Annotated in this window: 98 protein-coding genes and 1 riboswitch (1 of these 99 only partly in view); of the genes, 57 read left to right on the forward strand and 41 right to left on the reverse strand. The window is 66.7% G+C overall.

The annotated features are described in order from the left end of the window. The first annotated feature begins 210 nt into the window (after nt 1–210). The 3 genes from ACK4HJ_RS13165 to ACK4HJ_RS13175 all read left to right on the forward strand — a co-directional run bounded on the left by ACK4HJ_RS13165 (nt 211) and on the right by ACK4HJ_RS13175 (nt 4,103). Nucleotides 211–1,692 (forward strand): AMP nucleosidase, encoded by a 1,482-nt coding sequence (locus ACK4HJ_RS13165; protein WP_409832193.1) that lies wholly within the window; start codon nt 211–213, stop codon nt 1,690–1,692. Between the two features lie 209 nt (nt 1,693–1,901). Beyond that, a complete protein-coding gene (locus ACK4HJ_RS13170) occupies nt 1,902–3,041 on the forward strand; it encodes a diguanylate cyclase domain-containing protein (RefSeq protein ID WP_409832196.1) in 1,140 nt (379 codons plus the stop codon). Between the two features lie 120 nt (nt 3,042–3,161). Beyond that, nucleotides 3,162–4,103, forward strand: a complete 942-nt coding sequence (locus ACK4HJ_RS13175; protein WP_409832198.1) for an ATP-binding cassette domain-containing protein — start codon at nt 3,162–3,164, stop codon at nt 4,101–4,103. A 261-nt stretch (nt 4,104–4,364) separates the two neighbouring features. Here ACK4HJ_RS13175 and purT read toward each other — a convergent pair whose 3' ends face one another. After that, nucleotides 4,365–5,567 carry a formate-dependent phosphoribosylglycinamide formyltransferase gene (purT, locus tag ACK4HJ_RS13180; protein ID WP_409832201.1) on the reverse strand — a complete coding sequence of 401 codons (1,203 nt, stop codon included), beginning with the start codon at nt 5,565–5,567 and terminating at the stop codon, nt 4,365–4,367. 90 nt (nt 5,568–5,657) lie between these two features. On the opposite strand from purT, the gene ACK4HJ_RS13185 reads away from it, so the two are divergent. The 9 genes from ACK4HJ_RS13185 to ACK4HJ_RS13225 all read left to right on the forward strand — a co-directional run bounded on the left by ACK4HJ_RS13185 (nt 5,658) and on the right by ACK4HJ_RS13225 (nt 14,789). After that, nucleotides 5,658–7,283, forward strand: a complete 1,626-nt coding sequence (locus tag ACK4HJ_RS13185; RefSeq protein WP_409832204.1) for a sigma-54 interaction domain-containing protein — start codon at nt 5,658–5,660, stop codon at nt 7,281–7,283. Between the two features lie 234 nt (nt 7,284–7,517). After that, nucleotides 7,518–8,429, forward strand: a complete 912-nt coding sequence (locus ACK4HJ_RS13190) for a sulfurtransferase (protein WP_409832207.1) — start codon at nt 7,518–7,520, stop codon at nt 8,427–8,429. Between the two features lie 92 nt (nt 8,430–8,521). Further along, a complete protein-coding gene (locus ACK4HJ_RS13195; protein WP_409832209.1) occupies nt 8,522–9,091 on the forward strand; it encodes an OsmC family protein in 570 nt (189 codons plus the stop codon). A gap of 151 nt (nt 9,092–9,242) precedes the next feature. Then, on the forward strand, nt 9,243–10,400 hold the full coding sequence (locus ACK4HJ_RS13200) for an acyl-CoA dehydrogenase family protein (RefSeq protein WP_409832212.1): 1,158 nt from the start codon (nt 9,243–9,245) through the stop codon (nt 10,398–10,400). Then, nucleotides 10,397–11,722: an FAD-dependent oxidoreductase gene (locus tag ACK4HJ_RS13205; RefSeq protein ID WP_409832213.1), complete on the forward strand. Its 1,326-nt coding sequence runs from the start codon at nt 10,397–10,399 to the stop codon at nt 11,720–11,722. Before ACK4HJ_RS13200 ends, ACK4HJ_RS13205 begins: the two co-directional genes overlap by 4 nt. A 102-nt stretch (nt 11,723–11,824) precedes the next feature. Next, on the forward strand, nt 11,825–12,604 hold the full coding sequence (locus ACK4HJ_RS13210; RefSeq protein WP_409832216.1) for a diguanylate cyclase domain-containing protein: 780 nt from the start codon (nt 11,825–11,827) through the stop codon (nt 12,602–12,604). Nucleotides 12,605–12,773: 169 nt separating this feature from the next. Then, nucleotides 12,774–13,352, forward strand: coding sequence for a DUF3455 domain-containing protein (locus ACK4HJ_RS13215; RefSeq protein WP_409832218.1), 579 nt, complete (start codon nt 12,774–12,776; stop codon nt 13,350–13,352). Between the two features lie 67 nt (nt 13,353–13,419). Then, nucleotides 13,420–14,022, forward strand: a complete 603-nt coding sequence (locus ACK4HJ_RS13220) for a sigma-70 family RNA polymerase sigma factor (protein ID WP_409832221.1) — start codon at nt 13,420–13,422, stop codon at nt 14,020–14,022. Continuing rightward, nucleotides 14,019–14,789: an anti-sigma factor domain-containing protein gene (locus tag ACK4HJ_RS13225; protein WP_409832223.1), complete on the forward strand. Its 771-nt coding sequence runs from the start codon at nt 14,019–14,021 to the stop codon at nt 14,787–14,789. Before ACK4HJ_RS13220 ends, ACK4HJ_RS13225 begins: the two co-directional genes overlap by 4 nt. Nucleotides 14,790–14,963: 174 nt before the next feature. Here the strand turns inward: ACK4HJ_RS13225 and cynS are convergent, their stop codons facing one another. The 6 genes from cynS to ACK4HJ_RS13255 all read right to left on the reverse strand — a co-directional run bounded on the left by cynS (nt 14,964) and on the right by ACK4HJ_RS13255 (nt 20,707). Then, nucleotides 14,964–15,407, reverse strand: a complete 444-nt coding sequence (gene cynS / locus ACK4HJ_RS13230) for a cyanase (RefSeq protein WP_008905293.1) — start codon at nt 15,405–15,407, stop codon at nt 14,964–14,966. 113 nt (nt 15,408–15,520) lie between these two features. Then, nucleotides 15,521–16,396 carry an ABC transporter ATP-binding protein gene (locus tag ACK4HJ_RS13235; protein WP_409832226.1) on the reverse strand — a complete coding sequence of 292 codons (876 nt, stop codon included), beginning with the start codon at nt 16,394–16,396 and terminating at the stop codon, nt 15,521–15,523. Then, entirely contained in the window at nt 16,386–17,252 is an 867-nt protein-coding gene (gene ntrB / locus ACK4HJ_RS13240; RefSeq protein ID WP_409832228.1) for a nitrate ABC transporter permease, read from the reverse strand. The genes ACK4HJ_RS13235 and ntrB overlap by 11 nt, the downstream gene beginning before the upstream one ends. Nucleotide 17,253: 1 nt before the next feature. Beyond that, nucleotides 17,254–18,660 carry a CmpA/NrtA family ABC transporter substrate-binding protein gene (locus ACK4HJ_RS13245; protein ID WP_409832231.1) on the reverse strand — a complete coding sequence of 469 codons (1,407 nt, stop codon included), beginning with the start codon at nt 18,658–18,660 and terminating at the stop codon, nt 17,254–17,256. Nucleotides 18,661–18,806: 146 nt separating this feature from the next. Further along, the gene (locus ACK4HJ_RS13250) at nt 18,807–19,502 is read right to left on the reverse strand and encodes a response regulator transcription factor (protein WP_066783585.1); all 696 of its coding nucleotides are present in this window, start codon (nt 19,500–19,502) and stop codon (nt 18,807–18,809) included. Continuing rightward, complete coding sequence (locus tag ACK4HJ_RS13255) at nt 19,499–20,707, reverse strand: PAS domain S-box protein (RefSeq protein WP_409832234.1); 1,209 nt, start codon at nt 20,705–20,707, stop codon at nt 19,499–19,501. The genes ACK4HJ_RS13250 and ACK4HJ_RS13255 overlap by 4 nt, the downstream gene beginning before the upstream one ends. Before the next feature lie 90 nt (nt 20,708–20,797). On the opposite strand from ACK4HJ_RS13255, the gene ACK4HJ_RS13260 reads away from it, so the two are divergent. The 3 genes from ACK4HJ_RS13260 to ACK4HJ_RS13270 are packed head-to-tail and all read left to right on the forward strand — an operon-like array spanning nt 20,798 to nt 23,510. Beyond that, nucleotides 20,798–21,649, forward strand: coding sequence for an ABC transporter permease (locus tag ACK4HJ_RS13260; protein ID WP_409832236.1), 852 nt, complete (start codon nt 20,798–20,800; stop codon nt 21,647–21,649). Continuing rightward, nucleotides 21,646–22,161 (forward strand): hypothetical protein, encoded by a 516-nt coding sequence (locus ACK4HJ_RS13265; protein WP_409832239.1) that lies wholly within the window; start codon nt 21,646–21,648, stop codon nt 22,159–22,161. The genes ACK4HJ_RS13260 and ACK4HJ_RS13265 overlap by 4 nt, the downstream gene beginning before the upstream one ends. Then, nucleotides 22,158–23,510: a GAF domain-containing protein gene (locus ACK4HJ_RS13270; protein WP_409832458.1), complete on the forward strand. Its 1,353-nt coding sequence runs from the start codon at nt 22,158–22,160 to the stop codon at nt 23,508–23,510. Before ACK4HJ_RS13265 ends, ACK4HJ_RS13270 begins: the two co-directional genes overlap by 4 nt. Nucleotides 23,511–23,537: 27 nt before the next feature. Here the strand turns inward: ACK4HJ_RS13270 and ACK4HJ_RS13275 are convergent, their stop codons facing one another. Together ACK4HJ_RS13275 and ACK4HJ_RS13280 are read right to left on the reverse strand one after the other, a co-directional pair. Next, entirely contained in the window at nt 23,538–24,275 is a 738-nt protein-coding gene (locus ACK4HJ_RS13275) for a hypothetical protein (protein WP_409832241.1), read from the reverse strand. 190 nt (nt 24,276–24,465) lie between these two features. Further along, nucleotides 24,466–26,055, reverse strand: coding sequence for a GMC family oxidoreductase (locus ACK4HJ_RS13280; protein ID WP_409832244.1), 1,590 nt, complete (start codon nt 26,053–26,055; stop codon nt 24,466–24,468). A gap of 115 nt (nt 26,056–26,170) precedes the next feature. Here ACK4HJ_RS13280 and ACK4HJ_RS13285 point away from each other — a divergent pair, with 115 nt between their 5' ends. The 8 genes from ACK4HJ_RS13285 to ACK4HJ_RS13320 all read left to right on the forward strand — a co-directional run bounded on the left by ACK4HJ_RS13285 (nt 26,171) and on the right by ACK4HJ_RS13320 (nt 32,677). Continuing rightward, on the forward strand, nt 26,171–27,019 hold the full coding sequence (locus ACK4HJ_RS13285; protein ID WP_409832247.1) for a 3-hydroxybutyryl-CoA dehydrogenase: 849 nt from the start codon (nt 26,171–26,173) through the stop codon (nt 27,017–27,019). 81 nt (nt 27,020–27,100) lie between these two features. Further along, the gene (locus ACK4HJ_RS13290; RefSeq protein ID WP_409832250.1) at nt 27,101–27,919 is read left to right on the forward strand and encodes a crotonase/enoyl-CoA hydratase family protein; all 819 of its coding nucleotides are present in this window, start codon (nt 27,101–27,103) and stop codon (nt 27,917–27,919) included. A gap of 271 nt (nt 27,920–28,190) precedes the next feature. After that, nucleotides 28,191–28,655 carry a MarR family winged helix-turn-helix transcriptional regulator gene (locus ACK4HJ_RS13295; RefSeq protein WP_409832252.1) on the forward strand — a complete coding sequence of 155 codons (465 nt, stop codon included), beginning with the start codon at nt 28,191–28,193 and terminating at the stop codon, nt 28,653–28,655. A 72-nt stretch (nt 28,656–28,727) separates the two neighbouring features. Beyond that, nucleotides 28,728–29,144, forward strand: a complete 417-nt coding sequence (locus ACK4HJ_RS13300; RefSeq protein ID WP_142148831.1) for an organic hydroperoxide resistance protein — start codon at nt 28,728–28,730, stop codon at nt 29,142–29,144. Between the two features lie 3 nt (nt 29,145–29,147). Continuing rightward, the gene (locus tag ACK4HJ_RS13305) at nt 29,148–29,525 is read left to right on the forward strand and encodes a DUF1304 domain-containing protein (protein ID WP_409832255.1); all 378 of its coding nucleotides are present in this window, start codon (nt 29,148–29,150) and stop codon (nt 29,523–29,525) included. Nucleotides 29,526–29,597: 72 nt separating this feature from the next. Beyond that, nucleotides 29,598–30,692, forward strand: coding sequence for a DUF2855 family protein (locus ACK4HJ_RS13310; protein WP_409832256.1), 1,095 nt, complete (start codon nt 29,598–29,600; stop codon nt 30,690–30,692). A gap of 44 nt (nt 30,693–30,736) precedes the next feature. Then, complete coding sequence (locus tag ACK4HJ_RS13315) at nt 30,737–31,795, forward strand: serine/threonine protein kinase (RefSeq protein WP_409832259.1); 1,059 nt, start codon at nt 30,737–30,739, stop codon at nt 31,793–31,795. A gap of 171 nt (nt 31,796–31,966) precedes the next feature. Then, a complete protein-coding gene (locus tag ACK4HJ_RS13320) occupies nt 31,967–32,677 on the forward strand; it encodes a response regulator transcription factor (RefSeq protein ID WP_409832461.1) in 711 nt (236 codons plus the stop codon). 44 nt (nt 32,678–32,721) lie between these two features. On the opposite strand, the gene ACK4HJ_RS13325 is transcribed toward ACK4HJ_RS13320, so the two are convergent. From ACK4HJ_RS13325 to ACK4HJ_RS13335, 3 genes are all read right to left on the reverse strand, one after another. Continuing rightward, nucleotides 32,722–33,327, reverse strand: coding sequence for an exosortase H-associated membrane protein (locus tag ACK4HJ_RS13325; protein WP_409832261.1), 606 nt, complete (start codon nt 33,325–33,327; stop codon nt 32,722–32,724). Nucleotides 33,328–33,356: 29 nt separating this feature from the next. Further along, the gene (gene xrtH / locus ACK4HJ_RS13330; protein ID WP_044397649.1) at nt 33,357–33,983 is read right to left on the reverse strand and encodes an exosortase H; all 627 of its coding nucleotides are present in this window, start codon (nt 33,981–33,983) and stop codon (nt 33,357–33,359) included. Nucleotides 33,984–34,140: 157 nt separating this feature from the next. Then, the gene (locus tag ACK4HJ_RS13335) at nt 34,141–37,752 is read right to left on the reverse strand and encodes an IPTL-CTERM sorting domain-containing protein (RefSeq protein WP_409832264.1); all 3,612 of its coding nucleotides are present in this window, start codon (nt 37,750–37,752) and stop codon (nt 34,141–34,143) included. A 658-nt stretch (nt 37,753–38,410) separates the two neighbouring features. Between ACK4HJ_RS13335 and ACK4HJ_RS13340 the strand changes: the two genes are divergently transcribed. Both ACK4HJ_RS13340 and ACK4HJ_RS13345 read left to right on the forward strand, forming a co-directional pair. Beyond that, nucleotides 38,411–41,434: a response regulator gene (locus tag ACK4HJ_RS13340; RefSeq protein ID WP_409832266.1), complete on the forward strand. Its 3,024-nt coding sequence runs from the start codon at nt 38,411–38,413 to the stop codon at nt 41,432–41,434. 74 nt (nt 41,435–41,508) lie between these two features. Further along, nucleotides 41,509–41,817: a hypothetical protein gene (locus ACK4HJ_RS13345; RefSeq protein WP_409832268.1), complete on the forward strand. Its 309-nt coding sequence runs from the start codon at nt 41,509–41,511 to the stop codon at nt 41,815–41,817. Nucleotides 41,818–41,987: 170 nt separating this feature from the next. Here the strand turns inward: ACK4HJ_RS13345 and htpG are convergent, their stop codons facing one another. From htpG to ACK4HJ_RS13380, 7 genes are all read right to left on the reverse strand, one after another. Next, complete coding sequence (gene htpG, locus ACK4HJ_RS13350; RefSeq protein WP_409832270.1) at nt 41,988–43,967, reverse strand: molecular chaperone HtpG; 1,980 nt, start codon at nt 43,965–43,967, stop codon at nt 41,988–41,990. Between the two features lie 150 nt (nt 43,968–44,117). Continuing rightward, complete coding sequence (locus tag ACK4HJ_RS13355; protein WP_409832273.1) at nt 44,118–45,053, reverse strand: exopolyphosphatase; 936 nt, start codon at nt 45,051–45,053, stop codon at nt 44,118–44,120. A 110-nt stretch (nt 45,054–45,163) separates the two neighbouring features. Beyond that, nucleotides 45,164–46,414, reverse strand: a complete 1,251-nt coding sequence (locus ACK4HJ_RS13360) for an esterase/lipase family protein (protein WP_409832275.1) — start codon at nt 46,412–46,414, stop codon at nt 45,164–45,166. Nucleotides 46,415–46,421: 7 nt separating this feature from the next. Beyond that, nucleotides 46,422–47,438: a pseudouridine synthase gene (locus ACK4HJ_RS13365; RefSeq protein ID WP_409832278.1), complete on the reverse strand. Its 1,017-nt coding sequence runs from the start codon at nt 47,436–47,438 to the stop codon at nt 46,422–46,424. A gap of 59 nt (nt 47,439–47,497) precedes the next feature. Further along, complete coding sequence (locus ACK4HJ_RS13370; protein WP_409832281.1) at nt 47,498–49,855, reverse strand: putative bifunctional diguanylate cyclase/phosphodiesterase; 2,358 nt, start codon at nt 49,853–49,855, stop codon at nt 47,498–47,500. Beyond that, on the reverse strand, nt 49,852–50,445 hold the full coding sequence (locus tag ACK4HJ_RS13375) for a methylamine utilization protein (RefSeq protein ID WP_409832284.1): 594 nt from the start codon (nt 50,443–50,445) through the stop codon (nt 49,852–49,854). Before ACK4HJ_RS13375 ends, ACK4HJ_RS13370 begins: the two co-directional genes overlap by 4 nt. A gap of 52 nt (nt 50,446–50,497) precedes the next feature. Beyond that, nucleotides 50,498–51,403: a DUF4394 domain-containing protein gene (locus ACK4HJ_RS13380; protein WP_409832287.1), complete on the reverse strand. Its 906-nt coding sequence runs from the start codon at nt 51,401–51,403 to the stop codon at nt 50,498–50,500. A 417-nt stretch (nt 51,404–51,820) separates the two neighbouring features. Here ACK4HJ_RS13380 and ACK4HJ_RS13385 point away from each other — a divergent pair, with 417 nt between their 5' ends. Then, nucleotides 51,821–53,548 (forward strand): methyl-accepting chemotaxis protein, encoded by a 1,728-nt coding sequence (locus ACK4HJ_RS13385; protein ID WP_409832290.1) that lies wholly within the window; start codon nt 51,821–51,823, stop codon nt 53,546–53,548. A 30-nt stretch (nt 53,549–53,578) separates the two neighbouring features. On the opposite strand, the gene ACK4HJ_RS13390 is transcribed toward ACK4HJ_RS13385, so the two are convergent. Then, nucleotides 53,579–54,316: a Crp/Fnr family transcriptional regulator gene (locus ACK4HJ_RS13390; RefSeq protein WP_409832293.1), complete on the reverse strand. Its 738-nt coding sequence runs from the start codon at nt 54,314–54,316 to the stop codon at nt 53,579–53,581. A 199-nt stretch (nt 54,317–54,515) separates the two neighbouring features. Between ACK4HJ_RS13390 and ACK4HJ_RS13395 the strand changes: the two genes are divergently transcribed. Beyond that, entirely contained in the window at nt 54,516–55,718 is a 1,203-nt protein-coding gene (locus ACK4HJ_RS13395; protein WP_409832296.1) for an ABC transporter substrate-binding protein, read from the forward strand. Between the two features lie 187 nt (nt 55,719–55,905). On the opposite strand, the gene ACK4HJ_RS13400 is transcribed toward ACK4HJ_RS13395, so the two are convergent. Together ACK4HJ_RS13400 and ACK4HJ_RS13405 are read right to left on the reverse strand one after the other, a co-directional pair. Next, nucleotides 55,906–56,763 (reverse strand): general secretion pathway protein GspB, encoded by an 858-nt coding sequence (locus ACK4HJ_RS13400; protein WP_409832298.1) that lies wholly within the window; start codon nt 56,761–56,763, stop codon nt 55,906–55,908. Nucleotides 56,764–56,919: 156 nt separating this feature from the next. Beyond that, entirely contained in the window at nt 56,920–58,671 is a 1,752-nt protein-coding gene (locus ACK4HJ_RS13405; protein ID WP_409832301.1) for an ExeA family protein, read from the reverse strand. A gap of 202 nt (nt 58,672–58,873) precedes the next feature. Between ACK4HJ_RS13405 and ACK4HJ_RS13410 the strand changes: the two genes are divergently transcribed. From ACK4HJ_RS13410 to ACK4HJ_RS13445, 8 genes are all read left to right on the forward strand, one after another. Continuing rightward, nucleotides 58,874–60,820, forward strand: coding sequence for an AMP-dependent synthetase/ligase (locus ACK4HJ_RS13410; RefSeq protein WP_409832303.1), 1,947 nt, complete (start codon nt 58,874–58,876; stop codon nt 60,818–60,820). 35 nt (nt 60,821–60,855) lie between these two features. Next, nucleotides 60,856–61,641, forward strand: a complete 786-nt coding sequence (locus ACK4HJ_RS13415) for an ABC transporter ATP-binding protein (protein WP_409832464.1) — start codon at nt 60,856–60,858, stop codon at nt 61,639–61,641. 15 nt (nt 61,642–61,656) lie between these two features. Then, nucleotides 61,657–62,586 carry a branched-chain amino acid ABC transporter permease gene (locus tag ACK4HJ_RS13420; protein WP_409832306.1) on the forward strand — a complete coding sequence of 310 codons (930 nt, stop codon included), beginning with the start codon at nt 61,657–61,659 and terminating at the stop codon, nt 62,584–62,586. A 153-nt stretch (nt 62,587–62,739) separates the two neighbouring features. Beyond that, nucleotides 62,740–63,816, forward strand: coding sequence for a branched-chain amino acid ABC transporter permease (locus ACK4HJ_RS13425; protein WP_409832309.1), 1,077 nt, complete (start codon nt 62,740–62,742; stop codon nt 63,814–63,816). Nucleotides 63,817–63,876: 60 nt separating this feature from the next. Then, nucleotides 63,877–65,205, forward strand: coding sequence for an ABC transporter substrate-binding protein (locus ACK4HJ_RS13430; protein ID WP_409832312.1), 1,329 nt, complete (start codon nt 63,877–63,879; stop codon nt 65,203–65,205). Between the two features lie 236 nt (nt 65,206–65,441). Continuing rightward, nucleotides 65,442–66,257 carry an ABC transporter ATP-binding protein gene (locus ACK4HJ_RS13435; protein WP_409832315.1) on the forward strand — a complete coding sequence of 272 codons (816 nt, stop codon included), beginning with the start codon at nt 65,442–65,444 and terminating at the stop codon, nt 66,255–66,257. A 225-nt stretch (nt 66,258–66,482) separates the two neighbouring features. Further along, on the forward strand, nt 66,483–67,730 hold the full coding sequence (locus tag ACK4HJ_RS13440) for a phenylacetate--CoA ligase family protein (protein WP_409832317.1): 1,248 nt from the start codon (nt 66,483–66,485) through the stop codon (nt 67,728–67,730). A gap of 249 nt (nt 67,731–67,979) precedes the next feature. Next, the gene (locus tag ACK4HJ_RS13445; protein ID WP_409832320.1) at nt 67,980–68,966 is read left to right on the forward strand and encodes a tripartite tricarboxylate transporter substrate-binding protein; all 987 of its coding nucleotides are present in this window, start codon (nt 67,980–67,982) and stop codon (nt 68,964–68,966) included. 178 nt (nt 68,967–69,144) lie between these two features. Here ACK4HJ_RS13445 and ACK4HJ_RS13450 read toward each other — a convergent pair whose 3' ends face one another. Both ACK4HJ_RS13450 and ACK4HJ_RS13455 read right to left on the reverse strand, forming a co-directional pair. Continuing rightward, nucleotides 69,145–69,657: a hypothetical protein gene (locus tag ACK4HJ_RS13450; RefSeq protein ID WP_409832322.1), complete on the reverse strand. Its 513-nt coding sequence runs from the start codon at nt 69,655–69,657 to the stop codon at nt 69,145–69,147. A gap of 83 nt (nt 69,658–69,740) precedes the next feature. Then, on the reverse strand, nt 69,741–70,316 hold the full coding sequence (locus tag ACK4HJ_RS13455; RefSeq protein ID WP_409832323.1) for a M23 family metallopeptidase: 576 nt from the start codon (nt 70,314–70,316) through the stop codon (nt 69,741–69,743). Between the two features lie 211 nt (nt 70,317–70,527). Between ACK4HJ_RS13455 and ACK4HJ_RS13460 the strand changes: the two genes are divergently transcribed. Then, a complete protein-coding gene (locus ACK4HJ_RS13460; RefSeq protein WP_409832326.1) occupies nt 70,528–71,559 on the forward strand; it encodes a Bug family tripartite tricarboxylate transporter substrate binding protein in 1,032 nt (343 codons plus the stop codon). 45 nt (nt 71,560–71,604) lie between these two features. Here ACK4HJ_RS13460 and ACK4HJ_RS13465 read toward each other — a convergent pair whose 3' ends face one another. Together ACK4HJ_RS13465 and ACK4HJ_RS13470 are read right to left on the reverse strand one after the other, a co-directional pair. Continuing rightward, nucleotides 71,605–71,925 carry a DUF1840 domain-containing protein gene (locus ACK4HJ_RS13465; RefSeq protein WP_409832328.1) on the reverse strand — a complete coding sequence of 107 codons (321 nt, stop codon included), beginning with the start codon at nt 71,923–71,925 and terminating at the stop codon, nt 71,605–71,607. 39 nt (nt 71,926–71,964) lie between these two features. After that, nucleotides 71,965–73,257, reverse strand: a complete 1,293-nt coding sequence (locus ACK4HJ_RS13470; protein WP_409832331.1) for a class I SAM-dependent methyltransferase — start codon at nt 73,255–73,257, stop codon at nt 71,965–71,967. Between the two features lie 135 nt (nt 73,258–73,392). Between ACK4HJ_RS13470 and ACK4HJ_RS13475 the strand changes: the two genes are divergently transcribed. From ACK4HJ_RS13475 to ACK4HJ_RS13500, 6 genes are read left to right on the forward strand one after another with little or no spacing between them, the layout of a single operon-like run. After that, nucleotides 73,393–75,744, forward strand: a complete 2,352-nt coding sequence (locus tag ACK4HJ_RS13475; protein WP_409832333.1) for a bifunctional salicylyl-CoA 5-hydroxylase/oxidoreductase — start codon at nt 73,393–73,395, stop codon at nt 75,742–75,744. 9 nt (nt 75,745–75,753) lie between these two features. Further along, nucleotides 75,754–76,245, forward strand: a complete 492-nt coding sequence (locus ACK4HJ_RS13480) for a MarR family winged helix-turn-helix transcriptional regulator (protein ID WP_291507263.1) — start codon at nt 75,754–75,756, stop codon at nt 76,243–76,245. Then, on the forward strand, nt 76,242–77,096 hold the full coding sequence (locus ACK4HJ_RS13485; RefSeq protein WP_409832336.1) for an enoyl-CoA hydratase family protein: 855 nt from the start codon (nt 76,242–76,244) through the stop codon (nt 77,094–77,096). The genes ACK4HJ_RS13480 and ACK4HJ_RS13485 overlap by 4 nt, the downstream gene beginning before the upstream one ends. A gap of 4 nt (nt 77,097–77,100) precedes the next feature. Next, complete coding sequence (locus ACK4HJ_RS13490; RefSeq protein ID WP_409832339.1) at nt 77,101–78,297, forward strand: acyl-CoA dehydrogenase family protein; 1,197 nt, start codon at nt 77,101–77,103, stop codon at nt 78,295–78,297. 4 nt (nt 78,298–78,301) lie between these two features. Further along, complete coding sequence (locus ACK4HJ_RS13495; protein WP_409832342.1) at nt 78,302–79,957, forward strand: AMP-binding protein; 1,656 nt, start codon at nt 78,302–78,304, stop codon at nt 79,955–79,957. A gap of 2 nt (nt 79,958–79,959) precedes the next feature. Then, nucleotides 79,960–80,358 (forward strand): RidA family protein, encoded by a 399-nt coding sequence (locus ACK4HJ_RS13500; protein WP_015012337.1) that lies wholly within the window; start codon nt 79,960–79,962, stop codon nt 80,356–80,358. Here the strand turns inward: ACK4HJ_RS13500 and ACK4HJ_RS13505 are convergent. Then, entirely contained in the window at nt 80,303–81,271 is a 969-nt protein-coding gene (locus ACK4HJ_RS13505) for an EamA family transporter (protein WP_409832344.1), read from the reverse strand. The two genes, ACK4HJ_RS13500 and ACK4HJ_RS13505, sit on opposite strands and share 56 nt — an antisense overlap. A gap of 97 nt (nt 81,272–81,368) precedes the next feature. On the opposite strand from ACK4HJ_RS13505, the gene ACK4HJ_RS13510 reads away from it, so the two are divergent. From ACK4HJ_RS13510 to arsC, 3 genes are read left to right on the forward strand one after another with little or no spacing between them, the layout of a single operon-like run. Then, nucleotides 81,369–81,830 carry an Lrp/AsnC family transcriptional regulator gene (locus ACK4HJ_RS13510; protein WP_409832346.1) on the forward strand — a complete coding sequence of 154 codons (462 nt, stop codon included), beginning with the start codon at nt 81,369–81,371 and terminating at the stop codon, nt 81,828–81,830. Then, nucleotides 81,830–82,495, forward strand: coding sequence for a DUF1045 domain-containing protein (locus tag ACK4HJ_RS13515; protein WP_409832347.1), 666 nt, complete (start codon nt 81,830–81,832; stop codon nt 82,493–82,495). The genes ACK4HJ_RS13510 and ACK4HJ_RS13515 overlap by 1 nt, the downstream gene beginning before the upstream one ends. Nucleotides 82,496–82,548: 53 nt before the next feature. Next, entirely contained in the window at nt 82,549–82,941 is a 393-nt protein-coding gene (arsC, locus tag ACK4HJ_RS13520) for an arsenate reductase (glutaredoxin) (RefSeq protein WP_409832349.1), read from the forward strand. Nucleotides 82,942–83,009: 68 nt separating this feature from the next. Here the strand turns inward: arsC and ACK4HJ_RS13525 are convergent, their stop codons facing one another. Next, on the reverse strand, nt 83,010–83,669 hold the full coding sequence (locus ACK4HJ_RS13525; RefSeq protein WP_409832352.1) for a DNA-3-methyladenine glycosylase I: 660 nt from the start codon (nt 83,667–83,669) through the stop codon (nt 83,010–83,012). Between the two features lie 86 nt (nt 83,670–83,755). Between ACK4HJ_RS13525 and ACK4HJ_RS13530 the strand changes: the two genes are divergently transcribed. From ACK4HJ_RS13530 to ACK4HJ_RS13545, 4 genes are read left to right on the forward strand one after another with little or no spacing between them, the layout of a single operon-like run. Next, nucleotides 83,756–84,910, forward strand: a complete 1,155-nt coding sequence (locus ACK4HJ_RS13530) for an aminopeptidase (RefSeq protein ID WP_409832354.1) — start codon at nt 83,756–83,758, stop codon at nt 84,908–84,910. A gap of 13 nt (nt 84,911–84,923) precedes the next feature. Continuing rightward, nucleotides 84,924–85,337, forward strand: coding sequence for a polyhydroxyalkanoic acid system family protein (locus tag ACK4HJ_RS13535; protein WP_409832357.1), 414 nt, complete (start codon nt 84,924–84,926; stop codon nt 85,335–85,337). A gap of 16 nt (nt 85,338–85,353) precedes the next feature. Further along, nucleotides 85,354–86,025 carry a nitroreductase gene (locus ACK4HJ_RS13540; protein ID WP_409832359.1) on the forward strand — a complete coding sequence of 224 codons (672 nt, stop codon included), beginning with the start codon at nt 85,354–85,356 and terminating at the stop codon, nt 86,023–86,025. A gap of 2 nt (nt 86,026–86,027) precedes the next feature. Beyond that, complete coding sequence (locus tag ACK4HJ_RS13545; protein ID WP_409832362.1) at nt 86,028–86,951, forward strand: hydroxymethylglutaryl-CoA lyase; 924 nt, start codon at nt 86,028–86,030, stop codon at nt 86,949–86,951. A gap of 76 nt (nt 86,952–87,027) precedes the next feature. Here ACK4HJ_RS13545 and ACK4HJ_RS13550 read toward each other — a convergent pair whose 3' ends face one another. Then, the gene (locus ACK4HJ_RS13550) at nt 87,028–87,282 is read right to left on the reverse strand and encodes an acyl-CoA-binding protein (protein WP_409832365.1); all 255 of its coding nucleotides are present in this window, start codon (nt 87,280–87,282) and stop codon (nt 87,028–87,030) included. A gap of 149 nt (nt 87,283–87,431) precedes the next feature. Between ACK4HJ_RS13550 and ACK4HJ_RS13555 the strand changes: the two genes are divergently transcribed. Beyond that, a complete protein-coding gene (locus ACK4HJ_RS13555) occupies nt 87,432–89,066 on the forward strand; it encodes a wax ester/triacylglycerol synthase family O-acyltransferase (RefSeq protein ID WP_409832368.1) in 1,635 nt (544 codons plus the stop codon). Nucleotides 89,067–89,095: 29 nt separating this feature from the next. Further along, nucleotides 89,096–89,656 carry a DUF922 domain-containing Zn-dependent protease gene (locus ACK4HJ_RS13560; RefSeq protein WP_409832371.1) on the forward strand — a complete coding sequence of 187 codons (561 nt, stop codon included), beginning with the start codon at nt 89,096–89,098 and terminating at the stop codon, nt 89,654–89,656. 27 nt (nt 89,657–89,683) lie between these two features. Here the strand turns inward: ACK4HJ_RS13560 and ACK4HJ_RS13565 are convergent, their stop codons facing one another. Continuing rightward, the gene (locus tag ACK4HJ_RS13565; RefSeq protein ID WP_409832374.1) at nt 89,684–90,292 is read right to left on the reverse strand and encodes a TetR/AcrR family transcriptional regulator; all 609 of its coding nucleotides are present in this window, start codon (nt 90,290–90,292) and stop codon (nt 89,684–89,686) included. An 89-nt stretch (nt 90,293–90,381) separates the two neighbouring features. On the opposite strand from ACK4HJ_RS13565, the gene ACK4HJ_RS13570 reads away from it, so the two are divergent. Further along, on the forward strand, nt 90,382–90,849 hold the full coding sequence (locus ACK4HJ_RS13570) for a DUF1348 family protein (RefSeq protein WP_409832375.1): 468 nt from the start codon (nt 90,382–90,384) through the stop codon (nt 90,847–90,849). A 63-nt stretch (nt 90,850–90,912) separates the two neighbouring features. On the opposite strand, the gene ACK4HJ_RS13575 is transcribed toward ACK4HJ_RS13570, so the two are convergent. From ACK4HJ_RS13575 to ACK4HJ_RS13590, 4 genes are all read right to left on the reverse strand, one after another. Further along, a complete protein-coding gene (locus ACK4HJ_RS13575) occupies nt 90,913–92,592 on the reverse strand; it encodes a tannase/feruloyl esterase family alpha/beta hydrolase (RefSeq protein ID WP_409832377.1) in 1,680 nt (559 codons plus the stop codon). Between the two features lie 240 nt (nt 92,593–92,832). Then, nucleotides 92,833–93,783: a helix-turn-helix transcriptional regulator gene (locus tag ACK4HJ_RS13580; protein WP_409832381.1), complete on the reverse strand. Its 951-nt coding sequence runs from the start codon at nt 93,781–93,783 to the stop codon at nt 92,833–92,835. A gap of 339 nt (nt 93,784–94,122) precedes the next feature. Beyond that, nucleotides 94,123–95,220, reverse strand: a complete 1,098-nt coding sequence (locus ACK4HJ_RS13585) for a M14 family metallopeptidase (protein WP_409832382.1) — start codon at nt 95,218–95,220, stop codon at nt 94,123–94,125. Nucleotides 95,221–95,314: 94 nt separating this feature from the next. After that, nucleotides 95,315–96,526, reverse strand: a complete 1,212-nt coding sequence (locus tag ACK4HJ_RS13590) for a M20 aminoacylase family protein (protein ID WP_409832385.1) — start codon at nt 96,524–96,526, stop codon at nt 95,315–95,317. A 78-nt stretch (nt 96,527–96,604) separates the two neighbouring features. On the opposite strand from ACK4HJ_RS13590, the gene argE reads away from it, so the two are divergent. Continuing rightward, nucleotides 96,605–97,774, forward strand: a complete 1,170-nt coding sequence (gene argE / locus ACK4HJ_RS13595; protein WP_409832387.1) for an acetylornithine deacetylase — start codon at nt 96,605–96,607, stop codon at nt 97,772–97,774. Nucleotides 97,775–97,801: 27 nt separating this feature from the next. Here argE and ACK4HJ_RS13600 read toward each other — a convergent pair whose 3' ends face one another. Continuing rightward, entirely contained in the window at nt 97,802–98,950 is a 1,149-nt protein-coding gene (locus ACK4HJ_RS13600) for an ABC transporter substrate-binding protein (RefSeq protein WP_409832390.1), read from the reverse strand. Between the two features lie 196 nt (nt 98,951–99,146). Between ACK4HJ_RS13600 and ACK4HJ_RS13605 the strand changes: the two genes are divergently transcribed. Next, the gene (locus tag ACK4HJ_RS13605; protein WP_409832392.1) at nt 99,147–101,240 is read left to right on the forward strand and encodes a molybdopterin-dependent oxidoreductase; all 2,094 of its coding nucleotides are present in this window, start codon (nt 99,147–99,149) and stop codon (nt 101,238–101,240) included. A 225-nt stretch (nt 101,241–101,465) separates the two neighbouring features. On the opposite strand, the gene ACK4HJ_RS13610 is transcribed toward ACK4HJ_RS13605, so the two are convergent. From ACK4HJ_RS13610 to ACK4HJ_RS13625, 4 genes are all read right to left on the reverse strand, one after another. After that, complete coding sequence (locus ACK4HJ_RS13610) at nt 101,466–102,149, reverse strand: type 1 glutamine amidotransferase domain-containing protein (RefSeq protein ID WP_409832394.1); 684 nt, start codon at nt 102,147–102,149, stop codon at nt 101,466–101,468. A 306-nt stretch (nt 102,150–102,455) separates the two neighbouring features. Then, on the reverse strand, nt 102,456–104,804 hold the full coding sequence (locus tag ACK4HJ_RS13615) for a penicillin-binding protein 1A (RefSeq protein ID WP_409832395.1): 2,349 nt from the start codon (nt 104,802–104,804) through the stop codon (nt 102,456–102,458). 159 nt (nt 104,805–104,963) lie between these two features. Continuing rightward, nucleotides 104,964–105,053, reverse strand: a riboswitch (glycine riboswitch). A gap of 108 nt (nt 105,054–105,161) precedes the next feature. Continuing rightward, nucleotides 105,162–106,322 carry an iron-containing alcohol dehydrogenase gene (locus tag ACK4HJ_RS13620; RefSeq protein ID WP_409832398.1) on the reverse strand — a complete coding sequence of 387 codons (1,161 nt, stop codon included), beginning with the start codon at nt 106,320–106,322 and terminating at the stop codon, nt 105,162–105,164. A 189-nt stretch (nt 106,323–106,511) separates the two neighbouring features. Then, nucleotides 106,512–107,429: a LysR family transcriptional regulator gene (locus tag ACK4HJ_RS13625; RefSeq protein WP_409832401.1), complete on the reverse strand. Its 918-nt coding sequence runs from the start codon at nt 107,427–107,429 to the stop codon at nt 106,512–106,514. Nucleotides 107,430–107,560: 131 nt separating this feature from the next. Between ACK4HJ_RS13625 and ACK4HJ_RS13630 the strand changes: the two genes are divergently transcribed. Further along, nucleotides 107,561–108,583 (forward strand): zinc-binding alcohol dehydrogenase family protein, encoded by a 1,023-nt coding sequence (locus tag ACK4HJ_RS13630; RefSeq protein WP_409832404.1) that lies wholly within the window; start codon nt 107,561–107,563, stop codon nt 108,581–108,583. 142 nt (nt 108,584–108,725) lie between these two features. Further along, nucleotides 108,726–109,139, forward strand: a complete 414-nt coding sequence (locus ACK4HJ_RS13635) for a VOC family protein (protein ID WP_409832407.1) — start codon at nt 108,726–108,728, stop codon at nt 109,137–109,139. Nucleotides 109,140–109,255: 116 nt separating this feature from the next. On the opposite strand, the gene ACK4HJ_RS13640 is transcribed toward ACK4HJ_RS13635, so the two are convergent. Together ACK4HJ_RS13640 and ACK4HJ_RS13645 are read right to left on the reverse strand one after the other, a co-directional pair. Beyond that, on the reverse strand, nt 109,256–110,233 hold the full coding sequence (locus tag ACK4HJ_RS13640; RefSeq protein ID WP_409832410.1) for a Bug family tripartite tricarboxylate transporter substrate binding protein: 978 nt from the start codon (nt 110,231–110,233) through the stop codon (nt 109,256–109,258). 98 nt (nt 110,234–110,331) lie between these two features. Then, on the reverse strand, nt 110,332–111,345 hold the full coding sequence (locus ACK4HJ_RS13645; RefSeq protein WP_409832413.1) for a fumarylacetoacetate hydrolase family protein: 1,014 nt from the start codon (nt 111,343–111,345) through the stop codon (nt 110,332–110,334). Between the two features lie 102 nt (nt 111,346–111,447). Between ACK4HJ_RS13645 and ACK4HJ_RS13650 the strand changes: the two genes are divergently transcribed. Then, nucleotides 111,448–111,483, forward strand: the start of a protein-coding gene (locus ACK4HJ_RS13650; RefSeq protein ID WP_409832415.1) for an IclR family transcriptional regulator. The gene runs 747 nt beyond the window's last position; the window shows 36 of its 783 coding nt (coding positions 1–36); the start codon lies at nt 111,448–111,450; its stop codon lies off the right edge, out of view.

Consider the following 111,483-nt stretch of genomic DNA (forward strand, 5'->3'; position numbering starts at 1 on the left):
TTGCGGCTCAAAGCACGCGGTTTATGAGCTGACTTTCAGGATACGGAAGCTGCCGCGAGAAATGCGCATGTGCCAGCTGGGCGGTGGTCGAACGCAGGGGAGTATTTCAGCAGCCTGCTAGCGCCCCGCCGGGGGCTACCCCGCTGCCTCCTTCGCCCAGCCCACGACACCGTCCACAGGCTCCCCGGCGAGCCGAGAGAAAATAGCGCCATGCCCCTCATCCCCGACTTCATCGCCCCCACCCGCCACACCGACCCCGCCGAAGCACTGGCGCAGGTGCAGCGCATCTATCAGCAGCAGATCGGACACCTGCGCGACGCCATGCACCGTTTTGTGGCGGGCGAGACGCCGGAAGCTCCGGTGCGGGCCTTCTACCCCTTTGTGCGGGTGCACACAACCACCGTGGCCCGGGCCGACACCAAGCTGGCATACGGCTTTGTAGAAGGACCAGGCCGGTATGAAACCACGCTCACGCGGCCCGACCTGTTTGCCAGCTACTACGCCGAGCAATTCCGCCTGCTGCGCGCCAGCCACAACGTGGAGCTGGAAGTTGGCACCAGCGCCCACCCCATCCCCATCCACTTCTCGTTTGCCGAACATGACCACATCGAAGGCACGCTGACGCCCGAGCGCCGCATGCTGATGCGCGACGTGTTCGACCTGCCCGACCTGGCTGCCATGGACGACGGCATTGCCAACGGCACCTGGCAGGCGCGCGCGGGCGAGGCGCAGCCCCTGTCGCTGTTCACCGCGCCGCGGGTGGACTACTCGCTGCACCGCCTGCGCCACTACACCGGCACGGCACCCGAGTGGTTCCAGAACTTCGTGCTGTTCACCAACTACCAGTTCTACATCGACGAGTTCGTGCGCCTGGGCCATGCCGAGATGGCCAAAGAAGACAGCGAGTACATCGCCTTCATCGAGCCCGGCAACGTGGTCACGCGCCGTGCCGGGCTAGCCGCCCTACCGGGCGACGAACTGGGCGTGGCCCCGCCGCGCCTGCCGCAAATGCCCGCCTACCACCTGGTGCGCAAGGACCACAGCGGCATCAGCATGGTGAACATTGGCGTGGGCCCGTCCAACGCCAAGACCATCACCGACCACATCGCCGTGCTGCGCCCCCACGCCTGGATGATGCTGGGCCACTGCGCCGGCCTGCGCAACAGCCAGCAGCTGGGCGACTATGTGCTGGCCCACGCCTATGTGCGCGAAGACCATGTGCTGGACGAAGAACTTCCGCTGTGGGTGCCCATCCCGGCGCTGGCGGAGATCCAGCAGGCCTTGCAGCAGGCCGTGGCCGACGTGACGCAGGTGCCCGAGGCAGACCTCAAGCGATTCATGCGCACCGGCACCGTGGCCAGCACCGACAACCGCAACTGGGAGCTGCTGCCCGACAACCTACCCCAGCGCCGATTCAGCCAGAGCCGCGCCGTGGCGCTGGACATGGAAAGCGCCACCATCGCCGCCAACGGCTTCCGCTTTCGCGTGCCCTACGGCACCCTGCTGTGCGTGAGCGACAAGCCGCTGCACGGCGAGATCAAGCTGCCGGGCATGGCCAACCATTTCTACCGCGAGCGTGTGGACCAACACCTGCGCATCGGCATGCGGGCGGTGGAGATTCTGCGCAAGGGCGGCATCCACCGGCTGCACAGCCGCAAGCTGCGCAGCTTTGCCGAAGTGGCTTTCCAGTAAGCCGCAAGCAAATAAGCAGGTAAGCAGGCAAGCAAACAACTTCGAATTTGGGCTGGCATGAATCCGCTTGAACCGTTCACGCTGCGCCTGTCGAAGCACCGCGCAGGGCTTCGACAGGCTCCGCCCGAACGGATTTTTCTGGTTCCAAGGTGCCGCCCCGATAGCAGCAGGCCAACGGGACACCCGGCCGCGAGGAGACCACCCCACCCATGAAGCTGGATTTCGTCACGCTGATGACCGTCATGGCGGCGAACCTGTTCATGATCTCGGCCGTTCTGCCGCTGATCATGGGCCGCGACGTGAGCCGCGCGGCCCGCCACGTGCAAGCCAGCCTGCTGCTGCAGGCCGTGGGCTGGGCGGCCATCATTGCCTCGTCAACCTTCTGGGACCAGGCCTTGTCCACCCTGGCCATCGCCTGTCAGGCGGCTGCGCAGTGGGCACTGTACCGGGCGCTGGAAGAGTGGCTGGGCCCGCGCCCGCTGCGCCGCACGCTGCTGGTGCTGGTGGTGGCCACGCCGCTGGGCTACACCCTGGGGTTTGACCACTACGCCTGGCGCGTGGGCTGGGCCAACGGCCTGCTGGCCGCCACGCTGTGTGTGGTGGCACGCGCCACGCAGGGCCCGCTCATCCTGTCGGACAGCCGCTGGCGCCACCTGCTGATGGGCTGCCTGCTGAGCTCGGCCACCTTCACCCTCGCGCGCGGTCTGCTGGGTGCGTTCACCGACCAGTACCCCAGCTTTCGCACGCCCCACCCCGTCAACCTGACGGCCGCCGTGGTCACCAACGTGAGCCTGGTGCTGGGCACGGTGGCCGTGTTGGTGGCCTGGCGCTACGAGGCTGAACAGAAGCTGCGCACCCTGGCCATGACCGACGGGCTGACCGGCCTGCTCAACCGCCGCGGCTTCACCCACCAGGGCGAGAACCTCATGTCCCATGCCTGGAGGCACCGGCTGCCCATGACGGCCCTTATGCTGGACCTGGACCATTTCAAGCAGATCAACGACACCCTGGGCCACGAGGCAGGCGACCGCGCCTTGCAGCTGTTTGCGCGCCTGCTGGAGGAAACCCGCCGCAGCGGCGACCTCATCGCGCGGCTGGGTGGCGAGGAGTTTGGCGTGCTTCTGCTGCACAACCCCTCCCCTGCCGGCGAAGCCTTCGACCGACGCTTGCGCGAGCGCCTGCGTGAAACCAGCGCGGCGGAACTGGGCTTCGAACTCGACTTCAGCGCCGGCATGGCCACCCTGCACCCGGGCGAGATCAAGCTGGCCACTTTGATGGCGCGCGCCGATGCAGCGCTGTACGACGCCAAGGCATCCGGGCGCGGGCGGCTGACGGCGGCTGCGGTATAAGCCCCCTGCGAGGTACAGCATGGACTATTATTTTGATAGCTTTCAGCGCTTTATCTATAAGCGCCACAGCCCATTTTGACCGTGAATACCGCCTTGCAAGGGCACAGCACCCCCATCGCCATGACCGCACTCTTCGAAGCCCTGAACCTGCGCAAGACCTACGGCGGAACCACGGTGGTGGACGACGTCTCGTTTGCCATCGCTCCCGGAGAATGCCTGGGCGTGATCGGCCCCAACGGCGCGGGCAAGACCACCACCATCCGCATGTGCCTGGGCCTGGCCGCGCCCGACGGGGGAGCCGTGCACTTCACGCCCAAGCCCGGCATGGAGCCGCTGCACATGCCGCGCGACGCGCTGGCCATCAAGGCGCAGCTGGGTGTGGTCACCCAGTTCGACACGCTGGACCCGGACTTCAGCTGCGCCGAAAACCTGCGCGTGTTCGGCCGCTATTTCGGCATCAAGGGCGCGGTGATGGACGAGCGCGTGCCTCAACTGCTGGAGTTCGCGGCGCTCACCCACAAGGCGGACGCCAAGCCCGGAGAGCTCTCGGGCGGCATGAAGCGGCGCCTGTCGCTGGCGCGGGCCCTGGTCAACAACCCGCGCCTGCTGCTGCTGGACGAGCCCACCACCGGCCTGGACCCGCAGGCCCGCCACCTGATGTGGGAGCGGCTGCAATTGCTGCTGCAGCAAGGCAAGTCGATCTTGCTGACCACCCACTTCATGGACGAGGCCGAGCGCCTGTGCTCCCGCCTGCTGGTGCTGGACCATGGCCGCAAGATCGCCGAAGGCCGCCCGCGCGAGCTGATCGCCCAGCACCTGGAGCCCGATGTGGTGGAGGTGTTCGGCGCGGGCGCCGTGGCGATGGCCGAAGACGCCGCACTGCGCGCTCTGGCGGCGCGGGTGGAGATCAGCGGCGAGACGGTGTTCTTCTACACGCAAGATGCACAGCCGCTGCTGCAGGCGCTGGGGCAGCACGGTCACCTGCGCACGCTGCACAGGCCGGCGAATCTGGAAGATCTGTTCCTCAAGCTCACCGGGCGGCAGATCCGGGAGGATGGTTGAGTCGTCGTCGGGTTACGCTGCGCTAACCCGACCTACCAAAATTGATAGCTGCCAGCGCTTGCTGGGTCAGCGCTAACCGCCGATTTGACCGTAGGTCGGGTTAGCCCGCAGGGCGTAACCCGACACCCCGACGCTGCAAGCCGCACACCCAACACAACCGTGGCGTCGGGTTACGCTGCGCTAACCCGACCTACAAAAACGATAGCTGCCAGCGCTTGCTGGATAAGCGCTAGCGGCCGATTTGGCTTCAAATTTCGAACTTCACACCTGGCGCGGCTTGACCTTGCTGGCCGCGAGCTTGGCGTGGGTGCGGGCGGTTTCAACGTCCTCAGCGCGCGCCAGCGCCACGCCCATGCGGCGCTTCACAAAACTCTCGGGCTTGCCGAACAGGCGCAGGTCGGTGCCCGGCACGCGCAGGGCTTCTTCCACGCCGTCAAACACGATGCCCTGGGCCTCCACGCCGCCGTAGATGACGGCACTGGCGCCGGGGTTGCGCAGACTGGTGTCTACCGGCAGGCCCAGGATGGCGCGGGCGTGCAGCTCAAACTCGCTCTGGTGCTGGGTGCACAGGGTGACCAGGCCCGTGTCATGCGGGCGGGGGCTCACTTCGCTGAACCACACGTTCTCACCCTTCACGAACAGCTCCACGCCAAACAGACCCTGGCCGCCCAGGTTATCGGTCACGGCCTTGGCGATCTGGCGCGATGTTTCGAGCGCTGCGGGGTGCATGGGGTGGGGCTGCCAGCTTTCCACATAGTCGCCGCTCACCTGCACATGGCCGATGGGGTCGCAGAAGCTGGTGACGATCTGGCCGTCAACGCCCACCGAACGCACGGTGAGCTGGGTGATTTCGTAGTCGAAGTCGATGAAGCCCTCGACGATCACGCGGCCGTGGCTCACGCGGCCGCCGGCCATGGCGTAGTCCCAGGCTTTCTTCACATCCTCCGGGCCGTCGATCTTGCTCTGGCCTTTGCCGGAGCTGCTCATGACGGGTTTGACGATGCAGGGGTAACCAATTCCCGCATCAATCGCTGCCTGCAGCTCTTCCAGCGAATTGCAGAACTTGTAGGGGCTGGTGGGCAGGCCCAGCGTTTCGGCCGCCAGCACGCGGATGCCTTCGCGGTCCATGGTCAGCCGCGCGGCGCGGGCGGTGGGGATCACGCGCACGGTGCCCGCTGCTTCCAGCTCTTCGAGCAAGGGGGTGGCGATGGCTTCGATCTCGGGCACCACCAGGTGCGGGCGCTCGGCTTCGATCAGCGCCTTGAGTTGGGCCGGGTCGCTCATGGTGATGGTGCGCGCGTGGTGTGCCACTTGCTGGCCGGGGGCGTTGTCGTAGCGGTCTACGGCGATGGTCTCGACCCCTAGACGCTGCAGGGCGATCAGCACTTCCTTGCCCAGCTCGCCCGAGCCCAGCAGCATGACCTTGGTGGCGTGGGCAGACAAAGGGGTTCCGAGTGTGGTCATGGTGGGGGCTTCCAAAGAATGGGGGGAGGAGATGGGTCGAACGCAGGCGACTGTAATTCAACCGGGCGCAGAACTTGCAGTGCTGCCGACATGCCCGCCCCACCGCCCAAACGGCCGCCCCACAACCCGCCCGCTGACTGGCATGCCCAAGAGCTGCTGCTGATGCGGGAAGTGATGCGCCTCATCGGCCGCAGCCTGGCGCCCGGCCTGGTGCTGCGCGAGATGCTGCACCTGATGAGCGAGCTGTTGGGCCTGAACCGGGGGCGCATCGTGCTGGTGGCCGAAGCGCCCACCGCCTCGGCCGGAGCGCCGCGCACCGCCTCCATCCAGCACGCCTACGGCCTCACCCAGGCCGAAGTGCAGCGCGGGCGGTACGCCTGGGGCGAGGGCATCACAGGCCGCGTGCTGGCCACGGGGCAGCCCGCCATCGTGCAGGATATCGATGCCGAACCGCTGTTTCTGGGCCGCGTGGTGCCGCGCAGCCAGCTGCCGCCCGAGACGGTGGCTTTCATCGCCCTGCCCATCGAGGTCAACAACGCGCCCATCGGCGTGCTCGCCTGCCACCGCATCCGCAGCCGTCAGCGCCACCTGAACGACGACCTGGCGGTGCTGCGCGTGCTGGCCACGCTGGTGGGGCAGCTGCTGCAGCTGGAAGCCCTGGTGGCCGAGCAGACGCGCCAACTGGAGGCGCGCAACGCCGTGCTGGCCAATGCGCTCAACACCAAGAGCGCGCGTTACGGGCTCATTGGCAGCTCGCCACCGTTATTGCAAGCCTTGAGCGAGCTGGAACGCGTGTCGCAAACCCAGGCCACCGTGCTGCTGCTGGGCCAGTCGGGCACGGGCAAGGAGCTGTTCGCACGCGCCGTGCACCTGGCCAGCGGGCGGCGCGACCGGCCCTTCATCAAGGTCAACTGCTCGGCCATTCCGGATGCGCTGTTCGAATCCGAACTGTTTGGCTACGAAAAAGGCGCATTCACCGGCGCCAGCACAGCCCGCGCGGGCTGGTTTGAGCAGGCGGACAGCGGGACCATCTTTCTGGACGAGATTGGCGAGCTGCCGCTGGCCCTGCAGTCCAAGCTGCTGCGCACGCTGCAGGAGGGCACGCTGGTGCGCCTGGGTGGGCAGCGCGAAGTCAAGGTCAACGTGCGCCTAGTGGCCGCCACCCACCGCGACCTGGCGGCCGATGTGGAGGCCGGCCGCTTTCGGCAGGACCTGTACTACCGCCTGCATGTGATCCCGATCCACCTGCCCTCGCTGGCCGAGCGGCGCGAGGACATCCGCGCGCTGGCCCTGCACTTTGTGAGCCGCGCGAACCAGGCGCACCAGCGCAACGTGAACCTGGCGCCCGACGCGCTGGCGCGGCTGGAAGAACACCCCTGGCCCGGCAACATCCGCGAGCTGGGCAATGTGATCGAACGCCTGGTGCTGCTGACCAATGACACGCTGGTGGCGCGGGCGGAGCTGGACCGGTTTCTGCCGGCTGCGGCTGCGCCGTCGTCGCCCTCGCCGCTGTCTGCACAGCAGATCGTGTCGGGGCCATCCTTGGCCGCCGCAGCGCCGCTGGTGCGCGACTACTCCCCGGCCCAATCCCACAGCGTGCAGGTGCTGCAGGCGGCGCTGGCCGAGTACCACGGCAACCAGTCGCGCGCTGCGCAGAGCCTGGGGCTGACGCTGCGGCAGTTCGCTTACCGGCTGCGCAAAGCGGGATTGAAGTGACGCCTAACACTGTGTCGACAATTTGTAGACACAGTGTTCAACGTATGCCCTGGCCCCTGCTGCCCCGCGGTCAAAGCGCAGACCAGCAACTATCAAATTAATAGCTACTAGCGCTTAATAGATAAGCGCTAGAGGCCAATTTGGCTCGAATTTTTATCAACCCAACCGCTCTGGCACACCTGTTGCGATAAGGGGGACAGGCATCCCGCCCACCACCGCATCGAAAGGTTTCCCATGAGCACCGTGACCGCCTCTGCCTCCGACGCCGTCCTCATCTCGCCCACCCGACTGCAGGCCCTGCAAGCCGCAGAGCCTGTGGTGCTGATCGACACCCGCGACGCCGACACCTACGCCCTGGGGCACATCCCCGGCGCAGTCAACCTGCGCGAGACCTTCACCTACCTCGCCACCTCCACGCCCCAAGGCCTGCAGGAGCTGAAAGACACCTTCGCCGCGCACCTGGGGGCCATCGGCCTGTCGGGTGCGGAGACGGCGGTGTTCTATGAAGATGCGCTCAACAGCGGCTACGGCCAGTCGTGCCGGGGTTACTACCTGCTGACCTGGCTGGGCTACCCCAAGGTCAAGGTATTGAACGGCGGCTACTCGGCCTGGAAGGCGGCAGAGCTGCCCGTCTCCACCGAGGCCGTGGTGCCCACACCCGCCATCTTCCCCACCAACCTGGCCACCACCGACGTGATGCTGACCAAGGAGGATGTGATCGAGGCCCTGGGCACCGACACCGTGCTGCTGGACGTGCGCGATGTGGACGAGTGGATTGGCGACAGCTCCAGCCCTTATGGCAAGGACTTTGCGCCGCGCAAAGGCCGCCTGCCGGGCGCCAAGTGGCTGGAGTGGTACCGCTTCATGAAGCCCTCGCCCCAAGGCCCGGTGTTCAAGTCGCCCGACGAAGTGCGCGCTGAATGCGCCACGGCGGGCATCAGCCCTGCGGACACGGTGTATCTGTACTGTTTTAAAGGCGCGCGTGCGTCCAACACCTTCCTCGCGCTCAAGCAGGCGGGCTTTGCCGATGTGCGCATGTACTTCGGCTCGTGGAACGAATGGTCGCGCGACGACAAGTTGCCGATCGAAAGCGGGCTGCCGCTGGTCAAGTTCCCCAAAAAGCCTGCGCTGGCACTGGCGGCCTGAGCCCCGTGCGTTGTTGCAGCGGGCGTGGCCCGCTGCGAACCCTGTCGTTCATTTTTTTGCATTCCCTTCTTTCTCTTTCTTCAAGGAACACCATGTCCACCGATCTGCTGGAACCCTCTGCCCCCGTCACCACCGTGCACACACACCTGCGCCCCATCGACCGCGACGGGCTGATGGCCTTTGCCGACAAGGGCCGCAATAACCCCGCCAGCCCGGGCACCAACAAGGTCCACACGGTGATGGAGGGCCAGTACCGCTCGCTGAGCTATGTGGGCAACCACGCTCCGGTGGTGGTGGACGAGCCCCTGCACCTGTTCGGCCAGGACACGGCGCCTGCGCCCGGCGAAATCGTGCTGTCGGGCCTGGGGGGCTGCCTGGCCGTGGGCATCACGGCCGTGGCCACCTGGAAGCAGGTCAAGCTCAGCAAGATCGAGGTGTTCATGGAAGGCGACATCGGCAACCCCGCTGCCTGGGGTGCTGGCGGCGCGCTGCAAAAGACGCCCCCCGAGATGGGCTTCCAGGCCATCCGCGTGAAGGTGCTGGTGGAAGGCGATGCGCCGCGCGAGGTGCTGGACGAGATCGTGCAGCACGCCAATTTCTATTCGCCAGTGGCGAACAGCATGCGCAACCCCATTCCGTTCGAAATCAGTCTGGCGGACTGAGGGCGACACACAAAACTCTTCTGGCGTCGTTGCCGCTTCTTGTCGTACTACTCGTACTGCCTGCGACGCAGCGCCTAGCCAGAACCGCTTCGCTGAGTTTTGTGTGCCGCCCCTACCTGACCAACCGTTCCCCGCGCACCCAAGGAGCCCCATGAACCCCGCCGACCTCCCTCCCCAACTCCACCTGGACGGCGCCCTGCGGGGCGATGCGCTGCTGGCCGCGGTGCGCCAGATTGCGCAGGGCCCGCTGGCCGCGCAGGTGGAGGCGATTGACCGCACCGGCTACTACCCCTGCGCGGAGCTGCAGCAGCTGGCCGCCGTGGGCGCGATGAGCGCGCACCTGGACAGCACGGCCGGCCCGGCCGACTACGGCCTGGCCATCCGCGCCATGGCCGAAGCCTCACGCGTGTGCGGCGCCACCGGCTTCATGATGTGGTGCCAGGCGGTGTGCGGGCTGTACCTGCAGCAGTCGGGCAACCCCACGCTGATGGGCGATGTGCTGCAGCGCCACGCCAGCGGCGCAGGCATGGGCGGCACGGCGCTGTCCAACCCCATGAAGAGCTATGCGCAGATCGAAAGCCTGCTGCTCAAGGCCACGCCAGTGGAGGGGGGCTACCTCATCAACGGCACTCTGCCCTGGGTGAGCAACCTGGGGCCCGACCACTACTGCGGCGCGATTGCGGCGGTGGTGGAGGCTGACGGTGCCGCCAGCCAGCGCGAGGTGATGTTCCTGCTGCGCTGCGATGCCCCCGGCGTGGAGATGCGCGAATGCCCCAGCTTCTCGGCCATGGAGGGCACGGGCACCTATGCACTGCGGCTCAAGGACCATTTCATCGGAACGGCCGACACCATGGCCGACCCTACGCGTCCTTTCATCGCACGCATCCGCGCGGCGTTTGTGATGCTGCAATGTGGCATGGCCGTGGGCATCACCCAGGGCTCCATCGACTCGATGTGGGCGGTGGAGGCCCAACTGGGCCATGTCAACCAGTTTCTCGAAGACCGGCCCGACGCCCTGCAGGCCGAGCTGGACGCCCTGACCGCACGCGTCATGCAACTGGCCCAGACGCCGTTCGACACAAGCACCGACTTCTTCATCGATGTGCTGGACGCCCGTGCCCACGGCGCGGAGCTGTGCCTGCGCGCCGCCCAGTCCGCCCTAATGCACCAGGGTGCGCGGGGCTACCTCATGAGTTCGGACGTGCAGCGGCGCGTGCGCGAGTCGCACTTTGTGGCCATCGTCACGCCCGCCATCAAGCACCTGCGCAAAGAGATCGCCCGGCTCAGCACCGAGGAGATGCCAGCATGACGCCCGCCCTCCCCACCACCACCACGCCGTCAGTTGCCTCCGAGTTCGTGTTGAGCACGGCATCGCAGGCGCTGTGCGATGCGTTTGCCGACGCGGCCGCCCAGGCGCCCTGGCAAAGCTACATCTGCAACGCCTGCGGCTACATCTACCACGAGGCCGACGGCGACCCCGATGGTGGCCTGCCTCCGGGCACGCGGCTCGCGGACATTCCCGACGACTGGGCCTGCCCCCTGTGCGGGGTGACCAAGGCCGATTTTTCGCCGTATGAAGCCCCCACGCTGGAAGCGCTGCGGACGCAGGCCAGCGCAGCGCCAGCCGCCTCCCTCCGCGTGCGTGGCGAGCCAGGCGTGGTCATCGTCGGCGCGGGCCGTGCAGGCTGGCAACTGGCCGAAACCCTGCGCCAACACAGCGCCACGCTGCCCATCACCCTGGTGACGGCCTGCGCGGGCGACCGGTACGACAAGCCTTTGCTGTCGGTGGCCATGGCGCGCCAGCTGGATCCGCTGGCCCTGGTGTCCGAAACCGGTCGCGATGCGGCGCACCGCCTGGGCGTCACCCTGCTGGCCCACACCCATGCCGTGCGCATCTGCGCCGACACCCGCCAATTGCGCACCACGCGGGGCGTGCTGCGCTACGGCCACCTGGTGCTGGCCCACGGTGCGCAGACCGCCTTGCCTCCGGGCTTGCCCGCCAGCCTGTGCTGGCGCATCAACCACCTGGACGCCTACCAGCGCCTGCGCCAGCACCTGGGCGAGCAGCCCAAGGACGTTCTCATCATCGGCGCGGGCCTGATCGGCAGCGAGTTGGCCAACGACCTGGCCCTGGGCGGCCACCGCATCACGCTGCTGGACACTGCAGCCGAACCGCTGGCGCGCTGGCACGACCAGCAGGCGGGGCCTCAGCTGCTGGACGCGTGGAAGGACCTGTCCATCCGCTTTGAAGGCGGTCTGCAGGTGGAGCAGGTGGAACGCGTGGGCGCGCGCTACCGCGTCACCACCACCAGCGGGCAACGTTTTGCGGCCGACGAAGTGGTGGTGGCTGCGGGCCTTGTACCGCCCCACCGGCTCGCGCAGGGTGCGGGCCTAGCATGGGATAACGGCATTGCAGTGGACAGTGCCACGCTGCAGACCAGCATGCCCCGCATCCATGCCCTGGGCGATTGCATCAGCATCAACGGGCAGTGCAGCCGCTTCATCGAACCCATTGCTCGGCAGGCATGCACCTTAGCGGCGGCCCTGCTGGGGCATGCGCCACAGCCTTACGCCGCCCGGCCAGCCGTGGTGCGGGTCAAGACGACGACAAGGCCGCTCACGCTGCACTGACCGCATACGCAGCCGCCGCTTGCGCGGGTGCGGCCGATTTCCTACGATACGCGCTTGCCCGGCCTGCCGGAAACCGACTGCCCCGCCCCTCCTGGAGCCCCCTTGACGACGACCTCTGGCGACCCCCACCAAGAACAGCTTTTCCTGCAGCGCCTGAACGAGGTCATGCAGCGCATCGCACACCACGGCGACTTGCATGCCGTGGAGCCCCTGATGGCCATGACCGGCCAGCACCCCGCCGACAGCACACTCGCGCAGTTGGCCGAGTCCTTTGCCCACATGGTGGTCAAGCTGGAGGCGCGCGAGTTTGAGCTGGAATGCCGCATTGAAGATCTGGATCAGACCCGACGCGAACTGGAGCAGGCCAACCTGGACCCGCTCACCAACCTGCCCAATCGCATGATTGCACGCGACCGCCTGCGCCAGGCCATCGCCGACGCGCGCACCCGCAAAGCTGCGTTCACCGTGTTTTTTCTGGACTTGGACCGGTTCAAAAAGGTCAACGACACCCTGGGCCATGCAGCCGGCGACGAGCTGCTGGTGTCAGTGACGCAGCGGCTGTCGGGCTGCCTGCAGGCGGGCGACACCCTGGCGCGCCTGGGGGGCGACGAATTTCTGTGCGTGCTGCCCCAATGCGCCGAGCCGGCTGCCGCACAGGCCATTGCAGATGCGATGGTGGCCACCCTCAACCAGCCCTTCCCGCTGGCGGCCGGGCAGGCCGACATCGGCACCAGCGTGGGCATAGCCCACTTTCCGGACCATGGGCAGACTGTGGACGAGCTGATTGCCTTTGCCGACGCGGGCCTGTATGAGGCCAAGCACCGTGGTCGCAACGTGTGGGCGTATTCGCCAAAAACTGCGCCGCTGCACACTGGAGCGTAGGCTGCAGCCCTGCGTGTAAGGACCGACTGGCCGCCGGGGGCGCACGCAGCGTCGGCCCTTTGGAAAATATTTGCGTGCGGAGTGCATCCAAAAGGCGTTCTCATGGGTAGTACCTGCAGCAGTGCATTGCGCTGCTGTCCTTTCAACCCATCGAAAAGAGAGAAACGCCATGACCTTCCATACGTCCCCAGTCTCCCGCCTGCTTCCCCTGACGGGTGCCATTGCCGCTGCCGTGCTGCTGAGCGCCTGCGGCTCGATGATGTCGTCGCCCTCGAAATCCATGTATTCGCAGGACAGCCTGCCCGACAGCATCAAGGTGCCAGCAGGCAACAAGGTGACGATGGAAACCGTAGGCGTGGGTGAGATCACCTACGAATGCCGCGACAAGGCGAATGCACCCGGCCAGACCGAATGGGTATTCGTGGGCCCCAAGGCCGTTCTGAATGACCGCAGCGGCAAACAAGTGGGCACCTACTACGGCCCACCCGCCACCTGGGAATCGAACGATGGTTCCAAGCTGACAGCCACCCAGCTGGCCGTGGCGCCATCGGGCACGGGCAACCTGCCCTACCAGCTCGTCAAGGCCAACCCCGCCATGGGCTCCGGCGCAATGACGGGTGTGACCTACATCCAGCGCGTTGCCTTGAAGGGCGGCGTGGCACCTGCCGCCGCCTGCACCACCGCCAACAAGGGGGAGCGCCAGATCGTGAAGTACCAGGCCGACTACATCTTCTGGAAAGCCGCGTAAACCGCGCGACCGCAATCCCCTGCCCGGCAGGGGCTACCCCGGGCAGGAAGAGAGGTGGTGGGCTACGATGCGCCCACCCTTTCTGCCCCACCGCCCGCGCACCGTGCAACCCATCTCTGGCGATTTTGACTATGAAGCCGCCTTGGTCGCCTGCGCCGCAGGCGACCGGGATGCCATGCACCGCCTATACGCGCAGGAGGGCGCGCGGCTGTTAGGCGTGGCGCTGCGGATCGTGCGCCAGCGCGCGCTGGCCGAGGACATCGTGCACGATGCCTGTGTGAACATCTGGACCCGCGCCGCCAGCTACGACGCCAGCCGGGGCAGCGCACGCGGCTGGATCTACAGCGTGGTGCGCAACCTGGCCCTGAACGCAGTGCGCGACGGCAGCCGCCACGTTGATGTGGACGACACCACCACCCAAGCCCTGGAGGCCGACATGTCTGTGCAGGCCCACCACGAGGTCGAGGAAACCTTTGAACTCAACGCCAGCCTGGGCCGTCTCCAGCACTGCCTGGAGGCCCTGGACCCGGCCCGGCGCAGCTGCGTGTTGCACGCTTATGTGGAGGGCTGCTCGCACGGCGAAATTGCGGAGCGCCTGGGCGCGCCGCTGGGCACCGTAAAGGCGTGGATCCGGCGCAGCCTAGTGTCGCTGCGGGAGTGCATGGCATGACCGACGTGCGCAACACACCGCCTACCCCGTCGCCGGAAGACCTGCATGTGCTGGCTGGCGAGTACGTGCTGGGCACCCTGCCCGCAGCAGATCGCAAAGCCGTGCAGCAACGCCTGCCCGGTGACCAAGCACTGCAACAGGCGGTGGCCGAGTGGGAAGCCCGCCTGCTGCCGCTGACCCAGCTGGCGGAGCCCATTGCGCCGCCCGCCGCCTTGTGGGCGCGCATCGATCAATCGCTGCAAGCAGCCAGCCTGCAGCACGCTGTCCCACGCGCTGCCGCGCCACTCCGCGCAAAAGCCGAGCGCAAGCCGTCTGTGCGCTGGTGGGACCACCTGGGCCTGTGGCGGGCCCTCGCAGGCTCAGGCTTTGCGATGGCGGCGGTGCTCGCGGCAGTGCTCGTCACCCGCACCGCCCCAGTGGCAGCGCCGCCGCAGTTCATGGTGGTGCTGGTCGCGCCGCAGGACAAGGCCCCCGGCTGGGTGGTGCAGGCCAGCTCCCCCCGGCAGATCAGCCTGATTCCGCTGGGTATGGCCGAAGTACCGGCCGACAAGGCCCTGGAGTTCTGGACCAAGGCCGACGGCTGGAGCGGCCCCGTATCGCTGGGCCTGGTGCAGCCCGGTCAGCCCCTGCAGATCCCGCTGGACAAGCTGCCGCCGCTGCAGCCCAACCAGTTGTTCGAGCTGACGCTGGAACCGCCCACAGGCTCGCCGATTGGCAAGCCCACGGGGCCCATCCAGTTCATCGGCCGGGCGGTCAAGGTGCTCTGACTGTCTTCGTCACCTCACTCGGCGCAATGCGTAGGCCCACGCCGGTGTAACGAGCACGGCCTATACCAGCGACCGCCGCGCAAGGGCCGCCCCGCCGCGCTGGCGGTGTCCCCCTTCCCGAATTGCGCAGCAATTCGAGAGGAAAAGGGGGAAGGCGCGAAGCGACTCAGGGGGTTAGTACTGTTTATACGGCAGGAACTTGCCCGACAGCACCACATTCACGCGGTCGCCGTTGGGGTTGGCTTCGCGCTGAATGTCCATGCTGAAGTCGATGGCGCTCATGATGCCGTCGCCAAACTCTTCGTGGATCAGCTCCTTGATGGTGGTGCCGTACACGCTCACCACCTCGTACCAGCGGTAGATCAGCGGGTCGGTGGGCACGGGCGTGGGCAGCGAGCCCTTGTAGGGCACCACTTGCAGCCACTTCTGCTCCTCGGCAGTCAGGCCAAAAATCTTGCCCACGATTTTGGCCTGCTCGGGCGTGGCGGTCATCTGGCCCAGGCACAACGCCGTGGTCCATTCCTTGGACTGACCGACCTTCTTGGCAATGGCCTCCCATTGCAGGCCCTTGGCGACCTTGGTGCTGATGATCTTTTCGGTAACGTCGTTGCGGTTCATGGTGATGGCTCCTTCGGTTGGATGGGTTTTGGAACGGGGAACAAAAACTTCAGGGTGCAGCCCTCCCTGTCGCCCCCAAGGGGCAACACGACAGGGCTTGGTTGCTCAGGAATTCAGTGGGCTTTGGCGCGCGTCACCAGGAAGTCCACGATGTGGTTGCGCAGCGCGTAGTAGCCGTCCAGGTGGTGCAGGCTGGTGCGCGTGCGTTCGCGCGGCAGCGGGTTGACCACCACCTCGGCAATGCCACCGGGGCGATAGCCCTCGGGCGTCTCGTTGCCGTTGCTCATGAGCAGGATGCGGTCGGCCAGCAAGATGGCCTCGTCCACATCGTGCGTGATCATGAAGACCGTCTGCTGCGTCTGGCGCACGATGGTCATCAATTCGTCCTGGATGGTGCCGCGCGTGAGTGCATCGAGTGCGCCAAAGGGCTCATCCAGCAGCAGCATCTTGGGCTGGATGGAGAACGCGCGCGCAATGCCCACGCGCTGCTTCATGCCGCCCGAGAGCTGCGAAGGCTTCTTGTCGATGGCAGGGCTCAGGCCCACCAGCGCCACGAACTTCTCCACATGCGCATCCACCTGGCTCTTCTTCCAGTCCGGCCAGCGCGACTTCACGGCGAACGCAATGTTCTGGCGCACCGTGAGCCAGGGCATGAGCGCGTGGCTCTGGAACACCACGCCCCGGTCCAGGCTGGGCCCGGCCACTTCGCGTCCGTCCATGATGACGGTGCCCGAGGTGGCAGTGTCCAGCCCCGCCAGCACGTTCAGGATGGTGGTCTTGCCGCAGCCCGAGTGGCCGATGATGCAGACGAACTCGCCCTTGTCGAGCGTGAACGACACATCAGCAAACACCGGTTTGGCGGGTACAAAGGCTTTGCTCAGCCGGTCGATCTGGAGGAAGCCTTGGGTCACGGCAGAGGCCTTTCGTTGCGGTGCGTCAGTGGCAAGAGGGGGTGGAACAGCCGGGCGCTGGGCAACATCACTCCACATAGGTCACCACCTTCTGCAGCTGGCCAAACGCCAGGTCGAGCAACATGCCCACCACGCCGATCACCAGGATGGCAAAGATCACGTTGGTGAGCGACAGGTTGTTCCACTCGTTCCACACGAAGTAGCCAATCCCCGTGCCGCCCACCAGCATCTCGGCGGCCACAATCACCAGCCACGCGATGCCCATGCTGATGCGCATGCCCGTGAGGATGGTGGGCGCCGCAGCGGGCAGGATCACCAGGAAGGCCTTGCGCAGCGGGTTCACTTCCAGCGTGGCCGACACGTTGAGCCACTCGCGCTTGACCGATGCCACGCCAAACGCCGTGTTCACCAGCATGGGCCACACCGAGCAGATGAAGATCACAAAGATGCCCGAGATCGACGAGTCCTTGATGGTGTAGAGCGCGAGGGGCATCCACGCCAGCGGGCTGATGGGCTTGAGCACCTGGATGAACGGGTCGAACGCGCGGCGCAGCAGCGGCGACATGCCGATGACAAAACCCAGCGGTATCGCCACCAGACAGGCCAGGCCAAAGCCCAGTGCTACCCGGCCCAGCGAGTGCGCCAGCTGAATGGCGATGCCCTTGTCATTAGGTCCGTTGTCGTAGAAAGGGTTGGAGATGTGGCCCCACACCGTGCTGCCCATGGCACCCAGGGTGGGAAAGCCGCCGCTTTTGGACGCGCCCGGGTCCTTGCCCATCATCTTGGCGTACTCTATCTGCTCGGCCGTCATACCCGCCGTGCCACCGCTGGCACCCGACGAAGACGTGGCCACGTACCAGATACCCAGCAGCGTGAGGAAGATGAGCACGGACAGCAGGCCCGCGCGCAGGTTGAGGCTCTTGGCGGGTGTCATGTCATGCCACCTTGCGAATCGGGAAGCTCTTCGCGTATTCGGCAGCCTTCGCGGCATCAAATTCGCGCCCCATGATCTTGAACTTGGGGTACGCGCCCTCGGGCACCTTCTGGTCCAGCGCCTTCATCTGCTTTTTCGCGTCGGTGATGAGGAACACTTTTTCGGCGATCTGCTTGTAGTCCACATCGCCCTTGATGTAGCCCCAGCGCTGCATCTGCGTGAGCATCCACACGGCCATGCTCTGCCACGGCATGGGGTCGAAGTCTGCGCGGTCCGGCACGTTCTGGATCTTGCCCAGGCCGTCGGCGAACTTGCCGGTGAGCACCTGGTTGAGCACGGCCTCGGGCTGGTTCAGGTAGGCCTGGGGCGCAATCACCTTGGCGATGAGCTCGCGGTTGGCCGGGTCGCGCGCCATCGCGGCCGAGGTGAGCACCGCGCGGTACAGCGCAGCAAAGGTGTTGGGGTTCTTCTGGATGAACTCGGTGCTGGTGCCGAAGGCGCAGCAGGGGTGGCCGTTCCACAGGTCCTTGGTGAGCAGGTGGATGAAGCCGACTTCCTCAAACACGGCGCGCTGGTTGAAAGGATCGGGGCCGAGGAAGCCGTCGATATTGCCCGCACGCAGATTGGCCACCATCTCTGCGGGTGGCACCACGCGCAGCTGCACGTCGGTGTCGGGGTTCAAACCCGCCTCGGCCAGGTAGTAGCGCAGCAGGAAGTTGTGCATGCTGTACTCGAAGGGGATCGCGAACTTGAAGCCCTTCCAGTTCTTGGGATCGCGGTTGTCCTTGTGCTTGAGGCTGAGCGTGATGGCCTGGCCGTTCACGTTCTGGATGGTGGCCACGTTCATCGGCGTGGCGTTGGAGCCCAGGCCCATGGAGATCGCCAGCGGCATGGGGCTCAGGAAGTGCGTGGCGTCGTACTCCTTGTTGATCATCTTGTCGCGGATCAGTGCCCAGCCGGCCGTCTTGGTGACTTCGACGCTCAGGCCCTGCTTGCTGTAGAAGCCCAGCGGGTGGGCCATGATCAGCGGCGTGGCACAGGTGATCGGAATGAAGCCGATCTTGAGATTGGTCTTCTCCAGCGCGCCTTGTTTTTCTTGCGCCATGGCTTGCAGGCTGGCCACAGGCAACACGCTCGCGATGGCCGCCATGGCCGTGCCCTTGCCCACCGCCTTGATGAAGCGGCGGCGCACCGCGTCTTGCGGAAACAGCGCCTTGACCAGCGTGGCTTCGATGAACTCGTTGCTGTAAAGCTCGAACTCGCGGGTCTCGCTGCGCTGGCGCAGGGTGGCTGCAGCAGCATCGGCCGAGACCTCGGCATGGTGGTCGGCCACCGTGTGGTCGCGGCCACAGCTGCATTTCAGCATCAACGGGCGGTCGGCATCGTAGGGCGAGAAGAATTCGGACATGGCACACCTCGAAGAAGTTGGTGCCAGGCGTTACGCAAAGCGCGGGCCAGTTTTTGCCGGTGCCGGCCCGCTGTCATGAATTCGTGGGTGTGGTGTCTACAGCGTGTAGGGCCAGCACTACAAATCGGGCATGCAGCGCCCGCAAATCACTCGGCAGGCGCGCCGCGCGCCAGCAGCGCCAGCTCCACGTCATTGCGCGCGCCGGTCTTTTCGAGGATGCGGGCGCGGTAGGTGCTCACCGTGTTGGGCGCGAGCTTGAGCTGCGCACCAATTTCGCTCACGCTCTGCCCGGCCGTGAGCAGACGGAACACCTGATGCTCTCGATAGGAGAGCGCGTCTACTCCAGCGGGCGCGCCCTGCTGGGCGGCGCGCACCACCCCGGTGCGCTCCACGGCGCCCGCCAGGGCTTGCGCCGTGGCCTCGGTCAGGTAGCGGCCGCCCGCCGCCACCTTGCGCACGGCGGCCACCATGTCGTCGGGGTCGGCGCTTTTGTGCAAGTAGCCCGCTGCGCCCATCTGGATGCAGCGCACCGCGTACTGCCGCTCGGGGTAGGTGCTGAGCATCAGCACCGGCAGCGCGGGCCAGGCCTTGCGCAGCGCCTGCAGCACTTCGAGGCCATCCATGCCCGGCATGGCGATGTCCAGCAGTACCAGGTCCAGCCCGGGTGCTCCCGTGCGCCCCTGCAGCGCAGTAACCTGCTCCAGCACCTCGCTGCCCTGGGTGGCTTCAGCCACCACGGTGATCTCGGGCGCACCGTTGGCGGGGTCGCCCAGCACCTGCTTGAGCCCCTCCCGCACGATGCGGTGGTCATCCCCGATCAATACGCGAACCACGGAATTCATGACAGCTCCAGAGGAATCAGCAATTGCAGGCACGAGCCCTGCCCCGGCTCGCTGGTGATGCTCAGCTGGCCGCCCAGCTGCCGCGCCCGTTCGCGCATGCCCATCACCCCATAGGCGGTGGGCGCCTCCAGCGCCTGGCGGGTGGCGCCCACGCCGTTGTCGCGCACGCGCAGTTGCAGCATCTCGTCCTGCACGTCGATGGCAATGTCGATGGCGCTGGCCTGCGCGTGACGGCCCACATTGCTCAGCATCTCCTGGAAGATGCGGAACACAGCGATGGCTGCAGGCTCGGGCAAGTGCAAGGTGGCAGGCACCTCCATCTGCCACGCCAGCTCCAGTTCGGCCGACTGCACGAACTCCTGTGCCTGCCACTCCAGCGCCGCCCATAGCCCCTGGTGGTCCAGGATGCTGGGGCGCAGGTCGGTGATGATGCGGCCCACGTTGTCCACCGCGTTTTCGATCAGGCGGCTCATGTTCTGGCACTTGCAGCGCATCTGCGTGCGCATGTCCCCAGCGGCCTCGGGCGTGCGCTCGCCCTGCTCGCCCAGGCGCTTGTGCAGCCAGTTGACATCCATCTTCAGCGCCACCAGCAGGCTGCCCAGCTCGTCGTGCACCTCGCGGGCGATGCGGGTGCGTTCGTCTTCGCGCACCTGCTCCGAGTAGGCGGACAGCTCGCGCAGCTGCGCCAGCGCCTGCGACAGCTCTTGTGTGCGCGCGGCCACTCGGCGCTCCAGCTCGTCATTGGCGCGAGCCAACTCATCGTGCGCGCGCTGCAGCTCGTCGGCGGCGCGTTTGCGGCTGGTGATGTCCACAAACGCAATCACGGCGCCGTGCACCTGATCGCCCTCCTGGATGGGGTGGCTCGAATACTCCACGGCAAACGCCGAGCCATCGCGGCGCCAAAACACCTCGGTGTCCACCCGGCAGGGCAGGCCCTGGCGGAACGCGTTGAAGATGGGGCAGTCGCCATCCGCATACGGGCTGCCGTCGGGGTGGCTGTGGTGGGTGAGCGCGTGCATGTTGCGCCCCATCACCTCATCGGCCGCAAAGCCCAGCATCTGCGCGCCCGCCCGGTTGATGAACACGCAGTTGCCCGCCAGATCAATGCCAAACACCCCCTCGCCCGTGGACTCCAGCAGCAGCCCGAGGCGGTTCTGCCAGAGGGCGCTGGCACCGGCAGGCAGGTTCAGGACATGGGTGGGCATGGCAGCACCCAAGCAATGGACGTGCCCAGCGGGCGGGCAGGAACACATCGGGGACTGTGCGCCCGCCCGCTAACACCGCACAATAAGCGAATGCAAACCGTGACCCCGTCCTCCGTGGCCTCTGTGGCCCCGCCCCCGCCGTCGGTGTGGCGCCCGCCCAGCCTGTCCGTGCGCTGGTGGCCCGTGTTCCTGCGCAACCTGCTGGTCTGGCGCAAGCTGGCCATCCCCAGCCTGGTGGGCAATATTGCCGAGCCGCTGATGTGGCTGGTGGCCTTTGGCTACGGCATGGGGGCCCTGGTGGGGCAGGTGAACGTGGGCGGCGCGGCGGGTGACACCAAGGTGCCCTACATCCTGTTCCTGGCCAGCGGATCGATCTGCATGAGCGCCATGAACGCGGCCAGCTTTGAGGCGCTGTACTCGGCCTTCTCGCGCATGCACGTGCAAAAGACTTGGGACGGCATCATGAACGCGCCGGTGAGCCTGGACGACGTGGTGCTGGCCGAGATGCTGTGGGCGGCGTTCAAGGCGCTGTTCACCGTGACGGCCATCCTGGGTGTGATGCTGGCCCTGGGGATCAGCCACAGCCCTAAGCTGCTGGTGGCCTGGCCGGTGCTGCTGTTCGTGGGCATCATGTTCTCCAGCATTGCGCTCATCTTCAATGCGCTGGCCAAGGGGTATGACTTTTTCACCTACTACTTCACGCTGGTGCTCACGCCCATGATGTTTCTCTCGGGCGTTTTCTTCCCGCGCGAGCAGTTGCCCCCCATCGTGCGTACCATCTCCGACTGGCTGCCGCTGACCAACGCGGTCGAGCTGGTACGCCCGCTGTTCATGGACCAGTGGCCCGCCCACCCCTTGCGCCACGGCCTGGTGCTGGTGGTGACCACCGTGGTGGCCTTCTGGGTGGCTCTGGCCCTGACCCGCAAGCGCTTCAAGGCATGACCGCGCTGCTCGGCCCCAGCCATATCGCCATGGTGGCCAAGGGCGTGTCGGCCATCGTGGCGTCACGCGACGCGGCCCTGCGGCCGAGCATCATGCGGGCCGTGGGCAGCCACATCAGCGACGATGGGCAGGAGGTCACGGTGTACCTGCGGAGCAGCCAGTCTGAACAATTGCTGCAGGACATTGCGCACACTGGAGAGATTGCCGTGGTGTTCAGCGTGCCGTCCACCCACCAGACGCTGCAGCTCAAGGCCCGCCGGACCACGCAGCGCCCGGCCCATGACGGCGACGTGCCCGTGTTGCAGGCCTACCTGCAGTCCATGGTGCAGGAGGTGGGCCAGGTCGGCTACGGGCCGCAGTATGTAGCGGCCATGCTGGCAGCGCCGCTGCAGGATGTGGTGGCCGTGAGCTTCACGCCCACCAGCGCGTTCGACCAGACGCCGGGCCCGCGCGCAGGTGCGGAGTTGTGTTCGCCACCCACATCACCGTCACCACCTACGCCGCAGCCATGAGCACCGCAGCGCCGTCCCTGCACAGCATCCGCCCCTGCCTGGAGGGTGCGATTCCCGCCATCATGGCGACCTGCGACCCCGACGGCACGCCCAACGTGGCCTACATCTCGCAGGTGGTCTATGTGGATGCGGCGCATGTGGCGCTGTCGTTCCAGTTCTTCAACAAGACCCGCCAGAACATCCTGCGCAATCCGCGTGCGTCCGTGCTGGTGCTGGACCCGCTCACTGCCCACTTCTACCGCCTGCACCTGCTGTACGAACGCACCGAGGACAGCGGCCCGGTGTTCGAGAGCATGCGCGCGCAGCTGGCGGGCATTGCGTCGTATTCGGGCATGGCCGAGGTGTTTGAGCTCAAGGGCGCCGACATCTACGCCGTGGAGCGCATCGAATCGGTGGCGGGCGAAGGCCTGCCGGCACCCGCGCCACGCTCCGGGCTGCTGCACACGCTGCGTCTGTGCAGCGAAGGCATCGCGCGCTGCACGGGGCTGGACGAATTGCTGCAAGGCGCGCTGCAGGGTCTGCAGGACAAGCTGGGCATCCAGCACGCCATGGTGCTGATGCTGGACGCCAGCGCCCAGCAGCTCTATACGGTGGCCAGCTGCGGCTACGCCACGTCGGGTGTGGGCTCCGAGATCCGGCTGGGCCAAGGGGTGATCGGCATGGCCGCGCGCGAGCGCACGCCGGTGCGCATCAGCCACATGACGCACGCTGCCCTGTACAGCCACGCCATCCGCGAGAGCATGGACGCGCATGCCGCGCCTGATGCGCCCCCGCTGCGCGGCATGGACATCCCCTACCCCGGCCTGCCAGAGCCGCACAGCCAGGTGGCAGTGCCGCTGCTGTCGGCCGGGCGCCTGCTGGGCGTGCTGTTTGCCGAGAGCCCCGAGGACATGCGCTTTGGCTTTGAGGATGAGGACCTGCTGGTGGCCATTGCGGGCCAGCTGGCCGCGGCCATCGACCTGCTGCAGGCCGCGCCCGATGCGCCCGAGCCGCTGCCTGCTCCGACGGCGGCACCGCCGGTGAGCGGCAGCGCACTGCGGGTGCGCCACTTTGCGGCCAACGACAGCGTTTTCATCAACGACAACTACCTGATCAAGGGCGTGGCGGGCGCCATCGTGTGGAAGCTGCTGCGCGACCACCAGCACACCGGGCGCGTGGACTTCACCAACCGCGAACTGCGGCTGGACCCCGCCCTGCGCCTGCCCGATGTGGCCGACAACCTGGAAGCCCGCCTGCTGTTGCTGCAGCGCCGCCTGCAAGAGAACTGCCCACACATCCACATCGAAAAAACGGGGCGCGGGCGTTTTCGGCTGTGCGTGCTGCGCCCTGTGGTGCTGGAAGACGCCTGACGCCTTCACGCCACTGATTTCTCAAAGTCAGTGCACCAGACCCGGCACCACCGGCAGGCCCAGGCTGCGCATGAGCTTGGTCCACTCGGGCTGCGTGAGGTGCGGCTGCACCTGCGCCAGCACTGCGGCCAGCACGGGGGCGGGCGCATGCTGTTGCATGTCCGACAGCATGGCCGAGCGCTCGACCGGCGACATGTAGGGCACCATCCAGCGGGCGACCAACATCATTTCGTGCGGGGGGATCGAGGCCACCAGCGCATCGTGCACGCCCGCCAGTTCCGCGTCGGTGTAGCACTGCCAGAGCACGCGGTTGTGCGCAGTCTCTTCCTCGTGCATGTGCTCGAAGTTGTGCGCCACAAACAGCGCCAGCTGGCGGTACAGGGCCAGGGTGGCGGCTGGGCGTGCGGGCTTGGCGCAGGCCATCAGGTGGTTCACGCCGTCTGCCAAAGCGACGATGGCCTGTTCGTGCTCCAGATGTTCACCGGCAATGCTCTGGCTGGAGCCGGGCTGGCGCGCCTCCATGGCTGCGTGCACAAACTGGTTCTCGTGGTGCAGGTGCGCGCGGCACAGGTCCAGCAGCTGCATCACGCGGTCGCAGGTCTGGGCAAACTCCAGGTCGTCGTCCACATCCATGCGGCCTAGGCCCAGCAGCGTGTCGGCCATGAAGGCGCGCAGCGCCTTGTGGATGCTGGCGTACATGTCCATGCGGGGCGCAGCGGGTTGGGCTTGGGTCAGTGCGGCAATTTCGCGGGCATCAATCTTCATGTGCTTCTTTCATGGCCTCGTGGGGCCTCTCGACACCCTGCTTTGAGGGGTGCCGGGCCGGGTGCACCATGCACCCGCTTCCATGAAAAGAAGTCTAGGAACGCGCGGCCGTTTTGCCTGTTAAAAACTCCTTAAGCAGACCTTCTGCGAACCTTAAAAATCGCGTTCAGCGCCGCAAACGTGAATTCCTTCACACCCGCGCACGCAGCAGGTCCACCGCCTTCTCCGCAATCATCACCGTGGGCGCGTTGGTGTTGCCGCTCACGATGCGCGGCATGATGGATGCATCCACCACGCGCAGGCCCGCGAGGCCATGCACACGCAGTTCGGCATCCACCACATCCAGCGGCCCAGGCCCCATGCGGCAGGTACCCACGGGGTGGTAGATGGTGTCGGCGTACTGGCGGATGAACTGCTCGATCTCGGCATCGGTGCGCGCATTGGCCGAGGCCGCCAGCTCCTTGGCGCCGAACTTCGCGAGCGCTGGTTGCGACAGGATGGCGCGGGTCTGCTTGAAGCCGCGCACCATGCGCGCCATGTCGTCAGGGTCGGCCAGAAAGTTCGGGTCCACCAAGGGCAAGGCCATGGGGTCGCGGCTGGCCAGCGTGACCGAGCCCCGGCTCTTGGGCTGCAGCAGGCACACATGGGCCGAGTAGCCGTGGCCAAACACGGTCTTGCGCCCGTGGTCCACCAGCTTGCCGATCACAAAGTGCAGCTGCAGGTCGGGTTCTGACTCGGATGGGTCGCTCTTGAGGAAGCCCCCCGCCTCGGCAAAGTTGGTGGTCAACATGCCGGTGCGGTGCTTGCGCCATTCGACAATGCCGCGCAGCGTCTGCACCATGCCAGACAGCGACAGGCCAAACAGGTCCTTCAGATCGGGAGCGTCCAGCACCTGCACTACGTCGGGATGGTCGTGCAGATGCTGGCCCACGCCGGGCAGGTCATGCAGCACCGGGATGCCGTGTTGCTGCAAGTGTGCGGCAGGCCCCACGCCCGACAACATCAGCAGCTGCGGCGACAACAGTGCGCCCGCACTCAGCAGCACTTCGCGCCCCGCACGCACCTGCTTCAAGGCACCGCCCTGACGGTATTCGACACCCACGGCGCGCGTGCCCTCGAACAGGATGCGCGTGGCGTGGGCACCGGTGATGACCTGCAGGTTGGAGCGCGCAAAGTGCGGCGTGAGGTAGCCCTTGGCCGCGCTGTGGCGCTCGCCGTTCTTGTGCGTGACCTGGTACAGGCCCACGCCTTCCTGCGTGGCACCGTTGAAGTCGGTGTTGTGCGGATACCCCGCCTGCACACCCGCTTCGGTGAAGTGGTGGCTGAAGCGGTTGGGCGAGCGCAGGTCCGCCACGTTGAAAGGCCCGCCCTGCCCGTGCCAGGCGTCGGCGCCGCGCTCGTTGTGCTCGGCTTTCAGGAAATACGGCTTCACGTCCTCCCAGCCCCAGCCCGGGTTGCCCTCTGCGGCCCAATGGTCGTAGTCGGCATGCTGGCCCCGGATGTAGACCATGGCGTTGATGGAGCTGGAGCCCCCCAGCACCTTGCCGCGTGGCTGGTAGCCGCGCCGGTTGTTCAGCGCCGCCTGCGGCGTGGTGTTAAAGCCCCAGCCGTTCAGCTCGAACTTGGCCATCACGGCCAGCGCTGCAGGGCAGTGGATGAGCACGCTGCTGTCGGCCGGGCCGGCCTCCAGCAGGCACACGCGCACGGCGGGGTCTGCGCTCAGTCGGCCGGCCAGCACGCAGCCCGCCGAGCCGCCGCCGATGATGATGTAGTCGAACATGCTGTGGTGTCTCCTGCGCCCCTTCGCAAGGCGGCCGGGGCCACGATAACCGAACGACCGTGCGATTCGGCTTACCATCCTGCCCATCCGTTTCACTTTGAAGAGGGCTCTCTATATGACGATTCAGACCGTAGGCATCATCGGCGCGGGCACCATGGGCAATGGCATTGCGCAGGCCTGCGCGGTGTCGGGCATCAACGTGGTGATGGTCGATATTTCGGATGCTGCAGTGCAAAAGGGCCTGGCCACCGTGGCCGGCAGCCTGGACCGCCTGATCAAGAAGGAAAGGATCACCGAGGCCGACAAGGCCGCCGCGCTCGCCCGCATCAAGACCTCGACCAGCTACGACGACCTGAAGGCCGCGCAGCTCGTGATCGAAGCCGCCACCGAGAACTACGAGCTCAAGCTCAAGATCCTGAAGCAGGTGGATGCCATCGTGGCGCCTGAGGTGATCGTTGCCTCGAACACCTCATCCATCTCCATCACCAAGCTCGCAGCAGCCACCAACCGCGCCGACCGCTTCATCGGCATGCACTTCTTCAACCCCGTGCCCATGATGGCGCTGGTGGAGATCATCCGTGGCCTGCAGACCAGCGATGCCACGCACGACGCCGTGAAGGCCCTGGCCGAGGCCCTGGGCAAGAGCCCCATCACCGTGAAGAACGCGCCCGGCTTTGTGGTCAACCGCATCCTGGTGCCCATGATCAATGAAGCGTTCTTTGTGTTGGCGGAAGGCCTGGCCACGCCCGAGGACATCGATGCGGGCATGAAGCTGGGCTGCAACCAGCCCATCGGCCCACTGGCGCTGGCGGACATGATCGGCCTGGATGTGTGCCTGGCCGTGATGGACGTGTACCTGACCGAGTTTGGCGACAGCAAGTACCGCCCCTGTCCGCTGCTCAAGGAAATGGTGGCCGCAGGCCGCCTGGGCCGCAAAACAGGCCAGGGCGTCTACACCTACTGACGGCCGTCAGCGCGCTGTCCCTCGCGGGACGGCGCGCAGTTTCCATTGCGTTTTCAATCATGGGCCAGGAGACCTGCGCCCATGACAAACATCACCCCCATCACGCCCCCGCCCGAGGGCAACATCGACACCCAAGTCATCGGCCATGTGCTGCTGATCGGCATCAACCGGCCTGCCAAACGCAATGGCTGGACGCCGCCGATGTTCCGCCAGCTTGCCGAGGCCTACACCCGCCTCGATGACGACCCCGCCCTGCGCGTCGGTGTGCTGCACGCGTTTGGCGACCACTTCACCGCCGGGCTGGACCTGCCGGCCGTGAGCGCCTACATGCAGCGCGGCGAGAAAGCCATCCCTGAAGGCTTGGTGGAGCCCCACGACTACGGCCTGCCCGGCTACCGGCGCCGCACCAAGCCCATGGTCGTGGCCGTCAAGGGCATCTGTTTCACCGTGGGCATCGAGCTGATGCTGGGCGCCGACATCGTGGTGGCGGCTGACAACTGCCGTTTCTCGCAGATGGAAGTGCAGCGCGGCATCATGGCCACGGGCGGTGCCACGCTGCGCATGGCCGAGCGCGCGGGCACGGGCAACGCGCTGCTGCACTTGCTGACTGCCGACGAGTTCGGCAGCGCCGAGGCGTACCGCCTGAACTTTGTGCAGAAAGTGGTGCCGGCTGGCCAGGAACTGGACGAGGCATTGGCGATTGCCCAGCGCATTGCCACCCAGGCGCCGCGCGCGGTGGTGGCCACGCGCCTGAATGTGCTCAAGGCCATCGAACAAGGCCAGGCGGCTGCGGTGGCGGACTTCATCCCGGTGCAAAAGCAACTGGCCAACAGCGAGGATGCGGCCGAAGGCGTGCGCGCGTTTGTCGAGCGACGTCCCGCGCAGTTCAGCAGGCGGTGATGGACTGATGGTTCGTTGGCGTCTGAACCGCCACTTGCCAAATTAAGCCCAATCGGCCACCAGCGCTCATAAATATTGCGCTGGCAGCTCTGCTATTGATAGCAGATTCCCTCGAACGGGGCGTGGACCCAGCGCTCCCGTATGCACATGCGGAGCGCGCGAATAGCACCGATGGCGCAGCGCCGCTCCCCCACCGACACAATCCCCTGCGTTAACAAAGTTTTTCACAATTCAATTGTGCACAATTGAATTTGCGCCCACAATTCACCCCATGCCCAGCCACAGCACCCCCACCACTCCCAGCCCCGCCATCCTGCGGCTGGACAACCAGGTCTGCTTTGCGCTGTACTCTGCCTCCCTCGCGATGACCAAGCTGTACAAGCCGCTGCTCGACCGCATCGGCCTCACCTACCCCCAGTACCTCGTGATGCTGGTGTTGTGGGAGCAGGACGGCGTCACCGTATCCGAGCTGGGCGAGCGCCTGTTCCTGGACTCCGGCACGCTCACGCCGCTGCTCAAGCGCCTGGAGGCCCAGGGCCAGATCGCCCGTCTGCGGGATGTGCAGGACGAGCGCCGCGTGCGCATCACCCTTACCGCCGAGGGCCGTGCGCTGCGTGACCAGGCCGAGGCCATTCCGCCCTGTGTGCTGCAAAGCAGCCAGTGCTCGATTGCCGAGCTGACGGCCCTGACCTCCGAACTCAAGCAACTGCGGGACCGGCTCAGCGAGCAACGCTGACGGCCTGCAGACAACGCAAGAACCGATTCCCTCCACCGCCCGCCAGTGGGCAACAACCGCAAGGAAGACACCATGACCAAGCTCGAAAAAGTCCTGTACACCGCCAAGTCGCACGTGACCGGTGGCCGCGATGGCGCCGCCAAGACCGATGACGGCCGCCTGGAAGTCAAGCTGTCCTCGCCCGGCACGTCCGGCACCGGCACCAACCCCGAGCAGCTGTTTGCCTCCGGCTACGCAGCCTGCTTCATCGGCGCGATGAAGGCTGTGGGTGGCAAGATCGGCATTCCCGTGCCCCAAGACGTTTCCATCGACGCTGAAGTCGACCTGGGCCCCATCCCGAACGCCTACGGCATCGCCGCGCGCCTGGCCATCAGCCTGCCCGGCCTGGACAAGGAAACCGCCCAGAAGCTGGTGGACGCAGCCCACCAGGTCTGCCCCTACTCCAACGCCACGCGCGGCAACATCGACGTGACCATCACGCTGGTGTAAGCCATGGGCCGCCAGTTGCTTCCCCGCATCGCGGTGGCCCTGGTGGCCATCGAGCATGTGTACATCCTCGTGCTCGAAATGTTCTTCTGGAACAAGCCCCTGGGCATGAAAACCTTCAACCTGACCCAAGAGTTCGCAGACGCCACCACCACGCTGGCGGCCAACCAGGGGCTGTACAACGGCTTTCTGGCGGCCGGTCTGCTCTTTGGGCTGTTCACCGGCAACCGGGTGTTCAAGATCTTCTTCCTGGCCTGCGTGATCGTGGCCGGGGTGTTTGGCGCCGCCACCGCAGCGCCCAAGATCTTCTTCAGCCAGGCGCTGCCCGCGATCATTGCGCTGGGCCTGGTGCTGGCGCTGGACAAACCCGCGCGCTCTGCGTAATAGACCCAGACCGTGTCGCACAGGCGGCCCGCAGGTGTTGAGCCTGCGGGCCGTTTCGTTTAGCGTCGCAGCATGAGCACCACCACCCTACTCGTGCGCCAGGACCAGCTGGCCACCACCCGCCTGTTGACCACCGATGACACCCCGCTGGAAAGCGGCCAGGTGCGCGTGCGGGTCGAGTCGTTCGCCCTCACGGCCAACAACATCACCTACGCCGCGCTGGGCGACATGCTGAACTACTGGCAGTTCTTCCCCACTGGGGAGGTCGGCTGGGGCATCGTGCCCGTGTGGGGCTTTGGCAAGGTGATCGAGTCCTTGCACCCCGAGGTGGCCGTGGGCGAACGCCTCTACGGCTACTGGCCCATGGCCGACCAGGCGGTGCTTTCGCCCCAGCGCGTCAACCCCACGGGCTTCAGCGACGGCGCCCCCCACCGCGCGGGCCTGCATGCGGTCTACAACCACTACCTGCGCACCAGCACCGACGGGCTGTACCGCGCCGACAACGAGGACGTACAGGCACTGCTGCGGCCGCTGTTCATCACCTCGTGGCTCATCGACGACTTTCTGGCCGACCAGCAGTTCTTTGGCGCTCGGCGCATGCTGCTGTCCAGCGCGTCGAGCAAAACCGCCTACGGCACCGCGTTCCAGCTCGCGCAGCGCGAAGGCATCGAGGTCATCGGCCTCACCTCGCCCGGCAATGTGGCCTTTTGCGAAAGCCTGGGCTGCTACAGCCGCGTGGTTACCTACGACGCACTGGACAGCATCGACGGTGCCACGCCCAGCGTGTACATCGACTTTGCGGGCAGCGTGGGCCTGCGCCAGCGCATCCACGCCCACTTCACGGGCCTGGCCTACAGCTGCTCGGTGGGCGCCAGCCACGTGCAGGACCTGGGCGGCGCAGGCCAGTTGCCCGGCCCACGCCCGGTGATGTTCTTCGCCCCCGCCCAGGTCAAGAAGCGCAACACCGACTGGGGCGCTCAGGGCCTGAACGAGCGCCTGGTGGCGGCGTGGAAGCAGTTCAGCACCGCCGTGTCGGCCGGGCCGCAGCCCTGGCTGGTGGTGCAGCACCATACAGGGCCCCAGGCCACGCAGGCGCTGTTTGCGAGCGTGCTGGCGGGCAGCGGCGACCCGCGCGCCGGTCATGTCGCGACGATGCTGCCGGGCTGAAACGCCATGCCCGGCCGCCAAGGGCGCCGCGGCGACAATGGGGCATGACCCCATTGCCCTCCGACACCTCTGCCAACACCTCGAACGACGAACACCCCTACGCCCGCCTCACCCCCGATCACGTGCTGGACGCGCTGGCCAGCGTGGGCCTGTACGGCGACGGCCGCCTCATGGCCCTGTCGTCCTACGAAAACCGGGTGTACCAGGTCACGCTGGAAGACGGCGAGCGGGTGGTGACCAAGTTCTACCGCCCGGGCCGCTGGAGCGAGGCGCAGATCCTCGAAGAACACGCCTTTGCCGCCGAGCTGATGGCCGCCGAAGTGCCCGCCGTGGGCCCGCTGGGGCTGAACGGCGCCACCCTGCACCAGCACGACGGTTTTGCGTTTTCCGTCAGCCCCTGGCGCGGCGGGCGCCAGCCTGAGCTCGACGACTTCGAGGTGCTCGAATGGATCGGCCGCTTTCTGGCCCGCATCCACACCGTGGGCGCGGCCCAGCCGTTTGTGCACCGGCCCACGCTGGACCTGGAGACCTTTGGCACCGCATCGCGCGACTGGCTGCTGATGAACGAGATCATTCCGCTCGACATGCAGGCCACCTGGAAGGCGCAATGCGATATAGCTCTTGATTTGATAGCTGCCAGCGCTTACCCATCAAGCGCTGGAGGCCAATTTGGCTTGAAAAATTCCACCACCATCCGCCTGCACGGCGACTGCCACCCCGGCAACATCCTGTGGACACCGCTCGACGAATGGGGCCGCGGTGGCCCGCACTTTGTGGACCTGGACGACGCGCGCATGGGCCCGGCCGTGCAGGACCTGTGGATGCTGCTGTCGGGCGACCGCCGCCAACGCACCCACCAGCTCGGCGCGCTGATCGACGGCTACGAGCAGTTCCGCAGCTTTGACCGCCGCGAGCTCGCGCTGATTGAGCCGCTTCGCACGCTGCGCCTCATCCACTACAGCGCCTGGCTCGCACGCCGCTGGCAAGATCCAATCTTCCCAGCCAACTTCCCGTGGTTTGGCAGCAGCGACTACTGGCGCGGGCAGGTGGACATGCTTATCGAGCAGATCGAGGCGATGCAGGAAGCCCCACTTTCGGCATGATGGAGAACAGTGATGCGCAAGCGTAGCCCTCCCCCGGAACCAATGCAAACGATTGTCAACACCAAGGCGCGGGCCACCGATGTCGGGCAAGATCAGGGACCTCGCACCCCGAGGAAAACCCGTTTGAAGCACGCCGTCCGGCGTACCGCCGCCCCGGCATTGACCACCACCATGCGCATTGCAGTTCTTGACGACGACCCGATCCTGCTGGACCTGATCAAAGGCGCGCTGGAGCACCACCAGCACGTCTGCCACACCTACGCGGACGGTGCGAGTTTGCTCAAGGACGTGCAGCAGGAGACCTTTGACCTCTTGATCGTGGACTGGCACCTGCCGGACATGGAGGGGACGGAGGTGGTTCAGTCGGTGCGGCAGCTGCACGGCCTGCAGTTGCCCATTCTGTTCATCACCCGCCGCCAGGACGAACGCGACGTGATTGAGGCCCTGACCCGCGGCGCGGACGACTTCATGACCAAACCGCTGCGCATGGGCGAGCTGGTGGCCCGCGTAACGGCGCTGCTGCGCCGCGCCTATCCAGAGGCTCTGGGCACGCGCCTGGTGTTCGGGGCCTACTGCTTCGATGGCGAACAGCGAGCGCTGTACCTGCACGGCCAAGCGGTGGAGCTGAAGAACCGCGAATACGAGCTCGCCCTTTTCATGTTCCGCAACCCGGGCCGCCTGCTGTCCCGCGGGCATCTGCGCGAAGTGGTGTGGGGCGACAACGCCGAAGCGCCGTCGCGGTCACTGGACACCCACATCTCGCGCCTGCGCAGCAAGCTCGAACTCACTCCCGCCAACGGCTACATCATCACCGCCATCTACGGGCTGGGCTACCGGTTGGACCCGGTGAGCGTGGATGCGAACGCGGAGATGGGTGCCTGAGAGTCCGGCGCCCCGCGCACCGGAGCGCGGCGTGCCTAGATTCCCTACGGCGTGGCCAAGGACTCGCGCCAGCCGCGCACCAGCACATCGTTCACGAACCGCCGGTCCAGCCACAGCCACAGCAGGATGGGCACCAGCGTGGGCAGCACCAGGGCACCCACCTGGTAGCCGTAGACGATGGCCTCCATCTGCCATTGCGAGATGCGCAGCGCACGCAGGTTGAGCTGGGCGGCCAGCAGCATCTGCATGAGCGAATACATGGTCAGGCTAAGCGCCTGGAACGGCAGCAGAAGCACATAGCCCGCCACCGCACGCACCATACGCCCCGGGCCGCGCGCGGCCAGCAGCAGCGCCAGAAAAATCGGCAAGCCGTATGCATAGCGTCCCGGGCTGGCCTCGATGGTGATCTCGCCGCGCTGGCCACCAGCCTGGGCCACTGGCACCTCGATGGCGGTGTCCACCTCCATGGCGCCGGGCTTGAGGTGGACCTGGCGCACCCACATGGGTGCACCCTGCTCCAGTGCGATGTGCGACAGCACCCCCACCGGGTACGAAGTCCAGGCCGACACCTGGGACCAGGCCAGCGTGAGAACCACGATCCACCCAAAGGCGGACAGCACAAAAATCGTCAATGCGGAAGGGCGTCGCATGGGCACTCCGTTCAGTCCAGGAGCGCCGCTCAGGCCGAAGGCCGCACGGGCGGCGACAGGTCCAGCGACGAACTCACCAGCGGGCCAGCAGGCGCGGCGCGCGGGGCCACCGGCTGCACCGGTTGTGGTGGCGGAGCGGGCGGCTCGTCAGGCGGCTGCGGCGGCTCGGACCGCGCCTGCGCCTTGCTGCCCGCACGCACCCATAGCAGCCACACGATCAGCACATCCAGCATGATGAGTGCCTGCCACAGGTACTCGTGCGCAAAGTTGAACACGGCGGTGTTCCACTGGCCCAGGTAGAACAGGCTGATCACCCGGACCACGTTGAGCCCCTGCACTGCCACGAACCCCAGGGCCAGCCCCAGCAGCTTGTGCCGCCAGGTCGATGGGAAGGCGATCACCGCCGCAAACAGCACGATGCAGGCTTCGATACCGTTGCAGCCGGGCTCGATCGACACGCCGAAGCCGGTCACCGTGTTCCACAGCACTTTTCCGGCGGCGGCCGCGGTGGAGTCAAACAAGGTCACGAGCCCCACACAGATGCGCGCCAGCAACGCGGTCCAGGGCAGCACCACGTGCTGCTGCACCACGCCCAGCATGTTGATGCCGAACAGCGAAAGCTGCAGAAACACGAACAACAGGAAGAACCGCAGCATGGGAAAGCTATCTCAGTGGGTTTGACGGGAATGGCGGGAGCACGAAAATCACGGGCGAAGCGCGCATTATCGGCAACCCGTCTCCCTTCACAAAAACAAAAGGGCCAGCACACCCATACGGCATGCTGGCCCGGGAGCCATGAGCGGCCCCGCGGCCTCAGCGGCGCCGCGCCAGCACCGACTGCCTCCAGGCCATCAGGCCCAGCAGCACTGACATCAGGATCAGACCCCATTCCGACAGCGTCGGAATGCTGGCCACGCCGCCCGGCGGTGGTGGCAGTGTGGTGGTCTTGCGCGCGGTGTTGTTGTCGGGGTTGCCATCACCGGCCACCGTCACCGTGGCCTCGTTCACCAGCGGGCGGGCGCCGGTGTACGGCGTCGCCAGCTGCGTGGTCAAGGTGAAAACGGCATCAGCACTCTGCGCCAGTTGGGGCACGCTGCAAGTCACGGTGCGCGTTCCGGCGTTGTAGCTGCAGCCGGCCGATGCGCTCACAAAATCCAGTCCTGCGGGCAGCACATCGGTCACCGTCGCACCAGCAGGGGACTGGGCCGCCCGGCCGTAGTTGGTCACGGTGAGCGTGTACACCACCGTGTCGCCCGCATTCACCGGGCCGTCCGGGCCCTGCTTGGTAATGCCCAGGTCCACGTTGTTGGCCGTGAGGCTCATGGACGTCCGATCGGTGGTCGTGTTGTTCACGATCACGTCGTTGCCGTTACTCAGCCACTCCGTCTCGAACGGCGTGACCGTGGCGCGGTGGTAGATGGTGCCCGTGCTGGCACCGGCGGGCAGCGACTGCGCGTTCATGTCGAAGCTGATCGTCACGCTTGCGCCCGGTGGCAGTACCGGGATCGTGCACTGCAGCGGGCCGCTGGTGGCTCCCACGGCGGGCTGGGTGCAGGCCACGGTCCCGGTCACGGAGCTGGCAGCACCGCCAATCGACAGGCCACCCTGGTAACTGAAGGTGGCCGTGGACGGCACCGAGGGGCTCAGGTTGGTGGGGAAGGTGTCGACCATGACCACGTTGGTGGCGTAGGAAGGGCCCGCGTTGGTCACTGTGATCGTGTAGCGCGTGCCTTCACCGGCCAGCAGGCCGTCGTTGGTGTGGCTCATGCCCAGCGTCACGTCGAGCTCGGCACGCGTGAGCGTGGCGTCTGCCGATGCGCTGTTGTTGTCAGTGCGCAGCTCGGGCGTGGTGGTGGCCACGGTGATCTCGTTGTGCACAACGGTGTTGGCCGGCAGGTCGCCCAGCGACCGCATCTGGAACGTGACGGTGCGCTGCGCGCGGCTGGGCACGGCGGCCGGCCAAGAGCAGTTCAGCGTGCCGCCCGCCGTGCGGGGCGTGGCGGCCGCGCCGCCGCCCAGGGTGCAGGAACCGCCGTCAGACACGGTAGGGGTGCCGATCACCACGGCGTTGGCAGGCAGCGTATCGACCATGGTGACGGCCTGCGCCGACGAAGGCCCGTCATTGCGCACCGTGGCCAGGAAGGTCAGCGGCGCGCCTGCGGCTGCCGTGAGGGGCGACACCTGCTTCAAGGCCACCAGGTCCACCAGCGCGGTGGCGGCGATACCCACGGTGCTGGAGTCGTTGCTGCCATCGTTGTCGTTGATATCGCTGGAGCGCGCGGTGGCGGTGTTGTTGTAGGTGCCGCTGGCGGCCACCTTAGGGCGGATCACCACGGCGATATCCACGGAGGCGCTGGGCGCCAGCGTGGCGATGGTGCAGGTCAGCGTGCGGGACTCGCTGTTGGCACCACCCGTGGGTGCAGGGCATACCGCGCCCGCGCCGGGCGTGGCAGACACAAAGCCGCCGCCCGGATAGCGGGGCGAGCCCACGGTGGGCGTGTCCACGGTGCCACCTTCATCCTGACGCACCAGGCCGTTGAGCACGTCGGTGACGGTAATTCCCGTCACCGTTGTGGCAGCACTGTTGTTTGTCACGCGCAGGTTGTAGCTCACCGTATCGCCACTGGCGATGGGCCCCACCGGCGAGGTGACAGTCTTGACGATGCCCACGTCGGCAGTCTCATTGGAGACCACCACCGTCGCGCCGTTGCTCACCGGCGTGCTGTCACGGCCCGTGACGCCTGCGCCTGCGGTGTTGCTGAAGGTGGCATGCGTGCCGGCCGCGGCGGTGACGTTGGCCGTCACTGTGACGTTGAGCGTGGCGCCGTTGGCCAGGCCGCCTGTGTAGTCGCACACGGTGGCGGACGAGCAGTTCCAGTTGACCATGTCGGCCACGGTCATGTTGACGATGGTCAGCCCCGCGCCCGGGTTTTCGGTCACGGTGATAGCCTGGCCCGCGTTGATGTTCATGGGGCCGTTGTTGCGCACGGCCAGGTTGAACGTGAAGTTCTGGCCGGCCTGTACCGGGCGTGTGGGCGCGGTCTTGGTGATCTGCAGTTGCGCGGTGTCGCTGCGCGTGACGCTCACGTCGTCCGCATTGTTGCTGGTGTTGACTTCGCCCAGCGCCGGGGGCAGGTCGATCGTGCCCACATTAATCACGGTGCCGGTAGCCCCGGCTGCGACCGTGGCAGTGAAGCTCACGGCCGGCATGGCCGCGAAGTTGGCGCCGGTGTAGGGCGCGCCAGCCGTGCTGCTGTGCGTGCAGGTGATGGTGCCCGCATTGTGGCCGCATGCCCAGGCTGGTGAGTTGCCCGCCGAGAACGCGACAAAGGTCACTCCTGCGGGCAGCACGTCGGTCAGCACCATGCCGTAGGGCTGAATACTACCGCCCTCCCGCCGCGGGGTCAGGGTGTAGGTGACGTTGGTGTTCGCGTCCGCGTCCACGATGGACGGGGTCACAGTCTTTTGCAGCGACACGTCCACAAAGTCGCCGCCGGTCACGGAGATCACGGCGTTGTCTTCGTTGTTGGCGCTCTGACCGTCGGGCATGCGGTCGGCGGTGCCGGTGCCGCTGGTCTGGAAGCCCGCAATGGCGACCGAGCCGGCAATGCTGCCGCTCTGGTTGGCGGCGGCTGGCACGGTGATGGCGGGCAGCGCGCCCGTGCCCACCGCGCCGGGGCGTGTGCACGCCAGCGTGCCGCTGGTGCGCGGGTAGCCCGTGCCTGGGGTACAGGTCCAGCCCGCGCCCGTGGGCACGCCGGTGATCACGGCGCCGTTGGGAATCTGGAAGGTCACCTCCACGCGGCCGCCACCAGGGATGCTGCTGGGGCCAAGATTCTCCGTGTTGATGGTGTAGTTGAATGCGCCGCCGTTGGCCACCGTGGCCGGGGCTACAAGCTCGACGCCCAGGTCAGCCGCTGCGTTGGTGGTGAAGTTGCGCGGCAGGTTGGTGTTGTTGCCCGCATCGGGGTCGGTGCCAGAGTGGGTGGCGCTGGCCGTGGCCTCCCAGTTGGTGCCCACATCCGGCAGAACCACATCAAAGTTCACCCACTTGAATCCGTCTGCCGAGGCCAGCGTGCCCACACTGCAGGTCAGGGTGTTGTTGGCCATGGTCAGCACCGTGTCGGGCGCAGGCACAGGCGCGCACGTGATGCCCGCCGGGCTGCTGGAGTAGCCCTTGAACACGCCCCCCACAGGCAGCCGCTGGGTGAGCAGCACCCCGGTGGCCGTCGGCCCGCTGTTGTGGCGCACCCGCGCCTGGTAGGTGAAGGTGCCGCCCGCAGGGCCGAAGGCTGCGTCCACACCGCCGTACAAACCGTTGTGGTTAACCAACACATCGGTCTGTGCCGAGGCCGTACCGGCCAGGAGGAAATTGCCTGCGATCAGCCCGCCCGCCAGCGCCAGCCAGCGGAACCGGCGTGCCATGCCAGAACGGCCCCCCGCAGTGCCTGCAGGAGCCGACGACAAGCAGGACAAGGACGGGTGTGCACCACGTTCATGGAGGTGTATGGGATTCCGCGCGGCAAGCCCGCGCGAAAGCCATCGCGCTACAAGGTTGAACATAGATTCTCCTGATGTGAACTGCTGAAAATTTCAGCCACGCCGCGACCTCACCAGGCCCTTTTGGGGCGGCAAAAAAAGGTGGACAAGGGGAGTGCGAAGACGCGCCCTGACCGTGGCGGCTGAAGGCAGGGCTCGAATCTATCGGCGGATGGGACGCTGGGAAGCTCAGCCCACAATCGTTAACTTTTGGAACTAAGTGAACGTATGGTTTGCGCCACGCGCCCCCTAAACTGCCGCGCATGCCTTCGAGGAACCTGCGCGTTCTGCGCCCCCGCTTCTGCTTGCGTCCCCGCTCTTCGTGCTCCCACGCGGCGCGCCGGGGCAGCAGCCACCGGCGGCCTGGGGTAACGGTCGTAACGGGGTTGCCATTGGCGACACCCATGCAGACGCCGCGGCAGGTGGCGTCTCATTGCGTGACGCCCGCCGGCCTTTGTGGCATGGTGCGGGGCCAGGGTCTCTTCTTCCTCCCCGGCCTTCGTCCGGCACCATGATTTACGAGCGCCTTTTCCTCCACCGCCCGTTGGCCACCAAGATTGCATTGCTGGTGGCCCTGATGGGCGTGATCTCGGTGGCTGTGGTGTCCTATGCGCTGCTCAGCATGCGGGCGGTGGACCACAGCTACCGAGAGCTCATCGATGCCGAGATGCGGCTGGCCCCGCATCTGGGCGACGCGGCACAGGTACTGACCGAGGCGGAGCGCATCGTGCACACCGCCCTGTTCGACCCCGACGCCGGCCGGCGCCAGACGGCAGCCCAACAGCTGCGCGCCACCCGCACCGCTTTTTTGGCCGAGCTGGAGGGCATCGCGCAGCTGGTGGCTGTGCAGCCGCACGTGCTGCCACCAGCTACCACCGCCGGCCAAGCCACGGCCGCGCTGTCCGCCAAGGCCGACGCCCTGTTTGAAGACGCCCTGCTGGCCACCGAGGCTGCCGCGCTGCAGCGGGATAGCCTGGCCCAGCGCATTGCCCGCGACCGGTTCGACCCGGCCGCGCAGGCCCTGCGCAAGGAACTGGCCGCCTTGCGCCAGCAGTCCATGGGCCACTTCGAGACAGCGGTGCAGAACCTCAACCGGGCCACGGACCGCACCCTCTGGGCCACCACCGTGGCCGTGACGCTGGGCCTGGCCCTGATGCTGATGCTGTCGGCCCACGTGGCGTTCACGCAGATTTCGCAACCGGTGGCACAGCTGACCCGCGCTATGGACCGTCTGACCGCGCGCGACTACGGCGATGCCATCCCCGGCACCGCCCGCCGCGACGAGGTGGGCACCATGGCGCGCGCCCTGAAAGTCTTCAGGGACAGCATGCAGCAGGCCGACCGCCTGGCCCAGGAAGTGGCCGCCGGGGCCGAGGCGCGCAGCCGCTCCGAACAGCTGGCGGACCTGACCAGCGCGATCCCGGGGGCGGTGTTCCAGCTCGCTTTGCGGGCGGACGGGGACTGCCGCTTTCTGTTTGTGAGCGAGAAGGCCGCCGACCTGCCCGGCGTGCCGGTGCTGGCATTGCGCCGAGCCGGCAGTGGAGCCCACGGCCCCATCGACCAGGCGTACGGACGCTGCACCGTGGAGACCGAGGCGCAGCCGGACGCGCCGACGGCGGTGCGTGCGCTGTTTGCCAGCAGCTTTCACTCGCTGCGGCCGGTGGACTTTGATGTGCAGATCGCCACCCCACAAGGCCCGCGGTGGTTGCGCACGCTAGCCACGGCCCGGCCGCTGGCCGGGGGCGAGGTGCTGTTCAGCGGCGTGTGGCTGGACGTGACCGAGCGCCGCCGGGAGGCCCAGGCGCTGCGCGATGCCAAGGACACGGCCGAACAGGCAGCGCTCGACCGCGCCCACTTCCTGGCCGTCATGAGCCACGAGATCCGCACGCCGCTCAACGCCATCCTGGGCCTGGCCCAGCTGGCGCTGAAGGAGCCGCTGAGCCTGCCGCAGCATGACCGCGTGCAGCAGATGCTGCGCGCCAGCAAGCACCTGCTGGGCATCGTGAACGACATCCTGGACTTCTCCAAGGCGGATGGCGGGCACCTGCGGCTGGAGAACCGCCCCTTCGCACTGCACCCCTTGCTGGCCGACGTGACGGACCTGCTCGCCCCCAAGGCCCTGCGCAAAGGTCTGGACCTGCGCGTGGAGATCGACGACCGTTTGCCAGACCACCTGCTGGGCGACCCGCAGCGGCTGGCGCAGATCCTCATCAACTACCTGCAGAACGCCATCACGTTCACCGAGCAAGGCGAGGTGGTCATCGTTCTGCGCCTGCAAGCAGACGGCGATGCGGACACCGGTCAACGCCACCCCGCCACCACCGGCCAAGGCGCCAGCAACGACAGCGACAAGAACAACAGCAGTGATGCCAGCGATGGCAGCAACGGCAGTAACGGCAGCACGTTGATGCTGTACGGCGAAGTCAGCGACACGGGCCTGGGCCTGAGCGATTCGCAGATGGGCCGGCTTTTCCAGCCATTCCGCCAGTCGGACACCTCCATCACGCGGCGCTTTGGGGGCACGGGGCTGGGACTGGTGATATCGCGACAGCTGGCCGAGCTGATGGGCGGCACGGCGGGCGTGCGCAGCACGCCGGGCGAAGGCAGCACGTTCTGGTTCACGGCGCAGGTGCAGCGCGCGCCCGAGCCTGCGCTGTCCCCACCGGATGCAGACGCTCCGCGCGCTGCGGCCCCCGCGGCGCTGCCCGCCGCCACAACGGCCACCACCGCCACCGCCGGTGCCGCCCCCACCGGCCCGCACCGCGTGCTGGTGGTGGACGACAACGAAATCAATCTGCAGGTGGCCTGCGGACTGCTGGAACACGGCGGTGTGGCCGCAGACTCGGCGCGCCACGGCCAAGAGGCGATGGACCGTTTGGCCGCAGCCCCGCCCGGCACCTACACCGCCGTGCTCATGGATATCCAGATGCCCGTGATGGACGGGCTGAGCGCCACGCGTGCCCTGCGCGCCGAGGACGCCTGGCGCCACCTCCCCATCGTTGCCATGACGGCCAATGCCACGCACGCCGACATCGAGGCCGCCTTTGCCGCCGGCATGAACGCCTACCTCGCCAAGCCGCTGCTGGAAGACCACCTATGGCGCGCCTTGGCGCCCTGGCTGCAGCCCCGCCGCCCCAGTTCGCGCGGCACAGAGCCCGACAAAGCCCCCGCAGGCGGCCCGGCCAGGCGCGCGCCCTTCGATGCCCGCGTGCTGGAAGAGCTGCTCACCCTGTTCGACCCCCCCAGCCTGCGCACGCTGGTGGAACATTTCATCCGCAACTGCGACCGCCGCATCGCCCTCATCCGCGCAGCGGTGGACGACCAGGACTGGGCGACCACGGGCCGAGAAGCCCACGCCCTGGGCGGCTCGGTAGGCAGCTTCGGCCTGCTGCAACTCAACGACGTGGCCCAGGCGCTGGAAGACGCGGCGCGCGCGCAGGATGCCGACGCCGTGGTGGCCGAACTGCAGGCGCTGGAGGCCGCCGCGCGCGACGGGCTGATGCAGCTGCGCGCGATGAAGACCCTGCTGGGCGGTCCGCCCGGCGCGGCCCCGCCGCTGCGGTCCTGACACGCGCTTGAGCTGGGCGTGCCACGTGGGCTATGCTGCCGGTACTTTTGTTCCCCCAGCGAGTCGGCCCACCCATGAAGGATCTGCTTCGTAACCTCTTCTCCATCCGCCAGCAGCGCAAGCCCGCACCCGTGGGACCGCTGCCGCAGGTGGGGTCCACCATCCAGCGCGGCGACATCAAGATGGCTGTCAGCGAGCCGGTGTCCCGTGAACTGTGGGACTGGCTGGTGCTCTCCGGCTGGCGCAACCTCCCCGTCAAGAACGACCGCCGCAAAGGGCGCCTCGCTCCCGAAGGCGCGCTCAAGACGCTGATCGACGCCGACCCGCAGGAGCGCAACCGCGCACACTCGCGCATCCTGGAACAAGCCCAGCCGGAGGACTAAAAGCCGCACCGGGCCCGAGCGGCTCTCGCGCACCCCGTCCACAAACAAAAACCCCGGCCTGCCATTGCGGCAGCCGGGGTTTTTGTTTTGTTAAAAATGATAGCATCTAGCGCTTTCTGGACAAGCGCCAGAGGCCAATTTGACCCTTAATTTCCCTGCTTCGGTACGGATCAAACCAGCAAGGCGTTCACGCGCTTCACATAGGCGGCGGGGTCTTCCGGCAGGCCGCCTTCGGCCAGCAGGGCCTGGTCGAACAGGATGTGCGCCAGATCGTGGAAGTGCATGCTGCCGTCCAGCTTCTTCACCAGCGCGTGCTCGGCATTCACCTCCAGCACAGGCTTGGTCTGCGGCGCCTCTTGGCCGGCCTGCTTGAGCAAACGCGCCAGCTGCGTGCTCATGCCGTCGTCCTGCACCACCAGGCAAGCGGGGGAATCAACCAGGCGCGTGGTAACGCGCACGTCTTCTGCCTTGTCCTTGAGAGCTTCTTTCAGCTTGGCCAGCACGGGCTTGAAGGCTTCTGCGGCTTCCTCGGCAGCCTTCTTCTCTGCCTCGTCCTGCAGCTTGCCCAGGTCCACGGCACCCTTGGCCACGCTCTGCAGCGGCGTGCCGTCGAACTCGTGCAGGTAATTCAGCGCCCATTCGTCCACGCGGTCAGTCATCAGCAGCACCTCGATGCCTTTCTTCTTGAAGACTTCGAGTTGCGGGCTGTTCTTGGCGGCGGCCAGGGTGTCGGCCGTGATGTAGTAGATGGCCTCCTGGCCCTCCTTCATGCGGGCCTTGTAGTCGGCAAAGCCCACGGTCACCGTGTCGCTGGTCGTACTGGCAAAGCGCAGCAGCTTGGCCAGGCGCTCGCGGTTGGCAAAGTCTTCGCCCAGGCCTTCCTTCAGCACCGCGCCAAACTCGGCGTAGAACTGGGTGTACTTGCCCTCCTTGGCCTTGTCTTCCTCGCTCACCACGTCGGTCACGCCGTCCGCGCCTTCGGTCGCAGCGGCTTCGTGCCTGTCGTGCTTGGCCAGGTCTTCCAGCATGCTCAGAACCCGCTTGGTGCTGCCTTCGCGGATGGCGCGCACGTCGCGGCTTTCCTGCAGCAGCTCACGGCTTACGTTCAGCGGCAGGTCGGCCGAGTCGATCACGCCCTTGACGAAACGCAGGTAGGTGGGCATCAGCGCTTCGGCGTCGTCCATGATGAAGACGCGCTTCACGTACAGCTTCACACCCGCCTTCTTGTCGCGGTTCCACAAATCGAACGGCGCCTTGGCGGGGATGTACAGCAGCTGCGTGTACTCGGTGTTGCCTTCGACGCGGTTGTGCGCCCAGGTCAGGGGCGCTTCATGGTCGTGGCTGATGGTCTTGTAGAACTCGGCGTATTGCTCTTCGGTGATGTCTTTCTTGGGCCGCGTCCACAGGGCGCTGGCCTTGTTGACCGTTTCCCACTCACCCGTCTTGACCATGCCGCCGGGCTGGCGGCCGCCGTTTTCGTCATTGGGGTTGATCAGCTCGCCGTCTTTCCACTCTTCCTTTTCCATCAGGATGGGCAGGCTGATGTGGTCGGAGTATTTGGCGATGACGGACTTGAGCTTCCAGGCGTTCAGGAACTCTTCGGCGTCGTCGCGCAGGTGCAGGATGATGCTGGTGCCACGGGCGGGGCGGGTGATGGTTTCGACTTCGAAGTCGCCCGTGCCACCGCTGATCCAGCGCACGCCTTCTTCGGGCTTGAGGCCGGCGCGGCGCGACTCCACGGTGATCTTGTCGGCAACGATGAAACCGGAGTAGAAGCCCACGCCAAACTGGCCGATGAGCTGGGCGTCAGCCTTCTGGTCGCCGCTGAGCTTGCCCATGAAGTCCTTGGTGCCGCTCTTGGCGATGGTGCCCAGGTGGTCGATGGCCTCCTGCTGGCTCATGCCGATGCCGTTGTCGGTGATGGTGAGCGTCTTGGCGGCCTTGTCAAAGCTCACGCGCACCTCCAGGTTGGGCGCGTTTTCGTACAGGGCATTGTTGTTCAGGGCTTCGAAGCGCAGCTTGTCGCACGCGTCCGATGCGTTGGAGATCAGCTCGCGCAGGAAGATCTCCTGGTTGGAGTACAGCGAATGGGTGACAAGGTGCAGCAGCTGGGCCACTTCTGCCTGGAAGGACAACGTTTGCTTGCTCATGGCGATGTTCTCTCTCAATGAAATCGTTCAATCAGTCAGTGCGAAGACGGATACAAAAAGGTCCGGCACAAAAAAACACGCCTGCCGAACCAGCAGGCGTGATGTCGGGGCGCCCCTCCCGTTTTCAAGAGGAGGGACGGCAGGCTGGCGTCAGCCGTCGGTGGTGATGCGCGAGATCAGCGTCTTGAGCATGGCGTCGGCCTTGTCGTTGGCCACCTGGCAGGTGCCAGCTGCCGCATGGCCGCCGCCGCCAAACTCCAGCATGAGGTTGCCCACGTGCGTCTTGCTGCTGCGGTCCAGGATGGACTTGCCCGTGGCGAACACGGTGTTCTGCTTTTGCAGGCCCCACATCACGTGGATGGAGATGTTGCACTGGGGAAACAGCGCATAGATCATGAAACGGTTGGTGGCCCAGATGATCTCCTCGTCGCGCAGGTCCAGCACCACCAGGTTGTCGATGCGGATGGCGCAGCTTTGCAGCTGGGCCTTGGCCTTGGGGGCATGCTCGCGGTAGAGCTGAACGCGCTCCTGCACATCAGGTAGCGCCAGAATTTCTTCAATGGTGTGGTCGCGGCAGTATTTGATGAGGTCCATCATCAGCGCGTAGTTGCTGATGCGGAACTCGCGGAAGCGCCCGAGACCCGTGCGCGAATCCATGAGGTAATTCAGCAGCACCCAGCCTTGCGGGTCCAGGATGTCCTCGCGCGAGTACTGCGCCGAATCGGCCTGGTCCACCGCGGCCATCATCTCCTCGGTGATGCGGGGGAAGGTGGCCTTGCCGCCGTAGTGGTTGTAGACCACGCGCGCAGCCGAGGGGGCATGGGCCTCGATGATGTGGTTCTCGTCGCGGCGGCCGGAGTTGCGGATGGTTTCGGACTCATGGTGGTCGAACACCAGATGGGCGCCCGGCACGTAAGGCAGGTTGGTGGTGATGTCGCGGCTGGTGATGGGCACCTTGCCGTCCTGCATGTCCTTGGGGTGCACAAAGGTGATTTCATCAATGAGGTCAAGCTCATTGAGCAGCACGGCGCAGACCAGCCCATCGAAGTCACTGCGGGTCACCAGGCGGTATTTCACGTCGCTCACTCATTTCTCCTTGTTTGCATATCGCATGGGGCCACATGGTAGCGGCCGGCTAGCCGCGCCCAACGCCGCCCGCCAGTTAAAAAAGCCCGTCCGGGCGGTTGCGCCCGCACTCATTCAGACCCCAGCCATTGTTCGAGCTGTCGCGCCACGCCCAAGTCGCCCAGCAGGCCCAGGTGGCCCAAGCGGTAAAACACCGCCTGCCGGTGGCGCGGAAAGCCCAGCGTGCGCCGGCCATCATCGTGCACACCCAGCGCGCTGTGCAATGGCACCAACCCGTCCCCTACCAGGCGCTCGGCGGCAGGGCTGCGCCGCGCCGCCAGTGCGGCCGCCACCGCGTAGCTGGCCACGCCCTGGGGCAAGGGCACAGGGATGCGCTGGTCGGGGCTTTTGCGGAAGCGGTGGCGGCCCAGCCAGTCGGCGTCCAGCACATGGCCATAGCGCAGGTCGGTAATGCCCGCGCTGCGCAACTGCGCCAGTCGCGCAAACGGCCGGGAAAACGGCGTGCTGCCCAGCAGCGCGTCCACCCAGTGGCCCGCGCGCTCCAGCGGGGCGCCGTGGTGCGGCGTGCCCAGAAACACCAGGTGGCGCAACAGGGGCAGCCAGCGGCTGGGCGGTGCGCTTTGTGTGGCCGCGTGCTGGCAGGCACTGCGCGCCACCAGCCCGCCCATGCTGTGCGCCAGCACCGACAGCTCGGTCACCGGCACAGGCCAAGCGGCCACCAGTGCCTCCAGCTGGGCCGACAGCGTCGCACCGTTGGTGGACGTGTGCAGGCCGGTGTTGTAGCGCAGGTAGACCGGCGTGTAGCCCAGCGTGCGGGCCAGGTAGTCGCCGTGGTCATGGCCGTGGTGGCGCCACTGCAGGTCGTTCATGCACAGGCCGTGCACCATGACCAGGACCTTGCCCGTGGCGGTGCCAGATGCCGCGAGCGCCGAGGGGTCGAGCGGCAGGCCCTGCCGGTACCAGCCCATGGCCGTGCACAGCGGGTTGTGGTCGCGCGCCAGCCGGTCGCCCAGCACACCGTTGAGGGCGGCCAGCACGGCCTCCCGCTCCCATTGCACGGGCGCCGTTGCGCCCGTGTCTGTTGGCGTCCAGAAGGGCTCCAGCCGTGAGAGGCCCGCCTGCAGGCCCGCGTCCACCAGCCGGGTTACGCCGCGAATGCTCTGGTAGACCAGGCCTGTCAGGCCCCGCGCCTGCCCGGGCTCGGCGCCTTCGGGCAGGCCCAGCGTGCCCAGCACCGACTGGTGCACGCCCTCTGCCACCCGGCTGGCGCCCGCCGTGGCCTGGGTGGCCAGTCGGGCCACGCCGCGCAGGTCGGACGCGCGCAGCTGGCGCAGGGGATTGGAGCGGCGCGCAGAGGTCATGGCACTCTCAGAACCGCTCGGTCGGCAGCAGATAGCGCCACTGCCCCACGGGCAGGCTGCCCAGCGTCACACGGCCCATGCGAATGCGCTTGAGCCCCACCACCTTCAGGCCCACCAGCTCGCACATGCGGCGGATCTGGCGCTTTTTGCCTTCGGTCAGCACAAACCGAAGCTGCTCAGGGTTCTGCCACTCCACCCGGGCCGGCTTGAGGGGCTGGCCGTCCAGCGACAGACCGTGGCACAGGCGCGCCAGCTGGTCTGCAGGGAACACCTGTTGCACATTCAGCGCCACGTCGCCGTACTGCACGCGAACCAGGTACTCCTTGTCCACGGTGGAATCCTCGCCGATCAGCTGCCGCGCCACGCGGCCGTCCTGCGTCAGCACCAGCAGGCCCACGGAGTCGATGTCCAGGCGCCCTGCGGGCGCCAGGCCCCGCAGCTGCGGGGGCGAAAACCGCTGGCGGCTGGGGTCGTCGCGCCAGTGCGTGCGGGGGTTGATGAGCGCCACGGCGGGGGTGTGGCCGTCCTCGGCCTGCCCGCTCACGTAGCCCATGGGTTTGTGCAGCAGGATGGTGACGCGCTGCTCCTGGAAGCCCTGCGCCACCGGGTCCACCTCGATGCGGTCGGTGGGCAGCACCTGCACGCCCATCTCGGCCACCTGGCCGTTGACCTTGACCCAGCCCTGGGCGATCCAGTCGTCCGCCTCGCGGCGCGAGCACAGGCCCAGCTCGGCCATGCGCTTGTTCAGGCGCGAGGTGGGCAGTGTGCCGGGTGGCGTCGCGGACTTGGCAGGCACCTGGCGCACGGGTGCCACAAACGGGCCGCCCGACGCAGTGCGGTAGGTGGAGGGCGCGGGCGCGCGGGACGGCCGGGGCGGCCGGGCTGCGGGGGCTGTTGCAGGGCGCGCGGGTGCGCCCTTGGGCGCCACCGAGAGCGTGGGCCGGCGCAGTACGGGGCGGGCGGGGCCGCCTGCGGCGTCCGGTGGCGGCGGAGCCGACGGGGGGCGTGAGCTGGAAGAGGACATTGGCGCGTATTTTCGCCGCTGTGGCAGCACAGGCCCAGCAAAAAGTGTCCCGCCGCAGGTCAGGCGGCTGGCGGCGGCCCCTGCCTGGCCGTCTGCCAGGCCAGAAATTCGTCCACCGGCAGCGGGCGGGCCATGTGGTAGCCCTGGGCCTCGTCGCAGGCCAGCAGGCGCAGCCGCTCCAGAATGGCGGCGGTCTCCACCCCTTCGGCCACCACCGTGAGACCCAGGTTGTGGGCCAGGTCGATGGTGGAGCGCACGATCATCGCGTCGTCCTCGCCGGTGTCCATGCCCATCACAAAGGACTTGTCGATCTTTAGCTCATCCACCGGCAGGCGCTTGAGGTAGGCCAGCGATGAATAGCCCGTGCCGAAGTCGTCGATGGACAGCTTGAAGCCCTGCTCCGACAGCCGGTTGAGCATGGCCTCGGCGCGCTGCGGGTCGTCCATGATGGCGCTTTCGGTGATCTCCAGGCAGAAGGCCGAGGCCGGTACGCCGTGGCGCGCCAGAATGGCGGCGAGCCGCTGACTGAGGTCCGGGTCGAGCAGGTCGCGGGTGGAGAGGTTCACCGACACCCTGAGTGCCGTCCCCTCCGCGCGCAACCGGGCCAGCAGGCGGGCCACCTCTTCAAAGATCCACAAGGTCAACTGCCGCACAAAGCCTGTCTGTTCGGCAAACGGGATGAACTGCATGGGCGGCACCAGCCCGCGCTGGGGGTGCTGCCAGCGCACCAGGGCCTCCGCCGCGGGCCCGGCATCGCCATGCAGCGACACCTTGGGCTGCAGGTACAGGCGCAGCTCATCGTGCTCCACCGCGTGGCGCAGCTCGGTGAGCAGCGACAAGGTCTGGGTGCTGGCCGAGTCAAACGCCGCGTCGTATTGCAGCGCCCCGCTGAGCCGGCGCTTGGCGGCGTACATGGCAATTTCCGAGCGGCTGAGCAGGGTGTCCGCGTCGTCCGCGTCGCCGGGCCAACAGGCAAAGCCGATGCCCGCGCTCAGGTCCACTGTCTGGTCTTCGAATGCGAGCGGTTCCTCGAACGACCGGATGATGTCCTGTGCAATGGCGTGGGCGGCTGCGACATCGGCCTGCAGCAGCAACAGCGCGAACTCATTGCCGCCCAGGCGCGCCACCATGTCGCCGCTCAAACGCACCTGCCGGCCCAGACGGCCGGCGACCGCCTGCAGCAGGCGGTCGCCGTAGGCATAGCCCAGCACATCGTTCACGTGCTTGAAGCGGTCCAGGTCCAGCGTGAGCACAGCCAGCGGCTTCGCAATGTCGGCACTGTCCGCCATAGCCTGCAGCACGGCCTCGCGAAAGCGCTCGCGGTTGGGCAGGCCGGTAAGCCGGTCCCAGTAGGCCAGGCGCCGGATCTCGGTCTGTTGAGCGGCAATGTCCACGCGCATGTGGTCGAACGAGCGGGCCAGGTTGCCGATCTCGTCCTGGCGGCCGGTGTGTTCCAGCGGCGTGTCGTATTCGCCGCGCGACAGGCGCTGCGTGGCGGCGAGCAAAGAACGCAGGGGCGTGGTCAGCCGCTGCGCCACAAAGCCTGTACCCACTGCGAACAGCAGCACACCGCCCACGGTGATGATGGCCAACAGCACCTGCAGCTGGCGGTAGGGCGCCACCACCTCGTCCACCGATCGCAGCAGCACCGCCTGCACCTCGCCCCCCGCGCTGTCCAGGCGGGCGCTGCGCGCCAGCAGCGTGGCGTCGGGCGTGCGCACCTCTCTGGGGATCGTCTGATGCGCCTGCAACAGCGGCTTCAGCGCATCAGCCGGCAGGGTGCTGACGGGAATGCGCACCTCGCCGCCCGGCGTGGTCACCCGCAGCGCCACGTGCACGGACAGCAGCTGACGCATTTCCTCGGCCAGTGGCTGGCTGATGGGAAAGCCCATCAGCACCCAGCCGATGACCACCGGCGCCCGCATCGGCACCATTACAAACTGGTAAGGAACTCCGTCCATCACCACCACGCGGCTGCCCTGGGGCTGCGCGGCCAGTGCGGGCACCAGCTGGCGAAGGGTCGCCGGCACGTCCTGCATGCCGTCGTCCGTGAGGCTCACCACGCGCAGCGCCAGGTCGGTGCCCAGCAGTGCGGTCACGGCCGCGCCGATGCGGCGGCCGTGGTTCTCGAGCACCGACTGGATGGTCTGCGCATCGTCCGAGTTCACGGCCGAGCGAAACCCGTAGTCGGCCGCCAGCAGGGCAGAGCCCTGGCGCAGTTTGTCGGCGTTCTGCTCCAGCAGGCGGCGCCACACGTTTTCGTCCAGGTCCAGCGTGCGGGCGATCTGGGCGCGGGCGTTGCGGTCAATGGTGGCGCGCACCACCGCAAACCCCGCCGCCTGCACGATGAGTAGCAGCAGCAGCGACACCCCCACCAGCCGCAGGAGCAGGCTGTGGCGGGCCGACTGCAGGCTCAAGGCTGCAACCCCGCAAGGCGCACCTGCACGCTGCCTGTGCCGCTGGCGGGCACGACAAGCGGCTGCTCCAGCGCGGGCGCACCAACGGGCAGCCGCGCGTGCCAGGTACGCAGGGTGTAAGCGCCCGGGGGCACGTTGTCCAGCTGCACCCGGCCGGTGCCGGGCGCGCTGCGCGCGAAATACGGCGTGTCCACCACCAGGATCCAGCCCACCATGTTGTCGTGGATGTTGCAGCCCAGCACGACCACGCCGGGCCGGTCGAACACCACCGGGTTGGCGGGCGTGCCGATGTAGAGCTTGAGCTCGAACTTCTTGGCGGGAGAGAACGAGTACACGTGGTGGCGCACGGTGTCGCGGTTGGGGAAGCTCACCGCAGTGCCCACGGGCACCACCAGCACGCCGGGCACAAACTGCCGCGCCTCCTGCGCCATGTTCACCCCGGGCAGGGGGCGGGCCTGCCGACGGGCGTCGGCCGAGTCCAGAAACACGATGGCGTCGGCCACGGGCTTGCCAGCACCGTCTTGCACGTCCACCACCACGGTGCCCGCGCGGGCACCGGCTGCTGCAGCGGCCAGGGCCAGGGCCGTCATCACTGTCGCCGCCCGTGCCCTCGTGTGCGCGATGTGTGCCACCCTCGCCCGCCTATGGCTCTATGGCCATGCCCAGCAGCGGCGTGCCTTCGCCGACCCGCCCCAGCGGGCGGGTCGCGCCGGTGGCCAGGTTGACGAGGTGCAGGCGCGCCTGCGCTTCGGACGGCGTGCGCACAGCGATCAGCGCGGTGTTGCTGACATCAGAGATGTCGAAAGCTACGTCAGTGAGCGGCCCCAGGCCCAGCGGGCCCACGGTGCGCAGCTGGCCGGTGTTGGGCGACACCACGGGCGTGGTGCCTTCGCGCGAGCCCTGCATGACCAGCGCGCCCAGGGCGCGGTCGATGGCGTAGTTGGTGGTGATCTTGCTGTCCTGCGGGTTGTAGGTGTAGGCGGCGCCCGCGATGTCGGGCATGCGGCGGGCGTTGGCGTCATCCGGGGCGTAGCGCAGTGCCGGGTCAGGCTGCACGCCGTCGGTGGCCGGGTCGCCATCCACCGCTGCGCCTGTGTCCGGGTGCAGGCGCAGGTTCTGGCCGGTGTTGGACACCACGCGGATGCGGTCCGCGGCCGGGTTGAAATCGAAGCCGAACACGCTGCCCTGCAACGGCAGCACGGCCGGCGCGGCACCCACGGGCCGCAGCGCGCCGGTGGGAATGTCCAGCGTGTACAGGCGCCCCGTGTACGACAGCGCATACAGCACGCCACGCGCCACGCGGAAGTCGATGCCGACCAACCGGTCGCCCGGGGCCAGGCCGGTGACGGGGCGGCGCTCCAGGATGCGGCCGGGCTCTCCGGCGCTGAAGGTGATGAGTTCGTGGGCGGAGGTGACGGCCACCACCAGTTCGCGCCGGTCCGGGTCGGGCGGCGGCTGCGTTGCGCAGCCGGCCAGCACGGCAGCAGCGGCCACGGCCAACGCGGTCCAGGCCGGACGGCGGTTGCAGGGGCGGATCAATGGGTTCATGCAGCACCTCGTATGTGTAACGGGCGTTATACCCGAGGGGCCTGTCCCGCACAGCCCCGCGGTTTCCCGGGGGGTGCAAGGAATTTCAGATTTGATAGCTTTCAGCGCTTACTGGATAAGCGCTAGAGCCACTTTTCATCCGTATTTTCGTTACACATGCCCGCAACGGAGGTGGATTGCGGGGCTTGCCGTGGCCCCGTCCATTTGTAACAAACACCCCATGCGGTTTGGGCATGCGCCTATCCGCAAGCGTCATGACACATTTTGTTAATTTCTGCCTACACTGCGCTGGACCTGGGCTGCTCCACCTTTGCACAGGAGCCCACATGGGCACCGATATTGCTTTGTCTCGCTGACCCTGTTGTTCCGTTTTTCTCTGCTCTAGTCCGTTCGTTTGCCGTGCGCTCAAGGAAACCCATGCTGGCCCCCTCTTCCCTCAAGTCCTTGTCGATCTCCAGCCGCCTTGGGCTGGGCTTCGGTTGTGTGCTGGTACTGCTGGTGGCCGTGGCCGCCGTGGGCCAGTTGTCCGTGGGCAAGGTGCATGAGCAGATGCGCCAGATCACCGGCGTGGGCGCCAACAAAGCCAAGCTCGTCAACGGCATGCTGGAGAGCGTGAGCGCCATGGGCATCCAGAGCCGGTCGGCCGCGATGCTCAACGACATCGACCCCAAGCAGGCGCGCGAACAGATCAACGCCGTAGCCACCACGCTCAAGCAATACAGCACCGACGAAGCGGCGCTGGCCGAGCTGCTGACCCCGGCCAGCGCGACGGCGGCCGAGATCCAGCTGCTGACCGACATCCGGGCGCTGGCCACCAAGACCCGCCCCGAGCTGGACGCCGCAATCAAAGCCGCCGACGACGGCGACACCGTGAGCGCCACGTTGGCGCTGATGACGCGCGTGGCGCCCAGCGAGTCAGCCTGGCGCGCCAAGCTCGGCGAGCTGATCGCGCTGCAGAACACCTTGAACGCCGAAGCCACCGCCGCCGCCGAGACCACCCAGAGCCGCGCCCGCGTGGTGGCCGGCGTGTTGGTGCTGTTGGCCATGGGTCTGGGCGGCTTGATTGCCTGGCGTATCACCACCAGCATCACCGCCCCCATCGGGCGCGCCGTGGTGGTGGCCGAGCGCATTGCGCGCGGCGACCTGACCTCACAGGTCGAGGTGCGCATTCACGACGAAACCGGCCGCCTGCTCGAAGCCATTGCTGCCATGCAGGAGCGCCTGCGCACGCTGGTAGGCGAAATCGGCCAGACGGCCGAGTCCATCCTGGTGGCCAGCTCCGAGGTCGCCTCGGGCAACCTCGACCTGAGCCAGCGCACCGAGCAGACTTCGCACAACCTGCAAAGCGCGGCCTCGTCGCTGGTGGACCTGACGGGCACCGTGTCGCAGAGCGCGGACTCGGCCCGCCAGGCCAACCAGCTGGCATCCACCGCGTCGGACGCCGCCACACGCGGCGGCGAGGTGGTGGGCCAGGTGGTGCGCACCATGGACACCATCAGTGCCAGCTCGCGCAAGATCGCCGACATCATCAGCGTGATCGACGGCATTGCCTTTCAGACCAACATCCTGGCACTGAACGCTGCGGTGGAGGCTGCGCGTGCTGGCGAGCAGGGCCGTGGCTTTGCGGTGGTGGCGGGCGAGGTGCGCAGCCTGGCCGGCCGGTCGGCCAACGCGGCGCGCGAGATCAAGGCCCTCATCGGCACCAGCGTGGACCAGGTGCAGGAAGGCAGCACGCTCGTCAACCACGCGGGCAAGACCATCGAAGAGCTGGTGATGTCGGTCCGCCGTGTGTCGGACATCATGGGCGAGATCACCGCGGCCACACAGGAGCAGAGCCAGCGCATCGGCCACGTGAACCAGTCGGTGGGCGCGCTGGACGAGATGACGCAGCAGAACGCCGCGCTGGTGGAAGAAGGCGCCGCCGCCGCCGACAGCCTGAAGGAGCAGGCTGGCCGACTCACGCAGATGGTGGGCGCGTTCCGCCTGTCGCGCAGCGACGGGGGCGATGACGACAGCTGGGGCGCCGCGGGGCCCGCATCCACCCCGACACCCATGCCCACGCCGGCCCCCGCAGCCCTGCGCAGCGCGGCCCCCGCGCGGCCCACGCTCAAGCCCCGCAGCACGCTGCCGTCGCTGCCACGCTGACCCGCCTGCGCAGGCACAGGGGCAGGCCTTTCAGCTCCCGCCCTTGAACTGGAACACGCTGGAGCGCAGCGCGGCCAAATCCAGCACGCGCAGGCCGCCGTATTCCACGCGGATGGCGCCCTGCGCCTCCAGCGCGGCCAGGGCCTCGTTCACCCGCTGGCGCGACAGCCCCACCAGGTAGGCCAGCTCCTGCTGCGTGATGCGCAGCACCTCGCCCACCCCTGGGTACAGCACGGGGTTGAACAGCGACGCCAGACTGCGCGCCACGCGCACGTCCGGGTTATTCAGCCGGTCGATCTCGCGCGCCGCGATGAACTGGCCCAGGCGTTCGTTGAGCTGGTTCATCACGAAGCGGTTGAAGCCGATGGAATGGTCCAGCAGCCAATGGAAAGTGTCGATGGGCAGGCCCGCGACGATGCTCTTCCTCAGCGCCTGGATGTTGTAGCGGTACGGCTCGCGCTTGATGGTGGTGCCCTCGCCAAACCAGCCGCCTGGCGGCAGGCCGGCATAGGTCATGGTCTGGCCCTGCGCGTCGTCGCTGCTCATCTTGAGCAGGCCCTCCACCACGCCAAACCAGTACGTCACCGGTCGTCCCACACGGCACACGTAGTCGCCCGGCTTGGCGTCTCCCACCAGCAGCGCGGCCACGGCGCGCTCGCGCTCGGCAGGCTGCAGCAGCGGCAGCCAGGGGATGCCGGCCAGCTCGTCCGCAGTGGGTGGGCGGCGGCGCTGGTGCAGGGACAGGTCCTGGTGGGTGCGGGGGTCCATGGCGGAAGTGGCACAAGAAACAAGGAGCGGCTAAGCGGTGGATGATGCGGGAAATCCACGATCTGAATTGTCGTCAGAAAGACAAAAAAATGCCAATCTCGCCGGGATGATGTCGCCTTCTCCCAGAAGTCCAAGGCTGGCCCGCAACGCAGACCTGCGCGCCTTGAGAGCTCTTTGGGGACCACCGAGGAGACAAGACATGCACAACAAACACCCCGTCGATGCCGCCACCGCCGCTGCGTCCGTGGCACCCGCCACGCGCCCCACCTTCGCCCGGCGTCAGTTGCTGGCCGCCGCCGTCACCCTGCCTTGGCTTGGCACCCTGGGCACGGCCGCCCGCGCGCAGGAGGGCGCGCTGCGCATCGCCCAGTCCACTGCGCTCACCGGACCGCTGGGCGACCTGGGCTCGGCCATGCACCAGGGCGCCAAGGCGGCGTTTGCAGGCATCAACGCCAAAGGCGGCGTGCACGGCCGCCCTATCGAACTGGTGACGCTGGACGACGCGTACGAGGTGCCCAAGGCGCTGGCCAACGTGGAGAAGTTCCTGGCCGAGCGCGACACATTTGCGCTATTCAACTGCATGGGCACGCCCATGATTGACGCCATGCTGCCCAAGGTGAACGAAAGCGGCATTCCATTCTTTGCACCCTTCACCGGCGCACAGCTCAGCCGCGTGCAGGGTGCGCGCAATGTGTTCAACATCCGCGCCAGCTACGCGGATGAGGCCGAGAAGCTGGTACAGCACCTGTCCACCATCGGCATCACGCGCATCGGCATCGTGTACCAGAACAACGCCTTCGGCAAAGAGGTCTTCACTGCGGCCCGGCAGTCCATGGAACGCCTCAAGCTGCCCGGCGCCATTGCCGTGACGGTGGAAAGCAATGCCTCGGACGCAGGCAGCGCCGCCGCCAAGCTGGCGGGCGGCAATCTGGAGGCCATCGTGATCGGCCTGGCGGGCAAGCCCACGCTGGAGTTCGTGAAAGCCTTCCGCGGATTGCAGCGCGGCGTGACGCTATATGCCCTGTCGGTGATGGGCACACAAGCCACCGTGAAGGCGCTGGGGCCGGACGCCACAGGCATGGCGATCTCGCAGGTGGTGCCGCTGCCATCGAACGTGGTGATGCCGGTGGTGCGCGACTTTCAGGCCGCCTGGAAGGCCTCCGGCGCCACGGCCGAGCCCTCGCACCTGGCGCTGGAGGGCTACATCAACGCCCGTGTCTTTGCCGAGGCCCTGCACCGCGCGGGCCGCAACCCCACGCGCGCGGGGTTCATCGACGCGACCTGGAACCTCAAGAAGTGGGACTTGGGCGGTTTTGAAATCAACGCCAGCACCCCCGAGCGCAACGCCTCGCGGTTTGTGGAGCTGACGCTGGTGGGGCGGGACGGGCGGTTTATCAGGTAACCCCCTGAGCGGCTTTGCCGCTTCCCCCAGGGGGACGCCATCGGTGGACTGGCGGAGCCAGCTCCACGGTGGCACTGGCATGGGGCCGCGCCGGCAGCAAACGCCTTGCCCTGTCTTTTCACTATGAAAATGGTAGCTACTAGCGCTTTTAGGACAAGCGCTAGAGGCCATATTGATTCAAACTTTTCTACTGCGACGCCAGGCCGTAGCGGTAGCCCTTGAACGACCAGATCGTGCGGCCGGGTTCGATTTTCTCGAGCATCAGGCCGGGGGCGGCCAGGTCGCCTTCGTGCAGCACCTGGCCGTTGACGATGGCCATGCGGTACGTGGGATTGGTGGAGTAGGTCGCGCCCGAGATCTTGAGCACGGGCAGCTGCGCGCGCACGGCGTCGGGCAGGTCGCTTTGCGCGAACACGGTGCCAGTGGGCGCGGCGGTCGCGGTCGCGGTCGCGGTCGCGGGAGCGGGTAGGGACTCGCGCTGCCGCGCGGTGACGGCAGATGTGGGCGCACGTTCTGCGGCCGGCTCGGCTGCGCGGGAGCGGGGAGCTTCGGGCGCGGGCGGCCGGGCCGCAGCGGCGGGAGCTTTTTCGCGCGCGGCGGGCGGCGCGGGGCGGGGCTCGGGTGCTGAGCGTGGAGCGGGGGCCGGCGCGGGCGAGGGTGTCACCCCGGCCGTCGGCACCGCGGGGGCGGCGGTTGGAGCGACTGTGGGGTCCGAAGGCGTTGCAGCCGGCGTGGGGGCTGACGGCACGGACGGCGCGGGTGCGGACGGCACGGCTGCAACGCCCGGAGGAGGCGTGGTTTGCGCACCTGCCAGCACCACGCCGCCCGTTGGCGCACTGCGCTGCATCGCCCACCAGGTGCCGCCTGCGGCCAGGCCCGCCACCACCAGCACGCCGACGGTCACTGCCAGCAACCGCGACGGCGCGGTGCTTTCTTCCGTCGGCAAGGCCCCCGGCACGGGCGTGGCCTGGGTGTGCAGGCCGGGCACTCCGCCACGGCCCCGCTCGGCTTCTGCGCGCCGCAGCGCGTCAAGGATGTAGGACATGGTTACAGCGTGGGTGGGGTGCGCGACGCACCACCGGTCCGTGGCGTCGCAAAGAACAGAAAGAAAGATGGGTGCGCAGGCAGTGGCTGCGTGCGCGCGACGGCCACGGTACACCCGGCGTGAATGCAGGCCACAGTGGCAGGGGGCGGCACTGCGTCATTGCAGGCGGGGCTCGCTCACGCCGGTGGCGCGGTTGAGCAGCATCAGGGTAAGGGGACCGGCACGGCCGTCGGGCGTGACGCCCTGGGCCAGCTGGAAGCGGTGGATGCGCGACTGGCGCAGCGCCGGTGTCATGGGGCGGCTGCCAGGGCCGTTGCCACCCGCCGCCTTGGAGGCCAGCTGCTTGTCCAGCCACGCTGCGCCGGCAGGGCTGTCGGCCAACTCGCCCCGCTCGGGCATGCCCGGGGGGGTGCGCCACAGGGTGGCCATGTCGCCCCGCCACACCTGCGCCAGCTCCTGCAGCGGCACCGGCAGCGTCTGGCCGTTGTGGCCCAGCAGTGTGGCCGTGTCCGCGGACAGCCCGCGCAGCACGGCCGACACGGGCTCTTCGGCGTCTTCGGACGGGAACAGGTTCAGCAGCACAGGCCGGTCGATCTGCCGCACCAGGTTCAGCCCGGCGCGCCGGTTGCGGTAGCAGCGCAGGCCGTCGCGCGGTAGGGTGGCGCAGGCGTCGGCCCCATCCGGTACTGAGGCGCCCCAGGCGCTGGCCAGGGCTTTCCATGCTGGCGCGTCGCCTGCGGGCTGCGCAGCCAGGAACTGCTGAAAGGCCGGGGCCAGGGGCGGCACGGCAGCGGTTTCTGCCGGCGACGGTGTGGATACGGCGGACGCAGCCGGTGCGGAGGCAGAGGCTGCCGCAGCCGCTTCGCTCGCAGCCGTGGCCTTGGATGCTGAAAGGGCCTGTGCGGGCGTGTTGGTGGTGGCGGTGGCAGCCGTGGACGAGGATGCGGATGAAGATGCCGGTGTCCAGCCCCCCAGCGCCCAGCCCGCCGCTGCCACGATGGCCGCGCCCGCCACGCCGCCCAGGCCCGCCAACGCCCAGCCGGGCAGCGGGCGGCGCTCGCCCGCGCGAGCGGCCGCTGCCGTGGCGGGGGCGTCGAACACCTCGCGGGCGGCGCGGTTGACCATGGGCACGCTCACTTCGCGCGCACCGGCGGCGTAGGCACCCAGCAGCGCGCGGTCGCACAGCAGGTTGATGCGGCGGGGCACGCCGTGGGACAGGGCGTGCACGCGGCGGATGGCGCGGGCGCTGAACGGCAGCGGCCCCTGCAGACCGGCGACGGCTAGGCGGTGGCTGATGTACTGCTGCGTCTCCTGCAGCGAGAGCGCGTCCAGGTGAAAGCGTGCAATCACGCGCTGCGCCAGCTGCTCCATGGACGGCCGCGCCACCAGCGTGCGCAGCTCGGGTTGGCCGATCAAGATGATCTGCAGCAGCTTGCGTTCGCTGGTCTCCAGGTTGGTGAGCAGCCGCAACTGCTCCAGCACGTCGGCCGACAGGTTCTGGGCCTCGTCGATGATGAGCACGTTGTTCCGGCCGCTGGCATGCGCCGCCAGCAGCGACGCGTTGAGCGGGTCGATGCAGTCCTTGACCGTCTCCACGCCCGGCACGGCTGGCTTGTGCGGCACGCCGAACTCGTCACAGATGGAGCGCAGCAACTCGCCCACCGTGAGCTTGGGATTGAAGATGTAGGCCACATTGCAGTGCGACGGGATCTGCTCCAGGAAACACCGGCACACCGTGGTCTTGCCCGTGCCCACCTCGCCCGTCAGCAGCACAAAGCCGCCGCCCGCATCCAGTCCGTAGAGCAGATGGGCCAGCGCTTCGCGATGGCGCTCGCTCATGAAGAGGTAGCGCGGGTCGGGAGCGATGGAGAACGGCGGGTGCTGAAGGCCGAAAAACGGGGCGTACATGGAGAGCGTGTTCACGATCTCAAGGATACCGCCCGGCACCGGGCAGGGTTTCACCCGACAAGTAGTTTCCCGTAAATTGTCGTCGGAAAGACAAGATAACGTCAAAGTCAGTCCTAGCATGCCCCCATTGCGCTGCCAGAAAGCGGCGCCACGGGCCATCACCGGGGCAACACGCCCCCTGTCTCTCTTTTAGGAACCTGACATGCTGACCACGTTCCCGCAACTGCTGCTCAAGCACGCCGCCGAGCGCCCCACGGCCCCGGCGCTGCGCGAAAAAGAATATGGCATCTGGCAGACCCACACCTGGGCCGACCTGGCCCGCCTGGTGGAGCAAATCGCCGCCGGCCTGCACGGCGCGGGCCTGCAGCGCGGTGAACACCTGGTGGTGATCGGCGCCAACCGCCCGCGCCTGTACGCCACCATGCTGGCCACGCAGTCGCTGGGCGCCATCCCGGTGCCGCTGTACCAGGACGCGGTCGGCGCCGAATGTATCTTCCCGCTCAACAACGCCGAGGTGCGCTTTTGCCTGGTGGAAGACCAGGAGCAGGTGGACAAGCTGCTCGAAATCCGCGAGCAGTGCCCGCAGATCTCCAACATCTACTTCGACGACCCGCGCGGCCTGCGCAACTATGCCGAACAAGGTTTGGCATCGCTCGACTCGCTGATCGAGGCAGGTGCCGCCCATGTGGCCAGACACCCCCAGTGGTTCCAAGCCGAAGTTGCCAAGGCCAGCCCGAGCGACGTGGCGGCCATGTTCTTCACGTCTGGCACCACGGGCAACCCCAAGGGCGTGGTGCATACCCACAGCACCCTGCTGGACCGCGCGAGCGCAGGGGCCGAGTTCGACAAGCTCACCAGCAGCGAAGAAGTGCTGGCCTACCTGCCTCCGGCCTGGATCGGCCAGAATATTTTCAGCTACGCCCAGTGGCTCGCCTGCGGCTACGTGGTCAACTGCCCCGAGTCGGCCAGCACCGTGACGATCGACCTCAAGGAGGTCGGCCCCACGTACTACTTTGCGCCGCCCCGCATTTTTGAAGGCCTGCTCACCAGCGTGATGATCCGCATGGAAGACGCAGGCGCGATCAAGCGGAAGATGTTCCACGCCTGCATGGCCGTTGCCAAACGCGTGGGCCCGGCGCTGATGGACGGCGAACCCGTGAGCGCCATCGACAAGATCAAGTACGCCCTGGGCAATCTGCTGGTGTACGGCCCGCTGCGCAACAACCTGGGTTTCAGCCGCGTGCGCGTGGCCTACACGGCGGGTGAAGCGATCGGGCCCGACCTGTTCACCTTCTACCGCTCCATCGGCATCAACCTCAAGCAGCTCTACGGCTCCACCGAGACCGCCGTGTTCGTCTGCCTGCAGCCTGACAACCAGGCGCGCGCCGACACGGTGGGCGTGCCGATTCGCGGCGTGGAGATCAAGGTGGCCGACAACGGCGAGATCCTTGTCAAGTCGGCCGGGCTGCTCAAGGAGTACTACAAGAACCCCACGGCCACGGCCGAGGTGCTCACGGCCGATGGCTGGTACCACACCAGCGATGCGGGCTTCCTCGACGCCCATGGCCACCTCAAGATCATCGACCGCGTCAAGGACGTGGGCCGCATCAAGGGCGGCGCCAACGACGGCGCGATGTTTGCGCCCAAGTACGTGGAGAACAAGCTCAAGTTCTTCCCGCACATCAAGGAAGTGGTCGCACTGGGTGACGGCCGCGAGAAGGTGTGCGTGATGGTCAACATCGACTTCGATGCCGTGGGCAACTGGGCCGAGCGCCGCAATTTGCCCTACGCGGGCTACACCGACCTGGCGCAAAAACCCGAGGTCTACGAACTCATCCGCGACTGCATCGAGAAGGTCAACGCCGACCTCGCCACCGACGCCATGCTCGCCGGCAGCCAGATCAGCCGCTTCCTGGTGCTGCACAAGGAGCTGGACGCCGACGATGGCGAACTCACGCGCACCAACAAGGTCCGCCGCGGCTTCATCGCCGAGAAATACGGCGTGCTGGTGGATGCGCTGTACGCCGGCCGCACCGAGCAGTACATCGAGACGCAGGTGAAGTTTGAAGATGGCCGCACCGGCAGCGTGAGCGCCACGCTCAAGCTCGCGGACGCAAAGACCTTCGCCCCTGTGAAGGCCGTCGCATGAAACCCGCGCTCTACCCGCTGGAGAAGCCCCTCACCATGAACACCAAGAAGATCGGCGACGTCATCCTGGACGTCAAGAACATCAGCCTCCGGTTTGGCGGGGTGAAGGCGCTGACCGACATCTCCTTCAATGTGAAAGAGCACGAGATCCGCGCCATCATCGGCCCCAACGGCGCTGGCAAGAGTTCCATGCTCAACTGCATCAACGGCGTGTACACGCCGTCCGAAGGCTCCATCACCTTCCGGGGCAAGACGTTTGACCACATGAACTCGCGCCAGGTGGCCGAGATGGGTGTGGCACGCACGTTCCAGAACCTGGCGCTGTTCAAGGGCATGAGCGTGATCGACAACATCATGACCGGCCGCAACCTCAAGATCCGAAGCAACCTGCTGCTGCAGGCGCTGCGCTGGGGCCCCGCCGAGCGCGAGGAGATCCGCCACCGCGAGTACGTCGAGCACATCATCGACTTCCTCGAAATCCAGGCCTACCGCAAGACCCCCGTAGGCCAGTTGCCCTACGGCCTGCAAAAGCGCGTGGACCTGGGCCGGGCTCTCGCCATGGAACCACAGGTGCTGCTGCTGGACGAGCCCATGGCCGGCATGAACGTCGAGGAAAAGCAGGACATGTGCCGCTTCATCCTGGACGTGAACGACGAATTCGGCACCACCATCGTGCTGATCGAACACGACATGGGCGTGGTAATGGACATCAGCGACCGCGTGGTGGTGCTGGACTATGGCAAGAAGATCGGTGACGGCACGCCCGACGAAGTGCGCAGCAACGAAGACGTGATCAGCGCCTATCTGGGCACCTCGCACTGATCAGGAGACGACAACATGGCATTCTTTCTTGAAACCCTGAGCGGCGGCTTGATGGCCGGCATGCTGTATTCGCTGGTCGCCCTGGGCTTCGTGCTGATCTACAAGGCCTCGGGCGTCTTCAACTTTGCGCAGGGCGCGATGGTGCTGTTCGCGGCCCTGGCCATGGCGCGCTTCGCCGAATGGATCCCCAAGTGGACCGGCATCGACAACGCCATCGTGGCCAACCTGGCCGCGTTTGTCATCGCGGGCGCCATCATGTTCGTGGTGGCGTGGGTGATCGAAAAGCTGGTGCTGCGCCACCTGGTCAACCAGGAAGGCGCCACGCTGCTCATGGCCACGCTGGGCATCACCTATTTCCTCGAAGGCCTGGGCCAGACGATGTTCGGCAGCGACATCTACAAGATCGATGTGGGCATGCCCAAGGACCCGATCTTTGCACTGGAATCCATGTTCCAGGGCGGCATCCTGATCAACAAGGAAGACGTGATCGCCGCCGCCATCGCCGCTGGCCTGGTGGCCCTGCTGTCGGTGTTCTTCCAGAAGACATCCACCGGCCGCGCCCTGCGCGCCGTGGCCGACGACCACCAGGCCGCCCAGTCCATCGGCATTCCCTTGAACCGCATCTGGGTGATCGTGTGGTGCGTGGCCGGCGTGGTGGCCCTGGTGGCCGGGATGATCTGGGGCAGCAAGCTGGGCGTGCAGTTCTCGCTGACTACCGTGGCGCTGCGCGCGCTGCCGGTGGTCATCCTGGGCGGCCTCACCTCCGTGCCCGGCGCCATCATCGGCGGGCTGATCATCGGCGTGGGCGAGAAGCTCTCGGAGGTCTACCTGGGCCCGTTCGTGGGCGGGGGCATCGAGATCTGGTTTGCGTATGTGCTGGCTTTGGTGTTCCTTCTCTTCAGGCCACAGGGCTTGTTCGGGGAAAAAATTATTGATCGCGTATGAAATACGAGACCAATAATTTTTCAAAGGAGGCACAACGTGCGCAGCACGTTGACTGTGGGAACGCAGTTCACACAGAGCACCGCAGGTGCGCCCCCGTGCAAAAGATCACACACCGCGTCTAACCCATAACAACAAGAACCCAGGAGACACACCATGCTCTACCGCGAAAACGGCCAGTTCAAGACCAGCTACCGCGCCGACCAGCAGATCTTCCCGATCGCGCAGGACCGGCTTGCCATCGGCATCATCCTGGCCATTGCCTTTATCGCCGTGCCCATGCTGGCCAGCGACTACATCTTCCGCGCCATCCTGATCCCCTTCGTCATCATGGCGCTGGCCGCCCTGGGGGTGAATATCCTCGTGGGTTACTGCGGGCAGATCTCGCTGGGCTCGGGCGCCTTCATGGCGGTGGGTGCCTACGGCGCCTACAACTTCTTCGTGCGCTTTCCGGGCATGCCGCTGATCCCGGCGCTCATCCTGGGCGGCCTGTGCGCGACGTTCTTCGGCATCCTGTTTGGCCTGCCCAGCCTGCGCGTCAAAGGCCTGTACCTGGCGGTGGCCACGCTGGCCGCGCAGTTCTTCAGCGACTGGATGTTCCTGCGCATCAAGTGGTTCACCAACAACTCGGACTCGGGTTCGGTGTCGGTCACCAACCTGCAAGTGCTGGGCATGCCCATCGAAAGCGCCACCAGCAAGTACATCTTTTGCCTGGCCATTCTGGTCGTGGTGGCCCTGCTGGCCAAGAACCTGGTGCGCGGTGCCATCGGGCGCGAGTGGATGGCCATCCGCGACATGGACGTGGCCGCTGCGGTGATCGGCATCCGGCCGATGTACGCCAAGCTCAGCGCCTTTGCCGTCAGCTCCTTCATCGTGGGCATGGCCGGTGCGCTGTGGGCCTTTGTGCACCTGAGTGCGTGGGAGCCTGCGGCCTTCTCGGTCGAGGTGTCGTTCCGCCTGCTCTTCATGGTGATCATCGGCGGCCTGGGCTCCATCATGGGCGCATTCTTCGGCGCAGCCTTCATCGTCGTGCTGCCCATCGTGCTCAACCAGTTCCTGCCTGCGTTTCTGGGCCTGTTCGGCATCGAGATCTCGACGGCGGGCGTGTCCCATGCCGAGCTGATGATCTTCGGCGCCCTGATCGTGTGGTTCCTGATTGTGGAACCCCACGGCCTGGCCAAGCTGTGGTCCACCGCCAAGCAGAAGCTGCGGCTCTGGCCCTTCCCCCACTGATCAATCCCCTGCCAGTTCCCCTCCCGTGCTTCACCACATATTCATCCAAAGGAGACATCCATGAAGCTTTCGAAAATCGTGATCGCCGCCGCGGTGGTTGCTGCCGGTGCCTCGTCCGTCGCGACGAGCGCCCTCGCGCAAGCCAAGGAGCAGTTCTTCCCGCTGCTGTCCTACCGCACGGGCCCCTACGCACCCAACGGTGTGCCATGGGCCAACGGCAAGCAGGACTACATCAAGATGATCAACGCCCGCGATGGCGGCATCAATGGCGTGAAGCTGACCTTTGAAGAGTGTGAAACGGGCTACGCCACGGACCGCGGCGTGGAGTGCTATGAACGCCTCAAGAGCCGCCCTGGCGTGACGCTGTTCGACCCGCAGGCCACCGGCATCACCTTCGCGCTGACCGAGAAAGCCCCCGTGGACAAGATCCCGCTGATGACGCTGGGCTACGGCCTCTCGGTGGCGCAGGACGGCATGGCGTTCAAGTGGAACTTCCCCTTCATGGGCAGCTACTGGACGGGCGCGGACATCCTGATCCAGCACATCGGCAAGGCCAATGGCGGCCTGGACAAGCTCAAGGGCAAGAAGATCGCGCTGGTGTACCACGACAGCCCGTTCGGCAAGGAGCCCATCCCGCTCTTGCAGGAGCGCGCCAAGATGCACGGCTTCGAGCTGCAGATGCTGCCCGTGACCGCGCCTGGCGTGGAGCAGAAGGCCACCTGGCTGCAGGTGCGCCAGAGCCGCCCCGACTATGTGCTGCTGTGGGGCTGGGGCGTGATGAACTCCACCGCCCTCAAGGAAGCGCAGGCCACGGGCTACCCGCGCGAAAAGATGTATGGCGTGTGGTGGGCCGGCGCCGAGCCCGATGTGCGCGACGTGGGCGACGGCGCCAAGGGCTACAACGCGCTGGCGCTGAACACCTCGGGCACGCAGCCGAAGGTGATCCAGGACATCCTGAAGCACGTGCATGACAAGGGCCAGGGCACGGGCCCCAAGGATGAAGTGGGTTCGGTGCTGTACACCCGCGGCGTGATCATCCAGATGCTGGCGGTCGAATCGGTGCGCCGCGCGCAGGAGCGTTTTGGCAAGGGCAAGGTCATGACCGGCGAGCAGGTGCGCTGGGGCATGGAGAACCTGGCCCTGGACCAGAAGAAGCTGGACGCACTGGGCTTCAAGGACGTGATGCGCCCCCTGTCCACGAGCTGCGCCGACCACATGGGCTCCACCTGGGCACGCGTGCACACCTGGGACGGCAAGAAGTTCAACTTCTCGTCCGACTGGTACCAGGCCGATGAGCAGATCCTGAAGCCCATGATCAAGGCGGGCGCGGACAAGTACCTGGCGGACAAGAAGATGACACGCCGGGATGCGGCGGATTGCCAGTCTTGATTCGGAGCATCCCCCTGAGGCGCTGACGCGCCTTCCCCCTTCTCTCGAATCGCTGCGCGATTCGGGAAGGGGGACGCCACCAGCGCGGCGGGGCGGCCCTTGCGCGGTGGCCCGGGTATTTCAGGCTGCGACCGTATCAACGGCCAATGACGAAGCGGCTGCCTTCCCTGGCAGCCGCCAACCGAAAGGGTTGTGCTGTACCGCAACCTTTTCGATTGGCACAGCGAAGGAACACCATGGACTCTTCCAACAGCAACATCGTTCTCAACGTCAACGGCATCGAGGTCATCTACAACCATGTGATCCTGGTGCTCAAGGGCGTCTCGCTGCAGGTGCGCGAGGGGTCCATCGTGGCCATCCTGGGCGGCAACGGGGCGGGCAAGACGACGACCTTGCGCGCCATCTCCAACCTGCTCAAGGGCGAGCGGGGCGAGGTGACCAAGGGCAGCATCGAGCTGCGCGGCGAGCGCATCGAGAACCTTTCGCCCGCCGACCTGGTGCAGCGCGGCGTGGTGCAGGTGATGGAGGGGCGGCACTGCTTTGCCCACCTGACGATCGAGGAGAACCTGATGACGGGCAGCTACACCCGCACCAGCAAGGCCGAGATCGCGGCCAACCTGGAGAAGGTCTACAACTACTTTCCGCGCCTCAAGACGCGCCGCACCTCGCAGGCTGCCTACACCTCGGGCGGCGAGCAGCAGATGTGCGCGATTGGCCGCGCGCTGATGGCCAACCCCAGCATGGTGCTGCTGGACGAGCCTTCCATGGGCCTGGCGCCGCAGATCGTGGAAGAGGTGTTCAACATCGTGAAGGACCTGAACACCAAAGAGAAGGTCACCTTCTTGCTGGCCGAGCAGAACACCAACATGGCGCTCAAATATTCCGACTACGGCTACATCATGGAAAGTGGCCGCGTGGTGATGGACGGCGCCGCCAGCGACCTGGCCAACAACGAGGACGTGAAAGAGTTCTACCTGGGCATGGGCGGGGGCGAGCGCAAGAGCTTCAAGGATGTCAAGAGCTACAAGCGGCGCAAGCGCTGGTTGGCGTAGCCCCCCTGTGTCGCCTTCGGCGCCTTCCCCCCAAGGGGGGACGCCACCAGCGCGGCGGGGCGGCCCTTGCGCGGTGGCACTGGTCTTGGGTAGCGCCGGTTTTGAAGGGCGCGCATGTTCTCCACACTTCGTTTCAGGCACTCTCAATTTCATAGCTGCTAGCGCTTGATGGGTAAGCGCTAGAGGCCAATTTCACTTCAAATCACCTCACAAGGAACCCCAGGCATGAGCACGTTTTATGACGCCCTGGAAACCCGCGATCCGGCCGAGCGCGAGGCGGCGCTGCTGGCCGCTCTGCCCGCCCAGGTGGCGCATGCGCAGCAGGCCTCGCCGGCCTTTGCCGGCATCCTGGCCGGGGTGGATGCGGGCGCCGTCGCCAGCCGTGCGGCGCTGGCGCGGCTGCCGGTCACGCGCAAGTACGAGCTGCTGGAGCGCCAGCAGGCCCAGCGGGCCAGCAATGTGTTTGGCGGCTTTTCCGCGCTGGGCTTTGGCGCGGGCATGCCGCGCGTGTTCGCGAGCCCGGGCACCATCTACGAGCCCGAGGGCACGCGGCGCGATTACTGGCGCATGGCACGGGCGATCTACTCTGCGGGCTTTCGGCCGGGGGAGCTGATCCACAACAGCTTCAGCTACCACTTTGTGCCTGCGGGGTCGATGATGGAAACCGGGGCGCATGCGCTGGGCTGCACGGTGTTTGCCGGCGGCACGGGCCAGACCGAGCAACAGGTGCAGGCCATGGCTGAGCTCAAGCCCGCAGGCTACATCGGCACGCCCAGCTTTCTGAAGATCATTGTCGAGAAGGCTGCCGAGCTGGGTGTTCCGCTGCCTACGGTGTCCAAGGCCCTGGTGTCGGGCGAGGCCTTTCCGCCCAGCCTGCGCGACTGGCTGGCAGAGCGTGGCATTGCCGGCTACCAGTGCTACGCCACCGCCGACCTGGGCCTGATCGCCTACGAAACCACGGCGCGCGAAGGCCTGGTGCTGGACGAAGGGGTGATCGTGGAAATCGTGCGCCCCGGCACCGGCGACCCCGTGCCCGAGGGCGAAGTGGGCGAGCTGGTGGTCACCACGCTCAACCCCGACTACCCGCTCATCCGCTTTGGCACCGGCGACCTCTCGGCCGTGCTGCCCGGCACCTGCCCCACCGGCCGCACCAACACCCGCATCAAGGGCTGGATGGGCCGGGCCGACCAGACGACCAAGGTGCGTGGCATGTTCGTGCACCCCGGCCAGGTGGCCACGATTGCGCGGCGCTTTCCCCAAGTGCTGCGCGCGCGCCTGGTGGTCAGCGGCGAAATGGCCAACGACCAGATGGTGCTGCAGGTGGAAACCGTCGAGACCGCCGAAGGCCTGGCCCGGCAGCTGGGCGAGGCCATCCGTGAGGTGACCAAGCTGCGTGGCGATGTGCAGATGGTGGCGCCGGGCAGCTTGCCCAACGATGGCAAGGTCATCGAGGACGCGCGCAGCTACAAGTGAGCACAAAGCATGTGTGCATATGAGTGCACACATGCCTCCCACCCGCGCAAAAAAACGGCCCGCAGGGGTCTGCAGGCTTCGCAGTGTTTACCCTAGCTAAGCTCATTTTTCTATAGCACTCTGCGCTTTATTCATGAGCACTTCAGGCGGTTTTTTGTTAAAGACCATGCTACCCATGGGCTACGTACTATCCGCAATGTTCGCGTCAGACCCCCTGGCTATCATGGCCCGTCTTTCACAGGAGCACCCATGAAAAAAATGTTGAAACTCGCACTGATCGCTGCCGCCGCAGCCACCGCCTTCGGCGCCAGCGCCCAGGACTTCCCCGCCAAGGACAAGACCGTCACCATCGTGGTGCCCTTTGCCGCAGGCGGCCCCACCGACCGCGTGGCCCGTGACCTGGCCGAAGCACTGCGCAAGCCCTTGGGCGTGAGCGTGGTGGTGGACAACACCGCCGGCGCCGGCAGCTCCATCGGCGCGGCCCGCGTGGCCCGCGCCACACCTGATGGCTACACCCTGCTGCTCAACCACATCGGCATGTCCACCATGCCTGCGCTGTACCGCAAGCTCGCGTTCAGCGTGCCCAATGACTTCGAGTACCTGGGCATGGTCAACGACGTGCCCATGACGCTGATCGCCCGCCCCAACATGCCGGCGAACAACATGAAGGAACTCACGGCCTGGATCAACCAGAACAAGGGCAAGATCAACCTGGGCAATGCGGGCTTGGGCGCTGCCTCGCACCTGTGCGGCCTGATGTTCCAGGACGCCATGAAGGTTGAAATGACCACCGTGCCCTACAAGGGCACGGCCCCCGCCATCACCGACCTGATCGGCGGACAGATCGACCTGCTGTGCGACCAGACCACCAACACCACGCCCCAGATCGAAGGCAAGAAGGTCAAGGCCTACGCCGTGACCACCAGCCAGCGCCTCACCACCCCCGCCCTCAAAGACCTGCCCACACTGGCAGAGTCGGGCCTGAAGGACTTCAACGTCAGCATCTGGCACGGCCTGTACGCCCCCAAAGGCACACCCGCCGCCGTGGTGAGCAAGATCAACGAGGCCCTCAAGGTCGCCCTGAAGGACCCAGACTTCATCAAGAAGCAAGAAGGCCTGGGCGCCGTGGTGATCACAGACAAGCGCGTCGAACCCGCCGAACACAAGAAGTTCGTGCAGGCCGAGATCGACAAGTGGGGTGCGGTGATCAAGGCGGCAGGTACGTTTGCCGATTGAATGCCGATGGATGACGCGGGCATAGCGCCCGCAACGTGACAAAGAAGATGGCCGTTCTCCGCACAGGGAACGGCCATTTGCATTCCGCCTTACGCATGCTCAAGCGAAAAGCGGGCCTGTCCGAAATTCCGTCTATGGACCTATTGAACTTTCACAGACTTCGTGCGACAGCGCAGCCCTAGTCCATGCTCAATTGCTCACATTCGACGTGTTGCGGATCGATCGGCACGAAACGTTCTTTCTGGAGATCAATGCTCCAAACAGCCTCAATACCTTGCGCGCCGGTGGCCACACGACGCCCGCCCCACCGCAGGAGCACGTAAACAGGCGGGTCATCCGGCAGATCTGTACTGCATTGGCCCGCTACAGGATCTACCAGCACTAAGGGATCAGGGCCCATGTCACGGTTGCTAAAGTAGCCGACCGGAGGCAAGGCTTGTACCGCAACAATTTTTCGCCATGGCAAGTTGACCACGGGAGAATCACCTTGGGTGAGCGTTGATGCACGATTTTTAGCGAGTATTAGTACCGGCGCGTTGTCGCAGACAGCGACAGCGTCGAACCAGCCCGACTGCTCTTTTCCCGCCATCCAGACAACACCGCCGCTTACGAACTCACAGGGTGAGCCTTGGACAAACCGGCCCTGGGCGGCTGACACCATGTAGTCTTGGCCGATCAATGCTTCGGCCATACTTTTTTGACTAGCCTGGTCAGCAGGCCGGCAAGCGAGGAGCCCGAAGCAAACCACTGCTGCGCAAAATTTCCTCGCGCCCTTCACCAGCGCCTCATATCCGCAGCGTTCATCTTGAGCCCTGTAGCACCTGAAAGCAGCCGTTTCTCCCCATGCGATTCAGTGATGACAACTCCTATGGGCGCTCTGCCGTATAGCGTCTGAGGGTCCACCCGCCCTTGCAACCCCGGCCGACCCCGTAGCTCTGTCCTGATTTCAAAGTGCAAGTGCTGATCCTCTCCTTTCATCCCACTCGCGTTACCTGAGTTTCCTGTGTATGCGACCACCTCGCCTCGCTCAACGCGCACACCTTCGGCGACATTTAACAAGCTCAAGTGCGAATACACCGCGAACAGTGTGCGAGCTTGAAATAAAAACTCCAGTATCAGCAGTTTGCCGTGGCCGCCGGGATCATTTCCCACCCGTTTTACGACCCCATCCGCAATCGCATAACAAGCGGTGAGCGGTGTCGCCACCAAATCCCACCCCTGGTGGTCCCGTGCGGTGCCATCTGCATTTCGCCGCACCGTGCCAAAGGTGTTGTTCTTCACATCGCGCCGTATGCGGTTGCTTTCCAACGGCCATGCCAAAAAACCCATCGCTGAAACTCCCTCCTTCATCCGCAGCAGCCTCTACCGGGCGCAAGCGGCGCAGATGATAGGAGCGAGGCCGAAAAGGGAGTTGGCACCGCTCGTAACAGTGAGATGGAGTTGTAACGCCGCCGGCCCTGCCATTCCTACCTGCTGCGATACGGGTAATCCATCTGCCCTAATCCATCCCCCGCGCGTAAAACCATGAGCACACATATGAACGTTACATGAAAGGCTTTGCATGATCCGAACCCTCCCCTCCCATCGTCGCAAAATCCTGTTCGCTGCAACTACCGTATTTGCGATCGGCGCCCTCGGCGCGCTGTCCACGACACCCGTCCACGCTCAAACCGGATGGCCCTCCAAGCCCGTCCGCATCGTCGTGCCATTTGCCCCAGGCGGCACCACTGACATCCTGGCGCGCGCGCTGGCGCCGGACCTGAGCAATGCGCTGGGCCAGCAGTTCATCGTGGACAACCGCGCGGGCGCCGGCGGCAATGTGGGGGCAGACATCGTCGCCAAGTCGCCCGGTGACGGCTACACGCTGCTGATGGGCACGGTGGGTACACACGGCATCAACCGCGCGCTGTACGCCAAGCTGCCGTACGACCCGATCAAGGACTTTGTACCGATCACGCTGGTGGCTGCCGTGCCCAACGTGATGGTGATGAATGCCGACAGGGCCAAGGCGATGGGTGTGAAGAACGTTCAGGACTTCATCCGCGTGGCCAAGAGCAACCCGGGCAAGATGAACATGGCTTCGAGCGGCAACGGCACCTCCATCCATCTGGCGGGCGAGCTGTTCAAGAGCATGACGGGCACCTACATGCTGCACCTGCCTTACCGCGGCTCAGGCCCGGCATTGATGGACATGGTGGCAGGCAATGCCGACGTGATGTTCGACAACCTTCCTTCGTCCATGGCCCAGATCAAGGCGGGCAAGCTGACTGCGCTGGCAGTGACGAGCGCCGAGCGCTCGAGCGCTCTGCCCGACGTGCCCACGGTGGAGCAGGCGGGCGGCCCCACGCTCAAGGGCTATGAGGCCAGCTCCTGGTTTGGCCTGCTGGCACCGGCCGGCACGCCACCGGAGATCGTCAACCGCATCCAGCAGGAAGTCGCCAAGTCGCTGGCTTCACCGGCCATGAAGGAACGGCTGATGGCCCAGGGTGCGATTCCCGGCGGCAACACGCCTGCCGAGTTTGCAAAGCACATCGACAGCGAACACAAGAAGTGGGCACAGGTGGTTAAGGTGTCGGGCGCGAAGGTGGATTGACTGCTGCGCGCACCGCCTTGCGCGGTGCATCACAGAGCCGGTGAATCAGGCGCCCCACACCACATCGGCATCCTCGGCCGCGCTGCGCCTGAGCATGTCGATGAAGGGGGCCGCGCGCTGGCGCAAGCGCACCGCGTCCTTGCGGTCCTCAGCCGTAGCGTCTTCGCCCTCGGCGTCGTCGACCGGGGGCTGCGCCTCGTCAGCCGCCACTGCGGCCTCCAGCGCCGCTATCGCCGCCGGGATCTGCGCCGCGGTCACGATGCCGCTTGCGCCCGGCGCCTTGCCGATAAGGCTCACGATCTGCCGGCCCTGGGGCTCCAGCATGATGAGATCGGCTGTGGCGCGGGATTTGAATTTGTAGAGCATGGGTTGAACGAAGAATAAAGCGAAGGAGTGATGGGCAGGTCAGTGCAACTGTGCGGACGCAGGCGCATTCGCATAGATGTAGTCGCGGGTGAACGGATAGTCTGATTGTGCGCCGGGCAGCGCCTCTGCAGTGGCTTGTGCGTTGGGCCGCGCGGCCAACATCTGGTGCAGGGCCATCCAGCCGCGCTCAAAACCCAGCGCACTGCCTGCCAGATACAGGCGGTACGCGCGCAAAGCCTTTTCTCCCCTCTCGGCACCCGACTGCGCATGCAGCACGGCGCGGGCTGCGGGCAGCTGCGCTTCCAGACGGTCCGACCATTCCCACAGCGTGCGGGCGTAGTGCGGGCGCAGGTTTTCGGTGTCCACCATCTCCAGGCCGGCACGCGCTATGTTGTGCAGCACGGCGCTGACGTGCAGCAGTTCTCCACCAGGAAAAATGTACTGTTCGATGAAGTCGCCCATGCCTGCGCCGAGCTGTGCGTTGTCCACCGCACCCGCGGTGATCCCGTGGTTGAGGACCAGTCCGCCGGGTCGCAACAGACGCCGAACGGTGTCGAAATAGCGCTCCATTTGCGCACGGCCCACGTGCTCGAACATGCCCACCGAGGCGATCTTGTCGAACGGCTGGTCCGCATGCAGTTCGCGGTAGTCCACCAGCAGCATGCGCACCCGGCCCTGCAGGCCCCGCTGCTGGATGAGGCGCTCCACATGTGCATGCTGGTTGCGCGACAAGGTGATGCCCGTGGCCTCTACGCCGTAGTGCTCGGCCGCCCACAGCAGCAGCCCGCCCCACCCCGCGCCAATGTCCAGAAAGCGCTCGCCCGGCGCCAGCCGCAGCTTGCGGCAGATGTGGTCGAGCTTGGCCTCTTGCGCCTGGGCCAGAGAAAGGCCGTCGTCTCGGAAATACGCGCACGAATACACGCGGCGCGGGTCCAGCCACAGCGCATAGAAGTCATCCGAGAGATCGTAGTGGAACTGCACCTGCCGCGCGTCATGCGCCAGCGTGTGGGCGGCCATGGACCGTGCCCGGGCCAGCACGCGCTGCCACCACCCTGCGTGCTGGTCGCGCGCGGGGTCGCGAATCAGCAGCCCCGCAGCGGCGGCCATCAGATCCCGCATGCGGCCTTCAATGGCCACGCGCCCTTCGACGATGGCCGCACCCACGTTGCCGATCTCGCCCGTGGCCAGAGCCACCAGTGCCATGCGGTCCCGAAACCGCAGCCGCACAGCGGGTTGCTGCGCGCCCAGCTGCTGGCCGGCAGGCAGCTCGACAGCCATGGGCACTGGCAAGGTCGCCAACCGCCCTTCCAGGGTCTGCAGCAACTGTTTCATGAGCAATATTCTTGAGTTCATGCTGCGCTGCGTCAACTCACGAGCACAGATTTCAGCCTCCGTCCTACATCGGGCGCACGTTGCCGCGGGTAGCCCCCATTGACAGCATTTTGTTTAGGTCTAAACTATTTTTGCATGAACATCCTCTGCATTGGCGGCGGTCCCGCAGGCCTTTACTTTGCCCTGCTGATGAAGCAGCAGAATCCCACGCACCGAGTCACGGTAGTCGAGCGCAACCGGCCGTTCGACACCTTCGGCTGGGGCGTGGTGCTGTCGGACCAGACGCTGGCCAACCTGCAGGCCGCCGACGCGCCCACGGCTGCGCTGATCGGCGATGCGTTCAACCACTGGGACGACATCGAGGTGTTCTTCAAGGGCCGCAGCGTGCGCTCCACCGGCCACGGCTTTTGCGGCATCGGGCGCAAGCGGCTGCTCAACATCCTGCAGGACCGGTGCCTCGCGGTCGGCGTGGAGCTGGTGTTCGAGACCGACGTCACCGATGACCAGCAGCTCGCCGCACAGTACGACGCCGACCTGGTGATCGCGAGCGACGGCCTCAACAGCCGCATCCGCACCCGCTATGCAGCCACCTACCAGCCCGACATCGACCTGCGCCAGTGCCGCTTCGTGTGGCTGGGCACGAAGAAAAAATTCGACGCCTTCACCTTTGCCTTCGAGCAGACCGAGCACGGCTGGTTCCAGGCGCACGCCTACCAGTTCGACGCCGACACCTCCACCTTCATCGTCGAAACACCGGAGGCCTTGTGGAAGGCCCACGGCCTGGACCAGATGGAGCAGCCCGAAGCGATTGCGTTTTGCGAAAAGCTGTTTGCCAAATACCTGGACGGCAACGCGCTCATCAGCAACGCCACACACCTGCGCGGCTCGGCCAACTGGATCCGCTTTCCGCGCGTGATCTGCAACACCTGGGTGCACCGCGAAGCGATTGGCGGCAAGCAGGTGCCCATCGTGCTGATGGGCGATGCGGCGCACACGGCGCACTTCTCGATCGGCAGCGGCACCAAGCTGGCGCTGGAAGATGCCATCGACCTGGCCAACGAGTTCGCTACCGGCTTGGCCGTCGATGAGGTGCTGCAGCACTACGAGGCGCGCCGCAGCGTGGAGGTGCTCAAGATCCAGAACGCCGCACGCAACAGCACCGAGTGGTTCGAGAACGTGGGCCGCTACGCCGGCATGCCCGTCGAGCAGTTCGCGTACTCGCTGCTCACGCGCAGCCAGCGCATCAGCCACGAGAACCTGCGGCTGCGCGACGCCGCGTGGCTGGAGGGCTACGAGGCCTGGCTCGCAGGTGGCAAGGCGGCCGTGCCGCCGATGCTCACGCCGTTTGCGCTCAAGGGCCTCACGCTCAAGAACCGCATCGTCGTCTCCCCCATGGCCACCTACAGCGCGGTCGATGGCGTACCGCAGGACTTCCACCTGGTGCACCTGGGGGCCCGCGCTTTGGGCGGTGCAGCGCTGGTGATGGTCGAGATGACCAGCCCCACGCCCGAGGGCCGCATCACCCCGGCTTGCACGGGCCTGTGGAACGACGCCCAGCAAGCCGCTTTCACGCGCATCGTCCACTTCGTGCACGGCAGCAGCACCGCCAGGATCGGGCTGCAACTGGGCCACAGCGGCCCCAAGGGCTCCACGCGTGTCGGCTGGGAAGGCACGGACGAGCCGCTGGAAACCGGCAACTGGCCCCTGCTGGCCGCCAGCGCCATCGCCTATGGCGCGCAGAACCAGACCCCTGCGGCCATGACCCGTGCCGACATGGACCGCATGACCGGCGCGTTCGTGGACAGCGCCCGCCGCGCCGTGGCCTGCGGCTTTGACTGGCTGGAGCTGCACTGCGCACATGGCTACCTGCTGGCCAGCTTCCTGAGCCCCGCCACCAACCAGCGCACCGATGAATATGGCGGCAGCCTGGACAACCGTTGCCGCTACCCGCTCGAAGTGTTCACCGCGCTGCGCGCCGTGTGGCCTGCCGACAAGCCGATGAGCGTGCGCATCTCGGCCCACGACTGGCTCCCCGATGGCAACACCGCCGACGACGCCATCGCCATCGCGCGCTTGTTCAAGGCCGCAGGCGCCGACCTGATCGACGTGTCCTCCGGCCAGACCACACGCGACTCGCGCCCGGTGTACGGCCGCATGTACCAGACCCCGTTCGCCGACCGCATCCGCAACGAAGTGGGCATTGCCACCATGGCCGTGGGCGCGATCACCGAGGCCGACCACGCCAACAGCATCATCGCCGCCGGCCGGGCCGACCTGTGCGCCATCGCCCGCCCCCACTTGGCCGACCCGGCCTGGACGCTGCACGCGGCCGCACAGCTGAGCCCCGTGGCCGCAGCCCACACCGACTGGCCCGTGCAGTACGCCAGCGGCCGCGACCAGATGCTGCGCGAGATTTCCAAGCAAAAACAGGCCGCAGCGCTTGCCGAACAAGCGCAAGCAGCTACAAAAATTGAAGCAATCGAGTAAGACCTGCATATGGACCTCGAAGCCCGCCTGCACGGCGCCGCCCCCAGCGAACACCCCGAGGCCCTGCGCCTGTGGCTGCGCCTGCTCACCTGCACCCAGCTCATCGAAAAGCAGGTGCGCAGCCAGCTGCGCGCGCAGTTCGACACCACGCTGCCGCGCTTTGACCTGATGGCGCAGCTTGAACGTGCGCCGGACGGCATGAAGATGAAGGAACTCTCGCGCCGCATGATGGTGACCAGCGGCAACATCACCGGTATCACCGACCAGCTCGTGGCCGAGGGGCTGGTCGAGCGCATGGACGTGGAAGGCGACCGCCGCGCCTACCTGGTGCGCCTCACCCCCCAGGGCCGCGAGCAGTTCAACACCATGGCGCGCCAGCACGAGCAATGGATCGTGGAAGCCTTCGCCACGCTGGGCGAGCGCGACATCGCCACCTTGTACCGCCTGCTGGGCAAGGTCAAGGAACACACCCAACACCACTCTCTGGAGACGTCTGAATGAAGCATTTCATCGGGGCGAGCAACCCCATGCGCGAGCAGTTCAACCCGCAGGCCAGCTATGTGGCCGAACATTTCAGCTGGAGTTTCGAAGGCGGCGTCGGCACCGTCACGCTCAACCGGCCCGACCGCAAGAACCCGCTCACCTTCCAGAGCTATGCGGAGCTGCGCGACTTTTTCTACGCGCTGCGCTTTGCCACCGACGTGAAGGCCATCGTCGTCACCGGTGCGGGCGGCAACTTCTGCTCGGGCGGCGACGTGCACGAGATCATCGGCCCGCTCACCACCATGACCATGCCCGAGCTGCTGGAGTTCACGCGCATGACGGGCGACCTGGTCAAGGCCCTGCGCGCCTGCCCGCAGCCCGTGCTGGGCGCTATCGACGGCATCTGCGCCGGCGCGGGCGCGATGATGGCCCTGGCCTGCGACATGCGCTACGGCACCGAAGCCACCAAGACCGCCTTCCTCTTCACCCGCGTGGGCCTGGCAGGCGCCGACATGGGCGCCTGCGCGCTGCTGCCCCGCATGATCGGCCAGGGCCGCGCCAGCGAGCTGCTGTTCACCGGCCGCGCGATGACCGCGCATGAAGGCCTGGCCTGGGGCTTCTTCAACGACCTGTACGAGAGCGCCGACCTGCTGGCCAACGTGCAGGCCACGGCGCGCGCGCTGGCCGACGGCCCTACGTTTGCCCACGGCATGACCAAGACCATGCTGAGCCAGGAATGGAGCATGACCATCGAGCAGGCCATCGAGGCCGAGGCGCAGGCGCAGGCGATCTGCATGCAGACCGAAGATTTCCGGCGCGCGTACGGGGCGTTTGCCGCCAAGCAGAAGCCCGTGTTCCAGGGAGATTGAACCCATGCACGCCGCAACACCCGCCGCGCCCCGCCCGCCCTCTACGGCGCACTTGGCCCTGCCCTTCTTCGACGACGCCCACCGCACACTGGCGGAGGGGCTGGTCCCCTGGGCCGCTGCGCAAGAGGTGGACGAAGCCGACGACCGCGCCGCTTGCCGCGAGTGGGTGAAGCGCCTGGGCGCGGGCGGCTGGCTGCGCTACTGCGTGCCGGCCGCGCACGGCGGCGCGCTGCCTGCTCTGGACTCGCGCGCGCTGGTGCTGCTGCGCGAGACGCTCGCCTACCACTCGCCGCTGGCGGACTTCGCGTTTGCGATGCAGGGGCTGGGCAGCGGCGCGATCACCTTGGCGGGCAGCCCCGCGCAGCAGGCGCACTACCTGCAGGGCGTGGCGCGCGGCGAGCTGATCGCTGCATTTGCGCTTTCCGAGCCCGAGGCGGGGTCGGATGTGGGCGCTATGCAAACCATAGCTGCCCGCGCTCATCCAGAAAGCGCTACCGGCACTTCTTGCTTGAATGGCACGAAGACCTGGATCAGTAACGGTGGCATTGCCGACTTCTACTGCGTGTTCGCCAAGACCGACCCGGCCGGCGGCACGCGCGGCATCAGCGCCTTCATCGTCGATGCCAACACGCCGGGGCTGGACGCTTCGCGCCACATCCACGTGATGGCGCCGCACCCGCTGGCCACGCTGCAGTTCACGGATTGCATCGTGCCTGCGACGGCGCTGCTCGGCGAAGAAAACGGTGGCTTCAAGCTGGCCATGCGCACGCTGGACATCTTCCGCGCATCGGTGGCCGCCGCCGCCCTGGGCATGGCCCGCCGCGCGCTGGCCGAGGCGGTGCACCACGCGCGCCAGCGCCGCATGTTCGGCCAGACGCTCGCCGACTTTCAGCTCACGCAGGCCAAGCTCGGCGAGATGGCGGCGCTGGTGGACAGCGCCGCGCTGCTCACCTACCGCGCGGCCTGGCTGCGTGACACGGGCCAGGCACGCGTGACGGCTGAGGCGGCAATGGCCAAGATGACCGCCACCGAAAACGCCCAGCGTGTGATCGACATGGCGCTGCAGCTGCACGGCGGGCGCGGTGTGGAGGTGGGCAGCAAGGTCGAATCGCTGTACCGCGACATCCGCTCGCTGCGCATCTACGAAGGCGCCACCGAGGTGCAGCAACTCATCATCGGCAAAAGCCTTTTGCAGGAGTGATTTCATGAAGTCCGCCCAGCCCGACCACTTTGTGCACGACCGCCTGCCGCCGCCGGAGGGCTGGCCCATGCTGCGCTACGACCTGCCCGAGCTGCAGATCCCGGACCAGGCCAACCTGGTGCACGCCCTGTTTGATCAGGCCGAGCGCGCCGGCAACATCGACCGCCCGTTTCTGCGCGGCCCGCACCGCACCTACACGTACCGCGATGCCCACGCGGAGGCCGCGCGCATTGCCGAGGTGCTGACCCAGGACCACGGCCTGGTGCCCGGCAACCGCGTGCTGCTGCGCGGCGGCAACACGGTGGAGATGGCGCTGGCCTGGCTGGGCACGGTCTACGCCGGGCTGGTGGCCGTAGCCACCATGCCGCTGCTGCGCGCGGGCGAGCTCTCCAGCATCATCGAGCGCGCGCAGCCAACGCTGGCGCTGTGCGACGGCCGGCTGCTGGGCGAATTGGCGTTGGCGCAGGACCAGCACCCGGTGCTGGCCACCATCGTGCCCTTCCACACCGCGCCCGATCCAGCCGACCTGCTTCAGCGCGCGCAAGCCAAGCCCGGCAGCATGCCGCCTTGCCCCACCGCGGCCGACGACATTGCGCTGATGGCCTTCACCTCCGGCACTACCGGCGCACCCAAGGCCGCCGTGCACACGCACCGCGATGTGCTGGCGGGCTGCGAAGCCTGGCCGCGCCATGTGCTCAAGGCCACGCCCGACGACATCGTGGCCGGGTCGCCGCCGCTGGCGTTCACCTTCGGCCTGGGCGGCTTGCTCTTGTTTCCGATGTGGGCGGGCGCCAGCGTGTACTTTCCGGACCAGCCCTACACCCCTGAAACCATGGTGGTGCTGATGCGCGACGCGGGCGTCACCATCAGCTACACCGCCCCCACGTTCTACCGGCAGATGGCGCCGTTCGCCAAGCAGATCGGCCTGCCGCAGCTGCGCATCAGCGTGAGCGCGGGCGAGGGCCTGCCCGACGCCACGCGCCAGCTGTGGAAGGACGCCACCGGCATCGAGATGACCGACGGCATCGGCGCCACGGAGATGTTCCACATCTTCATCTCCTCGGCCGGCGATGAGGTGCGCCGCGGCGCCATCGGCAAGGTGGTGCCCGGCTACACCGCCAAGGTGGTGGATGACGACGGTAACGAGGTGCCGCGCGGCACGGTGGGCAAGCTCGCGGTGATCGGCCCCACGGGCTGCAAGTACCTTGACGACCCGCGCCAGGCCAAGTACGTGAAGAACGGCTGGAACTACCCCGGCGACGCGTTCGTGCAGGACGCCGATGGTTATTTCTTCTACCAGGCCCGCGACGACGACATGATCATCACCGCCGGCTACAACGTGGGTGGCCCCGAAGTGGAAGACGCCCTGCTGCGCCACCCCGCCGTGGCCGAGTGCGGCGTGATCGGCGTGCCCGACGAGGAGCGCGGCATGGTGGTCAAGGCCATCTGCGTCTTGAAGCCCGGCCACACGGGCGATGCGGTCATGGTCAAGACCTTGCAGGACCATGTGAAGGCCACCATCGCCCCATTCAAATACCCGCGCGTGGTGGAGTTTGTGACCGCACTACCGCGCACCGAAACCGGCAAGCTGCAGCGCTTCAAGCTGCGCCAGGGTGCTGGCGCCTCGCCATCGCCCTCCCCCATAAAAACAACGACATGACGATGAAAAACACCCTTTTGCAGCCCGAAGGCTGGGTCACCCCCAAGGGCTACGCCAACGGCGTGGCCGCACGCGGCACGATGGTCTTCACCGGCGGCCAGATCGGCTGGAATGCGCAGCAGCAGTTTGAGAGCGACGACTTCATCGCCCAGACCAAGCAGACGCTGCTGAACGTGCGCGCGGTGCTGGAAGCCGGTGGCGCAGGCCCCGAACATCTGGTGCGGCTGACCTGGTACGTGACCGACCGCAACGAATACAACAGCCGCTTGAAGGAGCTGGGCGCGGTCTACCGAGAGGTGCTGGGCAAGAACTTTCCGGCCATGGCCTGCGTGCAGGTGGCGGGGCTCATGGAAGAGCGCGCGAAGATCGAGATTGAAGCAACCGCTGTAATCCCGGACTGAGCTTTTCCAGCCACCGCTGCAGCGCTTTCCCGTACAGAATGAACGCCAACGCCGCCCCAATCAACGGCAGCGCGGCAAACACCCAGCCCGTCAGCAGCTCGCCGCCTAGCGCCACGCCCACCAGCAAAGCCACCGCAGGGTTCACGAACGAATAGCTGCCCGCCAGCGCTGCGGAGGTGTTCTGCAGCAGCCACAGATACGCATTGAGCGCCACCAGCGTGCCAAACACCAGCAGATAGACCCACGCCGCCCACGACTTGGCAGTGACCTGGCCCAGGGCCGACAGTGGCTCGAACCACAACGCCACCACCAGCCCCATGGCGCCCCCCGCAAACCACTGCGCGGCCGAGGCCATGGCGGGCGCAGGTAGCGACAGCTTGCGCGATGCATACGAGCCCACGCTCCAGCACAGCGGCGCACCAAAGGCCAGCAGCGCACCGAGCCAGGTGGCCGAGAAATCGCCCTCCAGCGCCAGCAGCAGTGCGCCCACCACGCCCAGCGCCAGACCGATCCAGCTGGTGAAGGGAACCCGCTCGCCACCCCAGCTCGACCACAGTGCCAGCCACATGGGCATGGTGGTGACCACCGTGGCCATGAGGCCCGAGCCGATGCCGAGCTTCTGCGCAAAGCCCATCAGGTTCATGGCCAGGAACACCATGCAGCCGCCCACCACCGCCGAGTTGCGCCACTGCCGTGCCGTGGGCAGGGCGTGGCCTTGCCACAGGGCAATCAGCAGCATCACGCCGCCCGCACACAGGAACCGGATGGCATTCATGAGCAGAGGCGGCATGCTCTGCACCGCTACGCCGATGGCGAAATACGTGGTGCCCCAGACGATGTAGACCAGCAGCAACGCCAGGGCCACCGCCCAGCTGCGCTGTGATTGAGCTTGCGCGTTGAAAATTGCCGGCATATTCTTCACCTGACCGAATAATTTATGGAAACCGCGAGGTTTTCGGAATTTTTACCAAAATCCAGCGGCTATGCAAGCAAATATTCAGACAGATGAGATGGACGCCAGAATTATTTCGGCGCTAGGGACGGATGGCCGACGTTCGTACGCCGATGTGGGGGCGGAAGTGGGGCTGTCTACCGCCGCAGTGCACGAGCGGGTGAAGAAGATGCTGGACAAGGGCGTGATCCGCCGTTTTTCCATCAGCGTGGAGCCAGAGCGTGTGGGGCTGAACTTCACAGCGTTCGTGGCCATTCGCAACGATGGCGGCGCGCACTGCCGCGACATTGCGCCGCGCCTGCGCGCCATACCCCAGGTGGAAGAGTTGCACAGCGTGGCCGGCGAGCACGACTTCCTGGCCAAAATCCGCACCACGCACGCACGTGGGCTGGAAGACGTGCTCTACCAGATCAAGGCGATTCCGGGCGTGGCGCGCACCACCAGCACCGTGGTGCTGAACACCGAGTTTGAGGACCGGCCGCTGGACCTGGGGTGGATGGGTGGGGGCAAAGGCCCGTGATGCCCACCACCGGAGCCTTCCGCTATGCCATCTGCTACGCACCCAACCCCGGCAGCCTGGGCTGGCTGGCCGGCAGCCACTGGCTGGGCCGCTGCGCGGCCTTGCTGCGGCCGCTGGAGCAGCTTGCCATCGACGGTGTGGCCGCCGATGATCTACACCGGCTGACGGCCGCGCCGCGCCGCATGGGATGGCAGGCACCGCTGCTGCCGCCGTTTGCGCTGGCACCTGGCACCGACTGGCTGGACCTGCACCAGGCGGTGCAGCGGCTGGCCCACAGCCTCGCACCCTGCGCGCTGCCGCCGTTGCATGTGGAGCGCCTGGGCGATTGTCTGGCGCTGGTGCCTGCAGCGCGCCACGCGGTCAACACCCGCCTGGAACAGACCGCCGCGGCCTGCCGCGCGGAGTTGCAACCGCTGATGGCGGCCGCTGCCGCGCAGGGCATGGACGATGCGTTGCCCGCGTCAGACAGCTTCCGCTTCCACCTTCCGCTGACTGGCAGCCTGGCGCAGCTGGATGCCGCCACCCAGGCCTATGTGCTGGATGCCGCGCAGGACTTCTTTGCCGACCTGCCGGTGCTGACCTTCAACAGCCTGGCCCTGTTTGCCGAGCCCTCACCGGGCGCGGACTTTGTGTTGCTGGACCACGTGGAGATGGCAGCCGCCTGACCTGCCTTCCCTACGCCTGCCACGCTTTCAGACTCTGAAACCCGCTCTTGCCCATGGCCCACGTCACCATCTATCACAACCCTCGCTGCGGCACATCGCGCAACACACTGGCCCTGATCCGCAACAGCGGCATCGAGCCCGAGGTCATCGAGTACCTGAAGACGCCGCCCGACCGCGCCACCCTCACGGCCCTGATCGCTGCCACCGGCCAGCCGGTGCGGGACGCCGTACGCGCCAAAGAGGCCGTGTTTGACGACCTGCAGTTGGGTGCCCCCGGCGTGACCGATGCGCAGCTCATCGACGCCATGCTGGCGCACCCCATCCTCATCAATCGGCCCATCGTGGTCACCCCGCTGGGCACGCGGCTGTGCCGCCCTTCGGAGCTTGTGCTGGACATCCTGCCCGCACCGCAGCGCGGGCCCTTGAGCAAGGGATGTCCTCCATAACTCCCTGCGGTCCGTGATAGCGCGGCCTCAAGCGGTCCGCTTCCACCCGCAAGCCCCCTCAAGCCACCTCAGGGCCGCGTGAACGCCGCCCTCGCCCGCAGCGCCTGCGCGCGCGCAGGGCAGCCCTCCAGGTGGTCGTTGACCAGGCCCATGGCCTGCATGAAGGCATACACGGTGGTGGGGCCCACAAAACTCCATCCGCGTTTCTTGAGGTCCTTGGACATGGCGATGGATGCGGCCGAGGTGGACAGCGTGCGTGCCACCTCGCGCGTGAGGTGCGCGGGCCGCTCGTGTGGCGCGGGCTCGTAGCGCCACGCGTAGTGGGCCAGCGAGCCGAACTCGCGCCGCAGCTCCAGCACGCGCCGTGCGTTGTTGATGGTGGACTCGATCTTGCCCCGGTGGCGCACGATGGCGGCGTCCTGCACCAGCCGCTCCACGTCGGCCGGGCCAAAGGCTGCGACTTGGTCGGCGTCGAAGTGGGCAAACGCAGCGCGAAAGCCCTCGCGCTTGTTCAGGATGGTGAGCCAGCTCAGGCCTGACTGAAAGCCCTCCAAGCAGATCTTCTCGAACAGCCTGCGGTCGTCCGCCACCGGAAATCCCCACTCGGTATCGTGGTAGTGGCGGTACAGCGGCGTCGCCTGGCACCAAGTGCAGCGCGGCGTGCCCGCGTCGTCGGCAAACAGGCCTTCCGGCAGGGTGGCGGCGTGCAGGTTGAGGTCGGTGGTCATGCGGCGATTCTAGAAACGGCCCTCGCCACGCTGCTGACACCCCGGCGCCGTCAGCGCCTCACACGCGGTGCCCATAAACTGCCCGTATGCGTCCGCCTTTTCTTCGTCGCCTGCGGCCCCTGGCCGCCTTGCTGCTCAGCCTTGTGCTTACGGGCTGTGCCAGCACCACCGGCCCCACCAGCACCCTGGGGTACTACTGGCAGTCCCTGCGGGGGCACATGCACCTGATGCAGGCGGCCGAACCCATTGACCGCTGGATCGCGCGCGAGGACATTGCGCCGGCGCTGCGCGAGCGGCTCCAGCTCGCGCAGCGCGCCCGCGCGTTTGCGGTGGCCGAGCTGGGCCTGCCCGACAACGCCAGCTACCGCCGCTATGCCGACCTGAAGCGCCCCGCCGCCGTGTGGAACGTGGTGGCGGCACCGCCGTTTGCGCTCACCCTGCACACCTGGTGTTTTCCGGTGACGGGCTGCATCGGCTACCGCGGCTACTTCACCGAGGCCGACGCCCAGGCCGAGGCGGCCGTGCTGGCCGCCCAGGGGCTGGAGGTGGAGGTGTATGGCGTGCCTGCGTATTCGACCCTGGGCTACATGAACTGGGCGGGCGGCGACCCCTTGCTGTCCACCTTCATCGGCTGGCCCGAGGGCGACTTCGTGCGCTTGCTGTTTCACGAACTGGCCCACCAGGTGGTCTATGCGCAGAACGACACGCTGTTCAACGAGTCGTTTGCCACGGCGGTGGAGCGCATCGGCAGCGCACGCTGGCTGGCCACCCAGTCCACCCCCGAGGCGCGCGAGGCCTTTGCAATCAGCGAGGCGCGGCGCAGCGCGTTCCGCGCGCTGACGCGGGCCGCACGCGCACGGCTGGCGGCGGTTTATGAACAAAAAGAGGCTCCAGCGCTTACTGAACAAGCGCTGACAGCTATGAAAAAAGAAGCAATGCAAGCCTTCTATGACGACTACGCCGCGCTGCGCACCCAGTGGCTGAACCCGCCCGGCGGCGCCGCACCGCTGGCCACCACGGCGCAGGTGGCGGGCTATGACCGCTGGGTGGCCAAGGCCAACAACGCCAGCTTTGCCGCGCAGGCTGCGTATGACGAACTGGTTCCTGCGTTCGAGGCCTTGTTCGAGCGCGAAGGCCGCGATTGGCCCCGGTTTTATGATGCGGTGCGACAGCTCACCCGCCAACCTCTGCCACAGCGCCACGACACCCTGCGCGCGTTGGTGGCCCCCAAGAATCCCTGAGGAGACCCGCCCCATGCCCGACATCCACATCCACCGCGAACACGACCTGGGTTTTGCGCAGGCCCGCAAGATCGCCTTCTCGTGGGCCGAGCAGGCCGAGGCCAAGTTCGACATGGAGTGCACCTACGAAGAAGGCGACACCGAGGACACGCTGTATTTCACGCGGTCCGGCGTCAAGGGCACCCTGCTAGTGGATGCCCGCCAGTTCGAGATGAAAGCCCAGCTGGGTTTTCTGTTCGGCGCGTTCAAGGACCGCATCGAGGCCGAGATCGGCGAGCAGCTAGACGCCCTGCTCAGCGCACCCAAGCCGGCTGCCAAGAAGGCCAAGGCGGCCAAAACGCCAGCACCAGCACCGGCACATGCCGCCGACAAAAAACCGGCCAAGGCCTCCGCCGCCAAGCCTGCAGTCAAGGCCAAGAAGGCCTGACCGCCCGCGCAACGGCATGACCGCCTTCGACACCCTGAGCGGCCTGCTGCACAGCCGCTACAGCTGCCGCGCCTTTCTGCCCACACCAGTGCAGCGCGCCACCATCGAGCAAGTGCTCGCCACGGCGCAGCGCACTGCGTCGTGGTGCAACGCGCAGCCCTGGCAGCTCACCATCGCGAGCGGCGCCACACTGGCACGCCTGCGCGACGCGCTGGCCGCAGCCGTGCCCTCCACCCCACCCACACCCGACCTGCCCTGGCCCCGCGAATACCGCGGCGTGTACCAGGAGCGGCGGCGCGAATGCGGCTATGGCCTGTACGACGCCGTGGGCATTGCCCGGGGCGACCGTGCCGCGTCGGCCCGGCAGGCGGCGCAAAACTTCACCATGTTCGGCGCGCCGCACGTGGCCATCGTCAGCAGCGACGAGGCTCTGGGCGTGTACGGCGCCGTGGACTGCGGCGCCTACGTGAGCAACTTCATGCTGGCCGCCCACAGCCTGGGCATTGCCTGCATCGCGCAGGCCGCGCTGGCAGCCTACCCGACCGTGCTGCGGGAGGTGCTGGGCATCGCCGCAGACCGCAGCATCGTGTGCGCCATCTCGTTCGGCCATGCCGATCCGCAGCATCCGGCCAACCAGTTCCGCACCGCACGGGCCGATGTGACCGAGGCGGTGGAATGGAAGGACTGAGCATGGCCACACCCGACGCCGTGCTCATCAGCGAGGTCGGCCCGCGCGACGGCCTGCAGTCCGTCCAGGCCACCATGCCCACCGCCGACAAGCTGCGCTGGATCGACGCGCTGGTGGCCGCCGGGCTGCGCGAGATCGAGGTCGGCTCTTTCGTGCCCGCCCGCTTGCTGCCGCAAATGGCCGACGTGGCCGAGGTGGTGCGGCACGCGCTCACCCACCCCAGCATCACTGTGATGGCGCTGGCACCCAACCTGCGCGGCGCCGAGGCCGCCCTGGCTGCAGGCGTGCACAAGGTCACGCTGCCCGTGTCGGCCAGTGCAGCGCATTCGCTGGCCAACGTGCGCAAGACGCGCGAGGCCATGGTGGACGAAGTGCGCGCAGTGGCCCGGCTGCGCGATGCGCAGGCGCCCGGCATGCTCGTGGAGGTTGGCCTGTCCACCGCCTTTGGCTGCACGCTGCAGGGTGCCGTGCCAGAGGACGATGTGATCTGGCTGGCGGGCCTGTGCGCCGAGGCCGGAGCCGACGAGGTGGGTCTTTCAGACACCACCGGCATGGCCAACCCCGCCCAGGTGCGCCGGTTGTTCACACGCCTGCGTGCCGCGCTGGGCGACAAGGCCGGCGCGGCCCACATGCACAACACCCGGGGCCTGGGCCTGGCCAACTGCCTGGCGGCCTACGACGTGGGCGTGCGCACCTTTGATGCATCGCTGGGCGGCCTGGGCGGCTGCCCGTATGCGCCGGGCGCGTCGGGCAACGTGGTCACCGAAGACCTGGTGTTCATGTTCGAGGCCATGGGCATTGCCACGGGTGTGGACCTGGAGCGCCTGATGGCCGCGCGCGCACCGCTGCAGGCCGGGCTGCCGGGGGAGCCGATCTACGGCATGACGCCGGAAGCGGGGTTGCCCAAAGGTTGGACGCAGGCTTAGCCTCTGATTGCCTGCATCCAAAGAAAAGGGCGACCGAGGTCGCCCTTTTCCGTTTTCTTTGGAGAGAACCGCCGTATCAGCTCAGCGAGGCGATCAGGTCCACATACTGCTGCTTGGCGTCGTCGGCACTGGTGCCCTTGAGCTTCTCCCACGCGTCCCACTTGGCGCGGCCCACCATGTCGGAGAAGCTGGGCTTCTTCTCGGTGTTGTCACCGGCAGTGGCCTGCTTGTACAGCGCGTAGATCTTGAGCAGCGTGGCGTTGTCGGGGCGCTCGCTGAGGTTCTTGGAATTGGCCACAGCGGCTTCGAAAGTGGCGTTCAGGTCGGCCATGTCGGGTGCTCCTTGGATTTGCAGGGGGGGAGGGAAAGAACGGTGTCGGCAACGGATTGCTGCGCGGTATCTTACGGTCTGCACACCGCCGGAGGCGGTGGCATCCATAGAGGCAAGCCCCCAAAACAACCACAACAGGTGTACATCCGATGGTGACCCGCATACCCGCCCCTGGCGCCGCTGCCGCCCAGGGCCCCGCCAGCCGACTGCGCCAGGTGCGCGCGCAGGCCCCCGAAGTCGCCCGGAAAGCCGCCCAGGCTCTGCCCCCGGCCGCCCGCAAGGCCGCCACTGTGGTGCAGAAGAACGTGCGCCGTGCAGCCACCGGCATGCTCGGCCTGTCGGGCGAGCGCATGACCAAGGTGGACACCGCCTGGCTGCGCATGGACTCCACCAGCAACCTGATGATGATCAACGGCGTATGGACGCTGGCGCCCGGCATCCGCTGGGAGGCCCTGTGCGAACGCGTGCAGCAACGCCTGCTGCAGTACCCCCGCTTTCGCCAGCGCGTGGTGGAAGATGCGGCCGGCGCCACCTGGGTGGAGGACAAGAACTTCGACATCGCCGCCCATGTGCTGCGCGAAACACTGCCGTATCAGCCCGGCCACAGCATGCAGCGCGCGCTGCAGGACCGCGTGGGCGCGCTGGCCATGCAACCGCTGGACACCCGCCGGCCGCTGTGGCAGATGCACCTGATCGAAGACTTTGTGGGCGACGACGGCAAGCCGGGCAGCGCGCTCATCGTGCGCATCCACCACTGCATTGCCGACGGCATCGCGCTGATCTCGGTGACCATGTCCATCGTGGACGGCGGCGCCGAGCCGCCCAAGCGCACCCGCAAGGAGCGCGAACAGGCCGCCACGGCCGAGGACTGGATTGCGGACGCCCTTATCAAACCGTTCACCGACATGACCGTGAAGGCGCTGGACCTGGCCGGTGACGGCGCGGCCAAGTCGTTCAAGATGCTGAGCGACCCTGAGAAAACCGTGCACCACGGCCTGGCCGGCACCATGGACATGGCCCGCGTGGCCTACCAGTTGATGAGTGACGCTGCCGCGCTGGCACTCATGCCCGACGACTCGCCCACGCGCCTGAAGGGCCAGCCTGGCAGCGCCAAACGTGTGGCCTGGTGCCCGCCCATCCCGCTCGAAGAGGTCAAGGCCATCGGCAAGGCGCTCAACTGTTCCATAAACGATGTGCTGCTGTCGTGCGTGGCCGGCGCCATCGGCGGCTACCTGCGCAGCCAGGGCGACGACCCCACGGGCCAGGAGATCCGCGCCATGATCCCGGTGAACCTGCGTCCCATGGAAGAAGCGTGGAAGCTGGGCAACCGCTTTGGCTTGGTGCCGCTGGTGCTTCCGATTGGCGTGGCCAACCCCATCGAGCGGGTGTACGAGGTGCGCAAGCGCATGAGCGCGCTCAAAGGCAGCACCCAGCCCATCCTGGCGTTTGCCATGCTGGCCGTGGCGGGGCTGATGATCAAGCCCGCGCAGGACGCGCTGCTCAACCTGTTTGGGCGCAAGACCACGGCCGTGATGACCAACGTGCCCGGCCCCAAGGAGCAGCTCACGCTGTGCGGGTCGCGCGTCACGCAGTGCATGTTTTGGGTACCGCAGTCGGGCGACATCGGCCTGGGGGTGTCCATCCTCAGCTACGGCGGCGGCGTGCAGTTTGGTGTGATCACCGACACCACCTTGTGCCCCGAGCCGCAGCAGATCATCGATGCCTTCGCGCCCGAGTTTGACCAGCTGTCGCTGCTGACGCTGATGCTGCCCTGGGGCGAATGACTGGCTTCGCACCCCTACGACTCCGCGCCTTGGCACACCGGGCGTGTGCAATCGCATTGCTGCTGTGCGCCTGCGGCGTACACGCGGAGGTGCAGGAAGAAAACATCCAGCGGCCCTACGTGGTGCGCGCCCAGCCGGGTGAGAGCCTGCGCGCGGCCTTGCATGCCGCCACCCCCATTACGGTGGGCGGGCAGCGCTTTCATGGCTATACCCGCTGGAACGTGCGCTGGACCTTCCGCTGGTGGCGCGAAGCCTCGGGTCGCTGCGCGATCACGGAGGTCACCACCCGGCTGCACACCGAGGTGCAACTGCCCGAGCTGCAAGCCGCAAGCCCCGAGCAACAAGCGGCTTTTGACCGGTACCTGCGGGCCCTGTCCGTCCACGAGCAGGGCCATGTACAGATCGGCCGCGATGCCGCGCAGGCTATCGACCAGGGCATCCGCCAGATGCCTGCAGCGTCCGATTGCGCCACGCTGGAACGCGAAGCCAATGCCCTGGGCCACCGGCTGCTGCAGGACCATGTGGCACGCGAAAAGCAATACGACCAGCGCACCCGCCACGGCGCCACGCAAGGCGCGCGGCTGGACTGAGTGCACAGGCTGAGGCCAGTAGAGGTCTTAGCGCTTGCGTTGCACAGGCGCTGCCACCAGCCCATCCGTCAGGCGGGACACCGCGGCCACCACCTCAGCCACGGGCTCGCCCATCTGTACACGCACGATGGCCCCCTCCACCACCAGGGTGAGTGCCTGTGCAATCGGCGCACGGTGGGCCGACGCAGGCAGCAAGCCCGCCAGCAACGCCGTCATGTCGCGCTTGTGGCGCTGTGCGATCTCCAGCACCTCGGGCACGGTGTCTCCCAGTTCACTCACGCTGTTGATGAAGGCGCAGCCCCGAAAGTGCTCGCTGCCCAACCACTCCGCCAGGGCAGGCGCCAAGGCCCGCGTGCGGTCGGTGCCTGCAGGCAGCGCGTGCGCATGGCGCTGCAGCGCGTCGGCAAACCAGGCCATCCAGCCCGTGTGCCGGTACTCCAGATACGCACAGATCAGGTCGTTCTTGCTCGGGAAATGCCGGTAGAAGGTCACCTTCGTCACGCCGGACTCCGCGATAACACGGTCGATGCCCGTGGCACGGATTCCATCCCGGTAGAACAGCGCATGTGCCGTGTGCAGCAGGCGGTCTCGGGCGGGCAGGTCTTGCCAGCCAGGGGGGAGTGGATCAAAGGTCATTTGCTCATTGTAGACAAACCTGTCTACATAGCCTCATGATGGCGAGTAGACAGACTTGTCTACATCATCCCTTCACCTTCGAGGTCCCCATGGAAACACGCCCTCCCTTGCCCCCCTTTACACAACACACCGCCGTCCAGAAGGTGCGCCTGGCCGAAGACGGCTGGAACTCGCGCGACCCAGCCCGCGTGGCCCTGGCCTACACCGAAGACACACGCTGGCGCAACCGCGCCGAGTTCCCCGTGGGCCGCGACGCCGCCCGACAGCTGCTGGAGCGCAAGTGGGCGCGCGAACTGGACTACCGCCTCGTCAAGGAGCTGTGGGCGTTCAGCGGCCACCGCATTGCCGTGCGTTTTGCCTACGAATGGCATGACGACGCGGGCCAGTGGTACCGCAGCTACGGCAACGAGAACTGGGAGTTCAACGACGACGGTCTGATGGCCGTGCGCCACGCGAGCATCAACGACCGCCCCATCCAGGCTGCAGACCGGTTGTTCTTCTGGCCCCTGGGGCGCCGGCCGGACGACCACCCGGGGCTGAGCGACCTGGGGCTGTAAACCCGCAGACCGCATGCAGCAAGGACACACCCTGGGGGCGAGCCCTTGCTGGGCGCACCGCGCTCAGGTGGCCGAGCAGCTGAAGCTCTCGGCCTTGGCCGGATCGCCCGTGCCGTTGTAGCGCGGGAACTTCGGAAACTCGCACACCGGGCGCTGGGCCACGGGGGTGCTGGTGCCGGGTGCGAACTTAGTGGCCACCAGCTTGTCGGGCGCCGTGCCTTTTTCCACCCAGGCGTCCATGGCGGCCAGCAGGTCGATGGAGCGGGGCTCGGTGCCCGCGCCGTCCAGGTCATGCCCGTTGGACGGCGATGTGACCATGCGCGCGAAGCTCTGCATCTTGCTGGCGCCCAGGCGCTGCTTCACCGTGTCCAGGTATTCCGCCGTGCGGTACACCGACACGCAGGTGTCCCCCACGCCGTACCAGATCAGCAGCTTGCCGCCGTTGTCGGCAAATGCGCCAATGTCGGGGTCGGTGCCGTCAATCATCTCGGCCAGGCGGCGGTATTGGGCCTGGTACTGCATCGGGTCGTGGGTCAGGATGTTGGCGTCGGGGTTGCCCTCCACCAGGCGCGCAGCCGCCGTGACGGCCATGTGGTTGAACGAATCGGGCGCATCAAAGCTGGTGCCGAACATGTACGCCTGCCAGTCGGACGTGGATGCGCCGCCCCGGCCAAAGCGCGGGTAGCCCACCGCACCGCGGGACAGGGTGACGGGCGTGCTTTGGTCGCTGTAGATGAGGCGGATGGACTCTATCTGCCCGGCGGTCAAGCAGCTGTCGTTGTCGGCGCCCTGGCACAGCAGGTCGGTGGGTACATAGTTGCACGCTTCGACGTTGCCGATGATGTCGTCCTTCAGGCCATCCAAGCCATCACATGCAGCCGTCTCGGCCTTGGCATACAGCGCGATCTTGGCGGGGCTCATCCAGTTGTCGCGGCTCTTGAAGATGTGGCGCAGCACCGTGGGGCCGAGGTTGACCTGGTGCGCCTGCTGGGCGATGGCGGGCTCCATGGCCACCACGCCGTCGTAGTCCTTGGGGTATTTCTGCGTGGAGATCAGGCCTGAGCGCCCGCCGTTGGAATGGCCCATGTGGTAGCGCCGCACGGGGCGCTTGCCATAGAACTCGGTGGCAATGGCGGTGCCAACTTCGAGCACAAAGTGGTTGGCATCGAACGCATGGTTGCGCAGCGCCACATCACTGTTGCCCCAGGCAAAGCCCTGGATCTGGTGGCCCGAGTCGGAGCTGATCTTCACGTACGGATTGGCCGAGGGGCCCACGAGATGCTGGTACCAGGGGTCATCGGTGGGAATGAAGCCGTCGAAGCCGCCGCCGCCAATGGTCAGCGTCTTGCCGTTCCACTGCGCCAGGGTGGGCAGTTCCACGGCCCAGTGGATAGTGGACTCGGGGGACGAGACGATCTGCCCGCGCACGATGCACACGTCGGGCAACGTGCCCTCGGCCTTGCGCAACTCGGTGCGGGTGACCTTGGCGGCGTGGGGCAAGGCCGTAGAGGCATAGGCGGCGTGGGGCAAGGCCGTAGAGGCATAGGCGGCGCAGGCTTCGGCCAGCGGCTTGCTGGCCAGCGGCGGATTGGCGTCGCTGCCGCCACCGCAGGCGGTGAGCGCCAGGGCGGCTACGGCGCCCAGACCGCCCAGGGCACGGGCGGGCCACCGGGCTGCGGCGGGTTCGGCGTGTGCGGCGCGGCGAAGGTGCGCCACGACGGCGCGGGAGGGTGTCGGGAACATGCGTGAAGTCTCCTGTGGTGTGTTGTTTTCAGGAGGCCGGGATCGCGGCGGCCCCGCCACCGCAGACTCTCGGACTCCGGTGCGGACGATAGAAAAAGAACACGCCGCTGCAGCCTCTGCAAATGCAGAGGGAGCGGGAAACTACCGAGCCCGCGCGGCAAGCGGGCCACAAAAGAACCTGTTCACGATCTCTCTGCAAGATCGTGAGCAGACTCCAGGGCTTGCGGCCCGACCGCAGCGCTACGCGTTACGCAGCGCCGCCACCAGCTCCAGCTTGTTGCGCACGCCCAGCGCGGTGTACACGGTGCGCAGGTAGGTGCGCACCGTGGCGGGCGTGAGGCCCAGGGTGGCCGCGATGTCCTTGTTGGACTGCCCCTGCGCGTAGAGCGTGGCCACGCTCAGTTCGCGCGGGGCCAGCGCCTGCTTGTACTGGCGCGAGGCGATGCTGAGCGCGACCAGCGGGCCGCAGGGCTCCAGCCGCAGGCGGCAGGCCTTGCCCAGCACCAGGTTGCAGGGCGCGCCGGGCAGCGCATGCACCACGGCTGCGGGCAGGCGGGTGCCCACCCAGTCCGGGCAGGCCGCGCGCAGGGCCTGGCCGATGCGCAGGCCCGCGAACAGCAGTTCGCCCGTGGGCTGGGCGAGTGCAAAGCTGTCCCACGGCCGGCGGGGCGAATCGGTATGCAGGCGCTGCAGCCGGTGGTGCCAGTGCTGCAGCAAGTGCAGCACGAACTCGCCAAACAGGACGGTTTCGGCATCGGTGAATTCGGTGCGCGTGCGGGGGCGGTAGACCGACACAAAAAACAGCAGGCCACTGTGCGGCAGCTCGGCCGTGAGGGCCATGCAGTGGTACAGGCCGTGACGCTCGGCAAAGGCCACCACCTGTGGGTCTTCGGGCAGCGCACCGGCCACGTCGCGCTCGCGGATCACCTCGCCCAGGTGGCGCATGGAATGGTGGGCAAAGCCGTCCACTGCGGCCAGGGCGTTCCACTCGTCGGCAAAGCCCCGGGCCAGGCCGATGCTGCCGTGCAGCCAGTTGCGCGGGGCGGCCTGCGCGCGCGGCGTGCGGCCGTCGCCCGGGGCCTTGCGCCCATCGCGACTATCGCGCCTGTCACGCCCATCACCCCACTCACCGGCCGACACCTCGCCCCACCAGGCGCAGTCGAACGGCACCAGGCCGCGCAACGTGTGCAACGCCTGGCGCAGCAGGTCCTGCGGGGGGTGTGCTGGGCCTGCTCAGACAGCGCGAGCAGGCTGCGGCTGAGCGCCCGCAGCTTGTGCAACTCGGGCGTCTGCGCGGAGGCGTCTGTGAACGCGGGGCCGCTCATGCCGCGGTATGTACGTTCACGGGCGGTGCAAACAAGGCGGGGAAGGCCGTGGCCATGGTGTCTCCTGGTTTTTTGGAGAACGATGGTAGCCGCCGCGCTGACGTGGTCGGTTGAGCCCTAGAGCGCCGAACCCTTAGCAGCTATCTTATTCATAGCTGCTAGCGCTTTCTGGATAAGCGCTAGAGGCACTTTCTATTCATATTTTTTATTGGGCCAGACCTTCTACCGCCTGGAACATCGACTGCCGCGCCTGGCTCACGATCTGGCCCTTCCACATGTCGGTGTCGGTGTAGAACGCGGCCAGCATCTGCGCCTTGATCTGCGCAGCCTTGTCGGCGGGGGTGTCGGGGTGCAGGTTCAGCCACTGCTCCGCGCGGATGGCGTTCATCACGTCGAGCACGGGCACGGTGCCGTACTCCATCGCAATGCCGGTGTATTCAGCATGGGGGCATTCGTCGTAGATGGCGGTCCACATCAGCCCGGTGAGAAAAGCCGAGGTGGATGAGCCGTCGTAGATCGACGTGACCGGCGTGGCGCCGCCGCCGTCCCACCAGGCGCGCGCGCGGGCCACGGCCACGGCGTCGTCGTTGCCCGCGTAGATGCGCTCGCCATGGCCGCTGGGGCCCAGGCCCGTGTGCAGGTCGATCCAGGCGATCTGCGACGCGGCCGCGCCGTGCTGGCGCAGCACCTGGCGCAGCGTGCGGTTGCTCCAGGTGGGTTCGGTGCCGCCAAAGAACACGCCCTGCGGAAACTCGTGCTGGCCCTGCGAGATAGCGGCCTGCCACGCGGCCTCGCCCTTGGTTGCGATGTACTCCGCCACCGCCGCCTGGTTCTCGGGGCCGGGGGGCCACTGCTCGGGCAACAGCAGGGGCTGCACCTCGCGATAGGCGGCGTTCACGGGCAGGGGTTTACTGAAGTCCTGGAAGTTGCGGTTCAGGTCCACGTTCTCGTGCGTGAAGCGGCGCACGTGCGAGAAGCCATAGGGGTTGAGCGCGTGGATGTAGAGCGTGGCCACACCGGCATCGCGCGCCTTGGCGCGCCACTCGGCATCGTGCAGTGCAAACACCTGCACGCCGCTGCCGCAATAGCCTTCCACGCCATGGCAGGCACTGCTGACGATGAGCAGCTTCTTGGCATCCGCCGGGCCGTCGCGCACCACGTCCATGGCCAGGTCTTCGCCGTCGCGTCCCTTGAGCGGGTGGGGGTGCGATTCGATGGGCAGGCCAGCGGCTGCGGCGGCCTCCAGAAACTTTGTGCGCGCCTGGGCGTAGCTCTGCGAGAAGGCTTCAACGATTCCGGTCATGGACAGGGCTTTCACGAGTCAGTGGGGAAACAATGCAAAAGAAAACCCGGGCACGCGCGCTGCGTGCGCCCGGGTATCGAGGAGGGACGGGGCGTCAGGCCGCTTTGGCCGGCTGCGCCAGCCACTCTTCGGCCAGCTTGACCCAGTAGGTGGCGCCCAGCGGGATCAGGTCGTCGTTGAAGTCGTAGCTGGGGTTGTGCAGCATGCAGGGGCCGCCGCCATGACCCATCTCGCGGTGCTGTCCGTCGCCATTGGCGATGAAGCAGTAAGCGCCGGGCTTGGCCTGCAGCATGTAGGCAAAGTCTTCGGCGCCCATGGTGGGCTCCTGGGGCAGCACATGCTCTTCGCCCACGATGGTGGCCATCACCTTGCGGGCAAACTCGGCTTCGGCGGGGGAGTTGATGGTGGGCGGGTAGTTGCGCACAAACTCGAACTCGCAGGTTGCATCGTGCGCCGCGCAGGTGTGCTCGGCAATCTGGCGCATGCGCTTTTCGATCAGGTCCAGCACTTCCACGGTGAAGGTGCGCACCGTGCCCTGCAGCTCCACACTGTCGGGCACCACATTGGTGGCTTCGCCCGCGTGGATCATCGTCACCGAGATCACGCCCGCGTCCACCGGCTTCTTGTTGCGGCTGATGATGGTCTGGAAGGTCTGCACCATGCCGCAGGCAATCGGCACCGGATCGATGCCTGTGTGCGGCAGGGCCGCATGGCCGCCCTTGCCGCGCAGGGTGATCTTGAATTCGCTGGTCGATGCCATCACCGGGCCGGGGCTCACGGCAAAGGTGCCCACGGGCATGCCGGGCCAGTTGTGCATGCCGTACACCGCTTCCATGGGGAACTGCTCGAACAGGCCGTCCTCGATCATCACGCGGGCACCGCCGCCGCCTTCTTCGGCCGGCTGAAAGATCAGGTACACGGTGCCGTCAAAGTTGCGGTGCTTGGCAAAGTGCTGCGCGGCGGCCAGCAGCATGGCCACGTGGCCGTCGTGGCCGCAGGCGTGCATCTTGCCGGCGTGCTTGCTGGCGTGAGCAAAGGTGTTGAACTCCTGCATGGGCAGCGCGTCCATGTCGGCGCGCAGACCGATGGCGCGGCCGTTGGCGCCCCCATCGCGCCCCTTGACGATGCCCACCACGCCCGTCTTGCCCAGGCCCCGGTGGATGGGAATGCCCCACTCGGTGAGCTTTTGCGCCACCACGTCGGCGGTGCGCACCTCCTCAAAGCACAGCTCGGGGTGGGCGTGAATGTCCCGGCGCACGGCGGCAATACTGGCCGCCTGCGTGACGATGGAGTCGATAACGTTCATGATATGTGTCCTTACGATCTCACAGTCTAGCCCGAGAGCAACACACGTGCCAACCCGGGTTAATTACCAGTCCTCACCATGATTTCCCCCCACGCCCTTGAGCTTGCGCAAACCCTGGTGCGCATGAACACCGTCAGCCACAACTCCAACCTGGAGCTGATCCACTTCATCCGCGACCACCTGGCCAGGCTGGGCGTAAAAAGCCGCCTGACCTTCAACGAGGACAAGACCAAGGCCAACCTGTTCGCCACGCTGGGCGAGGGCAAGCCCGCAGGCATCATCCTTTCAGGCCACACCGACACCGTGCCGTGGGACGGGCAGGACTGGACCATGGACCCGCTGAGCGCGCTGGTCAAGGACGGCCCCGAAGGCCCCAGCCTGTACGGGCGGGGCAGCGCCGACATGAAGGCGTTCATTGGCGTTGCCGTGTCGCAGGCCGAGCAGTTCCTGAACAGCGATGCGCCGTTCGCCCTTCACTACGCGTTCAGCTACGAGGAAGAGATCGGCTGCTTTGGCGTGAAGGAACTCATCGCCGACATGCGCGACGCGAACATCAAGCCCCTGGCCTGCATCGTGGGCGAGCCCACCAGCATGGTCCCCGCGATCGCGCACAAGGGCGTGTACCGCTACAAGTGCTGCGTGCGCGGCAAGGAGGCGCATTCGTCCCTCACGCCGCATTCGGTCAACGCCATCGAGATGGCCGCCCGCGTGGTGGGCCGGGTGCGCGACATGGCGGAAGACTTTGAAAAGAACGAGCCCCGCTTCGAGGGCTTTGACGTGCCCTTTTCGACCAGCAGCGTGGGCCAGTTCCACGGCGGCATTGCCGACAACGTGGTGCCGCGCGACGCCGAGTTCCGCTACGAGTTCCGCGACCTGCCCACGGCCAATGCGGCGCAGATGCAGTCCGAGGTGGTGGCCTACGCCAAGTCGCTGGAGCCTGCGATGAAGAAGGTGGCGCCCGCAGCGGGCTTTGAATTCGAGACCATCTGCGAGATCCCGAGTTTTCTGGTCAGCAAGGACGACCCGGTGACGCGCCTGGCGCAGGAGCTGTCGGGCGAGAAAGGCACCACGCTGGTGGCCTTTGGCACCGAGGCGGGCCTGTTCAAGAACGCGGGCATCTCCACCGTGGTGTGCGGCCCCGGCAGCATCCAGCAGGCCCACCAGCCGGATGAATACGTGACCTTGGAGCAGCTCGCGCGCTGCGAGGCCTTCATGCAGGGCCTGGCGCGCACGCGCACCCTGGGCTGATGTCCGGGACGGGCGCCCCGGCGTCCGTCAGGTCCTGACGCGGCCGTCGCCGGTCAGCATCGACATCTCGACAAACCTGGACGCTGCGTGGCTGGTCGAGCTGAACGTTACCGGAAAGCCCGAGATCACCTGGCTGCCCAGCGACTCGATGCCGGTGATCAAACCTTCGCGCGTGAGCTTGCCGCCGTTTTGCGACTGCCGCAGGCCTTCGGCAAAGATGCGGGCGGCAAGGAAGCCTTCCATGCTGGAGTAATTGGCCTGCACCTTGTCGCCGCCCTTCTTGATGGCCTCCAGAAACTCGCGCGTGATCTGGCGCGAGGGCTGGTAGGGCGAGGGCACCACCTGCGACACCACCACACCCGCACCGTCCTTGCCCAGCTCGTCGGCCAGCGCCTGCGTGCCCACAAACGATACGTTGTAGAACGTACCGCCATAGCCCGCCTTGCGCGCGGCACGCACAAACGCAGCCGCAGCGGAATAGGCCGAGATCTGCACCACGGCATCGGGCTTGGCAGCCACCAGCTTTTCCACCGCCATCTTCACGTCGGTTGAATTGCGCTCCACCGTGGCCGTGGCCACCGGCGCGAGCTTGAGTTCCGCCAGCGCGCGGGTCACGCCGTCGAGCCCCGCCTTGCCGTAGGCGTCGTTCTGGTGGAACACCGCGATCTTCTGCAGGCCCAGATTGGTCAGCTGGCGGACGATGAGCGCGGTTTCGTCGTAGTACGAGGCGCGCACATGAAAGATCAGCCGGTTGAACGGCTGGCGCAGCGCCTCGGCACCCGTGAAGGGGCCAAAAAACGGCACCCGCTCCTTGGTGAAGATCGGCAGGGCTGCAAGGCTGGTGGGCGTGCCGATATAGCCAAACAGGGCAAACACATCTTCGGCAATGAGCTTGCGGGTGTTTTCGGCGCAGCGGTCGGGCTCGTAGCCATCGTCCATGGTGCGGATCTCGATCGTGCGCTTGCCCACGCCGCCCTGCGCGTTGAGCTGGTCAAAATACAGCTTGGCACCCAGGTTGAACTGCACGCCCAGCTGGGCTGCGGGGCCCGTGAAGGCGGCAGACTGGCCGAGCACGATGCGGCCTTCGCTCTGGGCGTGTGCCAGGTGAAAGCCCCCGAGCGCGGCGGCACCCAGGCCAACGGAAAACTGCCTGCGTCCCAAGCCCTTGTGGTTCATGGTGAAATCCTGTCTATCTGAAAGTAAAACGGTTGCCACTGCAAGGCATGGCCCCTTGGGGGCCGGAACACGGACAGCGCCAATGCCGACGCCCGCAACCATGATTTCCGCCTGCTCACGGCGCTCTGTAACCGCAGCGGTGGTGCGCCTTGGCAATAACCCTAAGTGTACTGACCGTTACCCCACAGCAATAGCCATGCCCATTTCGCCCACCCGCCCATCGGCAGATTCCTCCTCCGTACGGGGCGCGTGCCCCCACGACTGCCCGGACACCTGCGCGCTGCTGACCACCGTGGAAAACGGCATCGCCACCCGCGTGCAAGGCAACCCCGCACACCCCCACACCGACGGCGTGCTGTGCGCCAAGGTGAGCAAATACACCGAACGCACCTACCACCCCGAGCGCATCCTCACACCGCTCAAACGCACGGGTGCCAAGGGCAGCGGGCAGTTCACCCCGGTGAGCTGGGACGAGGCCCTGGCCGACATCGCCCAGCGGCTGAAGGCCATCGCCGCCCGCAACCCCGAAGCCATCCTGCCCTACAGCTACGCCGGCACCATGGGCATGGTGCAGGGCGAGAGCATGGACCGCCGCTTCTTCCACAAGCTCGGCGCATCGCAGCTGGACCGCACCATCTGCGCATCGGCCGGGGCCGAGGCCCTGGTGCAGACCCTGGGCGGCAAGGTGGGCATGAAGGTGGAGTTTTTTGCCGAGTCGCAGCTCATCATCATCTGGGGCAGCAACTCCATCGGCAGCAACCTGCACTTCTGGCGCTATGCCCAGCAGGCCAAGCGCAATGGCGCCAAGCTGGTGTGCATCGACCCCCGCAAAAGCGAGACGGCCGACAAATGCCACGAGCACATTGCCCTGCGCCCCGGCACCGACGCGGCGCTGGCACTGGCGCTGATGCACGAGCTGATCGCGAACGACTGGCTGGACCACGACTACATCGCCCGCCACACGCTGGGCTGGGACCAGTTGCGCGAGCGCGCCCTGCAATGGCCGCCCGAGCGCGCGGCCGAGGTGTGCGGCATTCCGGTGGAGCAGATCCGCCAGCTGGCCAAGGACTACGGCACGACGAAGCCCGCCGCCATCCGCCTGAACTACGGCATGCAGCGCGTGCGTGGCGGCGGCAATGCGGTGCGCGCCGTGGCCTGCCTGCCCGCGCTCACGGGCGCGTGGCGCCACCGCGCGGGCGGCGTGCTGCTGTCCAGCTCGGGGCAGTTTCCGGCACAGCGCGGCGTGCTGCAGCGGCCGGACCTGCTGCCCGGTGGCAAGACACCGCGCACCATCAACATGTCCACCATCGGCAACGACCTGCTGCGCGAGACCTCGCCCGCCTTCGGCCCGAAGGTGGAGGCCATCGTGGTCTACAACAGCAACCCCGTGGCTGTTGCGCCGGATTCGGGCAAGGTCGTGCAGGGCTTTGCGCGCGATGACTTGTTCACCGTGGTGCTGGAGCACTTCAAAACCGACACGGCCGACTACGCCGACTACATCTTGCCCGCCACCACGCAGCTCGAAGCCTGGGACATCCACCTGAGTTACGGCCACACCGACGTGCTGCTCAACCGCCCCGCCATCGCGCCGCTGGGCGAGGCGCGCAGCAACGCACAGATCTTCCGCGACCTGGCCGCGCGCATGGGCTTCAACGAGCCCTGCTTTGCCGACAGCGACGAGGCCCTGTGTCGCCAGGCCTTTGGCGACGCGGTGGACTACGCGCTGCTCGAAACCCAGGGCTTTGCCACGCTGACTATTCCCGATGCGCCGTTCGCCGAGGGCAACTTCCCCAGCCCCAGCGGCAAATGCGAGTTCTATAGCGCCCGTCTGGCCGCGCAGGGGCTGGACGGCCTGCCCGACCACCTGCCCAACTACGAGCTACAGGGCACGGATGCCCGCTACCCGCTGGCCATGATCTCCCCGCCCGCGCGCAACTTTTTGAACTCCACCTTCGTGAACGTGCAGAGCCTGCGGAACATCGAAGGCCGCCCAATCCTGGAGCTCCACCCCGACGATGCCGAAGCACGCGGCATTGCCAACGACGCCGTGGTGCGTGTGTTCAACGACCGGGGCAGCTACCTGTGCCACGCCACCGTCTCGCGCCGCGCCCGGCCCGGCGTGGTCAACGGCCTGGGCATCTGGTGGCGCAAGCTGGGGCTCAATGGCACCAACGTGAACGAGGTGACCAGCCAGGCGCTGACCGACCTGGGGCGTGCGCCCACGTTCTACGACTGTCTGGTGGAAGTGGAGGCCTGCGCAGCGGCAGCACGGGCGCCGGCCTCTGCCTGACAGCCGCTTTACGGCGACGGCGGGCCCCCCAGATTTCGCGCGCGGACTTCGACAAGGCAGCGGCAACGGTCTCTTGAGACAGCATTCAATATTCAAAATTGATAGCTGCTAGCGATTTTCCATCAAGCGCTAGAGGCGAATTCTGCTTGAAATTTTCTGGGTAATTGCGCCACCGCACTGCGCAATGGCCAAAGGAGCCGAAGCCCCTTTTTTTATTCGCATTGATCACTTGCCCAGTTGACGGAGCAACGCCTTGGCGCCCGGCTCTGACGATGCCGGGTTCTGCCCCGTGATCAGCGTGCCATCGGTCAACACATGGGGAGCCCAGTCGGCGCCATGGGAGTAGTTTCCGCCGTTGGCCTTGAGCATGTCTTCCACAAGAAAAGGGACGATTTTGGTGAGCTGCACGGCCTCTTCTTCGCTGTTGGTGAACCCCGTCACTTGCTTGCCCTTGACCAGCGGGGCGCCATCGGGCGCCTTGGCATGGCGCAGCACGCCGGGCGCATGGCAGACCAGTGCCAGCGGCTTGCCGGCAGCAAAGGTCTTTTCGATGAGCGCGATGGACTGCGCGTCTTCCGCCAGGTCCCACAGAGGGCCGTGGCCGCCGGGGTAGAACACGGCATCAAAGTCCTCGGCCTTCACGCTGGACAGCGGCACGGTGCTGGCCAGCTGCTTTTGCGCCTCGGCATCGGCCTTGAAGCGGCGCGTCGCATCGGTCTGAGCGTCTTTGTCGTCGCTCTTGGGGTCCAGCGGGGGCTGGCCGCCGCGGGGCGATGCGAGCGTGATCTGCATGCCGGCATCTTTGAACACGTAGTACGGTGCAGCAAACTCTTCCAACCAGAAGCCGGTCTTCTTGCCGGTGTCGCCCAGCTGGTCGTGGGACGTCAGAACCATGAGGATGTGTGCCATGGAGGTCGCTTTCGTTGTGGGGTTGACTTGAAAAAACCAAACTTCCACCGTACCAGCCACAAGGCCGCTTGTCCCCTGATGCCGGCAGGTTTGCGGCATTGGCTTACAGCGTGGCACTGCCAAGCGTCGTGCGCCCTTCGCAGTCCAACGCGGGTGCCGCGCCAGAAGGAGCGCCACAGGTTGGAGAGGGTAAAGCTCAGCCACTGCGCCGCTATCGCACCTTGGAACCAACGCGGTGCAGCGATGCAGAATTACTCCATTTTTGATAGCTGCCAGCGCTTATCCATCAAGCGCTAAGCCCCAATTTCATTCAAACCTCTCCAGCGCCCCGGCCAAGTCGCGACGCCCGTCCGCGCCGCATTCGAACGGGCTATGCACAAAGGCAGTACGGTCATCCACGCAAGTACCAAAAACGTACTCTGGGTACAGATAGTCGTCGCCAAAGCGCATCAGGTCGATTGGCATGGTGCGCACAACCGGCTTGCGCCCCTGCACGGCCACGGCCATGTAGTCGGTCCATACCGGCAACGCCAGGGTGCCGCCGGTGTGCCGGCCCAGGCTGCGCGGCTGGTCGTATCCGATCCACACGACAGATGCCACGCCCGACGAGTAGCCCGCAAACCACACGTCGCGCGCGTCGTTGGAGGTGCCGGTCTTGCCCGCCACATCGGGCCGGCCCAGCGTCTTGGCGCGCCTGCCGGTGCCGTGCTCGACAACGTCGCGCAGCATGCTGTCGAGCACAAAGGCATTGCGCTCGGACACCGCAGTGGCCCGGGGCGATGGGCCCTCAGCTTCGTACAGCACCTCGCCGCCGCGCTCGCTCACCTTGCGAATCAACCGGGGCTGCACCAGCGCGCCGCCATTTGCAAACACGGCGTAGGCTTGTGTGAGCTGCAGCGGCGTGACGGCACCCGCCCCCAGCGCCAACGGCAGCCGGGGCGGGTTGAGCGCGGGGTCAAAACCAAAGCGGGTGGCGAACTGCTGCACATGCTGCGCGCCCGCCGCCTCCATCAGGTTGACGGCCACCATGTTCTTGGAGCGCACCAGGCCACGCCGCGCGGAAATGAAGCCTTCGTAGTTGCCGCCGTAGTTGCGCGGGCGCCAGGCGGCGCGGCCCCGTGCGGCGGGGGTGACCACGCGCTGCGAGTCATCAACCAGCGTACCGGGTGCATAGCCTTTTTCCAGCGCGGCGGAGAAGATGAATGGCTTGAAGGTGGAGCCGGGCTGGCGCTGGGCCTGCACCGCGTGGTCGAACTGGTTCAGCGCGTGATCGAAGCCGCCGGTAAGTGCCAGGATCTCCCCGGTTTCCGTGTCCATGGAGACAAGCGCTCCCTCCATCGCGGGCAGTTGCGCCAAGCTCCACTGCCGGCGCGCGTCGGCCACCACGCGGATCACTGCGCCGGGCGCGATGCACCGCTGCGGGGGAGCATCGGGCGCCAAGGCAGCGCGGGCGCTGGCGCTCAACCGGTTGCGCGGAATCTGCACGCGCGTGCCATCGCGCAGCAGTGCGGCAATGCCGCCCGCCTGCGACGCCTCGCGCACCAGGGCCACGCGCAGTTCACCACTGTCCCGGTACGGCGCCAGCGCCGCACGCAGAGCCTCGGGGTGGCCGGTGCGGGCAGTCTCGGCGTGCGGCAGCCGGGCTTCGGGGCCCGCATAGCCCTGCGACTCCTGCGCGCGCAGCAGGCCGTCGCGCAACGCGCGCGTGGCAGCCTGCTGCTCTGCGAGGCGCAGGGTAGTGACCACGTCCAGGCCCAGCGAATACGCCGCTTCGCCAAACCGGCCCACCACCATCTTGCGCGCTTGCTCCACAGCAAAGGCTGCGGCCGGGTCGATGGAGCGCGGCTGCGTGCGCAGCGCGGGCACCTCGGCACTGGCCGCGTCGTAAGCGGCGGTGTCCAGGTAGCCCAGCGCGTGCATGCGCTGCAGGATGTACTGCTGGCGCACGGTGGCGCGTTCGCGGTTGGCCACCGGGTTGTACGCGGATGGCGCCTTGGGCAGGCCTGCCAGCATCGCGGCCTCGGCCACCGTCAGCTCGTCCAGCGTCTTGTCGAAGTACACCGACGCTGCGGCCGCAAACCCGTAGGCCCGCTCGCCCAGGTAGATCTGGTTCATGTACAGCTCCAGGATCTTGTCCTTGCTGTACGTAGCCTCCAGCTTGTAGGCCAGCAGGATCTCCATGAGCTTGCGGCTGTAGGTTTTGACACGGCTCAGGAAGAACACCCGCGCAACTTGCATGGTGATGGTGCTGGCCCCCTGAGCGTGCTCGCCCGTCACCACATTGCGCAGCGCGGCGCGCGCCAGCCCGGTGAAGTCCACCGCGCCATGTTCGTAGAACCGCGCATCCTCAATCGCCAGCAGCGCCTGGCGCATGTGCAGCGGTATCTGGCCGATGGGCACAAATTCTCGGCGCTCCTCGCCAAACTCGGCCAGCAAGCTGCCGTCGGCGGCATAAATGCGCAAGGGCAGTTGGGGGTCGTAGTCGGCCAGGTGTTCCACGATGGGCAGCTGCTGCCACAGCAGGTGCAGCACATAGGCCCCACCGGCGCTGCCGGCCAGGACGAGGCCCAGGAGAAAGCCGCAGAAAAATTTCAGCGCCGCGCGCTTTGGGGAAGTTGGCGCGACGGGCGCGACTGCAGAGGGTGAGGAGGACATCGAAGGAAACGGTGGCTGGGCAGTGCCCGCACAAAAGCGGGTCTGCAGCGCCTCTCCCCCTGTCCTTGGTACCTGAGAGTTTCAGCTGCGGTGGCAGCCAGCCCCTTCGGTGGACCCCGCCCGCATGGCGCGGTGCGGTGGCCTCTCTCCAGTCGGCGATGGTCTCTTGCGGTCCGGGTGCCTGAGCGATGATGGGAGTTTGCGCCTTCGGCGGGGGCGGCGCGCGCCCCTCTCTCCCGCAAGATCAGGGCGGACTCTAACCCACCAGGTCTCACCCACCGGCGCAAACCAAACCCTGGCGGCAGGTTATTTTTTGAGCCATGCGCCCCGGGCGGCCGGGGTGACCTGGGTGGCCGTTTACAGCGCGGCTTCGAGGATGCGGCGGCTCACGGCGGGCGTGATCTCGCGCTGCTCGCCCAGGGCGACCATGCCATGCGCCTCGAGCTGCGCCACGGCGGCGTCTACCGTGTCGGGCCCGAGTCCGTAGCCCGTCAGGCGCGTGGCGATGCCCATGCTTTCAAAGAAATCGCGCGTGCGATCGATGGCGGCGGTGATGCGCTCGTCGTCCGTGCCGGTGGTGATGCCCCACACGCGCTCGCCGTATTGCAGCAGCTTGGCACGCTTGGCCACGCGGCGCTCGTTGAGCAGCGCGGGCAGCACGATGGCCAAGGTGCGCGCATGGTCAATGCCGTGCAGGGCCGTCAGCTCGTGGCCGATCATGTGCGTGGCCCAGTCCTGTGGCACGCCTGCGCCGATCAGGCCGTTGAGCGCCATGGTGGCGGCCCACATGAGGTTGGCGCGGTCGTCGTACACGGGCTCGGGTGCCGTCAGCAGGCGCGGGCCCACCTCGATCAGCGTCTGCAGAATGCCTTCGGCAAAGCGGTCCTGCACGGGTGCGTTGACGGGGTAGGTGAGGTACTGCTCCACCGTGTGCACGAACGCATCCACCACGCCGTTGGCCAGCTGCTGGGGTGGCAGGGTGTAGGTCTTGGTGGGGTCGAGCACCGAGAACACGGGGTAGGTATGGCGGCTGCCGAACGACAGCTTGGCGCCTTTGGCTCGGTGGGTGATGACGCCGCCATTGTTCATCTCCGAGCCCGTGGCGGGCAGCGTGAGCACGGCGCCGAACGGCAGCGCGGCTTTCACGTTGCGGCCGAACTTCTCCAGGATGCTCCAAGGTTCGCCCTCAAAAGGCACGGCGGCGGCGATGAACTTGGTGGCGTCGATGACCGAGCCGCCGCCCACGGCGAGCAAAAAGTCAAACCCGCCTTCGCGGATCTGCGCGACCGCTTTCATCGACGTTTCGTAGCTGGGATTAGGCTCGATGCCGCTGAAGGTAGCGTGCGGGCGCTCGCCCAGCGCAGCGCGCACCTCGGCCAGCGTGCCGGTCTTTTCGGCGCTGGCACCGCCCACCAGGATCAGCACCTTGGCGGCGGCGGGCACGAGTTTGGCCAGGTCGGCAATGCGGCCCTGGCCGAAGGCGATGTGGGTGGGGTTGTGGAAGTCGAAATTCAGCATGATCGTCTTTCTACGTCAAATGCGTTGCCACAGCACTGGGCATCTGGCTGCGCAAGGGGTGCCGCGTTCGGTGCTGGCAGCGAGGGCGCGATTGTGCGGCGCACGGGTGCCGGGCGCTGGTCGCGTGTGCGATAGCCCTTCTGCCAGCAGAGCGTCGTGCGGCAGCCCCTGCACCAGGTGCCGACACCCTCATCGCGGCGCCAGCTCCATCAGCGCCTGCAGCCGCCCGGCCATGAAGTCGCGCAGCGCATGCACCAGCGGTGTGAACTGGCGGCGGCTGGGTGCGACCAGGAAGAGCGGCACGGCCTCTGTGGTCCAGCCGGGGCACAGCGGCACCAGCCGCCCGGCGGCCAGATCATCAGCCACATCAAAGTACGACTTGTACGCAATGCCCCGGCCCAGTACGGCCCAGCGGCGCACCACATCGCCATCGTTGGCCACGTTGCGGCTGCGCGCGCGCACCACCACCTCCTGGCCTGCGACATCCCAGAAGCGCCAGCGGTCGTGCACGTCCTCGCCCAGCATGAAGCACAGACCCTCGTGCGCGGCCAGCGCATGGGGTGTGTCTGGTGTGCCATGCGCTGCCAGGTAATCAGGCGATGCACAGAGCACGCGCCGGTGATCGGCGGCCAGCGGCAGTGCCACCAGGCTCGAATCCTGCGGCTTGCCGTAGCGAAAGGCAGCGTCCACCGGCTCGCTGTAGACATTGGCCACGCGGTCGGCCAGCTGCAGGCGGATGTCGATGCCCGGGTGCTCGGCCTGGAAGGCATCGAGCCAGGGCAGCAGCACATTGCGCCCCAGGTCCGACGGCGCGGCAAGCTGCAGCGTGCCGCGAAAGCCTCCGGCGCGCCCGCCCGCCAGCTGGCCTTGCACCTGCTGCAGCGCAGCCAGCGCGGGGCGGCAATGCTCCAGAAACAGTGCGCCATCCTGCGTGAGCCGCAGGCTGCGCGTGGAGCGCACGAACAGCGCCACGCCCAGCTCGGACTCCAGCCGCTTGAGCGCGGCACTCGCGGCGGCGGGGGTGAGGTCCAGCGCGCGGGCCGTGGCCGAGAGGCTGCCGCTGTCCACGGTGCGCACAAAGATGTCGAGGTCTTGCAGGCTTTTCATGGGGTGCCTTGGGTGCGCAGGGGTGTATTTTCAAACAATGATTGAAGATGGATTCAATCATCAGCCCATTTAAAAACAAACCGGCAAAACCCATGATCCAGGCACCCTTTGCTTGACCCCAGGATCTCTCCATGAAAGCCGTTGGCTACCAAACCGCCCACCCCATCGAGCACCCCGAATCGCTGCTCGACATCACCCAACCCGACCCCGTGGCCACCGGCCGCGACCTGCTGGTGGAAGTGCATGCCGTCTCTGTGAACCCTGTGGACACCAAAGTGCGCAAAAGCAGCTCGCGCAGCGGCGACGGCCCCGACTACAAGGTGCTGGGCTGGGACGCCAGCGGCATCGTGCGCGCCGTGGGGCCCGAGGTGACGCTGTTCCAGCCCGGCGACCGCGTCTGGTACGCAGGTTCCATCGCCCGCCCCGGCACCAACAGCGAACTGCACCTGGTGGACGAGCGCATCGTGGGCCACGCGCCGAAGTCGCTGGACTTTGCCGAGGCCGCCGCGCTGCCGCTGACCACCATCACCGCGTGGGAGCTGCTGTTTGACCGCCTGCGCGTGGCGCCCGGCAAGCAGCCTACTAACAAGACCCTGCTCATCATCGGGGCGGGCGGCGGCGTGGGCTCCATCCTCATGCAATTGGCGGCGCGGCTGACCAGCCTCACGATCATCGGCACCGCATCGCGCCCCGAAACGCAGCAGTGGGTGCGCGAGCTGGGCGCCCACCACGTCGTCGACCACAGCAAGCCCCTGACACAGGAGCTGGCGCGCATCGGCCACCCCACGGTGGACATCATCGTGAGCCTCACACAGACCGACGCGCACTTCGACCAGATCGTGGAGGCCATTGCGCCCCAAGGCCAGTTCGCCCTGATCGACGACCCGGTGTCGCTCGACGTGACGAAATTCAAGCGCAAGTCGGTGTCGGTGCACTGGGAGCTGATGTTCACCCGCGCGCTGTTCGGCACCGCCGACATGATCGGCCAGCATCGGCTGCTGACCGAGGTGGCGCAGCTGGTGGATGCGGGGCTGATTCGCACCACGCTGGACCAACGCTTTGGCACCATCAATGCCGAGAATTTGAAGCGCGCGCATGCGCTGATCGAGAGCGGCAAGGCGCGGGGCAAGCTGGTGCTGGAGGGGTGGGACTGAAGAGCGCCGGTCCGCTGAGTCCGAGGCAGCGGCGGGACGGCGTCTGAGGCGCGGTGGGGTTCTGTATCCGGGTGAAAATACTGTGTTTAAAATCAGTATTTCAGGTATAAAACCGCACACAACAACCCCAGGAGCCCCTCCCATGCTGGACCACATGACCTTCCGCGTCACCGACATCACCCGCGCCAAGGCGTTCTACACCGCCGCCCTCGCGCCTTTGGGCTACAGCCTGTGTTTTGAAGGCAACTACGGCTCGAACATGCTGGGCTTTGCCTACCCGGACCCGGCCGAACCCGACGGCAAAAAGGCCGATGTGTGGTTCATCGATGGCCCCTCGCCCTACGGCGGCCCGCCCGCCACCACGGGTTGCCACCTGGCGTGGCGCGCCACCACGCGGGCCCAGGTCGATGCCTTCTACCGCGCCGCCATGGAAGCCGGGGGCAAAGACAACGGAGCCCCGGGCCTTCGGCCCGACTACCACGAGAACTACTACGGCGCGTTTGTCATCGACCCGGAAGGCAACAACATCGAAGCGGTGTGCCACCTGCCGGAGTAAGAAACACCGCAGCCCCCGCAGAGGGCACGTCGCCAAGCGAGTGCACCCGTGGGACTGGCTTTGCCAGGCTACCGGGTGCGTCCCCCTGGGGGGAAGCGGCGCAGCCGCTCAGGGGGTCAGTCGAGTTTCACGCCTGCCGCCTTGATGATCTCGCCCCAGCGCTTGGACTCGGCGCGAGCCATGGTACGGAACTGCTCGGGCGTGCCGGGCAGGGCTTCCATACCGAAGTCGGTCATGCGCTTGACGACAGCGGGGTTGATGAGGGCCTTGTTCAGCTCGGCGTTCAGGCGCGTGGTGATGGCCGCTGGCAGGCCAGCGGGCGCCAGGATGCCCTGGAACGCGAAAACTTCGGTGTTGGGCACACCGGCTTCGGCCAGCGTGGGCACGTCGGGCAAGGCTGCCACGCGCTTGGCCGAGCCGATGGCCAGCGCGCGCACCTTGCCCGAGGTGATCACGGGCAGGCCGGCAGCCAGGTCCAGGAACATGCACGGCACCTGGCCGCCCATCACGTCCTGCAGCGCCGGCGCGGCGCCGCGGTAGGGGATGTGGGTGAGGAAGGTCTTGGTGCGGTTCTTGAACATCTCCATCGCCAGGTGGTGCGGCGAGCCGTTGCCGGGGGATGCGTAGTTCAGCTTGCCAGGGTTGGCGCGCGCGTAGTCCAGAAATTCCTTCACCGTCTTGGCTTCGAACGACGGGTGCACCACCAGCGCCAGCGGGAAGCGGCTGATGCCGCCCACGTAGGTGAAGTCCTTGTCTGGGCTGAACGGCAGCTTGGTGAACAGGTGTTCGTTGTAAGCCAGGATGGCGTTGTCGGCCGACATGAAGGTGTTGCCGTCGGGCTTGGCCGTGGCCACGGCCTGGCCGCCAATGTTGGTGGAGGCGCCTGGGCGGTTGTCCACAATGATTTGCTGGCCCAGCGTCTGGCGCATGGCCTCGGCCACGGTGCGGGCCAGCACGTCGGTGCCGCCACCAGCGGGGTACGGCACCACCCAGCGCAGGGGCTGGTCGGGCCAGGCGGACTGGGCGGCGGCCCAGGGCGCGGCGGTGGTGGCGCCTGCGGCGGCCAGGGCGGACAAGAGGGTTCTGCGTTGCATGGGGTTGTCTCCTTGATACTACTGATTTGATAGCTGCTTGCGCTTATCCATAGCGCGCAAGCAGCCGTTTTTGTTCAAATTTTTTCCTGACCGGGCACTCAAGCAGCGGGGGCTGCAATCGCTTGGTCAATGGCACCGAAGATGCTGGCGCCGTCCTTGCCCTTGATCTCGATGCGTATGGTGTCGCCGAACTTCATGAATTCGGTGCTGGGCTTGCCGTCCTGGATGGTCTCGATGCAGCGCTTTTCGGCGATGCAGCTGTAGCCCTTGGGCCATTCGGTGCGGCCGTTGGCGTCGGTGATGCCCTTGTTGCTCACGGTGCCGCTGCCGATGATGGAGCCCGCGCGCAGGTTGCGGGTCTTGGCCACATGGGCGATCAGCTGGCCGAAGTGGAAGGTCATTTCAGGGCCGGCGTCGCACATGCCGACCTTCCGGCCGTTCCAGGTGGATTGCACGGTCAGGTTGACACGGCCGTGGTCCCAGGCATCGCCCAGTTCGTCCAGCGTGACAGCCACGGGGCCGAAGGCGGTGGCGGGCTTGCTCTGGAAGAAACCGAAGCCCTTGGCCAACTCGGCTGGGATCAGGTTGCGCAGGCTCACGTCGTTGGCAATCATCACCAGGCGGATGCCGTCCAGTGCTTGGTCGGCGTTGGTGCCCATCTTCACGTCGCCGGTGATGACGGCAATCTCGGCCTCGAAGTCGATGCCCATGGCTTCGCTGGGCACCACCACGTCGTCACAGGGGCCGATGAAGTCGTCGCTGCCGCCCTGGTACATCAGGGGGTCGGTATAGAAGCTTTCAGGCACTTCGGAGTTGCGCGCTTTTCGCACCAGTTCAACGTGGTTGATGTAAGCCGAGCCGTCCGCCCACTGGTAGGCGCGGGGCAGCGGGGCCATGCACTGCTTGGGATCGAACGGGAAGGCATGGCGCGCGCGGCCGCTGTTGAGCTGGTCGTACAGGTCCTGCAACTGGGGCGAGAGGAAGCCCCAGTCGTCCAGCACTTGCTGCAGCTTGCTGGCAATGCCGGTCGCATAATGGGCCGTGCCCAGGTCGCGCGAGACGACAACCAGTTGGCCGTCGCGCGAGCCGTCTTTGTAGGTAGCAAGTTTCATGGTGGCAGGACCTTTGTCTCAGGGTGGTTAGAACGTGCCCTTAGCGGAATTACGCCTGGGTAAATTGATTTAACTAAACAAAACTCGCAAATTTTAGTGCACATGGACAAAGAACGTGCAGGAATTCAATCGGTCGAG

This window comes from Acidovorax sp., from assembly GCF_046294525.1.
Taxonomy (GTDB): domain Bacteria; phylum Pseudomonadota; class Gammaproteobacteria; order Burkholderiales; family Burkholderiaceae_C; genus Acidovorax.

What these genes read in the sequence shown, in the direction of transcription:
- ACK4HJ_RS13165 (WP_409832193.1), top strand. Translation starts at nt 211, where the DNA reads ATGCCCCTCATCCCCGACTTCATCGCCCCCACCCGCCACACCGACCCC.
- ACK4HJ_RS13170 (WP_409832196.1), top strand. Translation starts at nt 1,902, where the DNA reads ATGAAGCTGGATTTCGTCACGCTGATGACCGTCATGGCGGCGAACCTG.
- ACK4HJ_RS13175 (WP_409832198.1), top strand. Translation starts at nt 3,162, where the DNA reads ATGACCGCACTCTTCGAAGCCCTGAACCTGCGCAAGACCTACGGCGGA.
- purT (WP_409832201.1), bottom strand. Translation starts at nt 5,567, where the DNA reads ATGACCACACTCGGAACCCCTTTGTCTGCCCACGCCACCAAGGTCATG.
- ACK4HJ_RS13185 (WP_409832204.1), top strand. Translation starts at nt 5,658, where the DNA reads ATGCCCGCCCCACCGCCCAAACGGCCGCCCCACAACCCGCCCGCTGAC.
- ACK4HJ_RS13190 (WP_409832207.1), top strand. Translation starts at nt 7,518, where the DNA reads ATGAGCACCGTGACCGCCTCTGCCTCCGACGCCGTCCTCATCTCGCCC.
- ACK4HJ_RS13195 (WP_409832209.1), top strand. Translation starts at nt 8,522, where the DNA reads ATGTCCACCGATCTGCTGGAACCCTCTGCCCCCGTCACCACCGTGCAC.
- ACK4HJ_RS13200 (WP_409832212.1), top strand. Translation starts at nt 9,243, where the DNA reads ATGAACCCCGCCGACCTCCCTCCCCAACTCCACCTGGACGGCGCCCTG.
- ACK4HJ_RS13205 (WP_409832213.1), top strand. Translation starts at nt 10,397, where the DNA reads ATGACGCCCGCCCTCCCCACCACCACCACGCCGTCAGTTGCCTCCGAG.
- ACK4HJ_RS13215 (WP_409832218.1), top strand. Translation starts at nt 12,774, where the DNA reads ATGACCTTCCATACGTCCCCAGTCTCCCGCCTGCTTCCCCTGACGGGT.
- ACK4HJ_RS13220 (WP_409832221.1), top strand. Translation starts at nt 13,420, where the DNA reads ATGCGCCCACCCTTTCTGCCCCACCGCCCGCGCACCGTGCAACCCATC.
- ACK4HJ_RS13225 (WP_409832223.1), top strand. Translation starts at nt 14,019, where the DNA reads ATGACCGACGTGCGCAACACACCGCCTACCCCGTCGCCGGAAGACCTG.
- cynS (WP_008905293.1), bottom strand. Translation starts at nt 15,407, where the DNA reads ATGAACCGCAACGACGTTACCGAAAAGATCATCAGCACCAAGGTCGCC.
- ACK4HJ_RS13235 (WP_409832226.1), bottom strand. Translation starts at nt 16,396, where the DNA reads ATGTGGAGTGATGTTGCCCAGCGCCCGGCTGTTCCACCCCCTCTTGCC.
- ntrB (WP_409832228.1), bottom strand. Translation starts at nt 17,252, where the DNA reads ATGACACCCGCCAAGAGCCTCAACCTGCGCGCGGGCCTGCTGTCCGTG.
- ACK4HJ_RS13245 (WP_409832231.1), bottom strand. Translation starts at nt 18,660, where the DNA reads ATGTCCGAATTCTTCTCGCCCTACGATGCCGACCGCCCGTTGATGCTG.
- ACK4HJ_RS13250 (WP_066783585.1), bottom strand. Translation starts at nt 19,502, where the DNA reads ATGAATTCCGTGGTTCGCGTATTGATCGGGGATGACCACCGCATCGTG.
- ACK4HJ_RS13255 (WP_409832234.1), bottom strand. Translation starts at nt 20,707, where the DNA reads ATGCCCACCCATGTCCTGAACCTGCCTGCCGGTGCCAGCGCCCTCTGG.
- ACK4HJ_RS13260 (WP_409832236.1), top strand. Translation starts at nt 20,798, where the DNA reads ATGCAAACCGTGACCCCGTCCTCCGTGGCCTCTGTGGCCCCGCCCCCG.
- ACK4HJ_RS13265 (WP_409832239.1), top strand. Translation starts at nt 21,646, where the DNA reads ATGACCGCGCTGCTCGGCCCCAGCCATATCGCCATGGTGGCCAAGGGC.
- ACK4HJ_RS13270 (WP_409832458.1), top strand. Translation starts at nt 22,158, where the DNA reads ATGAGCACCGCAGCGCCGTCCCTGCACAGCATCCGCCCCTGCCTGGAG.
- ACK4HJ_RS13275 (WP_409832241.1), bottom strand. Translation starts at nt 24,275, where the DNA reads ATGAAGATTGATGCCCGCGAAATTGCCGCACTGACCCAAGCCCAACCC.
- ACK4HJ_RS13280 (WP_409832244.1), bottom strand. Translation starts at nt 26,055, where the DNA reads ATGTTCGACTACATCATCATCGGCGGCGGCTCGGCGGGCTGCGTGCTG.
- ACK4HJ_RS13285 (WP_409832247.1), top strand. Translation starts at nt 26,171, where the DNA reads ATGACGATTCAGACCGTAGGCATCATCGGCGCGGGCACCATGGGCAAT.
- ACK4HJ_RS13290 (WP_409832250.1), top strand. Translation starts at nt 27,101, where the DNA reads ATGACAAACATCACCCCCATCACGCCCCCGCCCGAGGGCAACATCGAC.
- ACK4HJ_RS13295 (WP_409832252.1), top strand. Translation starts at nt 28,191, where the DNA reads ATGCCCAGCCACAGCACCCCCACCACTCCCAGCCCCGCCATCCTGCGG.
- ACK4HJ_RS13300 (WP_142148831.1), top strand. Translation starts at nt 28,728, where the DNA reads ATGACCAAGCTCGAAAAAGTCCTGTACACCGCCAAGTCGCACGTGACC.
- ACK4HJ_RS13305 (WP_409832255.1), top strand. Translation starts at nt 29,148, where the DNA reads ATGGGCCGCCAGTTGCTTCCCCGCATCGCGGTGGCCCTGGTGGCCATC.
- ACK4HJ_RS13310 (WP_409832256.1), top strand. Translation starts at nt 29,598, where the DNA reads ATGAGCACCACCACCCTACTCGTGCGCCAGGACCAGCTGGCCACCACC.
- ACK4HJ_RS13315 (WP_409832259.1), top strand. Translation starts at nt 30,737, where the DNA reads ATGACCCCATTGCCCTCCGACACCTCTGCCAACACCTCGAACGACGAA.
- ACK4HJ_RS13320 (WP_409832461.1), top strand. Translation starts at nt 31,967, where the DNA reads ATGCGCATTGCAGTTCTTGACGACGACCCGATCCTGCTGGACCTGATC.
- ACK4HJ_RS13325 (WP_409832261.1), bottom strand. Translation starts at nt 33,327, where the DNA reads ATGCGACGCCCTTCCGCATTGACGATTTTTGTGCTGTCCGCCTTTGGG.
- xrtH (WP_044397649.1), bottom strand. Translation starts at nt 33,983, where the DNA reads ATGCTGCGGTTCTTCCTGTTGTTCGTGTTTCTGCAGCTTTCGCTGTTC.
- ACK4HJ_RS13335 (WP_409832264.1), bottom strand. Translation starts at nt 37,752, where the DNA reads ATGGCACGCCGGTTCCGCTGGCTGGCGCTGGCGGGCGGGCTGATCGCA.
- ACK4HJ_RS13345 (WP_409832268.1), top strand. Translation starts at nt 41,509, where the DNA reads ATGAAGGATCTGCTTCGTAACCTCTTCTCCATCCGCCAGCAGCGCAAG.
- htpG (WP_409832270.1), bottom strand. Translation starts at nt 43,967, where the DNA reads ATGAGCAAGCAAACGTTGTCCTTCCAGGCAGAAGTGGCCCAGCTGCTG.
- ACK4HJ_RS13360 (WP_409832275.1), bottom strand. Translation starts at nt 46,414, where the DNA reads ATGACCTCTGCGCGCCGCTCCAATCCCCTGCGCCAGCTGCGCGCGTCC.
- ACK4HJ_RS13365 (WP_409832278.1), bottom strand. Translation starts at nt 47,438, where the DNA reads ATGTCCTCTTCCAGCTCACGCCCCCCGTCGGCTCCGCCGCCACCGGAC.
- ACK4HJ_RS13375 (WP_409832284.1), bottom strand. Translation starts at nt 50,445, where the DNA reads ATGACGGCCCTGGCCCTGGCCGCTGCAGCAGCCGGTGCCCGCGCGGGC.
- ACK4HJ_RS13380 (WP_409832287.1), bottom strand. Translation starts at nt 51,403, where the DNA reads ATGAACCCATTGATCCGCCCCTGCAACCGCCGTCCGGCCTGGACCGCG.
- ACK4HJ_RS13385 (WP_409832290.1), top strand. Translation starts at nt 51,821, where the DNA reads ATGCTGGCCCCCTCTTCCCTCAAGTCCTTGTCGATCTCCAGCCGCCTT.
- ACK4HJ_RS13390 (WP_409832293.1), bottom strand. Translation starts at nt 54,316, where the DNA reads ATGGACCCCCGCACCCACCAGGACCTGTCCCTGCACCAGCGCCGCCGC.
- ACK4HJ_RS13395 (WP_409832296.1), top strand. Translation starts at nt 54,516, where the DNA reads ATGCACAACAAACACCCCGTCGATGCCGCCACCGCCGCTGCGTCCGTG.
- ACK4HJ_RS13400 (WP_409832298.1), bottom strand. Translation starts at nt 56,763, where the DNA reads ATGTCCTACATCCTTGACGCGCTGCGGCGCGCAGAAGCCGAGCGGGGC.
- ACK4HJ_RS13405 (WP_409832301.1), bottom strand. Translation starts at nt 58,671, where the DNA reads ATGTACGCCCCGTTTTTCGGCCTTCAGCACCCGCCGTTCTCCATCGCT.
- ACK4HJ_RS13410 (WP_409832303.1), top strand. Translation starts at nt 58,874, where the DNA reads ATGCTGACCACGTTCCCGCAACTGCTGCTCAAGCACGCCGCCGAGCGC.
- ACK4HJ_RS13415 (WP_409832464.1), top strand. Translation starts at nt 60,856, where the DNA reads ATGAACACCAAGAAGATCGGCGACGTCATCCTGGACGTCAAGAACATC.
- ACK4HJ_RS13420 (WP_409832306.1), top strand. Translation starts at nt 61,657, where the DNA reads ATGGCATTCTTTCTTGAAACCCTGAGCGGCGGCTTGATGGCCGGCATG.
- ACK4HJ_RS13425 (WP_409832309.1), top strand. Translation starts at nt 62,740, where the DNA reads ATGCTCTACCGCGAAAACGGCCAGTTCAAGACCAGCTACCGCGCCGAC.
- ACK4HJ_RS13430 (WP_409832312.1), top strand. Translation starts at nt 63,877, where the DNA reads ATGAAGCTTTCGAAAATCGTGATCGCCGCCGCGGTGGTTGCTGCCGGT.
- ACK4HJ_RS13435 (WP_409832315.1), top strand. Translation starts at nt 65,442, where the DNA reads ATGGACTCTTCCAACAGCAACATCGTTCTCAACGTCAACGGCATCGAG.
- ACK4HJ_RS13440 (WP_409832317.1), top strand. Translation starts at nt 66,483, where the DNA reads ATGAGCACGTTTTATGACGCCCTGGAAACCCGCGATCCGGCCGAGCGC.
- ACK4HJ_RS13445 (WP_409832320.1), top strand. Translation starts at nt 67,980, where the DNA reads ATGAAAAAAATGTTGAAACTCGCACTGATCGCTGCCGCCGCAGCCACC.
- ACK4HJ_RS13450 (WP_409832322.1), bottom strand. Translation starts at nt 69,657, where the DNA reads ATGGCCGAAGCATTGATCGGCCAAGACTACATGGTGTCAGCCGCCCAG.
- ACK4HJ_RS13455 (WP_409832323.1), bottom strand. Translation starts at nt 70,316, where the DNA reads ATGAAGGAGGGAGTTTCAGCGATGGGTTTTTTGGCATGGCCGTTGGAA.
- ACK4HJ_RS13460 (WP_409832326.1), top strand. Translation starts at nt 70,528, where the DNA reads ATGATCCGAACCCTCCCCTCCCATCGTCGCAAAATCCTGTTCGCTGCA.
- ACK4HJ_RS13465 (WP_409832328.1), bottom strand. Translation starts at nt 71,925, where the DNA reads ATGCTCTACAAATTCAAATCCCGCGCCACAGCCGATCTCATCATGCTG.
- ACK4HJ_RS13470 (WP_409832331.1), bottom strand. Translation starts at nt 73,257, where the DNA reads ATGAAACAGTTGCTGCAGACCCTGGAAGGGCGGTTGGCGACCTTGCCA.
- ACK4HJ_RS13475 (WP_409832333.1), top strand. Translation starts at nt 73,393, where the DNA reads ATGAACATCCTCTGCATTGGCGGCGGTCCCGCAGGCCTTTACTTTGCC.
- ACK4HJ_RS13480 (WP_291507263.1), top strand. Translation starts at nt 75,754, where the DNA reads ATGGACCTCGAAGCCCGCCTGCACGGCGCCGCCCCCAGCGAACACCCC.
- ACK4HJ_RS13485 (WP_409832336.1), top strand. Translation starts at nt 76,242, where the DNA reads ATGAAGCATTTCATCGGGGCGAGCAACCCCATGCGCGAGCAGTTCAAC.
- ACK4HJ_RS13490 (WP_409832339.1), top strand. Translation starts at nt 77,101, where the DNA reads ATGCACGCCGCAACACCCGCCGCGCCCCGCCCGCCCTCTACGGCGCAC.
- ACK4HJ_RS13495 (WP_409832342.1), top strand. Translation starts at nt 78,302, where the DNA reads ATGAAGTCCGCCCAGCCCGACCACTTTGTGCACGACCGCCTGCCGCCG.
- ACK4HJ_RS13500 (WP_015012337.1), top strand. Translation starts at nt 79,960, where the DNA reads ATGAAAAACACCCTTTTGCAGCCCGAAGGCTGGGTCACCCCCAAGGGC.
- ACK4HJ_RS13505 (WP_409832344.1), bottom strand. Translation starts at nt 81,271, where the DNA reads ATGCCGGCAATTTTCAACGCGCAAGCTCAATCACAGCGCAGCTGGGCG.
- ACK4HJ_RS13510 (WP_409832346.1), top strand. Translation starts at nt 81,369, where the DNA reads ATGGACGCCAGAATTATTTCGGCGCTAGGGACGGATGGCCGACGTTCG.
- ACK4HJ_RS13515 (WP_409832347.1), top strand. Translation starts at nt 81,830, where the DNA reads ATGCCCACCACCGGAGCCTTCCGCTATGCCATCTGCTACGCACCCAAC.
- arsC (WP_409832349.1), top strand. Translation starts at nt 82,549, where the DNA reads ATGGCCCACGTCACCATCTATCACAACCCTCGCTGCGGCACATCGCGC.
- ACK4HJ_RS13525 (WP_409832352.1), bottom strand. Translation starts at nt 83,669, where the DNA reads ATGACCACCGACCTCAACCTGCACGCCGCCACCCTGCCGGAAGGCCTG.
- ACK4HJ_RS13530 (WP_409832354.1), top strand. Translation starts at nt 83,756, where the DNA reads ATGCGTCCGCCTTTTCTTCGTCGCCTGCGGCCCCTGGCCGCCTTGCTG.
- ACK4HJ_RS13535 (WP_409832357.1), top strand. Translation starts at nt 84,924, where the DNA reads ATGCCCGACATCCACATCCACCGCGAACACGACCTGGGTTTTGCGCAG.
- ACK4HJ_RS13540 (WP_409832359.1), top strand. Translation starts at nt 85,354, where the DNA reads ATGACCGCCTTCGACACCCTGAGCGGCCTGCTGCACAGCCGCTACAGC.
- ACK4HJ_RS13545 (WP_409832362.1), top strand. Translation starts at nt 86,028, where the DNA reads ATGGCCACACCCGACGCCGTGCTCATCAGCGAGGTCGGCCCGCGCGAC.
- ACK4HJ_RS13550 (WP_409832365.1), bottom strand. Translation starts at nt 87,282, where the DNA reads ATGGCCGACCTGAACGCCACTTTCGAAGCCGCTGTGGCCAATTCCAAG.
- ACK4HJ_RS13555 (WP_409832368.1), top strand. Translation starts at nt 87,432, where the DNA reads ATGGTGACCCGCATACCCGCCCCTGGCGCCGCTGCCGCCCAGGGCCCC.
- ACK4HJ_RS13565 (WP_409832374.1), bottom strand. Translation starts at nt 90,292, where the DNA reads ATGACCTTTGATCCACTCCCCCCTGGCTGGCAAGACCTGCCCGCCCGA.
- ACK4HJ_RS13570 (WP_409832375.1), top strand. Translation starts at nt 90,382, where the DNA reads ATGGAAACACGCCCTCCCTTGCCCCCCTTTACACAACACACCGCCGTC.
- ACK4HJ_RS13575 (WP_409832377.1), bottom strand. Translation starts at nt 92,592, where the DNA reads ATGTTCCCGACACCCTCCCGCGCCGTCGTGGCGCACCTTCGCCGCGCC.
- ACK4HJ_RS13585 (WP_409832382.1), bottom strand. Translation starts at nt 95,220, where the DNA reads ATGACCGGAATCGTTGAAGCCTTCTCGCAGAGCTACGCCCAGGCGCGC.
- ACK4HJ_RS13590 (WP_409832385.1), bottom strand. Translation starts at nt 96,526, where the DNA reads ATGAACGTTATCGACTCCATCGTCACGCAGGCGGCCAGTATTGCCGCC.
- argE (WP_409832387.1), top strand. Translation starts at nt 96,605, where the DNA reads ATGATTTCCCCCCACGCCCTTGAGCTTGCGCAAACCCTGGTGCGCATG.
- ACK4HJ_RS13600 (WP_409832390.1), bottom strand. Translation starts at nt 98,950, where the DNA reads ATGAACCACAAGGGCTTGGGACGCAGGCAGTTTTCCGTTGGCCTGGGT.
- ACK4HJ_RS13605 (WP_409832392.1), top strand. Translation starts at nt 99,147, where the DNA reads ATGCCCATTTCGCCCACCCGCCCATCGGCAGATTCCTCCTCCGTACGG.
- ACK4HJ_RS13610 (WP_409832394.1), bottom strand. Translation starts at nt 102,149, where the DNA reads ATGGCACACATCCTCATGGTTCTGACGTCCCACGACCAGCTGGGCGAC.
- ACK4HJ_RS13615 (WP_409832395.1), bottom strand. Translation starts at nt 104,804, where the DNA reads ATGTCCTCCTCACCCTCTGCAGTCGCGCCCGTCGCGCCAACTTCCCCA.
- ACK4HJ_RS13620 (WP_409832398.1), bottom strand. Translation starts at nt 106,322, where the DNA reads ATGCTGAATTTCGACTTCCACAACCCCACCCACATCGCCTTCGGCCAG.
- ACK4HJ_RS13625 (WP_409832401.1), bottom strand. Translation starts at nt 107,429, where the DNA reads ATGAAAAGCCTGCAAGACCTCGACATCTTTGTGCGCACCGTGGACAGC.
- ACK4HJ_RS13630 (WP_409832404.1), top strand. Translation starts at nt 107,561, where the DNA reads ATGAAAGCCGTTGGCTACCAAACCGCCCACCCCATCGAGCACCCCGAA.
- ACK4HJ_RS13635 (WP_409832407.1), top strand. Translation starts at nt 108,726, where the DNA reads ATGCTGGACCACATGACCTTCCGCGTCACCGACATCACCCGCGCCAAG.
- ACK4HJ_RS13640 (WP_409832410.1), bottom strand. Translation starts at nt 110,233, where the DNA reads ATGCAACGCAGAACCCTCTTGTCCGCCCTGGCCGCCGCAGGCGCCACC.
- ACK4HJ_RS13645 (WP_409832413.1), bottom strand. Translation starts at nt 111,345, where the DNA reads ATGAAACTTGCTACCTACAAAGACGGCTCGCGCGACGGCCAACTGGTT.